The organism is Pseudomonas syringae group sp. J309-1, from assembly GCF_032582135.1.
GTDB lineage: Bacteria > Pseudomonadota > Gammaproteobacteria > Pseudomonadales > Pseudomonadaceae > Aquipseudomonas > Aquipseudomonas quasicaspiana.
Genome location: NZ_JAWHNU010000009.1, coordinates 1 through 114,705, shown reverse-complemented (window position 1 = coordinate 114,705; position 114,705 = coordinate 1). Strand labels below are relative to the sequence as shown.

General features: G+C 57.6%; 104 protein-coding genes, 1 tRNA gene and 2 pseudogenes. 50 read left to right on the top strand and 57 right to left on the bottom strand.

Features of this window, described 5'->3' with window-relative positions:
* Positions 1-86 precede the first annotated feature (86 nt).
* Entirely contained in the window at positions 87-1,475 is a 1,389-nt protein-coding gene (locus RX972_RS07825; RefSeq protein ID WP_316873811.1) for a GTPase/DUF3482 domain-containing protein, read from the bottom strand.
* Positions 1,468-2,847 (bottom strand): DUF2868 domain-containing protein, encoded by a 1,380-nt coding sequence (locus tag RX972_RS07820; protein ID WP_316873809.1) that lies wholly within the window; start codon positions 2,845-2,847, stop codon positions 1,468-1,470. Before RX972_RS07820 ends, RX972_RS07825 begins: the two co-directional genes overlap by 8 nt.
* A gap of 107 nt (positions 2,848-2,954) precedes the next feature.
* Here RX972_RS07820 and RX972_RS07815 point away from each other — a divergent pair, with 107 nt between their 5' ends.
* Positions 2,955-3,467: a dihydrofolate reductase gene (locus tag RX972_RS07815; RefSeq protein ID WP_316873808.1), complete on the top strand. Its 513-nt coding sequence runs from the start codon at positions 2,955-2,957 to the stop codon at positions 3,465-3,467.
* A gap of 235 nt (positions 3,468-3,702) precedes the next feature.
* Positions 3,703-4,761 (top strand): haloacid dehalogenase-like hydrolase, encoded by a 1,059-nt coding sequence (locus tag RX972_RS07810; RefSeq protein ID WP_316873806.1) that lies wholly within the window; start codon positions 3,703-3,705, stop codon positions 4,759-4,761.
* Between the two features lie 141 nt (positions 4,762-4,902).
* Here the strand turns inward: RX972_RS07810 and ilvD are convergent, their stop codons facing one another.
* Positions 4,903-6,750: a dihydroxy-acid dehydratase gene (gene ilvD, locus RX972_RS07805; RefSeq protein WP_027899677.1), complete on the bottom strand. Its 1,848-nt coding sequence runs from the start codon at positions 6,748-6,750 to the stop codon at positions 4,903-4,905.
* A gap of 318 nt (positions 6,751-7,068) precedes the next feature.
* Here ilvD and RX972_RS07800 point away from each other — a divergent pair, with 318 nt between their 5' ends.
* The gene (locus RX972_RS07800; protein ID WP_316873803.1) at positions 7,069-7,527 is read left to right on the top strand and encodes an REP-associated tyrosine transposase; all 459 of its coding nucleotides are present in this window, start codon (positions 7,069-7,071) and stop codon (positions 7,525-7,527) included.
* Between the two features lie 167 nt (positions 7,528-7,694).
* Here RX972_RS07800 and RX972_RS07795 read toward each other — a convergent pair whose 3' ends face one another.
* A complete protein-coding gene (locus RX972_RS07795; protein ID WP_316873879.1) occupies positions 7,695-8,354 on the bottom strand; it encodes a TIGR04211 family SH3 domain-containing protein in 660 nt (219 codons plus the stop codon).
* Between the two features lie 4 nt (positions 8,355-8,358).
* Between RX972_RS07795 and RX972_RS07790 the strand changes: the two genes are divergently transcribed.
* Together RX972_RS07790 and RX972_RS07785 are read left to right on the top strand one after the other, a co-directional pair.
* Complete coding sequence (locus RX972_RS07790; RefSeq protein WP_255879654.1) at positions 8,359-8,490, top strand: hypothetical protein; 132 nt, start codon at positions 8,359-8,361, stop codon at positions 8,488-8,490.
* A 204-nt stretch (positions 8,491-8,694) separates the two neighbouring features.
* Positions 8,695-9,189: a hypothetical protein gene (locus RX972_RS07785; RefSeq protein ID WP_231676007.1), complete on the top strand. Its 495-nt coding sequence runs from the start codon at positions 8,695-8,697 to the stop codon at positions 9,187-9,189.
* 21 nt (positions 9,190-9,210) lie between these two features.
* Here RX972_RS07785 and RX972_RS07780 read toward each other — a convergent pair whose 3' ends face one another.
* Complete coding sequence (locus tag RX972_RS07780; RefSeq protein ID WP_027899680.1) at positions 9,211-10,407, bottom strand: class I SAM-dependent rRNA methyltransferase; 1,197 nt, start codon at positions 10,405-10,407, stop codon at positions 9,211-9,213.
* A 375-nt stretch (positions 10,408-10,782) separates the two neighbouring features.
* Here RX972_RS07780 and RX972_RS07775 point away from each other — a divergent pair, with 375 nt between their 5' ends.
* The 3 genes from RX972_RS07775 to RX972_RS07765 all read left to right on the top strand — a co-directional run bounded on the left by RX972_RS07775 (position 10,783) and on the right by RX972_RS07765 (position 13,053).
* On the top strand, positions 10,783-11,595 hold the full coding sequence (locus tag RX972_RS07775; protein WP_231676129.1) for an HDOD domain-containing protein: 813 nt from the start codon (positions 10,783-10,785) through the stop codon (positions 11,593-11,595).
* 43 nt (positions 11,596-11,638) lie between these two features.
* The gene (gene mutM / locus RX972_RS07770) at positions 11,639-12,451 is read left to right on the top strand and encodes a bifunctional DNA-formamidopyrimidine glycosylase/DNA-(apurinic or apyrimidinic site) lyase (RefSeq protein ID WP_027899682.1); all 813 of its coding nucleotides are present in this window, start codon (positions 11,639-11,641) and stop codon (positions 12,449-12,451) included.
* A 260-nt stretch (positions 12,452-12,711) separates the two neighbouring features.
* Positions 12,712-13,053 (top strand): hypothetical protein, encoded by a 342-nt coding sequence (locus RX972_RS07765; RefSeq protein WP_027899683.1) that lies wholly within the window; start codon positions 12,712-12,714, stop codon positions 13,051-13,053.
* Between the two features lie 11 nt (positions 13,054-13,064).
* Here RX972_RS07765 and ggt read toward each other — a convergent pair whose 3' ends face one another.
* From ggt to RX972_RS07735, 6 genes are all read right to left on the bottom strand, one after another.
* Entirely contained in the window at positions 13,065-14,780 is a 1,716-nt protein-coding gene (ggt, locus tag RX972_RS07760) for a gamma-glutamyltransferase (RefSeq protein ID WP_316873798.1), read from the bottom strand.
* 61 nt (positions 14,781-14,841) lie between these two features.
* Positions 14,842-15,093, bottom strand: coding sequence for a YfhL family 4Fe-4S dicluster ferredoxin (locus RX972_RS07755; protein ID WP_027899685.1), 252 nt, complete (start codon positions 15,091-15,093; stop codon positions 14,842-14,844).
* Positions 15,094-15,193: 100 nt separating this feature from the next.
* Positions 15,194-15,673 carry a pantetheine-phosphate adenylyltransferase gene (coaD, locus tag RX972_RS07750; protein WP_027899686.1) on the bottom strand — a complete coding sequence of 160 codons (480 nt, stop codon included), beginning with the start codon at positions 15,671-15,673 and terminating at the stop codon, positions 15,194-15,196.
* Positions 15,674-16,112: 439 nt separating this feature from the next.
* Positions 16,113-17,543 (bottom strand): coniferyl aldehyde dehydrogenase, encoded by a 1,431-nt coding sequence (locus tag RX972_RS07745; protein WP_316873795.1) that lies wholly within the window; start codon positions 17,541-17,543, stop codon positions 16,113-16,115.
* Between the two features lie 114 nt (positions 17,544-17,657).
* Positions 17,658-18,245 carry a mobile mystery protein B gene (locus RX972_RS07740; RefSeq protein WP_316873793.1) on the bottom strand — a complete coding sequence of 196 codons (588 nt, stop codon included), beginning with the start codon at positions 18,243-18,245 and terminating at the stop codon, positions 17,658-17,660.
* Positions 18,236-18,700 (bottom strand): mobile mystery protein A, encoded by a 465-nt coding sequence (locus tag RX972_RS07735; RefSeq protein ID WP_316873792.1) that lies wholly within the window; start codon positions 18,698-18,700, stop codon positions 18,236-18,238. The genes RX972_RS07740 and RX972_RS07735 overlap by 10 nt, the downstream gene beginning before the upstream one ends.
* 192 nt (positions 18,701-18,892) lie before the next feature.
* On the opposite strand from RX972_RS07735, the pseudogene RX972_RS07730 reads away from it, so the two are divergent.
* The 3 genes and pseudogenes from RX972_RS07730 to RX972_RS07720 all read left to right on the top strand — a co-directional run.
* Positions 18,893-19,097: pseudogene (locus tag RX972_RS07730) on the top strand (enolase C-terminal domain-like protein); the annotation flags it as partial.
* A gap of 92 nt (positions 19,098-19,189) precedes the next feature.
* Entirely contained in the window at positions 19,190-19,861 is a 672-nt protein-coding gene (locus RX972_RS07725; RefSeq protein WP_122806142.1) for a TetR/AcrR family transcriptional regulator, read from the top strand.
* A 63-nt stretch (positions 19,862-19,924) separates the two neighbouring features.
* Complete coding sequence (locus tag RX972_RS07720; RefSeq protein WP_316873790.1) at positions 19,925-20,779, top strand: sulfurtransferase; 855 nt, start codon at positions 19,925-19,927, stop codon at positions 20,777-20,779.
* 152 nt (positions 20,780-20,931) lie between these two features.
* Here the strand turns inward: RX972_RS07720 and RX972_RS07715 are convergent, their stop codons facing one another.
* From RX972_RS07715 to RX972_RS07700, 4 genes are all read right to left on the bottom strand, one after another.
* Positions 20,932-21,954 carry a hydrolase gene (locus RX972_RS07715; RefSeq protein ID WP_316873788.1) on the bottom strand — a complete coding sequence of 341 codons (1,023 nt, stop codon included), beginning with the start codon at positions 21,952-21,954 and terminating at the stop codon, positions 20,932-20,934.
* A 301-nt stretch (positions 21,955-22,255) separates the two neighbouring features.
* Positions 22,256-22,840, bottom strand: a complete 585-nt coding sequence (gene rsmD / locus RX972_RS07710; protein ID WP_122397923.1) for a 16S rRNA (guanine(966)-N(2))-methyltransferase RsmD — start codon at positions 22,838-22,840, stop codon at positions 22,256-22,258.
* Positions 22,840-24,318: a M16 family metallopeptidase gene (locus RX972_RS07705; RefSeq protein ID WP_027899694.1), complete on the bottom strand. Its 1,479-nt coding sequence runs from the start codon at positions 24,316-24,318 to the stop codon at positions 22,840-22,842. The genes rsmD and RX972_RS07705 overlap by 1 nt, the downstream gene beginning before the upstream one ends.
* Positions 24,315-25,667 carry a pitrilysin family protein gene (locus RX972_RS07700; RefSeq protein ID WP_316873785.1) on the bottom strand — a complete coding sequence of 451 codons (1,353 nt, stop codon included), beginning with the start codon at positions 25,665-25,667 and terminating at the stop codon, positions 24,315-24,317. The genes RX972_RS07705 and RX972_RS07700 overlap by 4 nt, the downstream gene beginning before the upstream one ends.
* Positions 25,668-26,037: 370 nt before the next feature.
* Here RX972_RS07700 and ftsY point away from each other — a divergent pair, with 370 nt between their 5' ends.
* The 4 genes from ftsY to rpoH all read left to right on the top strand — a co-directional run bounded on the left by ftsY (position 26,038) and on the right by rpoH (position 30,215).
* Positions 26,038-27,561, top strand: a complete 1,524-nt coding sequence (gene ftsY, locus RX972_RS07695) for a signal recognition particle-docking protein FtsY (RefSeq protein WP_316873783.1) — start codon at positions 26,038-26,040, stop codon at positions 27,559-27,561.
* Positions 27,558-28,229 (top strand): cell division ATP-binding protein FtsE, encoded by a 672-nt coding sequence (gene ftsE / locus RX972_RS07690; protein WP_027899698.1) that lies wholly within the window; start codon positions 27,558-27,560, stop codon positions 28,227-28,229. The genes ftsY and ftsE overlap by 4 nt, the downstream gene beginning before the upstream one ends.
* The gene (gene ftsX, locus RX972_RS07685; RefSeq protein WP_027899699.1) at positions 28,226-29,251 is read left to right on the top strand and encodes a permease-like cell division protein FtsX; all 1,026 of its coding nucleotides are present in this window, start codon (positions 28,226-28,228) and stop codon (positions 29,249-29,251) included. The genes ftsE and ftsX overlap by 4 nt, the downstream gene beginning before the upstream one ends.
* A 109-nt stretch (positions 29,252-29,360) precedes the next feature.
* Positions 29,361-30,215, top strand: coding sequence for an RNA polymerase sigma factor RpoH (gene rpoH, locus RX972_RS07680; RefSeq protein WP_027899700.1), 855 nt, complete (start codon positions 29,361-29,363; stop codon positions 30,213-30,215).
* A gap of 378 nt (positions 30,216-30,593) precedes the next feature.
* Here the strand turns inward: rpoH and mtgA are convergent, their stop codons facing one another.
* Entirely contained in the window at positions 30,594-31,304 is a 711-nt protein-coding gene (gene mtgA, locus RX972_RS07675; RefSeq protein WP_099269144.1) for a monofunctional biosynthetic peptidoglycan transglycosylase, read from the bottom strand.
* 80 nt (positions 31,305-31,384) lie between these two features.
* On the opposite strand from mtgA, the gene RX972_RS07670 reads away from it, so the two are divergent.
* The 4 genes from RX972_RS07670 (at position 31,385) to trmB (ending at position 33,902) form a co-directional block, all read left to right on the top strand.
* Complete coding sequence (locus RX972_RS07670) at positions 31,385-31,762, top strand: DUF423 domain-containing protein (protein ID WP_027899702.1); 378 nt, start codon at positions 31,385-31,387, stop codon at positions 31,760-31,762.
* 193 nt (positions 31,763-31,955) lie between these two features.
* The gene (gene thiS, locus RX972_RS07665; protein ID WP_027899703.1) at positions 31,956-32,156 is read left to right on the top strand and encodes a sulfur carrier protein ThiS; all 201 of its coding nucleotides are present in this window, start codon (positions 31,956-31,958) and stop codon (positions 32,154-32,156) included.
* Between the two features lie 54 nt (positions 32,157-32,210).
* On the top strand, positions 32,211-33,005 hold the full coding sequence (locus RX972_RS07660) for a thiazole synthase (protein WP_027899704.1): 795 nt from the start codon (positions 32,211-32,213) through the stop codon (positions 33,003-33,005).
* Between the two features lie 249 nt (positions 33,006-33,254).
* A complete protein-coding gene (gene trmB, locus RX972_RS07655; protein ID WP_218927839.1) occupies positions 33,255-33,902 on the top strand; it encodes a tRNA (guanosine(46)-N7)-methyltransferase TrmB in 648 nt (215 codons plus the stop codon).
* A 105-nt stretch (positions 33,903-34,007) separates the two neighbouring features.
* Here trmB and RX972_RS07650 read toward each other — a convergent pair whose 3' ends face one another.
* From RX972_RS07650 to RX972_RS07615, 8 genes are all read right to left on the bottom strand, one after another.
* Positions 34,008-34,331, bottom strand: coding sequence for a DUF3392 family protein (locus RX972_RS07650; RefSeq protein ID WP_027899507.1), 324 nt, complete (start codon positions 34,329-34,331; stop codon positions 34,008-34,010).
* A 9-nt stretch (positions 34,332-34,340) separates the two neighbouring features.
* On the bottom strand, positions 34,341-35,555 hold the full coding sequence (gene hemW, locus RX972_RS07645) for a radical SAM family heme chaperone HemW (protein WP_316873773.1): 1,215 nt from the start codon (positions 35,553-35,555) through the stop codon (positions 34,341-34,343).
* The gene (gene rdgB / locus RX972_RS07640; RefSeq protein WP_316873772.1) at positions 35,552-36,148 is read right to left on the bottom strand and encodes an RdgB/HAM1 family non-canonical purine NTP pyrophosphatase; all 597 of its coding nucleotides are present in this window, start codon (positions 36,146-36,148) and stop codon (positions 35,552-35,554) included. The genes hemW and rdgB overlap by 4 nt, the downstream gene beginning before the upstream one ends.
* The gene (locus tag RX972_RS07635; RefSeq protein ID WP_316873770.1) at positions 36,145-36,579 is read right to left on the bottom strand and encodes a DUF4426 domain-containing protein; all 435 of its coding nucleotides are present in this window, start codon (positions 36,577-36,579) and stop codon (positions 36,145-36,147) included. Before RX972_RS07635 ends, rdgB begins: the two co-directional genes overlap by 4 nt.
* 127 nt (positions 36,580-36,706) lie before the next feature.
* Positions 36,707-37,327, bottom strand: coding sequence for a methionine biosynthesis protein MetW (metW, locus tag RX972_RS07630; RefSeq protein WP_316873768.1), 621 nt, complete (start codon positions 37,325-37,327; stop codon positions 36,707-36,709).
* A 7-nt stretch (positions 37,328-37,334) separates the two neighbouring features.
* Complete coding sequence (locus tag RX972_RS07625; RefSeq protein WP_027899502.1) at positions 37,335-38,474, bottom strand: homoserine O-succinyltransferase MetX; 1,140 nt, start codon at positions 38,472-38,474, stop codon at positions 37,335-37,337.
* A 455-nt stretch (positions 38,475-38,929) separates the two neighbouring features.
* On the bottom strand, positions 38,930-40,147 hold the full coding sequence (locus RX972_RS07620; RefSeq protein ID WP_316873765.1) for a methyltransferase: 1,218 nt from the start codon (positions 40,145-40,147) through the stop codon (positions 38,930-38,932).
* Positions 40,148-40,293: 146 nt separating this feature from the next.
* Positions 40,294-41,058, bottom strand: a complete 765-nt coding sequence (locus RX972_RS07615) for a transporter substrate-binding domain-containing protein (protein ID WP_027899500.1) — start codon at positions 41,056-41,058, stop codon at positions 40,294-40,296.
* Between the two features lie 617 nt (positions 41,059-41,675).
* On the opposite strand from RX972_RS07615, the gene gabP reads away from it, so the two are divergent.
* Positions 41,676-43,067 carry a GABA permease gene (gene gabP, locus RX972_RS07610; RefSeq protein ID WP_027899499.1) on the top strand — a complete coding sequence of 464 codons (1,392 nt, stop codon included), beginning with the start codon at positions 41,676-41,678 and terminating at the stop codon, positions 43,065-43,067.
* Between the two features lie 173 nt (positions 43,068-43,240).
* Here gabP and RX972_RS07605 read toward each other — a convergent pair whose 3' ends face one another.
* Positions 43,241-43,660 (bottom strand): DUF3010 family protein, encoded by a 420-nt coding sequence (locus RX972_RS07605; RefSeq protein ID WP_316873874.1) that lies wholly within the window; start codon positions 43,658-43,660, stop codon positions 43,241-43,243.
* Between the two features lie 60 nt (positions 43,661-43,720).
* Positions 43,721-44,131: a lysozyme inhibitor LprI family protein gene (locus RX972_RS07600; RefSeq protein WP_095101055.1), complete on the bottom strand. Its 411-nt coding sequence runs from the start codon at positions 44,129-44,131 to the stop codon at positions 43,721-43,723.
* 243 nt (positions 44,132-44,374) lie between these two features.
* On the opposite strand from RX972_RS07600, the gene RX972_RS07595 reads away from it, so the two are divergent.
* The 9 genes from RX972_RS07595 (at position 44,375) to RX972_RS07555 (ending at position 54,767) form a co-directional block, all read left to right on the top strand.
* Positions 44,375-45,352 carry a dipeptidase gene (locus RX972_RS07595; RefSeq protein ID WP_316873762.1) on the top strand — a complete coding sequence of 326 codons (978 nt, stop codon included), beginning with the start codon at positions 44,375-44,377 and terminating at the stop codon, positions 45,350-45,352.
* A 91-nt stretch (positions 45,353-45,443) separates the two neighbouring features.
* A complete protein-coding gene (locus RX972_RS07590; protein WP_027899495.1) occupies positions 45,444-45,974 on the top strand; it encodes a DUF5943 domain-containing protein in 531 nt (176 codons plus the stop codon).
* Between the two features lie 15 nt (positions 45,975-45,989).
* Positions 45,990-48,050 carry a dimethylglycine demethylation protein DgcA gene (gene dgcA / locus RX972_RS07585; protein ID WP_027899494.1) on the top strand — a complete coding sequence of 687 codons (2,061 nt, stop codon included), beginning with the start codon at positions 45,990-45,992 and terminating at the stop codon, positions 48,048-48,050.
* A 371-nt stretch (positions 48,051-48,421) separates the two neighbouring features.
* Positions 48,422-50,368 (top strand): dimethylglycine demethylation protein DgcB, encoded by a 1,947-nt coding sequence (gene dgcB / locus RX972_RS07580; RefSeq protein ID WP_316873759.1) that lies wholly within the window; start codon positions 48,422-48,424, stop codon positions 50,366-50,368.
* Positions 50,368-51,588, top strand: coding sequence for an electron transfer flavoprotein subunit alpha/FixB family protein (locus tag RX972_RS07575; protein ID WP_122706866.1), 1,221 nt, complete (start codon positions 50,368-50,370; stop codon positions 51,586-51,588). The genes dgcB and RX972_RS07575 overlap by 1 nt, the downstream gene beginning before the upstream one ends.
* Positions 51,578-52,384, top strand: a complete 807-nt coding sequence (locus RX972_RS07570) for an electron transfer flavoprotein subunit beta (RefSeq protein ID WP_122706864.1) — start codon at positions 51,578-51,580, stop codon at positions 52,382-52,384. The genes RX972_RS07575 and RX972_RS07570 overlap by 11 nt, the downstream gene beginning before the upstream one ends.
* Positions 52,385-52,764: 380 nt before the next feature.
* The gene (locus RX972_RS07565; RefSeq protein ID WP_099268496.1) at positions 52,765-53,898 is read left to right on the top strand and encodes a PepSY-associated TM helix domain-containing protein; all 1,134 of its coding nucleotides are present in this window, start codon (positions 52,765-52,767) and stop codon (positions 53,896-53,898) included.
* Complete coding sequence (locus tag RX972_RS07560; RefSeq protein WP_049826841.1) at positions 53,895-54,071, top strand: hypothetical protein; 177 nt, start codon at positions 53,895-53,897, stop codon at positions 54,069-54,071. Before RX972_RS07565 ends, RX972_RS07560 begins: the two co-directional genes overlap by 4 nt.
* Before the next feature lie 66 nt (positions 54,072-54,137).
* Positions 54,138-54,767, top strand: coding sequence for a glutathione S-transferase (locus RX972_RS07555; protein ID WP_027899486.1), 630 nt, complete (start codon positions 54,138-54,140; stop codon positions 54,765-54,767).
* Positions 54,768-54,956: 189 nt separating this feature from the next.
* Here the strand turns inward: RX972_RS07555 and RX972_RS07550 are convergent, their stop codons facing one another.
* The 10 genes from RX972_RS07550 to RX972_RS07505 form a co-directional block, all read right to left on the bottom strand.
* Positions 54,957-56,801, bottom strand: a complete 1,845-nt coding sequence (locus RX972_RS07550) for a S9 family peptidase (RefSeq protein ID WP_316873753.1) — start codon at positions 56,799-56,801, stop codon at positions 54,957-54,959.
* Positions 56,767-57,954, bottom strand: coding sequence for a pyrroloquinoline quinone biosynthesis protein PqqE (gene pqqE, locus RX972_RS07545; protein WP_316873752.1), 1,188 nt, complete (start codon positions 57,952-57,954; stop codon positions 56,767-56,769). The genes RX972_RS07550 and pqqE overlap by 35 nt, the downstream gene beginning before the upstream one ends.
* Positions 57,926-58,201, bottom strand: a complete 276-nt coding sequence (gene pqqD, locus RX972_RS07540; protein ID WP_027899483.1) for a pyrroloquinoline quinone biosynthesis peptide chaperone PqqD — start codon at positions 58,199-58,201, stop codon at positions 57,926-57,928. Before pqqD ends, pqqE begins: the two co-directional genes overlap by 29 nt.
* The gene (gene pqqC / locus RX972_RS07535; protein ID WP_099268493.1) at positions 58,198-58,953 is read right to left on the bottom strand and encodes a pyrroloquinoline-quinone synthase PqqC; all 756 of its coding nucleotides are present in this window, start codon (positions 58,951-58,953) and stop codon (positions 58,198-58,200) included. The genes pqqD and pqqC overlap by 4 nt, the downstream gene beginning before the upstream one ends.
* 138 nt (positions 58,954-59,091) lie before the next feature.
* Positions 59,092-60,003, bottom strand: coding sequence for a pyrroloquinoline quinone biosynthesis protein PqqB (gene pqqB, locus RX972_RS07530; RefSeq protein WP_316873750.1), 912 nt, complete (start codon positions 60,001-60,003; stop codon positions 59,092-59,094).
* 101 nt (positions 60,004-60,104) lie between these two features.
* Positions 60,105-60,176 (bottom strand): pyrroloquinoline quinone precursor peptide PqqA, encoded by a 72-nt coding sequence (pqqA, locus tag RX972_RS07525; RefSeq protein ID WP_008365141.1) that lies wholly within the window; start codon positions 60,174-60,176, stop codon positions 60,105-60,107.
* Positions 60,177-60,329: 153 nt separating this feature from the next.
* On the bottom strand, positions 60,330-62,618 hold the full coding sequence (gene pqqF, locus RX972_RS07520; protein WP_316873748.1) for a pyrroloquinoline quinone biosynthesis protein PqqF: 2,289 nt from the start codon (positions 62,616-62,618) through the stop codon (positions 60,330-60,332).
* 408 nt (positions 62,619-63,026) lie between these two features.
* Positions 63,027-63,827, bottom strand: a complete 801-nt coding sequence (locus RX972_RS07515) for a carbon-nitrogen hydrolase family protein (RefSeq protein ID WP_316873746.1) — start codon at positions 63,825-63,827, stop codon at positions 63,027-63,029.
* A gap of 15 nt (positions 63,828-63,842) precedes the next feature.
* Entirely contained in the window at positions 63,843-65,522 is a 1,680-nt protein-coding gene (locus tag RX972_RS07510; RefSeq protein WP_316873744.1) for a flavin monoamine oxidase family protein, read from the bottom strand.
* Positions 65,523-65,776: 254 nt separating this feature from the next.
* On the bottom strand, positions 65,777-66,238 hold the full coding sequence (locus RX972_RS07505; protein WP_027899479.1) for an Lrp/AsnC family transcriptional regulator: 462 nt from the start codon (positions 66,236-66,238) through the stop codon (positions 65,777-65,779).
* Positions 66,239-66,649: 411 nt separating this feature from the next.
* On the opposite strand from RX972_RS07505, the gene oxlT reads away from it, so the two are divergent.
* A complete protein-coding gene (gene oxlT, locus RX972_RS07500) occupies positions 66,650-67,942 on the top strand; it encodes an oxalate/formate MFS antiporter (protein ID WP_316873741.1) in 1,293 nt (430 codons plus the stop codon).
* Positions 67,943-69,532 (top strand): gamma-glutamyltransferase family protein, encoded by a 1,590-nt coding sequence (locus RX972_RS07495; RefSeq protein ID WP_316873740.1) that lies wholly within the window; start codon positions 67,943-67,945, stop codon positions 69,530-69,532.
* A gap of 137 nt (positions 69,533-69,669) precedes the next feature.
* On the opposite strand, the gene RX972_RS07490 is transcribed toward RX972_RS07495, so the two are convergent.
* A complete protein-coding gene (locus tag RX972_RS07490; RefSeq protein WP_263269123.1) occupies positions 69,670-70,713 on the bottom strand; it encodes a methyl-accepting chemotaxis protein in 1,044 nt (347 codons plus the stop codon).
* A gap of 369 nt (positions 70,714-71,082) precedes the next feature.
* Complete coding sequence (locus RX972_RS07485; RefSeq protein ID WP_099268486.1) at positions 71,083-72,156, bottom strand: FUSC family protein; 1,074 nt, start codon at positions 72,154-72,156, stop codon at positions 71,083-71,085.
* A 167-nt stretch (positions 72,157-72,323) separates the two neighbouring features.
* Between RX972_RS07485 and RX972_RS07480 the strand changes: the two genes are divergently transcribed.
* From RX972_RS07480 to RX972_RS07450, 7 genes are all read left to right on the top strand, one after another.
* Positions 72,324-72,944 carry a YjfI family protein gene (locus RX972_RS07480; protein ID WP_027899474.1) on the top strand — a complete coding sequence of 207 codons (621 nt, stop codon included), beginning with the start codon at positions 72,324-72,326 and terminating at the stop codon, positions 72,942-72,944.
* A gap of 15 nt (positions 72,945-72,959) precedes the next feature.
* The gene (locus RX972_RS07475; RefSeq protein ID WP_027899473.1) at positions 72,960-73,667 is read left to right on the top strand and encodes a PspA/IM30 family protein; all 708 of its coding nucleotides are present in this window, start codon (positions 72,960-72,962) and stop codon (positions 73,665-73,667) included.
* Positions 73,668-73,759: 92 nt separating this feature from the next.
* Positions 73,760-74,320 (top strand): rhomboid family intramembrane serine protease, encoded by a 561-nt coding sequence (locus RX972_RS07470; protein WP_231672682.1) that lies wholly within the window; start codon positions 73,760-73,762, stop codon positions 74,318-74,320.
* Positions 74,321-74,369: 49 nt separating this feature from the next.
* On the top strand, positions 74,370-75,038 hold the full coding sequence (locus RX972_RS07465) for a DUF2491 family protein (RefSeq protein ID WP_316873739.1): 669 nt from the start codon (positions 74,370-74,372) through the stop codon (positions 75,036-75,038).
* Positions 75,039-75,050: 12 nt separating this feature from the next.
* Positions 75,051-75,476 (top strand): DUF350 domain-containing protein, encoded by a 426-nt coding sequence (locus RX972_RS07460; protein WP_027899470.1) that lies wholly within the window; start codon positions 75,051-75,053, stop codon positions 75,474-75,476.
* A gap of 26 nt (positions 75,477-75,502) precedes the next feature.
* Entirely contained in the window at positions 75,503-76,219 is a 717-nt protein-coding gene (locus tag RX972_RS07455) for a DUF1190 domain-containing protein (protein ID WP_231666374.1), read from the top strand.
* A 14-nt stretch (positions 76,220-76,233) separates the two neighbouring features.
* Positions 76,234-77,391 (top strand): glutathionylspermidine synthase family protein, encoded by a 1,158-nt coding sequence (locus RX972_RS07450; RefSeq protein WP_027899468.1) that lies wholly within the window; start codon positions 76,234-76,236, stop codon positions 77,389-77,391.
* 330 nt (positions 77,392-77,721) lie between these two features.
* Here the strand turns inward: RX972_RS07450 and RX972_RS07445 are convergent, their stop codons facing one another.
* The 6 genes and pseudogenes from RX972_RS07445 to rpsU form a co-directional block, all read right to left on the bottom strand.
* Positions 77,722-78,045 (bottom strand): helix-turn-helix transcriptional regulator, encoded by a 324-nt coding sequence (locus tag RX972_RS07445; protein WP_316873738.1) that lies wholly within the window; start codon positions 78,043-78,045, stop codon positions 77,722-77,724.
* A 234-nt stretch (positions 78,046-78,279) separates the two neighbouring features.
* Positions 78,280-78,356, bottom strand: a tRNA-Ile gene (locus RX972_RS07440).
* Between the two features lie 15 nt (positions 78,357-78,371).
* A pseudogene (locus tag RX972_RS07435) lies at positions 78,372-81,314 on the bottom strand (EAL domain-containing protein); the annotation flags it as partial.
* 413 nt (positions 81,315-81,727) lie between these two features.
* Positions 81,728-83,578, bottom strand: a complete 1,851-nt coding sequence (gene rpoD / locus RX972_RS07430; RefSeq protein WP_027899464.1) for an RNA polymerase sigma factor RpoD — start codon at positions 83,576-83,578, stop codon at positions 81,728-81,730.
* A 67-nt stretch (positions 83,579-83,645) separates the two neighbouring features.
* Complete coding sequence (dnaG, locus tag RX972_RS07425) at positions 83,646-85,604, bottom strand: DNA primase (protein WP_316873737.1); 1,959 nt, start codon at positions 85,602-85,604, stop codon at positions 83,646-83,648.
* Between the two features lie 520 nt (positions 85,605-86,124).
* A complete protein-coding gene (rpsU, locus tag RX972_RS07420; RefSeq protein WP_002551877.1) occupies positions 86,125-86,340 on the bottom strand; it encodes a 30S ribosomal protein S21 in 216 nt (71 codons plus the stop codon).
* 198 nt (positions 86,341-86,538) lie between these two features.
* Between rpsU and tsaD the strand changes: the two genes are divergently transcribed.
* Complete coding sequence (gene tsaD, locus RX972_RS07415) at positions 86,539-87,564, top strand: tRNA (adenosine(37)-N6)-threonylcarbamoyltransferase complex transferase subunit TsaD (protein ID WP_027899462.1); 1,026 nt, start codon at positions 86,539-86,541, stop codon at positions 87,562-87,564.
* A 47-nt stretch (positions 87,565-87,611) separates the two neighbouring features.
* On the opposite strand, the gene plsY is transcribed toward tsaD, so the two are convergent.
* The gene (gene plsY / locus RX972_RS07410; protein ID WP_231672687.1) at positions 87,612-88,181 is read right to left on the bottom strand and encodes a glycerol-3-phosphate 1-O-acyltransferase PlsY; all 570 of its coding nucleotides are present in this window, start codon (positions 88,179-88,181) and stop codon (positions 87,612-87,614) included.
* Between the two features lie 74 nt (positions 88,182-88,255).
* On the opposite strand from plsY, the gene folB reads away from it, so the two are divergent.
* Entirely contained in the window at positions 88,256-88,609 is a 354-nt protein-coding gene (gene folB / locus RX972_RS07405) for a dihydroneopterin aldolase (RefSeq protein WP_027899460.1), read from the top strand.
* A complete protein-coding gene (folK, locus tag RX972_RS07400; protein ID WP_316873732.1) occupies positions 88,600-89,124 on the top strand; it encodes a 2-amino-4-hydroxy-6-hydroxymethyldihydropteridine diphosphokinase in 525 nt (174 codons plus the stop codon). The genes folB and folK overlap by 10 nt, the downstream gene beginning before the upstream one ends.
* A 93-nt stretch (positions 89,125-89,217) precedes the next feature.
* Here folK and RX972_RS07395 read toward each other — a convergent pair whose 3' ends face one another.
* The 11 genes from RX972_RS07395 to RX972_RS07345 form a co-directional block, all read right to left on the bottom strand.
* Positions 89,218-90,447, bottom strand: coding sequence for a multifunctional CCA addition/repair protein (locus RX972_RS07395; RefSeq protein ID WP_316873730.1), 1,230 nt, complete (start codon positions 90,445-90,447; stop codon positions 89,218-89,220).
* A 121-nt stretch (positions 90,448-90,568) separates the two neighbouring features.
* Positions 90,569-92,131, bottom strand: coding sequence for a SpoVR family protein (locus RX972_RS07390; protein WP_099268474.1), 1,563 nt, complete (start codon positions 92,129-92,131; stop codon positions 90,569-90,571).
* Positions 92,128-93,399, bottom strand: a complete 1,272-nt coding sequence (locus RX972_RS07385) for a YeaH/YhbH family protein (RefSeq protein WP_027899457.1) — start codon at positions 93,397-93,399, stop codon at positions 92,128-92,130. Before RX972_RS07385 ends, RX972_RS07390 begins: the two co-directional genes overlap by 4 nt.
* A 118-nt stretch (positions 93,400-93,517) precedes the next feature.
* On the bottom strand, positions 93,518-95,440 hold the full coding sequence (locus RX972_RS07380; protein ID WP_027899456.1) for a PrkA family serine protein kinase: 1,923 nt from the start codon (positions 95,438-95,440) through the stop codon (positions 93,518-93,520).
* Between the two features lie 286 nt (positions 95,441-95,726).
* On the bottom strand, positions 95,727-96,047 hold the full coding sequence (gene glpE / locus RX972_RS07375; RefSeq protein WP_231666366.1) for a thiosulfate sulfurtransferase GlpE: 321 nt from the start codon (positions 96,045-96,047) through the stop codon (positions 95,727-95,729).
* A 132-nt stretch (positions 96,048-96,179) separates the two neighbouring features.
* Complete coding sequence (locus RX972_RS07370) at positions 96,180-97,061, bottom strand: symmetrical bis(5'-nucleosyl)-tetraphosphatase (protein ID WP_316873726.1); 882 nt, start codon at positions 97,059-97,061, stop codon at positions 96,180-96,182.
* Complete coding sequence (gene apaG / locus RX972_RS07365) at positions 97,061-97,441, bottom strand: Co2+/Mg2+ efflux protein ApaG (protein WP_027899453.1); 381 nt, start codon at positions 97,439-97,441, stop codon at positions 97,061-97,063. Before apaG ends, RX972_RS07370 begins: the two co-directional genes overlap by 1 nt.
* A gap of 114 nt (positions 97,442-97,555) precedes the next feature.
* Complete coding sequence (gene rsmA, locus RX972_RS07360) at positions 97,556-98,362, bottom strand: 16S rRNA (adenine(1518)-N(6)/adenine(1519)-N(6))-dimethyltransferase RsmA (RefSeq protein WP_316873722.1); 807 nt, start codon at positions 98,360-98,362, stop codon at positions 97,556-97,558.
* Positions 98,359-99,348, bottom strand: a complete 990-nt coding sequence (gene pdxA / locus RX972_RS07355) for a 4-hydroxythreonine-4-phosphate dehydrogenase PdxA (protein WP_316873720.1) — start codon at positions 99,346-99,348, stop codon at positions 98,359-98,361. Before pdxA ends, rsmA begins: the two co-directional genes overlap by 4 nt.
* Positions 99,345-100,667, bottom strand: coding sequence for a peptidylprolyl isomerase SurA (gene surA, locus RX972_RS07350; protein ID WP_176560597.1), 1,323 nt, complete (start codon positions 100,665-100,667; stop codon positions 99,345-99,347). Before surA ends, pdxA begins: the two co-directional genes overlap by 4 nt.
* The gene (locus tag RX972_RS07345; RefSeq protein ID WP_316873717.1) at positions 100,648-103,464 is read right to left on the bottom strand and encodes an LPS-assembly protein LptD; all 2,817 of its coding nucleotides are present in this window, start codon (positions 103,462-103,464) and stop codon (positions 100,648-100,650) included. The genes surA and RX972_RS07345 overlap by 20 nt, the downstream gene beginning before the upstream one ends.
* 129 nt (positions 103,465-103,593) lie before the next feature.
* On the opposite strand from RX972_RS07345, the gene RX972_RS07340 reads away from it, so the two are divergent.
* From RX972_RS07340 to RX972_RS07330, 3 genes are all read left to right on the top strand, one after another.
* A complete protein-coding gene (locus RX972_RS07340) occupies positions 103,594-104,619 on the top strand; it encodes an aminoglycoside phosphotransferase family protein (protein WP_316873715.1) in 1,026 nt (341 codons plus the stop codon).
* Positions 104,620-104,682: 63 nt separating this feature from the next.
* A complete protein-coding gene (murU, locus tag RX972_RS07335; protein ID WP_316873713.1) occupies positions 104,683-105,354 on the top strand; it encodes an N-acetylmuramate alpha-1-phosphate uridylyltransferase MurU in 672 nt (223 codons plus the stop codon).
* On the top strand, positions 105,354-106,118 hold the full coding sequence (locus tag RX972_RS07330; RefSeq protein ID WP_316873710.1) for a DnaJ domain-containing protein: 765 nt from the start codon (positions 105,354-105,356) through the stop codon (positions 106,116-106,118). The genes murU and RX972_RS07330 overlap by 1 nt, the downstream gene beginning before the upstream one ends.
* Positions 106,119-106,179: 61 nt before the next feature.
* Here the strand turns inward: RX972_RS07330 and RX972_RS07325 are convergent, their stop codons facing one another.
* Positions 106,180-107,157 carry an alpha/beta hydrolase family protein gene (locus tag RX972_RS07325; protein ID WP_316873708.1) on the bottom strand — a complete coding sequence of 326 codons (978 nt, stop codon included), beginning with the start codon at positions 107,155-107,157 and terminating at the stop codon, positions 106,180-106,182.
* A 122-nt stretch (positions 107,158-107,279) separates the two neighbouring features.
* Here RX972_RS07325 and RX972_RS07320 point away from each other — a divergent pair, with 122 nt between their 5' ends.
* From RX972_RS07320 to RX972_RS07295, 6 genes are all read left to right on the top strand, one after another.
* On the top strand, positions 107,280-109,289 hold the full coding sequence (locus RX972_RS07320) for a histidine kinase (protein WP_316873706.1): 2,010 nt from the start codon (positions 107,280-107,282) through the stop codon (positions 109,287-109,289).
* Entirely contained in the window at positions 109,286-109,915 is a 630-nt protein-coding gene (locus RX972_RS07315; RefSeq protein ID WP_027899443.1) for a response regulator transcription factor, read from the top strand. Before RX972_RS07320 ends, RX972_RS07315 begins: the two co-directional genes overlap by 4 nt.
* A gap of 246 nt (positions 109,916-110,161) precedes the next feature.
* Positions 110,162-111,286 (top strand): ABC transporter ATP-binding protein, encoded by a 1,125-nt coding sequence (locus tag RX972_RS07310; protein ID WP_122706819.1) that lies wholly within the window; start codon positions 110,162-110,164, stop codon positions 111,284-111,286.
* A gap of 84 nt (positions 111,287-111,370) precedes the next feature.
* A complete protein-coding gene (locus RX972_RS07305) occupies positions 111,371-112,402 on the top strand; it encodes a polyamine ABC transporter substrate-binding protein (protein WP_122807050.1) in 1,032 nt (343 codons plus the stop codon).
* Positions 112,403-112,482: 80 nt separating this feature from the next.
* Positions 112,483-113,730: an ABC transporter permease gene (locus RX972_RS07300; protein ID WP_027900676.1), complete on the top strand. Its 1,248-nt coding sequence runs from the start codon at positions 112,483-112,485 to the stop codon at positions 113,728-113,730.
* A gap of 11 nt (positions 113,731-113,741) precedes the next feature.
* A complete protein-coding gene (locus RX972_RS07295) occupies positions 113,742-114,566 on the top strand; it encodes an ABC transporter permease (protein WP_027900675.1) in 825 nt (274 codons plus the stop codon).
* Positions 114,567-114,705 lie beyond the last annotated feature (139 nt).

The following is a 114,705-nucleotide window of genomic DNA, read 5'->3' as shown; positions in this document are numbered from 1 at the left end:
CGCGATGACTGTCCTCCATCCAGCATCAAAGTGCCGGAAGAAACGCGATCGCGGGCAAGCGCGCTCCAACAGGCAGAGAAAATTTTTCAGGATTCGAATATCACTTTCGCCAATTCTTCAATCTGCTCCTGCCGCTCCGCCTGGTTCAGTTTCGCCCCGGGATTGAGCGACGACCACTGCGGATGTGCACGAGCCTTGTGCAGAGCTTCCGGCAGTTTACCTTCGCGCCAGGTTTTATCCTGTGGTGTGGTCAACTGGATGCTTTCCATCGCTGCGTGGCCCCGTGCGCCGAGGGCCAGCAGCAAATGGCGCTGACGCAGCGCAAGCAGGCGAAGTACAGCATCGTCCACCGTCAGTTCGCGCTGGCCTTTAATCTTGCCGAGCAATCGTCCACCGTAACTGCGTGCAGTCTGTAATGCACCACCGGCAATCGCCCCGGCCAAAGCCGCTGCGCCCATGGTGAGGCCACCCACCAGCAAATCGACACCGGCACCCGCTGCCGCGCCTGCCGCTATCCCCCCGCCGACTCGTACGCCCAGTTGCTTGAGGGTTTCCGGGTTGAACAAATCGTCGCCCCAACGCCCGTCCAGCAGTGGCAAATCGCTGGCTGCCGCGTCCTGAACGCGAAACGCGTAAAGCTTGAGCAGCTCTTCCACGCAGCGCTGTTCACGCTGACGCACGGCTTTGCGCAGTTCATCAATGGCTTGTTGTTCATGGCCCGATTCAGTGGAAACGCTGCGTCGGCAGGCCGCGCAGTCAATGAGTAACTGCGCGATCAACCGGCTAGCACTTTGTCGTCGGATTTCGCGCTGGGCCTCAAGATCCAGAATCAGCCGTTCCAGTTGATCTCTGGAGTTTTCCAGCAGCAGGGCAAGGCTTTCATAGAGGCGCCGCTCGCCATCTTCTGGCGGCGCGACGCTATCAAAGCGCACCAGCGCATGCAGACCCAGTCGTGCAAGTGCCTCGCGCCATGCGGGCTCCCGGTGTTCTGCGCTGCTGACAAAATTCAGGACTGGCAGCAACGGTTTGCCACAACTGGCCAGGATCGACAGCTCGTCGCGGTACTTGGCCAGTACCGGCTCACGGGCATCAATGATGTACAAGCCGGCGTCAGAGGCCAGTAACTGGCGCATGACTTTGGCTTCCTGCTCAAAGCGTTGTTTTGCTTCACTGCCTTCCAGAAAGCGTGCCAGCCGTGCGGGGCCGTCCAGCCGCTCGCCCGGTCGATCCTGGCGTTCGAGAAAGTCCAGTAGCGCGATGGCGTCTTCCAGGCCCGGCGTGTCGTAGAGCTCAAGCAGTGCTTGACCATCTACCGACAACCGCGCGCCTTCCACATGGCGGGTGGTGCTCGGCCGATGGGAGACTTCCCCGAAGCCTACGTCGCGAGTCAGCGTTCTGAGCAGCGAGGTCTTGCCGACATTGGTGTGGCCGACCACCGACAGTTTCAGCGGGCGGATCTTGTCCTTGTCAGTCATGACCCGTCTCCAGCCAGTTCAGTGGCGCGCTGTCGCTCCACGCGAGATCCAGTTGCTGCAGCGCCGCGTGCCAGTCGCTGACTCGCTCTGCGTTCAGATGTTGCCCGGCAGGGGCCGATAGCAACCAGACTCGTGTTGCGCCCGCACAGCGAGCCAGTTCGGCAACCAGCGCAAGGCTGCCGCGATCAGGTGAGCGACGTGGGTCGCAGGCAATCAGCAACCGGGCAGGCGGAAAGCGGGTCAGTTGATCGAGCAGTTTTTGCCTGGATTCCCGGCTGTCGAGAATGCCTGCATCGACCACGTTTTCCGGCAATAGCGGCGGCCATGGCTGTTCATCGTCCAGCTCGATAGCGACCAACAATGCGCCGTTGCTTTGTTGTGCCGTGCCATTGGGCAGTACTTGATGCAGTTGCTCTGGCGCAGCGTCGCTGACCCCCAGTCTCTCGCTGCTGGGCATCAGGCGTTCGCGAAGCTGGCTGTAACCGGGCAGGGCCAGGTCCAGACTCAGTGCAGCCCGGCCGATGCGCCAGCGCCACAGGCACACCAACGCAAGGATCAGGCGCGGCACGATGCCATAGACCAATAGCACGCCGAGCAGCCATGCCGCCCAAGCCTGACGACCTGATTCAACAACCAGGGCGCTGTCGCCGCTGGCGCGGATCATGGACTCGTCCGGTACAGCAAAGCCCAGCATGGCCGGGAGAATGCCGAGGGTCTGGGTCAGGCTGACGAAGGTGTCGCTGCCTAAAATAGTGGTTTCCCACACAAAGCCATAACGTCGCGTCGCCATCAGCATCAATAGCAGCACCAGCGCGCTGACCAGTGCCAGCAGCCATAAACCATGTATCGCCGCCCCCAGCACCCATCGATTCAGGCGTTTGCGCTGCAACAGCACAATCAGCGCAGGGGCAAGTTGGGCGGCCTGGGCATCGCGGGCAAGCTTTTCACTGAGCCATAGCCAGAGGCGTCCAAGGCTGGCGGTGTTTTGCCCGGCGACGCTAAAACTCATCGCCCAGCTGAAGAGCATAATCAGGTTCAGCCCGAGCAGGCTGCCCAGCGCCCAGAACACATTGACCGGCGTTTGGCCGTCGCCCAGCGCCGCGAAGGCGAGCCCGGCACCGCTGAGTACCGAGAGAATCGCCAGTGCAATCAGGGCCAGTCGGGCGCCTTGTTTCCAGTGTGGCAGTGCGGAGCGCATGCCATCGCGTTCGGCCAGCCACAGGGCCCGGCTTTGCACGCGGTTCGTCAGATCGCCACCGTTGGCCCGGGCGCGACGGTTGGCTTCAAGGTCTTCCAGCGGGCCGGCCTGTTCTTCGCGCAGGCGCACGGCTTCGGTCAGCCAGAGGGTATCGAGGGGAGTCAGAACAGTCACACAGCGTCTCGTCGAATGAATCAGTAAAGGAGCATAACCTCTGCGCCCTGTATTCGAGCAAATCGGCCGCTACGAATTCAGTGTCAGCGTCTGTTATTCTCGCCGCCATGAAAAATCAACTTCCGCTTAGCCTGATTGCCGCCCTTGGTGAGAACCGAGTGATTGGCGTCGACAATTCCATGCCCTGGCACTTGCCGGGGGATTTCAAATACTTCAAAGCCACGACTCTGGGCAAGCCGATCATCATGGGTCGCAAGACCTGGGATTCGCTGGGGCGACCGCTGCCAGGTCGCCTTAATCTGGTGGTCACGCGCCAAGCGGATCTGCAGCTTGAGGGTGCCGAGGTCTTTACGTCGCTGGAGTCCGCTGTTGCCCGCGCTGAAGAATGGGCGCTGGAGCAGGGCGTTGCGGAAGTGATGCTGATCGGCGGTGCGCAGTTATATGCCCAGGGTCTGGCTCAGGCAGATCGCTTGTACCTGACCCGTGTTGCACTGAGTCCCGAAGGCGATGCGTGGTTTCCGGAGTTTGATCTGGCCGAATGGGCGTTGGTGTCCGAGGTGTTGAACCCAGCGGTGGATGAAAAGCCTGCGTATAGCTTTGAGGTTTGGGAGCGCCGGTAGGAGGCAACTTGTTGGCGAGGCATTGTTCCTGTCGCCGTCTGGAATATCGCCTCGCGAACAAGTTCGCTCCTACCGAGGATCGATTGCTTCTGTCACAAAAATGTCGTAATCGGAAATCTGCGTCGCGAATCGCTTCCAGTGTGACGCCCTCGGAACGTACACAGTCGCTGGCATCCCCAATCAGTCATCATAATTTGTTACGGTCCATCCTCTTAACTTTCAGGGGGATACCACGATGAAGTTCGCTCCACGATTGCTTGCCGCCGCACTCTGCCTTGGTCTGGCCGGGCAGGCGTTTGCTGCCACCGAGTTGAAACACTGGCCTGAGCCCGCCGCAAAAGCACTCGACGCGATGATTGCCGCCAATGCCAACAAGGGCAATTACGCGGTTTTCGACATGGACAACACCAGTTACCGCTTCGACCTCGAAGAGTCGCTGCTGCCGTACATGGAAAGCAAAGGGCTGATCACCCGGGAGAAGCTCGATCCATCCCTCAAGCTGATACCTTTCAAGGACACGGCTGATCACAAGGAAAGCCTGTTCAGCTACTACTACCGCCTGTGTGAAGTCGACGACATGGTTTGCTATCCATGGGTCGCTCAAGTGTTCTCGGGCTTTACCCTCAAGGAGCTCAAAGGTTATGTCGATGAGCTGATGGCCCTGGGTAAACCGATCCCTGCCACTTATTACGATGGCGATGTGGTCAAAAAGCTTGATGTCGAGCCGCCGCGCATCTTTACCGGCCAGAAAGAACTGTTCAACAAGCTGATGGAAAACGGCATTGAGGTCTACGTGATGACCGCCGCTTCTGAAGAGCTGGTGCGGATGGTCGCCGCTGATCCCAAGTACGGCTACAACGTCAAACCGCAGAACGTGATCGGCGTGACCATGTTGCTCAAGGACAAGAAAACCGGTGAATTGACCACCGCGCGCAAGCAGATCACGGCGGGCAAGTACGACGAGAAGGCCAACCTTGGTCTTGAGCTGACGCCTTATCTCTGGACTCCAGCGACCTGGATGGCGGGCAAGCAGGCAGCAATCCTCACCTACATCGACCAATGGAAGAAACCAGTGCTCGTAGCAGGCGATACGCCAACCAGCGATGGCTACATGCTGTTCCACGGCGTAGACGTCAACAAGGGCGGCGTGCATTTGTGGATCAACCGCAAAGACAAATACATGACCCAGTTGAACGGCATGATCAAAAGCAATGCAGAGGCTCAGGCCAAAGAAGGTTTGCCGGTGACGGCAGACAAGAATTGGGTGATCGTCAAGCCGGATGAGATTTTGTAGGAGTGAACTTGTTCGCGAGACGATATTTCAGGTAAAGCAGGACCATTGTCTCGCCAACAAGTTGGCTCCTACAGGGACTGCGTGATCTGAAAATAAAAAACCCGGCATCGCTGCCGGGTTTTTTGTGTTCACTGAAAACGCTTAAGGCACCAGCTTGTCCAGCAACGCCTTGTCGCGCACAGCGCCTTTGTCGGCACTGGTGGCGAGCAGGGCGTAGGCTTTCAGCGCTGTCGTCACTTTACGTGGACGCACTTCCACCGGCTTCCAGCCTTTCTTGTCTTGCTCGGCACGGCGCGAGGCCATTTCTGCGTCGTCGATCAGCAGGTTGATCGAGCGATTCGGGATGTCGATCAGTACTTTGTCGCCGTCACGCACCAGACCAATCGCACCACCGGCAGCCGCCTCAGGCGATGCGTGTCCGATGGACAGACCCGAAGTACCACCCGAGAAACGACCGTCGGTGAGCAATGCGCACGCTTTGCCCAGACCTTTGGATTTCAGGTACGACGTCGGGTACAGCATTTCCTGCATGCCCGGGCCGCCTTTCGGGCCTTCGTAGCGGATGATCACGATGTCGCCCGCCTGGACCTCGTCAGCAAGGATGCCGCGCACAGCGCTGTCCTGGCTTTCGAAGATCTTGGCGTTGCCTTCGAATACGTGGATCGATTCGTCGACCCCTGCGGTTTTCACTACGCAGCCGTCCAGCGCGATATTGCCGTACAGCACGGCGAGGCCGCCTTCTTGCGAGTAGGCGTGCTCGAAACTGCGGATGCAGCCATTTTCGCGGTCGTCATCCACGGTTTCCCAACGCGTCGACTGGCTGAATGCAGTCTGGGTCGGGATACCGGCAGGGCCTGCGCGGAAGAAGGTATGCACAGCTTCATCGTCAGTCTGGGTGATGTCCCACTTGGCGATCGCTTCTTCCATGGACGGGCTGTGGACGGTCGGCAGGTCGGTGTGCAGCAGACCGCCGCGGGCCAGCGAGCCGAGGATGCTGAAGATACCGCCAGCGCGGTGCACATCTTCCATGTGGTACTTCTGGATGTTCGGCGCCACTTTGCACAGCTGCGGAACGGTGCGGGACAGGCGATCGATATCACGCAGGTCGAAGGGGATCTCGGCTTCCTGAGCGGCAGCCAGCAAATGCAGGATGGTGTTGGTCGAGCCACCCATGGCAATGTCCAGCATCATGGCGTTTTCAAACGCCTTGAAGTTGGCGATGTTGCGCGGCAGGACGGCGTCGTTGTTTTCGATGTAGTACTGACGGCACAGGTCGACGATGGTGCGGCCAGCCTGCAGGAACAGTTGCTCGCGGTCGCTGTGAGTGGCCAGTGTCGAGCCGTTGCCCGGCAGTGCCAGACCCAGTGCTTCGGTCAGGCAGTTCATCGAGTTGGCGGTGAACATGCCTGAGCATGAACCGCAGGTCGGGCAAGCGCTGCGCTCGTATTCTGCGACTTTTTCGTCGCTGGCTGTCGAGTCGGCTGCGATGACCATGGCATCGACCAGATCCAGGCCGTGGGAGGCGAGCTTGGTCTTGCCGGCTTCCATCGGGCCGCCGGAAACGAAGATCACCGGGATGTTCAGGCGCAAAGCAGCCATCAACATGCCTGGGGTGATCTTGTCGCAGTTGGAGATGCAGACGATGGCGTCAGCGCAGTGGGCGTTGACCATGTATTCGACGGAGTCGGCGATGATCTCGCGGCTCGGCAGCGAATACAGCATGCCGTCGTGGCCCATGGCAATGCCGTCATCCACGGCAATGGTGTTGAATTCTTTGGCGACGCCACCGGCCCGCTCGATTTCACGGGCAACCAGTTGGCCCATGTCCTTGAGGTGAACGTGGCCCGGCACGAACTGGGTGAACGAGTTGGCAACGGCAATAATCGGTTTCTTGAAGTCTGCGTCCTTCATCCCGGTTGCGCGCCACAAGGCACGAGCGCCGGCCATGTTGCGGCCGTGGGTGGACGTTTTAGAGCGGTAATCAGGCATGGAGCACTCCGGGCGGCTAACCAGGTAAATAGAAAGGGATTGAGCCTCTAGTGTCGTCACGGACAAACGGCAGTGACCGCTTGCTGCAAGGGAAACCGACACGCCACGGGATCACCGTGCGCTCGGCCTGAGCTCATAAACCCGCCGGGGATGACTGGCGATGAATAGCGCCGATTCTACACCTGTAGGGCGCAGAAGGGATGTGCGGGGTGGGATTTATGGATGAACGCTGGATCCGATACATTCGGCAGCACTCGCTTTGCGGCAATATCAACGTCGGAAGGCTAGCGTTTTAAGCTTTCAGCGGAGGGCAATGGATTGTCAGATTTTCACCGTAGTGAACGAGCCCGCACCGGTAGGTACTCGGAGCCTGGTCGGATCTATTTACTCACCTCTGTAGCTAAGGGCCGACAGCCTGTTTTTGCGGATTGGAGGCTTGGACGCTGTGTTGTAAAAGAGTTTCGAAGTGCTCAGGAGCAGGGTTTGATCCATTCACTTGCGTGGGTGGTGATGCCGGATCATTTTCATTGGCTTGTCGAGCTTCAGTCTGGAACTTTGCAAGCGTTGATGCAGGGCACAAAATCCCGTAGTGCGATTGCGGTCAATCGTATGAGGGGATGTAGCGAACAGCTTTGGCAACGAGGATTCCACCACCGTGCCCTGCGCTACGACGAGGATTTGCTGAAGGCCGCCCGCTACATCATCGCGAACCCGTTAAGAGCAAGGTTGGTAAAGCGCGTTGGGGATTATCCGCTTTGGGATGCTGTCTGGCTTTAAGTACGTCATCGCGAGCAAGCTCACTCCTACAGTTGGAATGCGTTCCCCTGTAGGAGTGAGCTTGCTCGCGATGACGTCATGTGCCGCAACGCAAAATCAGTTTTGATAATGCGTTTCCCTGTAGGAGCGCGCTTGCCCGCGATTGCGTCAGTTGTCGTTACGCAGGTTTAAACCCAGCCATCATTCTTCTTACGCCCGCGTGTCATGGCCGGGATGATCAGGCCGACGAGGAGGCCTGCCCCTGCGATGCTGCCACCGTAGACCATATAGCGCATCAGGACGAGGTTGTTCTCATCGCCGAGTTTGGCCTGTGTGGTCCGCAGTTCTGACTGGGCCGCGGTGAGTTGCTCGTTGAGGTCTTTACTGCGGGCTTCGAGCTCATCGATCAGCTTTTTACGGGTATCCAGGGTTTCCTGCATGCCTTGCACGCGCACCTTCCAGCCGTCATCGATGGTCTTGAGCTGGCCACTCAGATCAGCCACCTGTTGAGTCAGCTCCGGCAGACGTTCGGCCTGGCCGGGCTGGCTTTGCAGGTCGGCAGTCGGAATCCATACCGAGTTACCACCCTCGCGCACCTGGCTGTACTCGCCTTGAGTGCTGATCAGCTCAACCTTCTGGCCGGACTTAAGGGTACCGACAATCCGATAGCCGTCGGTTGGTCCGCTGCGCACATACGTATTGAGGCTGTCACTGACCCAGCGGTCGTTGGCTTTGGGTTCTGCCGCATGGGCTGTAGTGCAAGCAGCGATCAGCAAGCCAGCGCCTAGAGTGCAGTAGTTGAAAACACGAGGAAGACGAGAAATGAATGCTGAAAGATGACGAGACATAGACATGGTTATCTTCGATAAAAGGAAAGATAAAGGCGCCGATGGTCGGGCCGGTAAAGATGGGGCAGTGATCTGCAGGGCAAAAGCGCTGCAACTGCGATGGATGATCGGCATGGGCGAAAAGGGGAATACATGAGCCTTTTGGGGCTCAACGCCAGCAACGCCATCCTTTTTTATCCCCACACACTGACCGTCAAAAACCGTTCGGGTTCATTGCCGGGGTGTGACAGTGACGGAATTCTGACTTGCGGTAGAAAGTCTTGGCTAGGATGACAGCGAATAGCTCGGCAGATGATCGTGGTATCTAACGTACAGTTTTGTTTGTAGGAGGTTTCTGAAAGTGCTGCTGACGGATTTTTTACATCCAGTCATCTCTATAGGATGCCGACGCACCGCAGCGCTTTCCACTAGGGAGGCCCGGTTTGGTCGGGAGGATGAAGTGGGCGACAATTTTGTTTGTGTCGTAGGCATGAAGGCGGATTGCAGTGATTGCGACAAAACGTTTTTACCAAGCAAGGAGCAGCAAAAAACATTGTTTATAAGGCAGCCTTTGGCCTGTCCACATTGTCGATGCATGTTGATCTCCCCTCAAGAGCAGCTTGATGCTCTAGGAGATAAGGGCAATCCTGGAATGAGCTATATCCCGACGATGATAATTATGGGTATCTGCAACATGGTGTTTTTCGGGATGGTTATAGCGGGGATAATCGATCAAGAGGCCGTGATTCTTCTAGGATTCGCGGTAGCAATTTTTGGTCTCATGATAGTGAGCTTCGGTTTCAGATCTGCTACTCGTGACCTGAAAATCCGGCTGGAGAAATACGACTCCCCTTGATTCAAAGGGAGTCGTTACAGCTTAGCTATTCGGCAACAACCGGCACGTGATGCTCTTGATGTAGCGCGTTTCGGCGATCGCCGGGTGTACCGGGTGATCCGGGCCCTGGCCGCCGCGCTCGAGCAGCTGGATGTTGCGATCCAGGTGGCGGGCGCTGGTCAGCAGGATGTTTTGCAGGTCATCTTCCGGCAAATGCATCGAGCACGACGCGCTGATCAGGATGCCGTCCTTGCTGAGCAATCGCATGGCTTGCTCGTTCAGGCGACGGTATCCGGCTTCACCGTTTTTCAGGTCTTTCTTGCGTTTGATGAAGGCCGGAGGGTCGGCAACGATGACGTCGAAGCGCTCTTCGCTGGCTTTCAGCTCTTTAAGGGCTGCGAACACATCACCTTCGATGCAGGTGAGTTTCTCCGCAAAACCGTTCAGTGCAGCGTTGCGCTCCACACCGTCCAGTGCAAATGCAGAGGCATCGACGCAGGTTACGTCAGTGGCGCCGAACGCTGCGGCCTGAATGCCCCAGCCACCGATGTAGCTGTAGAGGTCCAGAACACGTTTGCCTTTTACGTACGGGGCTATGCGTGCGCGGTTCATGCGGTGATCGTAGAACCAGCCGGTTTTCTGACCTTCCATGACCGGCGCTTCGAATTTCACGCCGTTCTCTTCCAGCGCGACCCACTCCGGAACCAGGCCAAATGCGGTTTCCACATAACGGTTCAGGCCTTCTGCATCCCGCGCAGCCGAGTCGTTCTTGAACAGGATGCCGCTTGGCTTGAGCACTTGAACCAGGGCGGCAAGCACGTCTTCCTTGTGTTTTTCCATGGTGGCTGACGCCAACTGGACCACCAGAATGTCGCCGAAACGATCAACGACCAAGCCCGGCAGCAGGTCCGAGTCGCCATAGACCAGGCGATAGAACGGCTTGTCGAACAGGCGGTCACGCAGAGACAAGGCCACATTGAGGCGATGCACCAGCAACGATTTGTCCAGCGGCAACTTGACGTCCCGCGACAGCAGGCGGGCGCAGATCAAGTTGTTGGGGCTCATGGCGACGATGCCCAGCGCTTTGCCGCCTGCGGCTTCCAGCACGGCTTGATCACCTGCGGCAAAGCCGTGCAGCGGGGTCGCGGCTACGTCGATTTCGTTGCTGTAGACCCACAAGTGACCGGCGCGCAGGCGACGGTCGGCGTTGGCTTTGAGGCGCAAGCTAGGCAGGGACATGACGTCGCTCCGGAAAAAAGAGCGGGATTATAGCGCGTCATCTCGCTCTGGGGCGCGATGATGTGAATTAACCGGCTAGCGGTTGTGCAGCCGCAGGCTCGATCATCCCAACCGCCCGAGTCCTGCTTTTGAAACAGATTTCTACAGAATCTTCGCAGCTTGAAATGCCTGCACATCTCGATATTTTTTAGCGGCTTGCAAGGGCCGTTGCTTCAGTGTCGGGATAATTGACGCCTTTTAGGCGATTACCGTCGGCATTGATGGCTATAAAGCCACGGGCATGAAGGAGTAGAATCCAGATCTGTCCTTGAGTGTTGACCTATGTCCCAAGAGCTTACGTCCGAGCAGATTCAGCACGTCTTGCAAGGCATCAGTGTGCCTCCGCAACCGCAAATCATGGTGGATTTGCAGATGGAGCAGTACATGCCCGACCCCGATCTTGATGTGATCGCGAAGCTGATTTCTCAAGATCCTGGTTTGTCAGGGGCTCTGCTGAAAATCGTCAACTCGGCTCACTACGGGCTTGCCAACAAGATTGCCTCGATCCAGAAGGCGGTCAATCTGTTGGGGATTCGCTCTGTGATCAACCTGATCAATGCGCAGTCGATCAAGGGCGAGATGAGCGATGAAACCATCGTGACGCTGAACCGTTTCTGGGATTCGACTCAGGACGTGGCGATGACCAGTCTGACGCTGGCCAAGCGCATTGGCTCGCAAACTGTGGACGAGTCCTACGCGCTGGGTCTTTTCCATGACTGCGGCATTCCCCTGATGCTTAAGCGCTTTCCCAACTATATGGAGGTCTTGGAGCAGGCTTATACCAGTGCACGTGGGGAGCGCCGGGTCGTGGACACTGAAAACGAAACGTTTGATACCAATCACGCCGTTGTAGGCTATTTCACTGCGAAGTCCTGGCGTTTGCCCGAACATGTCACCAACGCCATCGCTAATCACCATAACGCACTGGCGATTTTTCAGGATGACTCCAACCGTAATGCACCGCTGAAGAACCTGCTGGCAGTGTTGAAAATGGCCGAGCATATCTGCGCGTCGCACAAGGTACTCGGCAACGAAGACGAAGATCACGAGTGGGATGCCATCGGGCATCTGATCCTCGATTACGTTGGTCTGTCCGATTACGATTTCGAAAACCTTAAAGAAAGCATTCGCGAACTGTCCGCGCACTGATCCTGCGCACTGTTGCATCGCTTCGCGCATCACCGAGTTATCCATGCCTGAACTACCCGAAGTTGAAACCACCCGCCGGGGCATTGCGCCTCACCTCGAAGGTCAACGTGTCAGCCGCGTCATTGTGCGTGACCGACGTCTGCGCTGGCCGATCCCGGAAGATCTGGATGTGCGCCTCTCAGGGCAGAAGATCGTGGTGGTCGAGCGACGCGCCAAGTATTTACTGATTCAGGCCGAAGTCGGAACCTTGATCAGCCACCTGGGCATGTCAGGCAACTTGCGTCTGGTGGAGGCCGGCATGCCCGCGCTCAAGCATGAGCATGTGGATATCGAGCTGGAGTCCGGCATGGCGCTGCGTTATACCGATCCACGTCGGTTCGGCGCAATGCTCTGGAGCCTGGACCCGCTTAATCATGAACTGCTGGTGCGCCTGGGCCCTGAGCCGCTGACTGATTTGTTCGATGGTCAGCGCCTGTTCGAGCGTTCGCGGGGCAAGTCCATTGCGGTCAAGCCGTTCATCATGGACAACGCGGTAGTGGTGGGCGTTGGGAATATCTATGCCACCGAAGCGTTATTTGCGGCCGGTATTGATCCGCGCCGAGAGGCAAAAACCATTTCTCGTGCCCGCTATCTGAGATTGGCGATTGAGATCAAACGCATCCTGGCCGCCGCCATCGAGCGTGGCGGTACGACATTGCGTGACTTCATTGGCGGTGATGGGCAGCCTGGTTACTTCCAGCAAGAGTTGTTTGCCTACGGCCGTGGCGAGCAGCCCTGCAAAATCTGTGGCACTACGTTGCGTGAGATCAAGCTGGGGCAGCGGGCGAGTGTGTATTGCCCGAAGTGTCAGAAGTGATGCGAGTAAACGCTCGGAAGGTGGACGATTCGATGTTTGCCTGCAAGCTCAAATGAGATGCAAATCCTGTGGGAGCGGTGCTTGCCCGCGATTTTAGCGACTCGGTCTGTCCGGGAGTTGTGTCTAGACTTATCGCGGGCAAGCCCGGCTCCCACAAGGGAGTCGCTTCAACATATTGTTGTGTTTGCCGCACTTGCTTAACCGTCATCGCTGTTTATAGTTAACGGCATCCCAAACCGCTGTACATGAAGGACCATGCCATGAAGCCGTTTCGACTGATCGCCGCCAGCCTGGCTTTGATTTTCGGCTTGCAGGCAATGCCTGTAATGGCCAACGAGCCGGTGAATCACGGCAGCGGAGACCCGGTTTACAGCATCCAGAATCCACCGGCTTACGCCATGATCGGCGATTTGCTGATTGCCCGACCGCTACTGATCGCAGCCACTATTGTCGGCGCCGGTCTGTTTGTCATTGCTTCGCCATTCGCTGCCGCTGGCGGGAACCTCGGCGCAACCGGTAAAGCATTGGTGGTCGATCCTGGCAAAGCCGCTTTCGTGCGCTGCCTTGGATGCACAGGTGATGGTTACGCCAGGCAGGAGTAAGGCCTGCCTGCTCAGGGCGCGGTTTGCCTGACCTTCGGATCGAATGTTTCTGACACGCCCAGGCCTCTCGGGTCGCTGGCCGCTTCGATACGTTTCCCGGTCTTGTCCCACAGCAACACTTGTTGATTGCCATAGCCTCGCGAAACTTCCTTGAAGTGATAACCGCGCGATTGCAGCGCTTTCAATTCTTCCTGACTGAACGCTCCCGGCTCGTGCTCGACCACGTCCGGTAGATACTGGTGATGGTAGCGCGGTACGGCAGGCCAACTGGCAACCGGTTGGCCATTCAGATACTCCAGCATCGACAGCAGCACCATGCTCGGAATACGGCTGCCACCCGGCGTGCCGAATGCGGCGAACTCATCAGGGCTTTCCAGAAAGCTCGGGCTCATGCTGGACAGTGGACGTTTCCCGGCCGCAATCGAATTGGCTTTACTGCCTGCCAGTCCATAGGCGTTGCTGCCTTGTGGGTCGGCAGCGAAATCATCCATTTCGTCGTTCAGCACAACGCCTGTACCCGGCACCGTGAACGCCGCGCCGAATGGCAAATTGACTGATAGCGTCGCCGCGACTGCATTGCCGTCTGTGTCCAGAACGGCAAAATGGGTGGTGTGTTCACCTTCACGCCAGCGCGGTGAAGGCTCAAGGCTAATGCTTGGCGTCGCGTCTTGAGGATTGATGCTGCCCGCCAGATGCACCAAATACTCGCGATCCAGCAGATGATCGAGAGGATTGGCGACGAAGTCCGGATCGCCCAGCAGGCCACGGTCGCGATACGCGCGCCGCAGTACTTCCAGAACATAGTGGGCGCGCTGCACTTTGTCTGACTGCTGCCATGGGAGTTGCTGCAGCATCATCAGGCTTTGGGCCAACGCTACGCCGCCAGCGGAGGGGGGCGGGGCACTGATCAGCTCTCGCTGGTCATTTAGGCGAAAGCGCAGAGGCGCTCGGGTCGCGACCTGATACTGATCCAGATCCTCTGAACTCCAGATGCCGCCTGCCGTTTTCACGCCATGAACCAACGACTGAGCCGTCAGACCAGCGTAGAAACCATCGCGGCCATTGTTGGCCAGCCGGGTCAGCGTCGCGGCCAGCTCCGGCTGCTGGATGATCGCGCCCATCGCCGGAACTTCGCCGTTACGCAGAAACAGCCGGGCGCTTTCCGGGTCGTCGCGCAGTGCGGATAGACGAGCCTGAGCGCGTTGCTGATAAATCCTGTCGACCGGGAAGCCCTGATAGGCCAGGCGAATAGCTGGTGCCATGGAGATGTTCAGGGGCAGTTTGCCGTAACGCTCGCCCAGTTCGACCAATGCCGCGGGCAGGCCCGGAATGGCGGCGGCCAGCGGGCCGTTCAGTGATAGGCCAGGTTGTATCTTGCCATCGCGGCGATAGAGATCATAAGTCGCCTTGAGCGGGGCTTTTTCTCGCGCATCCAGAAATACATAGCCTGTCTGCGCACCGCTTTGTCGCAACAGGAAGAACCCGCCGCCGCCCAGTCCCGAACCGTAAGGTTCAACCACGGCCAGCGCGGCGCTGATGGCCACGGCAGCGTCGAAGGCATTGCCGCCCGCCACCATGATCTCCCGACCCGCTGCAGTGGCTTCTGGATGCGGGCTGGCGATGGCGGATTTTGCAGGGCGGGGAAATGCGGTTTCAGCAGCGACAGTCGTCTGCGCTGACAAAGCGCAAAGCAAAAAAACGCTGGATAGAACGTGCTTGAGGATCATGCCGGATTCGCTTTGGTCGGCCGGCAAGATAGCTGGATGTCGGCGATTCAGCGCCGAGGGGTCAAGCCTTGCCGGTGATGATCAGGTATTTGTTCATCAGCTCGTCTTTGCTTTCGACGCGGTTTTCATCCAGCGGGATGCAATCCACGGGGCAGACTTGCTGACATTGTGGCTCGTCGTAATGGCCAACGCATTCGGTGCACAGGTTCGGATTGATCACGTAGATCTCCTCGCCTTGAGAAATCGCCTCGTTCGGGCACTCGGGTTCGCAGACGTCGCAATTGATGCAATCGTCAGTGATGATCAGGGACATGGAACACTCCTGCCACGGTCAACGCCGGGGCATATGAAATCTAATGCGGTGAATTGTGCCGCATTAGTCGTTTCGTTGCACCCGGACGTTACCGTAAAACTCAGCGTTTGAAGCGTTCAGTCAGCGCCTCGGCGACAGCCGGGTGGACAAACTTGGTGATATCCCCGCCCAGCGCTGCGATTTCACGGACCAGCGTCGAGGAAATAAACGAGTACCGTTCGGATGGCGTGAGAAACAGACTTTCGACGTCCGGTGCCAATTGGCGGTTCATATTGGCCAGCTGGAACTCGTATTCGAAGTCGGAGACGGCGCGCAGACCACGCAAGAACACATTGGCATTCTGTTCTTTGGCAAAGTGCGCCAGCAGTGTCGAAAAGCCTACCACCTCGACATTCGGCAGATGCTTGGTGACCTCTTGTGCCAGCTCCACACGCTGTTCCAGTGGGAAAAGCGGGTTTTTCTTCGGGCTGGCGGCAACCGCAATGATCACATGATCGAACAGGCGCGATGCGCGCTCGACCAGATCGCCGTGGCCCTTGGTAATAGGGTCGAAGGTGCCTGGATACAACACTCGGTTCATCGCGTCGTCCTGGTCGGAGTCCTTGGGGAGTCGGATGGTAGCGCAGCATTCCCGGTGGGCCAAGTCGAAGTGCTGAAGGCTAAGGTCGTATTGCCATTGAAGTCGGGTGTTAGAGCTGTGTATGCCGTATCCCTGCACGGTGTCCATGAAACCTGCTGCCGCGCAGTAAAAGTAAGCCCTGTAGGAGCGCGCTTGCCCGCGATAGAGTCAGTGCAGCTGATATATTTATCGACTGACAGACCGAATCGCGGGCAAGCGCGCTCCTACAGATAAAAAGCATTCCAAATCAGATAGTTGAATATTGTTTGATAGGAGCTGTCCCGATTCCCCTGACAGCTCGCTGTCGAGAAGCAAACACTGACGCTGTAGGAGCTCACGAGCAACGCGAGCTCCTGCAGTGCGGTGTCGATTCGTATGCACTAAAGACAGAGCCCAGCCATCACCGGATAAACAGTTTATAGACCCACCTTAGCATCGCTTTCCCATAAGGCGGATAGATCAGCCTGGCAGTGTTGAAACGCTGTTTGATCAGCACGCCTTTGGCCTTGCTGAAGGTCAGGAAGCCTTCATGGCCGTGGTAATGGCCCATGCCTGAAGGGCCGACGCCGCCAAACGGCAAGTCATCCTGGGCGACATGCATCAGGGTGTCATTCAGGCACACACCGCCGGAATGAGTCTGTTCCAGCACGCGTTGTTGTTCGGCTTTGTCGTAGCCGAAGTAATACAAGGCCAGTGGGCGAGGGCGCTGATTTACGTAGGCGAATGCCTCGTCGATCCTTGAGTACGGCACGATGGGCAGGAGTGGGCCGAAGATTTCGTCCTGCATCACCAGCATATCTTCGCTGACATCAAGCAGCAGGCTGAACGGCATGCGTCGATCCTGGCCGCTTTCGTAAAGCGAAATAATCTGTGCGCCTTTGTCTGCGGCGTCATCCAGATAATGGTTCAGCCGAGCCAACTGACGCTGATTGATGATCGCCGTGTAATCCGGGTTGTCAGCCAGCGTGGGGTAAAACCTGAGGACGGCGGTTTTGTACGCTTCGATGAATCCTGTCACGCGATCCTCCGGCACCAATACGTAATCAGGCGCGACGCAGGTTTGCCCGGCGTTTAGCGTCTTGCCGAAAGCGATGCGCTCGGCCGCGTCCTTCAACGGCACATCACGGGACACGATAGCCGGGGACTTGCCACCAAGCTCAAGCGTAACCGGCGTGAGATTTTCCGCAGCAGCACGCATGACATGCTTGCCAACGCTGGTTGCGCCCGTGAACAACAAGTGGTCGAACGGCAACCCTGAGAATGCGATGCCGACGTCCGCTTCGCCCAGCACTACGGCGACCAGATCCTCCGGGAACACCTGCGCGAAAAGACGTTTGAGCAGTTCACCCGTGGCCGGTGTTGACTCACTGAGTTTGAGCATCACCCGATTACCCGCCGCCAACGCCCCGATCATTGGCCCGATTGCCAGAAACAGCGGGTAATTCCAGGGCACGATAACCCCCACGACGCCCAGCGGTTGATACACCACCTTGGCTGATGCGGGCTGGAAAGCGATGCCCACTTTTCGTCTGGCAGGCTTCATCCATTTTTTCAGGTGCTTACGGGCGTCCTTGATGCCGAACAGGCTGGGCATCAACTCGGCGAGCATCGTCTCATCAGCACTGCGATGGCTGAAGTCACTGCTGATTGCCTCGATCAAAGCCTGCTGCTCGGCGCAGAGCAGGTCATGCAGACTGGCAAGCCATTGCAGGCGCTGGTCTGCGGTAGGCATCGGATTGGCGGCAAAGGCTTTGCGCTGCTCGGCAAACACTCGCTCAAGTTCGCTGGTGGGTTGTGAGCGATCCGATAACCAGGCGAGTTCGGCAGGCATGTGGCAATTCCGTTTAGAGTTATCCACTGGTTTTAGAGTTGTTGCTCTAGAAAGTCAAATTCCGTGTTGGGCTGCTACGTTTTCCTAGGATCTATGCTTTGAGTTAGCCGTGATTCAGCTACGGACGAACTCAATAAGCAAAGCGTAATTCCCTGCATCCGCGTCGCGCAGGGACTGGATGTATCGACCTCGAACTTCGCTGGCTGAGACGAGGTTTTTGCTTCCCCAAGAGAACTCCGGATGGCCGCACTGCCTCAGAAGGGCGTCAGCCATGTAGCGAGCGTGTCGGCCGTTTCCGTTAGGGAAGGGGTGTATCCAGACGAGTTCGCGATGGAAGCGAGCGGCTATCTCGTCCGGCTCAAAGGTCTCGTTTTCGATCCAATAGGTAACGTTCCCCAAAAGCTGATTTAGCTGGATCGCTATCTGAATGGGGTCGCAACCAATATTCTTTTCGGTTTTCCGAAACGTGCCTGCCCAAATCCAGGTGTCGCCGAACATTCTCTTGTGCAGGTTGCGGCAAAATTTTTCATTCAGCACATCAAGCTTTTTCTGGCCGTTGAGCCATCGAGTGGCGCTGAGCAGGTTTTCAGCTTCCCATTCGTCAAGCTCGCCTTGAGTGCTGATGTGTTTTGGCTTGAGTCCGGCTGATTCGTCAGCATCCAGGGGCGTTTGCCCGGGTTTCAGGTTCGTCTCTAACGCCACAGTCGGCTCCATGCACCCGCTAGCAACTCCTGACGCCGGTCATTCACCTTACGTTCGACGAATGCGTCAGAGGGACGCTGATCTTCAAGGGCCATGGTGTGTGAAACCCCCATCACTTCTTTCTGTGCCAGCCATTGCGCACGGTCTTCGACCATTTCGTGCAGTGGCTTTTTTGGCACAAGTGCATAGACCAGCTCGCAATCCAGTCCATTTGCCAGCTTTCGCAGCTGACCGAGCGTGATCCGGTCCTCGGCTTCAGACTTTTCGGATTTCTGGAGGGTCGTTGGTGACAGGTCCAGATATGCAGCCTGACTCCTTAAAGAGCGGCCGAGCGACTCTCGGATTGAACGCAGCCAACCCCCGGGTGGTACGGTTTTGCCTTTTAAAGCAGTGAATGGTTCCAATGCACGCTCTACCTGATTCAGACGCAGCTTGTTCAGTGACGAAGTACCCATGGAATCCCCCTTTTGGCAGCCATCAGGCAGCTTTGCAGAAATAACCGTAGGCCTACAGGTTGTGATTTTAGAAAAAATCGTAAGCCTTCAGGCGTACATATGTATTTTTATGTTAGCTCATAGGCATGCATCTGTATAAAAAATGTAAGCCTATAAGCCTACAACTATTTGCGCGGTGTACGCCTATAGGGTGTCATTAAGGATGTGCCAAGAGGTGGTGGTATTACGCGTTATCTGAAAGTCGCGGCGATGGCCGAGCAGGCCGGGTTGATGCTGGGCACCGCACTTTGCCATGGAGTTGCATGTTTATCTGACAGCGGATTATCCGACAGAGCCGTGGGGCGAGCAGGTTAAGCCCTGGACTGCGCAGCAAGGGGAAATTGGCAAGCGTCCTTGAAGGAAAGTGATGTCCGGACGGTTGATGCCCGGACCTCATGCTTGCGTTAAGATCGCTGGATACCGATAACAGCCGAGCGATCAAGTGTGAGCCTGACCCCGCGTATCAAAACCCGTGAACGGATCGTGCTGAACAGTCTGGAACTGTTCAATCAATTGGGCGAACGCAGTGTCAGCACCAACCATATCGCGGCGCATCTGGAGATGTCGCCGGGCAATCTGTATTACCACTTCCCTAATAAGCAGGCGATCATCGCCGAGCTCTTCACCGAATACGAAACTCTGGTGAACACCTTTCTGCGTCCGCCCAAAGGTCGCTTGCCCAGCGTTGAAGACAAACGTTATTACCTGTTGGAAATTCTCGACGGGATGTGGCGTTATCGTTTTCTGCATCGCGATCTGGAGCATCTGCTGGATTGCGATGTGGAACTGGCCGCGCGTTATCGACGCTTTTCGCAGCATTGCCTGATTCAGGCCATGGCCATTTATGGCGGATTCGTTGAGGCTGGCATCCTGCAGATGAACAAGGTGCAAATTGAGTCGCTGACGCTCAATACCTGGATCGTTCTGACGTCGTGGGTGCGTTTCCTCTGTACTACGCGGGAAACCAGCACTCACCTGAGTGCGGACGCCATGCGCCGTGGCGTTTATCAGGTGCTGATGCTTGAGTCGGGCTACGTGACCCCGCAGGCGCAAGACGAAGTGAAAGCGCTGTGCGAAGAATTTTACGTACCGTTGCATCAAGCGCTGGCGGATGGAGTCTGAACTTCGTGAGCTGCAACGATCTGGGAAAATGCTGAACCTTTCAATTGTCCACAGGAGCTTGTCATGCCTATCGCGCAACTGATCAGCCCGCAGCGGTTGGCCGCTCGCCAGCTACAGCCGGGGCTGGTGATTCTCGATTGTCGTTTTGCTCTGGAAGATACCTCCTACGGCCAGCGCAGCTATGCTGACGGGCACATCGACGGCTCGTCTTTCGCCGATCTGGAGCGTGATCTCAGCGGTCCGGTCAGCAAGGGGAAAACCGGTCGTCATCCTTTGCCAGATCCACATAAGCTGGTTGAGCGCTTGCAGTATTGGGGCATTAACGCCGACAGCGATATCGTGCTGTACGACGACGGACCTGGCGCTTTCGCTGCTCGGGCCTGGTGGCTGCTGGCCTGGCTGGGCAAGCGTGACGGAGTATTTATTCTCGATGGTGGGCTGAAGGCCTGGCACGCTGCAGGTTTGCCGTTAAGCCTTGATCCTCCGGGCAAAGAGCCGGGGAATTTTAAGGGCCAGCCTGATGACTCTCTGGTGTTGAGTGCCGATCAATTGCAGAAACGTCTCAATAAACCAGGGCTGACCCTGATCGATGCCCGTGCCGAAGCTCGCTTTCGCGGGGAAGTGGAGCCTATTGATCCGGTTGCCGGACACATTCCCGGTGCGCAATGTGCGGCGTTCAACGAGAACCTCGGCCCGGACGGTCGCTTTTTACCGGTTGAGCAACTCAAGCAACGCTTCGCCGAAAAGCTTCAGGGACGCCCACCAGAGAGTCTGGTTGCCTATTGCGGGTCTGGTGTGACGGCGTGTCATAACCTGTTTGCGCTGTGTCTGGCGGGTTATCCGCTGGGGGCGTTGTACGCGGGGTCGTGGAGTGAGTGGATTACCGATCCGGGGCGTGAGGTTGCGACGGGGGCGTAACACAGTTTTCTGTACAGATTGCCATGTTACCGCTTGAAGGTAGGAGGCAACTTGTTGGCGAGAGGGTTTGACGCGTTTCTTCAGGGACGCTGCCTCGCGAACAAGTTCGCTCCTACCTTAGATATGGGTTTCAAGCCTGAGATTGATGTGAGCTAAAGCCCTGTCCCATGAGCACTCGTCAGCCACAACGGAATCCGCCGCTCAAGGTAATAGCCGGGATTCTTCAGCGAGCCGTCGACGAACCCTACGTGCCCGCCTTTTTCCTGTAGCTCGAACTCGGTGCTGGCAGACAGTTCTTCCGGTTCTGGCAGACTGTGCTTGAACACGAACGGATCGTCTGCCGCCTGGATAATCAGCGTCGGTGTGCGGATGTCTCCCAGGTAATAGCGACTGGACGCGCGGCGGTAGTAATCCTTGGCGTCGGCGAATCCATGCAGGGGGGCGGTTACCCGGCCATCGAAATCCCAGAACGTGCGCATGTTTTCCAGCGATCCCAGTGCGGACAATTCAGCCAGCCCTTCGCTGATCCCTTCGTCCTTGAAGTGACGCTGTTTGTCCTTTACGTACGTAACCATTTCGCGCATGAAATGCCGCTGGTAGACCCTGGAAAAGCCCATGCCAATGCGGTCGGCGCACTCATCCAGCCGGAACGGCACGGACACGGCCACTGCGCCTTGCAGATCACTGTTCTCGCCCGACTCACCCAGATATTTGAGCAGCACGTTGCCGCCCAGTGAGTAACCCACCGCGTAAAGCGGCGCCAAGGGGCGCTTGGCTCTGAGGTGGGCAATGACTGACGCGAGGTCTTCGCTGGCGCCGGAGTGATAACTGCGCGACAGTAAGTTCGGCTCACCGGAACACCCTCGCCAGTTCAGTGCGACGCTGGCCCAACCTTCCAGAGCGATCGCCTTTTGCAAGCCGACCACATAAGGCGAGTTCGATGAGCCGGTCAGGCCGTGCAGCACCAGCACCAGTGGAGTGTTCAGCTCATGCGGGCCAAACCAGTCAAGATCGAGAAAGTCCCCATCGGCCAGCCAGATACGCTCACGTTGTCGTTCGATTCGATTTTTTCTTCGCCATAGCGGGCCCCATAAGGTCTGCAGATGGGGATTGCCCAGGCCTGATGCGGGAATGAAGCGATTGGCGAAGGAGGATTTAGCTGGGCGTGTGAGCACGATTGTCCTCTCTCGGCGGGTTGCGTATCGATGTACGTTGCCACAAGTGGCGAGTGATGTAAGGAAGTTGCTGCTGAGTGGTCGCCACTGTGGATAGGTGGTGTGTAAACGGCCTGAGGTGAAGGATTGCCCTGAAACTGTGGGATATTCTATGTTCACTGCAAGCTCAATGATCAATCGCATTCTCTGTGGGAGCGAGGCTTGCCCGCGATAAGGACAACGCGGTTTGCCTGATAAATCGCAGCGCCCGCATCGCGAGCAAGCTCAGCTCCCACAGATTAATTCAGAACGCCACTATCTGTTACCCACGCTGCCACAGCGCGTAGTACACCTGCCCGGCCTTTTTCTCCCGGTGCAGACGCCAGCTACCCGGCAAACCGGTGGTCGATGGCGGGGTTTCGCTTTCGGTGTAGATCCACGCGTTTTCCGCCAGCCAGCCGTGTGATTCCAGCAGCGCGCAGGCCGAAGCCAGCAGATTCTGGTGGAACGGCGGGTCGAGGAAAACCACATCGAATGGCTCGGCGGTCTGGGTTTCCAGATGGCGCAGCGAGTCGGCCTGTGTGACCTGACCGGTGGTGCAATTCAACATGCTCAGATTCTGACGCAGGCTGGCAATCGCTGCGGCACTGTTATCCAGCGCCAGGCCTTTACTCGCGCCACGCGACAGCGCTTCGAAGAACAGCGCGCCGCTGCCGGTGAAGACATCCAGCACTTTGGCACCGGCAATGTCCATTGCCAGCCAGTTGAACAGGGTTTCGCGGACGCGATCCGGTGTCGGGCGCAGACCTGGGGCGTCGGGGAACGTCAGCTTGCGACTGCCCCATTCGCCACCAATGATGCGCAGTTGACCCAGGCCGTTATGGCCCTTAGGGCGTGGATTGGCCATTAATGCTCCGGGACCCCGAGAGGGCGTTCAGCAGGTTTGTCGGTGGGCGGCGGCAGCGGCTTTTGCGCCACGGTCGGCCCGGCGGTGACGATCACCATCTTGTCAGCGCTCAAGTGCTTGTTCATCACCTCTTTGACTTGCTCGACAGTCACGCTCTGCGACTGAGTGATGAAGTCTTCGAGGAAGGTCAGCGGCAAGTCGTAGAAGCCGATGGCGCCCAGTTGCGCAACGATGGACGAGTTGCTGGCCGCGGTTAGCGGGAAGCTACCGGTCAATTCGCGCTTGGCGTCGTCCAGTTCTTTCTGAGTCGGGCCGTTGGCGAGGAAGTCGCGGACGATGTCCTGCACCAGCTTGAGGGTGTTCTCGCTCAGTTCCGCACGGGTCTGCAGGCCAATCATGAACGGGCCCTGAGTCTGCATCGGGGTGAAGCCCGAAGAGACGCCATACGTCAGGCCGCGTTTTTCACGGACTTCAGTCATCAAACGGCTGCCGAAACCACCGCCGCCGAGTACCGAGTTGCCCAGCGACAGTGCCGCATAGTCAGGATCGTTACGCGTGATGCCCAATTGGGCGAGCATCAGGTGAGTCTGTTTCGAAGGAAACTCGATGTGCGTTTCGCCAGCCTTGGGTTCGGCAGGGGTTGGCAGTTTCGCCAATGCCGGGCCTTTAGGCAGCGATGCCGAGACTTGCGCAGCGATGGCCTGCGCTTCGTCGCGGGAAAGATCACCCACCAGCGCAATCACCGCGTTGCCTGCCGCATAAGCCTTGGCGTGAAACGCTTTTAGCTGCGCGAGAGTGATCGGTTTGATGGACTCGGCAGTGCCTTCGCTTGGATGACCATAAGGGTGGTTGCCGTACAGACGCTTGAAGAGCTCTTCGCCTGCCAGCGAACCCGGGTTCTGCTTCTTGTATTCGAAGCTGGCCAGCAATTGGTTCTTGATGCGAGTCAGTGAGTCGGCAGGGAAGGTCGGCTTGCCCACCACTTCGGAGAACAACTTCAACGCAGGCTCGCGTTTGTCCGTCGCGCTCAGGCTGCGAATCGAAGCCACTGCCATGTCGCGATAGGCGCCGTTGCTGAAGTCTGCGCCGAGGCCTTCGAAGCCCTGAGCGATAGCGGTTACATCCTTACCTTTCACGCCTTCGTTGAGCATGGCGTTGGTCAGCACCGCGACGCCCGGCAGGTTCTGATCCTGACTGCTGCCTGCTGCGAAAGTCAGGCGCATATCAAACATCGGTAACTCGTGAGCTTCGACGAACAGGACTTTAGCGCCCTCTGCGGTTTGCCAGGTCTGAATATCCAGGCTGCGGCGCGCCGGCGCCTTGCCGTCGAGCTCTTTCAAGGACTCCAGAGCCGGGCGTGCGGGCGCGGCGTCGCTGGCGGCTTCTTCAGCCAGTGCCGACTGGGCAGCGAAAACACCGAGGCTGGTGGTCAACAGCAGGCCAAACAGCATCTTACGTGGGCCGTTGCGCTCACTCATTTTGCTTTCTCCTCAGGTAGAACGTGCGCAACGCTGAGGCGCTCACGGGTGAAATAGGTGCTGGCGGCTTTCTGAATGTCTGCCGGAGTCACGCTTTGCAGCGCGGCCAGTTCCTCGTCGATCAACTTCCACGACAGGCCGACGGTTTCCAGTTCGCCAATGGTGCTGGCCTGACTGGTGATCGAGTCGCGCTCGTAGACCAGGCTCGCGATTACCTGAGCACGTACGCGTTCCAGCTCTTCGTTGGTTGGCGGCTTGGTTTTCAGCTCGTTGAGCAAACGCCAGATGCCGGCTTCGACGTCAGCCAGGGTTTTCTTCTTCTGAGTGTTGGGCGTGGCGCTGATCATGAACAGGCTGTCGCCCCGGGCGAAGGCGTCATAGTTCGAGCCTGCGCCTGATACCAGCTCTTCACCGCGTTCAAGGCGCGTCGGGATGCGCGCGCTGTAGCCGCCATCCAGCAAAGCTGCGATCAGGCGCAGTGCGTTGACCGAACGCGGATCCTCGGCGGTGGCCAGGCTTGGCACGTTAAAGCCGTACATCAGGCTCGGCAGCTGAGTCTGTACATGCAGAGTGATGCGGCGCTCGCCAGGTTCGGCCAGCTCCAGCGGCTTCTTCGAAGGCGGTACGTCACGGCGCGCAATCGGCCCGAAGAAACGTTCAGCCAAGGCTTTGACTTCGTCGGGTTTGACGTCGCCTACTACCACCAGCGTGGCGTTGTTCGGTACATACCAGGATTCATACCAGTGGCGCAGCTCTTCGACCTTCATGCGTTCAAGGTCAGCCATCCAGCCAATAGTTGGCGTGTGATAGCCGCTGGCTGGATAAGCCATGGCCTTGAAGCGCTCGAAGGCTTTGGACGTCGGCTTATCGTCGGTGCGCAGGCGGCGCTCTTCCTTGATCACTTCGATTTCGCGGCTGAACTCGTCAGCCGGTAGCTTCAGACTGGCCATGCGGTCAGCTTCCAGCTCAAAGGCCACGGCCAGACGATCACGCGCCAGCACTTGGTAGTAGGCGGTGTAGTCGTCGCTGGTGAATGCGTTCTCTTCGGCGCCCAGATCCCGCAGGATCAGCGACGCTTCGCCTGGACCGGTTTTCGAGCTGCCTTTGAACATCATGTGTTCAAGGGCGTGGGACAAGCCGGTCTGGCCTGGGGTCTCGTAGCTGGAACCCACTTTGTACCAGACCTGCGACACTACAACCGGCGCGCGGTGATCTTCGCGAACGATGACCTTCAGGCCATTGTCGAGGGTGAATTCATGAGTAGGTTGCGGATCGGCGGCCATTGCGCCGAATGGCAGACAAATTGTGCCGAACAGCAGGCCTGCGGCACGGCGGGCTAGAGCATTCATTCGTAATTTGAACCTGTAAGACGGCCCGTTTGAACTTAGCGTCCACGGGCGCGGGGGTGTTAGGATAGCGGCCTGTTTGCTCTGCGACCATGACAAAGATGCAGGAATGCGCGGGTTGGAGATCGGCAAAGACCTCTGTAGGAGTGAGCTTGCTCGCGATCCAGTGCGCAGCGCTGGCAAAAGGGTTTGAATTCAAATCAGCCAGAAGGCTGTTCCAGCCTTATCGCGAGCAAGCTCACTCCTACAGGAAACTGCGGATTATGCTTGGCCAGCAGATGAACAAGCAGACTCAAATGTAGTCTGTTTCGCATATCAGAATTTTTCAGAGGCGCCGCTCTGGCGCGTCGCTACCTTGAGATAGCCGTCCTCCATGTTTGGTTCCAACGACGACAAGAAGACCCCAGCCCCGGCTGGTGAGAAGAAAGGCCTGTTCGGATGGCTGCGCAAAAAGCCGCAGGAAACCACTGCCGAACAGCCTCAAGACTTATCCACAGCAGCGCCGGAGCCGGTGATTGAATCGACTCCGCTGACGGCTGAGCCGCAGCTTGCTCCGGCATTGACGCCCGAGCCTGCGCACGAAATCGCTGTTGAGCCTGTCGTGGAACAGGTTCAGCCGGGCGAGCCGACGCCAGAGCCTTGGCTGACCTTGCCGGTCGCCGAAGAGCCTGTCGCGCTGGTCAATGAGTACGAGCTGCACGTTACGCCACCGATTGCGCCTGTTGCCGATCCGGTTGAACCGCAGCCTGAGTCGCCTCGTATTGACGTGCCGATTGCCGAGCCGGAATCGACCATCACTCCAGAGCCAGAGCCAGAGCCAGAACCGGTTGCGATAGAACCCGAGCCGCAACCTGAGCCGGTTGTTCCTCCCGTGGTTGCTGCCATGGCTCCGGCCGCTGCTGCAGCTGTTGCACCCATCATCGAACCCCCGCCAGCGCCTGTTGCTGCTCAGCCTGAAGCGACCAAGGCTGGCTTCTTTGCTCGCCTCAAACAAGGTTTGTCCAAAACCAGCGCCAGCATTGGCGAAGGTATGGCCAGCCTGTTCCTGGGCAAGAAAGCGATCGACGATGATCTGCTGGAAGAGATTGAAACCCGCCTGCTGACCTCCGACGTTGGCGTCGAGGCAACGGGTGTGATCATCCGCAGCCTGACCCAGAAAGTGGCACGCAAGCAGCTCACCGACGCCCAGGCGTTATACGCCTCGCTGCAGGAAGAGTTGGCGGCAATGCTCAAACCGGTTGAGCAACCGCTGGTCATCGACGCGTCGCACAGACCTTTCGTGATTCTGGTCGTCGGCGTCAACGGTGCGGGCAAAACCACCACGATTGGCAAGCTGGCGAAGAAGCTGCAACTGGAAGGCAAGAAAGTCATGCTCGCCGCCGGTGACACGTTCCGCGCCGCTGCCGTCGAGCAACTGCAGGTCTGGGGCGAGCGCAACAAGATTCCGGTCATCGCTCAACATACCGGTGCCGACTCCGCCTCGGTGATCTTCGATGCTGTGCAGGCCGCCAAGGCCCGCGGTATCGACGTGCTGATCGCTGACACCGCCGGTCGTCTACAAACCAAAGACAACCTGATGGAAGAATTGAAGAAGGTGCGACGGGTCATCGGCAAACTGGACGCCGAAGCACCTCACGAAGTTCTGTTGGTGCTGGACGCCGGTACCGGCCAAAACGCGATCAGTCAGGCCAAGCATTTCCACCAGGCGGTGTCCCTGACCGGTCTGGCGTTGACCAAGCTGGACGGTACGGCCAAAGGCGGCGTGATCTTTGCGCTCGCCAAACAGTTTGATCTGCCTATCCGCTATATCGGCGTGGGCGAAGGCATTGATGACCTGCGTACTTTTGAGGCCGAGCCGTTTGTTCAGGCCCTGTTTGCGGAGCGCGAGCGCACATGATTCGTTTCGAACAGGTCGGTAAACGCTATCCGAACGGACACGTCGGCTTGCATGAGCTGAGCTTTCGAGTGCGTCGTGGCGAGTTTCTGTTCGTGACCGGCCACTCCGGCGCGGGCAAAAGCACCTTGCTGCGCCTGCTGCTGGCCATGGAGCGTCCGACCACCGGCAAACTGCTGTTGGCGGGGCAGGATCTTGGTCAGATCAGCAATGCACAGATTCCATTTCTGCGCCGCCAGATCGGCGTGGTGTTCCAGAATCACCAGTTGCTGTTTGATCGTACGGTCTTCAACAACGTCGCGTTGCCGCTGCAGATTCTTGGTTTGTCCAAGCTGGAAGTCACGAAACGCGTGGACTCCGCTTTGGAGCGCGTGGCTCTTTCCGACAAGGCCGAGCTGTACCCCGGCGATCTGTCTACCGGCCAGCAACAACGGGTCGGCATTGCTCGCGCCATTGTGCATCGTCCCGCTTTGCTGCTCGCGGATGAACCCACCGGTAACCTCGATCCACGGCTCGCAGCGGAAATCATGGGTGTATTCGAAGACATTAATCGCCTCGGCACCAGCGTGCTGATTGCCAGTCACGATTTGGCGCTGATCGCCCGTATGCGTCACCGAATGCTCACTCTGCAACGCGGTCGCCTCATCGGTGACGGGGAGGCTGGGGTATGAGTGCCACACGTTCCCCTAAGGTTTCCGAGCGCGTATCGCCGAAAGCCGCCGATCCTGCTCCGAAAAAGTCAAAAAACAGCCATGACGATGACGGTCCAGACTTCGGTACGCTGTTCAACGCCTGGCTGGAAGCGCATCGTTCAAGCTTGATCGACAGCTTGCGTCGCTTGGGCAAGCAACCGATCGGCAGCTTCTTCACTTGTCTGGTGATGGCGATTGCCTTGAGTCTGCCCATGGGCTTGTCGTTGTTGCTCAACAATGTCGAGCGGTTGGGTGGTTCCTGGCAGCGCGCTGCACAAATCTCGATCTACCTGAAGCTGGATACCAGCGCCAGCGAGGGCGAAAAATTACGTAACGAAATTCGTCTGATGCCAGGCGTCTCCGAGGCTGAATACATCAGCCGGGAACAGGCGTTGGCGGAGTTTCAGCAGCAATCCGGCTTGGGTGAAGCGCTCAAGGAATTGCCGGAAAACCCGCTGCCGGGCGTCGTGCTGGTGACTCCGGATGAGGTGGACAAACCTGCGCTAGAGGCCTTGCGGACTCAACTTGCAGGCATGCCCAACGTCGAGCAGGCGCAACTGGACCTGGTCTGGGTTGAGCGTCTGGCGGCGATTCTAAAGTTGGGCGACCGCTTTGTGTTTGGCCTGACCGTGTTATTGGTGGCGGCATTGCTGCTGGTGATTGGTAACACCATTCGTCTGCACATCGAGAACCGCCGCACCGAAATCGAAGTCATTAAGCTGGTAGGCGGCACCGATAGTTATGTACGGCGTCCCTTCCTTTATATGGGCGCATTGTATGGGCTTGGCGCAGGTTTTCTGTCTTGGGGTGTGTTGGCTTTCGGGCTGGACTGGCTCAACGACGCGGTAATTGGACTGGCCGGATTGTACGGAAGTGACTTTTCTCTGGCTGGCGTTCCAGCGTCCGATGGTCTATCACTCTTGCTTGGAGCGGTGTTGTTAGGGTATATCGGTGCCTGGATTGCAGTAGCACGCCATTTGAGAGAGCTGGCACCTCGGTAAATTTTTCTTCATGTATTGACTTTTTTATACAGGGAACTTGTATAGCGGTTCCCGAGTCAATTTCGCAGTGCTGAACTGCACGAGTCATGTGACGGAGGTAACATTTCGTATGACCACTTCTTTGCAACCTGCGTATGCCTTAGTCCCGGGTGCGAACCTGGAAGCCTATGTGCACACGGTGAACAGCATTCCTTTGCTGACCCCTGAGCAGGAGCGTGAACTGGCTGAGAGTCTCTATTATGAGCAGGATCTGGGGGCGGCTCGGCAGATGGTCCTCGCCCACCTGCGTTTTGTTGTGCACATCGCACGCAGTTATTCCGGTTACGGCCTGGCTCAGTCAGATCTGATTCAGGAAGGTAACGTCGGCCTGATGAAGGCCGTTAAACGCTTCAACCCGGAAATGGGTGTGCGTCTGGTTTCGTTCGCTGTTCACTGGATCAAGGCGGAAATTCACGAGTTCATCCTGCGTAACTGGCGCATCGTGAAAGTCGCGACCACCAAAGCCCAGCGCAAGCTGTTCTTCAACCTGCGTGGCCAGAAGAAACGTCTGGCGTGGCTGAACAATGAAGAAGTTCATCGCGTGGCTGAAAGCCTCGGCGTTGAGCCGCGTGAAGTGCGGGAGATGGAAAGTCGTCTGACCGGTCACGACATGGCGTTCGACCCGGCTGCTGAAGCCGACGACGACAGCGCGTTCCAGTCGCCAGCGAACTATCTGGAAGACCATCGTTACGATCCGGCACGTCAGTTGGAAGATTCCGACTGGACTGACAACTCCACTGCCAATCTGCATCAGGCTTTGGAAGTGCTGGACGACCGCAGCCGTGACATCCTCTATCAGCGCTGGCTGGCTGAAGAGAAAGCGACGCTGCATGACCTGGCGCAGAAGTACAACGTCTCCGCCGAGCGTATTCGCCAGCTTGAGAAAAGCGCGATGAACAAGCTCAAGTTGTCGATAGCCGCGTAATAACGGTTCGTCGATAAAGAAACGCCCTGACCGGGAAACCGGTCGGGGCGTTTTTGTTTGTTTGTTTGTTTGTTTTGATGCTGATGTCTATCAAAACTGGAATGCATTTCTGTAGGAGCTGCCGAAGGCTGCGAAGCGTTTAAACTGACACACTGCCATCGCAGCCTTCGGCAGCTCCTACAGAATCCAGGGCGCGTCCAGATGGATAACATCCCGGCTTCTTAACGGCCTCGGTAGGAGCAAACTTGTTCGCGAACTGGCGCGAAGCGGCAGCAAAACCTGCTACCCGATACATGTGCTGGAGTCGGGTCGCCAGATTTGCGACTGCTGCGCAGCCGTTCGCGAATGAATTCGCTCCTACCGGTTCGAGTCCGCCTGTCAGAGCTTACGGCTGTTATTCAAACCCAGCAGGTAATCATCTCCACCCAACTGCTGCATCTGCCGACGAATCCAGCTGGCGCGGCCTGCGACGTAACTGGTTGGACGGCTGGCGCTCCATTCGCGGGGGTTGGGAAGCACCGCTGCCAGATAGCTGGCCTGCTGCACCGAAAGGGCGCTGGCATTCACGCCGAAGTGATGCTGCGCTGCCGCTTGAGCGCCGAACACGCCGTCATCCCACTCGACACTGTTCAGGTAGACCTCGAGGATCCGCTGCTTGGACCAAAGGATTTCGATCAGCCCGGTAAACCACGCTTCCAGGCCTTTGCGCAGATAGCTGCGGCCCGACCACAGAAACAGGTTCTTGGAGACTTGCTGGCTCAGGGTGCTGGCACCGCGAATAGAGCCGCCCATCTCATTGTGGGCAATGGCAGCCTGAATGGCCTCAACATCAAAGCCCCAATGCTCAGCGAACTTCTGATCTTCGCCCGCGATAACCGCGACCTTCAGGTCATTGGAAATCTTGTCCCATGGCTGCCAGGTGCGCTGCAGATCAATAGGCTTGCCGTCGACCCACGATTCAACCTTGCGCTCAACCATCAGCGCCGTGCCCGGTGGCGGCACGAAGCGGAAGATCAGGACCAGCAACACGCTGCCCGCAGCAAACAGGAGCAGGGCTTTGATAAGACGACGTACTAGTGAACGCAGCATAGAGATGGCTTGGCCGAACCCGTTGAGCGGGCCATTATACAGACCGTGCGCCTTTGGACGATTTTTGAACGGAGTTAGTTATGGTTCGTAGCTTTTTAATGTTGGCAGCGTTCTTCGGTTTTACCGGCGTTGCCCTCGGAGCCTTTGCCGCGCATGCCCTTAAAAACCGCCTGAGCCCTGAGTATCTGGCGATTTTCCATACTGGCGTGCTCTATCAACTGATCCACGCGTTGGCGATTCTGGGCGTGGCGGTGCTTGCCGCTCAGCTTCCGGGCAGGCTCATGACCTGGGCGGGTTTCTCGTTTGCGCTGGGGATTGTGTTGTTTTCGGGCAGCCTGTATCTGTTGACCCTGACCGGCATCAGCAAATTGGGCATCATCACGCCATTTGGTGGGCTGGCGTTTCTGGTGGGCTGGGCGTTGCTGGGCTTGACCGCGTGGCGACTGGGTGGGGTTTGATCAACCCGTTTTTGAATTGAATGATGTCAATGTGGGAGCAGAGCTTGCTCGCGATAAGCCTGCACGCGGTGGACCTGATATCTACGGCGTCCCTATCGCGAGCAAGCTCTGCTCCCACACATCGCTTTACCTTGGTCATACCGGCTGATCGGGCTAGAATGCTCGCCCCCAAAAATGATGGCTGCTCCCGCGCATGCACATTCAGTTGAACGGTGAACCCTTTGAATTGCCCGACGGCGCGACCGTTCTGGCATTGCTGACCCGCCTTGATCTTGTCGGGCGTCGTGTCGCAGTCGAGCTGAACCTGGATATCGTGCCGCGTAGCCAGCATGAGACTACGGCCTTGAACGAAGGCGATCAGGTCGAAGTCGTCCACGCGATTGGCGGCGGCTAGGCTTCGACGTTTCCTGATTCAACTGCAAGACCTCAACTTCCAAGAGGATTTCCAATGAGCAATGTTCGCAGCGACAAGCCGTTTGTTCTGGCCGGTCGGACTTTCGAGTCGCGCCTGCTGGTGGGTACCGGCAAATACGTGGATATGGAGCAGACCCGTCTGGCCATCGAAGCGTCGGGTGCCGAGATCGTCACCGTCGCAGTACGCCGGACAAATCTGGGCCAGAACCCGGGCGAGCCGAACCTGCTGGATGTCCTGCCGCCGGATCGCTATACCATCCTGCCGAACACGGCGGGCTGCTTCGACGCCATTGAGGCGGTGCGCACCTGCCGCTTGGCCCGTGAACTGCTCGACGGCAAGAATCTGGTCAAACTGGAAGTGCTGGCGGATCAGAAAACCCTGTTCCCGAACGTGATCGAAACCCTCAAGGCCGCCGAAGTGCTGGTCAAGGAAGGCTTCGACGTGATGGTTTACACCAGCGATGATCCGATCATTGCGCGTCAACTCGCTGAAATCGGCTGTATCGCGATCATGCCGCTGGCTGGCCTGATCGGTAGCGGGTTGGGTATTTGCAACCCGTACAACCTGCAGATCATCCTGGAAGAAACCAAAGTGCCGGTGCTGGTGGATGCTGGTGTCGGCACTGCTTCCGACGCCACCATCGCCATGGAACTGGGCTGTGAGGCGGTGTTGATGAATTCTGCCATCGCTCACGCTCAGGACCCGATCCTGATGGGCGCAGCCATGAAGCACGCAGTGATTGCCGGTCGTATGGCTTACCTCGCCGGCCGTATGCCCAGAAAACTCTATGCCAGCGCGTCTTCGCCGCTGGATGGGTTGATTCGGTAAGGCAGCCTGATAAAGAACCCCTGTGGGAGCGAGGCTTGCCCGCGATAAGGCTGGACGCGGTTCACCTTGGATCGCGTCGCCCATATCGCGGGCAAGCCTCGCTCCCACATGAGATTGCATTCCAGTCCAGAAAGTTATGTATCGTTTTATAAGAGCCCATTGATGACTGATCCACTCGTTCCAAACCCAGAGCTGCCCGTTGCCGAAGAAGGCGAAGAGCGCCAGCACCGCCGTATCAAGAGTTTCGTGATGCGCGCAGGTCGTATGACTGAAGGCCAGCAGCGTGGTCTGGATCAAGGCCGTCCGCTGTATGTGTTGCCGTTGACCGACGCACCGGTAGATTACGATCAGGTGTTCGGTCGTTCTGCGCCGCGCACGCTGGAAATTGGCTTCGGCATGGGGCACTCACTGCTGGAGATGGCTGCTGCTGCGCCGGATCAAGACTTCATTGGTGTTGAAGTGCACTATCCGGGTGTTGGCGCGCTGCTTAACGGTGTACTGACTCAGGGCCTGACCAACGTACGGGTCTACGATTGCGACGCGATTGAAGTGCTCAACCGTTGCATCGCCGATAACAGCCTTGATCGTCTGATGCTGTTTTTCCCGGATCCGTGGCACAAGAGCCGTCACCACAAGCGCCGCATCGTTCAGCCGGCGTTTGCCGAGCTGGTGCGCAGCAAGCTCAAGGTCGGTGGTGTTCTGCACATGGCCACTGACTGGGAACCGTATGCCGAATTCATGCTGGAAGTGATGAATGTCGCGCCGGGTTATCGCAACCAGGCCGAAGACGGCAAATGCGTTCCACGCCCTGCCGAGCGCCCCATTACCAAGTTCGAACGCCGTGGTGAGCGTCTGGGGCATGGGGTTTGGGATTTGAAGTTCGAGAAGGTGGATTAACTGATACCAATCCTCTGTAGGAGCTGCCGAAGGCTGCGAACATAGCGAAAACGCAGCGACCGGTTCCCGGTCTATCGCAGCCTTCGGCAGCTCCTACAGGTTTATTTACTTCCTGTCCGCAACAACCCCGATCAACACCAGCACCACCAGCAACACGGGCGCAAGGCTGTAGTTGTTGAACTGGCTCAGGCCACGAATCACCCACGGTGTGGCATAGATCAGCGCTGCGCCGCTGCCGATGGTGACCAGCAAGGCCATCAACGGGATGCGCAAGGCACCCGCGAAGCTGCTGATGCGTTGTTCGACCCAGCCCTTGAAGTCAGCGCCAAACAACACCAGCAGACAGCCCACCAGGGCGAGGGATATTTCCGAGAGGTTGCTGCGGCTCCAGCGGGAGATGGTGGCGAGCAGGTCGAGTATCAAATCCATGCAGGGTCCTTAGATCAGAAAGTATTGCAGCAGGTCGTTGAGAAACAACTGGCCCTGCGGCGTTGCGACCAATCGGGTCGGATCAGCTTGCAGCAGGCCGCGTTGCTCGGCTTGCTGGCGCGCACTGGCCAGCGAATCGAGGCTTAGACCGGTGCGTTCACGAAATAATGCAGCGTCCACACCATTTGTCAGGCGCAGCGCATTCATCAGGAATTCGAAGGGCAATTCTTCAACACTGAGCAGCTTCTCACCGGCCTTGAATGGCTTGGCCGGATTCAGATAATCCTTGGGCAAGCGGGTTTTCCAGGTGCGCACAATGCGCCCGTCCGGATGGCTGAGCTTGCCATGGGCTCCGGCACCGATGCCGATGAAGTCTCCAAAGCTCCAGTAATTCAGGTTATGCCTCGCCGGTCGGCCGGGTTGCGCATAGGCCGACACTTCGTATTGCGCGTAGCCGTTCTGCGCCAGCAACAACTGGCCTGCCTCCTGAATGTCCCAAAGGATGTCGTCTTCCGGCAGCGTCGGCGGCTGGTTCCAGAACACCGTGTTGGGCTCCAGCGTCAGCTGATACCAGGACAAATGCGTCGGTTTCAGGTCGATGGCTTGTTGCAGGTCGCCCAATGCATCCTCAGGCGACTGATCCGGCAGGCCGTGCATCAAGTCCATGTTGAAGTTATCAAAGCCCGCCTGGCGCGCCATGTCGGCGGCCCGAATGGCTTCATCGCCGTTGTGAATACGCCCCAGTGCCTTGAGTTTGGCTTCCTGGAAGCTCTGGATACCAATGGACAGGCGATTGATGCCCAGCCCGCGATAGGCGCTGAACTTGACCTGCTCGAAGGTGCCGGGATTGGCCTCCAGGGTGATCTCGATGTCACTGGTAAAACGAATGCGTTGCTCGACTCCCTGGAGCAAGCGGCCCAGCGCTTCTGCGCTGAACAGGCTCGGCGTGCCGCCGCCGAAGAAGATCGAACTGAGTTCGCGCCCATAAACGTAAGGCAGGTCCAGATCCAGATCGGCCAGCAGCGCGTCGATGTACTCCGCTTCCGGCAGCACGGGGCTGGCGGTGTGGGAATTGAAATCGCAGTATGGGCATTTGCGTACGCACCACGGGATGTGGATGTACAGCGACAGCGGCGGCAGTTGCGGCAAGGCTGTCCTCGGCTCGGTCGATGAGAAACCGGTTGCGCTGAGGAACAGCGGTTTTGCAGGTGTTTCGTGGGTCATTTCAAGCCCAGACGCGTAAGCAGGATCGCCATGGCCCGGGCGCGGTGGCTGAGCTGGTTCTTCTCGGCGGGACTTAGTTCGGCGCTGGAGCAATCGCGCTCCGGCACCCAGAACAGCGGATCGTAACCGAAGCCGTGCTCGCCGCTGGCAGCGGTCAGGATGCGCCCATGCCACAGGCCTTCACAGAGGATCGGCAATGGATCATCGGCATGACGCACCAGCGCCAGTACGCAAACGAACTGCGCGCCGCGTTGCTCTTGAGGTACGTCTTTGAGGGCGTTGAGCAGCTTGGCGTTGTTGGCGGCATCGCCTTGGCCGTCGGCATAGCGCGCGGAGTAGATGCCTGGTGCACCGCCCAGGAAATCCACCGCCAGCCCCGAATCGTCAGCCAGCGCTGGCAAGCCGGAAATCCTCGCCGCGTTGCGAGCCTTGAGAATGGCATTCTCGACGAACGAAAGACCGGTTTCTTCAGGCTCCACGCTGCTGAATTCGCCGATAGAGCGCAGTTGTACGCTGTCGCCGAGCATGGCCTGGAGTTCTTTGAGCTTGCCAGCGTTGTGGCTGGCCAATACGAGCTGCGGGAAAGTCATCATTCGCCTGGATAGAGTTCTTGATTGAAGCTGAAGGAATGTTTGTCCTGATTCCCGGCTTTCACATCAATGTTGAAGGTGTAGGTTCCGGCCTGTTCAAGCGGGAACTGCGCGATGTAGCTGATCCAGCCTTTGTCCGTTACCTGCTTGAAGGTCAGTGGTTCAGGGCGTCCGGTCAGGTCCTTGTAGGTACCTGTCACCACAGACGGCGCTGGCTTGCCCGCCTTGAGCACGGTGATGTTCATTACGTTCAGCTGTTTGCTGCGGATCAAACCGGATGCTTTCGCCACGTCCGCTGACAAAGTGGTTGAAGCAAAAGCATTGTAGTGGACCGTCACGTCTCCGAACGTTTCCTGCCGATTCGGCCTGGCGTAGTCAGCAGCAAATGTCGACAGGCTCAGGGCGCACATCAACATGATTGCCAGGCGATGCATGGTTGTTCTCCTAATCAAAGGTGTAGGAGCGCGCTTGCCCGCGATGGCATTCGTTCAGGCGACCAATAGGCCAAGTTCAAAATCGAATCGCGGGCAAGCGCGCTCCTACAGGGTTTGTGCGTAATTTTTAGATCGCGATCTGATGTTCTTGCAACCCCGGGCTGCTAACCCGGTAGATACCGATCTCACCCAACAGGTTAGGCCATTGCTTGCTGGCCCAGCCATGCCGATGCTGTTGATCCACTGCCAGCCGATCAATGACCTTCGCGTGGCGGCCACGGCACAGCTCTTCGAAGTCTTCGAAGGTGCAGAAGTGGATGTTTGGCGTGTTGTACCAGGTGTAAGGCAGAAAGTCCGACACCGGCATCCGGCCCTTGGTCGCCAGGTACCAGCGGCAGCGCCAGTGACCGAAATTCGGGAAAGTGATGATGCACTGTCGGCCCACGCGCAGCATTTCGTCGAGGATCTTGTCCGGGTAATGCACCGCTTGCAGCGCTTGGGTCATGACCACGACGTCGAAGCTGTTGCTGGCGAAGTTACCCAGGCCCTTGTCCAGATCCTGTTCGATGACGTTGACGCCTTTGCTGATGCAGCGAGCAATGTTATCGGCGTCGTTTTCAAGGCCGTAGCCGGTGACTTGCTTGTTGTCGCGCAGCCACGCCAGCAGTTCGCCGTCGCCGCAACCAAGGTCGAGCACGCGGCTGCCCGCAGGGATCCATTCTTGGATGATTTCCAGATCGGCTCTCATGGCGTCCTCAAAGTACAATTCGGTTCATGTAGCTGGAGAAGGCCTGCAAGTAGCGCGGGATCGGGATCAGGAACGCATCGTGGCCCTGAGGTGCGTCGATCTCCAGATAGCAGACGTTCTTCTTGGCCGCCATGAGTGCGTCCACCAGTTCCCGGGAGCGGGCAGGCGAGAAGCGCCAGTCGGTGGTGAACGACATGACGCAGAAGTCTGCAGTCACGTTGGCGAAGGTCGCAGCCAGGTTATCGTTGAACGCGCCTGCCGGGTCGAAGTAATCCAGCGCTTTGGTCATCAACAGGTAAGTGTTGGCATCAAAGCGGCCGGAGAACTCTTCACCCTGATAGCGCAGATAGCTTTCAACCTGGAATTCCACACTGTGGAAGTCGTAGTTGAGCTTCTCGCTTTTCAGGCCACGACCAAATTTCTCGCCCATGGAGTCATCGGACAGGTAGGTGATGTGCCCGACCATTCGCGCGAGCATCAAGCCGCGTTTGGGAATGACACCAAACTCCTGAAAGTCGCCGCCATGGAATTCCGGGTCCGAAAGGATGGCCTGACGCGCCACTTCGTTAAAGGCAATGTTCTGCGCCGACAATTTTGGGGCCGAGGCGATCGCCAGGCAGTGACGAACCCGGTCGGGGTAAGTCATGGTCCATTGTAGAGCTTGCATGCCGCCCAGGCTGCCGCCGACTACCGCTGCCCATTGCTGGATGCCCAGCGAGTCAGCGAGCCGCGCCTGGCTGTGTACCCAGTCCTCAACGGTCAGGACCGGGAAGTTGGCGCCGAAAGGTTTTCCGGTTTCCGGGTTGATACTGCTTGGCCCTGTTGAGCCATTGCAGCCCCCCAGATTATTCAGGCTGACGACGAAGAAGCGATTGGTATCGATAGGCTTGCCGGGACCGATGCAGCTGTCCCACCAACCGGGCTTGCGGTCATCGACGCTGTTATAGCCTGCCGCGTGGTGGTGACCGGAAAGGGCATGGCAGATCAACACGGCATTGCTGCGCGCGGCGTTGAGCTGGCCATAGGTTTCATAGATCAGATCGTAGGCAGGCAACGAGCGGCCACAGGCCAGTGCCAGAGGCTCGCTGAAATGTGCCGTTTGCGGCGTGACTAGACCGACAGAATCTTCGGGAAAGACCGTGGACATCGACCCTGCTCTCGCTTAAATGAGGCGTAAGTCTAATGACCACGGGGGGGAGGGGCAACAGAGGAATTCGGTGGGGGCTCAAGGTGGTGCAAAACCCTGCCGGAGCTGAGCTTGCTCGCGATAAAGCTGGGCGCGATTCACTTCAAATCGGCGGTGTCATCATCGCGAGCAAGCCCGGCTCCCACCGGGTCTCGGTCGGCTGCATCATCTGGCGTGGTGGCCTTTTGGGGCCGTTGTACTCAAATTTTTATGCACAAGTGGCAGGCCAAAATAACCAAATGGAATGAAATTTCCGGAAATGTTCTCGTTTAAATACAACTGTATGTTTTTAAAAGATTTTTATGAAGCGAAACGTCGAACACCTGACCGTTCGGATAAGTAGCCTGCTAAGCAAATGGGACGTCTGTCAATTTTTCATCAACAGAGTTATCCACAGGCTATGCAATTGATAACCGTCAATGCAACTGCGCAATCATCAGCAAATTACGTGGCGTAATGCGGCTCTCGCAGAAGGTCCCTACGTTCACGCGATAGTGGTGTTCTTGCAGATAAAGTGCCTTGTCGAGCACCAGCCACAGCTCCAGTGGACGGCGGAACAAGTTGCGCACCAATTCCAGATTTCGCACTTGAGCCAAGCGCTCCCAACCAGCAGCTTCGAGGGTGGACCAATGTTGTTCGCCGACAGCGGGCAAACCCTTGAGCGCTGCCAGGTCGCGGCAATAGTCAGCAAAAGGCTTATCCAGCCAGGCGCTGGGCAGCGACGGCGTAGGCAAGTAATCCTGACTGTTTTGCAGCCGTCGCTGCAGCAAATCAAACGATAGGCGACGAGCCATGGATTGGTCGCGCTGTCGACGGACGCGCGCACCGGCGGTTACCGTTTCGCTCAGAGGCAGGCCGAGATCGTCCCGGGACAGCTTCAGCGCTGACGCCTGTCCCTCACTTGATACCGGTTGGTAGTACTCGGTCTCGATGCGGTTGTAGCAGCACGGGGCAATTGCCAATTGATTGCAGCCGACCTGACTGGCCAGCCGCATCAACTGCACGTGTAGATCCCCGCATGCATGCAGGGCGACAGGCGTTTGATGTGCTTGAAGCCGACGCCATGCATCGTCAGCCATTACGTCCTGCTGCACATGGGTGGCGTTTACGTTCAAGCGCGCGCTGAGCTGGTTTCCTGCTTCGACCAAAGCCGGGTCGCGCTCCAGGCAAGTAAGGCCCTGGGTGGGTTCGAGCAGACGCCGTCCCAGATGGCCTTTGCCCGAACACCAGTCCAGCCAGTGGGCCGGTTTGTGTTCGAAGCTCAGGCAACTGGCGAACGCTTCGATCTGCTGCCATTTGCGGCCTGGCACGTCGACACTCATGCGCGGCTCAACAGGGGGAAGCTCAAAGGCGGCCAGCGCGTGTACCTGACTTAGCGCCTGTGCCTCACCTGCCAGCTGTGGAAAGGGGAACGGTGCTGCCAGATGCTCCGGGTGGTTGTGGGCTGCTTCGGCCTGGTCCAGCGAGCGATGGCGTAACCAGTCAGCCAGTTCCGGGTACTGATGCTCCCAAGGCAACTGCAGATGGGTGAAGGGGCGTGGCCGCCACAATCCCTGCCAGGCGAACAGGAAGCTGTCCAAAGCCCGGAATCGACTGCGAAGCTGTTCATCGTGCAAAGCGAGGTCGTTGGCCATGGTCAGCTGTCGGGTTCAAACGCGTAAGAGGGCTGGCTGTGGAAAGCCAGCCCTCTTCATAACAGCGCCCTGATCGGGCGTCTACGCGTAAAGGACGTCTGAGCGCAGAAAAATATTAATACGTAAGTGTTAGCAGGCGCTTTGGATCACAGAATGCTGAACGGGAAGTACTTGTCGTTGATCTTCTTGTAGGTGCCGTCTTCGATGATTTCCTTGATCGCCAGATTGAGTCGGGCGCGCAGCGGGTCGTTCAGACGCACGGCAATACCGATCTTGTCATTGTCCAGAACAGGATCGCCTTTGAACTCGAAGCTTGCGCCGGGCTGGCCCTTGAGCCATTCGTAACTGGCGTATTTGTCGGCGAGGACCGCGTCCACATGCCCTTCGGCAAGATCCGTGAAGGCACTTTCCTGAGTGTCGTAAAGCTTCAGGGTGATATCCATGCCCAGGTTTTCCTGCAGCCAGGACGCCGAAAGCGTCGACGCCTGCGCACCGATGGTCTTGCCCAGCAGCGAATCGCGAATGGAGTCCTTGTCGGTTTTGAGCTCGGTGCCTTTTGGCGCCACAAACTGCAATTTGCTGGAGTAGTACGGCGCGGTGAAGTCCACCTGCTCGGCGCGTTCTTTGGTAATCGACATGGATGAAATCAGGAAATCGAATTTGTTGTCATTGAGCGCCGGGATGATGCCTTCCCATTCGGTGGTGACCACTTCGCACTCGACTTTCATTTTTGCGCACAGTGCGTGTCCGATTTCCACATCAAAGCCCACTGCCTGCCCGCTGGCATCCTTCCCGTTGAACGGTGGATAAGCGCCTTCGACGCCGAATTTCATCTTCTCCACCGCAAAAGCGCTGGTCGTCAGGGCCAGAGTGGCGGCTGCGACCAGCAGGAATTTTTTATACATCTGCATGGGTGTTGCTCCGTTGCAATTGCGGGACTTATTGGGCGGCTGTGAAGACGACTGTTGTTGGACATGAGTTACCGCAAAATGTCGCTGTCGGCCTGAAGCATTTGTTAAGCCATGTATCGGCGAGGTCAGCACTCGCGCATCAATACACGATGTCCTTATGAAACCAGCCCCCTGTGGAAGCGAATTTATTCGCCAAGCGGTCTTTCAGGAAATGCATCGGCGTCTGATGCAGCGCATTCGCGAATGAATTCGCTCCCGCGGATATTTATGTGCAGGCCTCAAGAGAGCCATCAACTGCCTGAGCCGTCCTGCTGATTTGTGCTTCTTTCTCGATTCCAATGCCGGGCACCCTGATAGTGCGTACGTGAACGCTCTGTGTATTTTTGGTGCGTTTTTCTTGCTCAAGGCTGTGCACATCGGTAACAAAACATGTCACTGGCTAGCTGAAACGATTCTTCTCGCCGTTAATCCGACTGCTCTAGCACTAACGTTTCCGTAAGCGACGTCGTTTTTGAGTCATTCTGGCGCAGAATTTGCGTAAAGAATAAAAAACGCCCCGTTTCTTTCCTTTTACGAAAACGGTTGGGCAGTCGCTCCGCACGCAAAGGTAGTTTTTAATGAGCAGCATCCCTAACGCTTCAGAGCTCGATCAGGGGCTCAAACCTCGGCACATCACCATGTTGTCCATCGCTGGTGTCATTGGTGCCGGTCTGTTTGTGGGTTCGGGCCACGCAATTGCCGAAGCGGGCCCGGCGGTACTGCTGGCTTACGCCGCTGCCGGTACGTTGGTGGTTCTGGTCATGCGCATGCTGGCCGAGATGGCTGTTGCGGCACCGGATACCGGGTCTTTCTCGACGTATGCCGATCGCGCGATCGGGCATTGGGCCGGTTTTACCATCGGCTGGCTGTACTGGTGGTTCTGGGTCCTGGTGATTCCACTGGAGGCCAACGCCGCCGCTACCATCCTTCACGCGTGGTTCCCGAACATTGCCATCTGGGTGTTCACGCTGGTCATCACCTTGCTGCTCACTGTGACCAACCTGTTCAGCGTGAAGAACTACGGCGAGTTCGAGTTCTGGTTCGCGTTGATCAAAGTGCTGGCAATCATCGGCTTTGTAGTACTGGGTGTCGCGGCTATCTTTGGCCTGCTGCCCAACAGCCAGGTGAGCGGCGTCAGCCATCTGTTCGATACCCAAGGCTTTTTGCCTAATGGTATGGGCGCTGTGCTGGCTGCGATGCTGACCACCATGTTCTCGTTCATGGGCACCGAAATCGTCACCATCGCTGCGGCTGAATCGAAGAACCCGGAAAAGCAGATCACCAAGGCCACCAACTCGGTGATCTGGCGGATCTGCCTGTTCTATCTGGTGTCGATCTTTATCGTGGTCTCGCTGGTACCGTGGAATGACCCGCGTCTGGCTGAAGTGGGCTCCTATCAGACCGTGCTGGACATGATGGGCATTCCAAACGCCAAGCTGATTGTGGACATCGTGGTGCTGATCGCGGTCACAAGCTGCCTGAACTCGGCGCTGTACACCGCTTCGCGCATGCTGTTCTCGTTGGGTAAGCGCGGCGATGCCCCGGCGGTATCCACGCGTACCAGCAAAAGCGGTACGCCTTACTGGGCGGTCATTCTGTCTACTGCGGCCGCGTTCCTGACCGTGTTCGCCAACTACGTGGCTCCGGCTGCCGTATTCGAGTTCCTGCTTGCCAGTTCCGGCGCAATCGCGCTGTTGGTGTACCTGGTGATCGCGGTTTCCCAACTGCGCATGCGCCAGAAGAGCATTGCTGCAGGTGAAACCCTGTCGTTCCGCATGTGGCTGTTCCCGTACCTGACTTGGTTGGTGATCGTGTTCATCATCGGCGTGCTGGGCATCATGCTGGTTCAGGAGTCACATCGCGTGGAGATCATCGCGACCGGCTTGCTGAGTATTCTGGTGATTGCAACCGGCGTCCTGGTTTCCCGTCGTCGCAAAGGCGAAAGGGCTGGCAAGGCTGTGTTGAATTGATGGACTGACTCAGAACTGTAAAAAAGGTATCGCGTTGCAAACACTGACCTGTGGGAGCGGTGCTTGCCCGCGATAAGGGCGACTCGGTTTACTTTAGATCGCGTCGCCTTCATCGCGGGCAAGCACCGCTCCCACATAAACCTCATCCTGTCTGCAAGGTCATGCGGTGCCTGCTACTTACTCTTCATCAACCCAGAACACGCCGCTTTGTAAGCTTCATGCTGATACTTGTTCAGCGAAGCAGGCAGGTCGAAGTTATGTTTCTTGTTCTGCGCATTGATGGTTTGTGGCGACAACAAGGTTACTTCGCAATCGCGTAGTAACTGGAAAACCGTTTCGATTTTGAACGTCGGCGGACCACCTGCAAACTCGCCTTTTTTGCTGCGCTTCTTGATAACCACATGACTGATGCCGTTTTCACGCACAAAGCTGGCGATCTGGGTCGCGAAGGTTTTGACGTTGGCAGACTCGTCATCGTCTTCGAGTGCCAGCTTCTTGGTCGCCAGCGGCAAGTGTTCGAGGCCACCTTGCTGGCGGGTCGCCAATGCAAAAATAGCCTCACTGCCTTTGATTTCTACACCACAGATGATCATGAATGAGCCTTTACGTAACTGCCTGGATAAAAAGGCAGACACCATAGCTCATTCAGGTGTTCATTCCTGCGCGATGGATTCCAGATACTCGGAGCGCTCATCGCTGGTGCGCGCCAGGCAATCGTTCTGGGCGATGTTGAACGCTTTACTACCAGCCGCCGCCGGGAAGACTTCCACTGCGCAATCGGCGTCGCGAAGCTTCTCCCAGGCTAGCTGGGCAGTCTTGAGTTTTTCGGCGAAGGCGTTGGCCTGGGACTTGTTCGCGCCGAACTGGGTGTTAACCCGCTGCAACAGGTTCTGGAAGTTCTCTTTCAGCAATTCCTCGGCCGTGTCGCGGCTGTACTTGGAGCACTCGAGGGTTTGTTGGTCTTCTTCGACACCGTCGCATGGCGAGACATCAGGGTTTTGTGCTGCATGAGCGCCCGCGATGCCGGTCGCTAAAAGAACCAAAGCCAGGAAAACCTTGTTCATCGAGTCTCTCCACTCCATTTGATGAGCTGGATTCTGGCCTAAGCGCGGCCTAAAGAACAGTTTGGCGAGATACGCGTCCACAGCGTCCTGTCGCCCTTTGTTGTTTCTTGACGCTTTCGGCAAACCCCCTGTCGTTTTTGCACCCGGCTCGGCCGACCCTCAGGCATATGCTGGCCTCAATAGCGTCGGCATACGATTCGGCGCGCCAGTACCTAATCAGCACTTATATAAAGGGACAGCCTGATGAGCCCAGCCGAATTACACGCCGACAGCATCGTTATTGACGGGCTGATCATCGCCAAGTGGAACCGCGAGCTGTTTGAAGACATGCGCAAAGGCGGTCTGACCATGGCCAACTGCACCGTGTCGGTGTGGGAAGGTTTCCAGGCGACTATCGACAGCATCTGCAGAAGCCAGAAGCTGATGCGCGAAAACAGCGACCTGGTGATGCCGGTACGTACCACCGCCGACATCCGCAAGGCGAAAGAACTGGGCAAGACCGGCATCCTCTTCGGCTTCCAGAACGCGCATGCCTATGAAGACCAGATCGGCTATGTCGAGATCTTCAAACAGCTCGGCGTGGGCATCGTGCAGATGTGCTACAACACCCAGAATCTGGTGGGCACCGGCTGCTACGAGCGTGATGGCGGGCTGTCGGGTTTCGGCCGCGAAATCGTCGCTGAAATGAACCGGGTCGGCGTTATGTGCGACTTGTCCCACGTCGGTTCCAAGACTTCAGAAGAAGTCATCCTCGAATCGAAAAAACCGGTCTGCTACTCCCACTGCCTGCCGTCCGGTCTTAAAGAGCACCCGCGCAACAAGTCCGACGAAGAACTCAAGTTCATCGCCGATCACGGCGGTTTCGTCGGCGTAACCATGTTTGCGCCGTTCCTCGCCAAAGGCATTGAGTCGACCATCGACGATTACGCCGAAGCTATCGAATACACCATGAACATCGTCGGCGAAGACGCCATCGGTATCGGCACCGACTTCACTCAGGGGCACGGCCAGGACTTTTTCGAATACCTGACCCACGACAAGGGCTACGCCCGCCGCCTGACCAGCTTCGGCAAGATCATCAACCCGCTGGGTATCCGCACGGTTGGCGAGTTCCCGAACCTGACCGAGACCTTGCTCAAACGCGGCCACTCCGAGCGTGTGGTGCGCAAGATCATGGGCGAGAACTGGGTCAACGTGCTCAAGGATGTCTGGGGCGAGTAACCCCCGATCACGAGCAAAACCTTTACCGAATTGATCACCCCGCTGCCATTTCGCGCAGTGGGCGTACCCCGAACATCTGGAGTTTGACCCCATGGCTAAAATCGCCCCGCAACTGCCTATCGAAGTCGACAGCGAAACCGGCGTCTGGACCTCTGATGCGTTGCCGATGCTGTACGTGCCGCGCCACTTTTTCGTCAACAACCACATGGGCATTGAAGAAGTACTGGGCGCTGATGCCTACGCTGACATTCTCTACAAGGCGGGCTACAAATCCGCCTGGCACTGGTGCGAGAAAGAAGCTGAATGCCACGGTCTGGAAGGCGTTGCAGTATTCGAACACTACATGAAGCGTCTGTCGCAGCGTGGCTGGGGGCTGTTCAAGATTCAAGACATCGACCTGGAGAAAGGCACCGCCAGTGTCAAGCTTGAGCACTCCTGCTTTGTGTACGTCTACGGCAAAGTCGGTCGCAAGGTTGATTACATGTTCACCGGTTGGTTTGCCGGCGCCATGGATCAGATTCTCGCCGCAGCAGGCAGCCCGATTCGTACGGTCGCCGAGCAGGTTTACGGCGGTTCGGAAGAAGGCCATGACGACGGCCTGTTCATCGTCAAACCGTTGTAAGTAGAGGATCGTGTCATGGCTTTCGAAGCGATGTTTCAGCCTATCCAGATAGGCAAACTCACGATCCGTAATCGGGTATTGAGCACCGCGCATGCCGAGGTCTACGCCACCGATGGCGGCATGACCACCGACCGCTATGTGAAGTACTACGAGGAAAAAGCCAAGGGCGGTATCGGCCTGGCGATTTGTGGTGGTTCATCCAGCGTCGCTATCGACAGTCCGCAAAGCTGGTGGAAGTCGGTCAACCTGGCGACCGACAAGATCATCCCGCACTTCCAGAATCTCGCGGACGCCATGCACAAGCACGGCGCCAAGATCATGATCCAGATTACCCACATGGGCCGTCGCTCCCGCTGGGACGGCGACCATTGGCCGACGTTGCTGTCGCCTTCGGGCATCCGCGAGCCAGTGCACCGTGCGACGTGCAAGACCATCGAGCCGGAAGAAATCTGGCGCGTGATCGGCAACTACGCCAGCGCTGCGGCGCGGGCCAAGGCCGGTGGCCTGGACGGTGTCGAACTGTCAGCCGTGCACCAGCACATGATCGACCAGTTCTGGAGCCCGCGGGTTAACAAGCGAACGGACGAGTGGGGCGGCAGCTTCGAAAACCGCATGCGTTTTGGCCTGGAAGTGATCAAGGCGGTGCGCAAGGAGGTCGGTCCTGACTTCTGCGTCGGCCTGCGCATCTGTGGTGACGAATTCCACCCGGATGGCCTCAGCCACGAAGACATGAAGGAGATCGCCAAGTACTACGACCAGACCGGCATGATCGACTTCATCGGCGTCGTCGGCTCGGGCTGTGATACCCACAACACCCTGGCCAACGTTATTCCGAACATGAGTTACCCACCGGAGCCGTTCCTGCATCTGGCGGCCGGTATCAAGGAAGTGGTCAAGGCACCGGTGCTGCACGCGCAGAACATCAAGGACCCGAATCAGGCTACGCGGATTCTTGAAGGTGGTTACGTCGACATGGTCGGCATGACCCGCGCGCACATCGCTGACCCGCACCTGATCACCAAGATCAAGATGGGCCAGATTGACCAGATCAAACAGTGCGTCGGTGCCAACTATTGCATCGACCGCCAATACCAGGGCCTCGACGTTCTGTGTATTCAGAACGCCGCGACCTCTCGTGAATACATGGGCGTGCCGCACATCATCGAAAAATCTACCGGGCCGAAACGCAAGGTGGTGATCGTCGGTGCCGGGCCTGCGGGGATGGAAGCTGCACGGGTTTCGGCCGAGCGAGGCCATGACGTGACGCTTTTCGAGAAGAAAGAATTCATCGGCGGGCAAATCACTACCGCATCGAAAGCCCCGCAGCGTGACCAGATTGCAGGCATCACTCGCTGGTTCCAGCTGGAGCTGGCGCGTTTGAAAGTCGATCTGCGCCTGGGTACGGCGGCTGATCCGGCAACCATCATGGATCTGCGTCCGGACATCGTCGTCCTGGCGGTGGGCGGTCATCCTTTTCTGGAGCAAAACGAACATTGGGGCGCGGCTGAAGGTTTGGTGGTCAGCAGTTGGGACATCCTCGACGGCAAGGTCGCGCCGGGCAAGAACGTGCTGGTCTACGACACCATCTGTGAATTCACCGGGATGTCGACGGCTGACTTCCTGGCCGATAAAGGCAGCCAGGTGGAGATCGTCACTGACGACATCAAGCCGGGCGTTGCCATTGGCGGCACGTCGTTCCCGACGTACTACCGCAGCATGTATCCGAAAGAAGTGATCATGACCGGCGACATGATGCTGGAGAAGGTCTACCGCGAAGGCGACAAGCTGGTGGCTGTACTGGAAAACGAATACACCGGTGCCAAAGAAGAGCGGGTGGTGGATCAGGTGGTCGTCGAGAACGGCGTGCGCCCGGACGAAGAGCTGTATTACGCGTTGAAAGCAGATTCGCGCAACAAGGGCCAGATCGACATCGAAGCGCTGTTCGCTATTCAGCCGCAACCGTGTCTGAGCGAACCTGGTGATGGATACCTGTTGTTCCGTATCGGTGACTGCGTGGCACAGCGCAACACCCATGCGGCGATTTATGACGGGCTTCGGCTTTGTAAGGATTTCTGAGGTTAGACGCCTACCCCTGTGGGAGCCGAGCTTGCTCGCGATGAACGATGACGCAGTTGCCTTGATGAACCGCGGCGCCCTTATCGCGGGCAAGCCCAGCTCCCACAGAAGATTGAGTGCCTCGCTCCAACAGGAAACACCGAATTCCTTGTAGGAGCCGAGCTTGCTCGCGATGAACGATGACGCGGTTGGCCAGATGAACCGCAGCGCCCTTATCGCGGGCAAGCCCGGCTCCCACAGAAAACACCGAATTTCCCTGTAGGAGCGCGCTTGCCCGCGATAAACGATGACTCGGTTCGCCTGATACACCGCATCGTCATTATCGCGGGCAAGCGCGCTCCTACGGGCCGCATGAGCCGTAGGAGCTTCACATGCTGAACACACTGCTTCCCATCTTGCTGTTCGCTGCTCTGGGCCTTGCTGTCCTGGGGGCTGTGCGGCGGGTGAATATGTGGCGCAACGGCCGAGCCTCTAAAGTCGACCTGCTCGGCGGATTGTTGGCCATGCCCAAGCGTTACATGGTCGATCTGCACCATGTCGTGGCCCGGGACAAATACATCGCCAACACCCACGTCGCGACGGCGCTGGGCTTTGTGCTGTCGGCATTGCTCGCGATCGTCGTACACGGCTTTGGCCTGCACAGCCGCATCCTCGGTTATGCCCTACTGCTGGCCTCGACCCTGATGTTCATCGGCGCGATCTTCATGTTCCTGCGCCGCCGTAACCCACCGGCTCGCCTGTCGAAAGGCCCGTGGATGCGCCTGCCGAAAAGCCTTATGGCGTTTTCCGTCAGCTTCTTCCTGGTCACGCTGCCGGTGGCGGGGATTCTCCCGCAGGACTTCGGCGGCTGGGTGTTGGTCGCGCTACTAGGCCTGGGATGCCTGTGGGGCGTGTCGGAAATGTTCTTCGGTATGACCTGGGGCGGCCCGATGAAGCACGCCTTTGCCGGCGCGTTGCATCTGGCCTGGCACCGTCGCGCCGAACGCTTTGGCGGTGGTCGCTCAACCGGCCTCAAACCCCTGGACCTCAACGACAAAACCGCGCCACTCGGCGTAGAAAAACCCAAGGATTTCACCTGGAACCAACTGCTGGGTTTTGACGCCTGCGTGCAATGCGGCAAGTGTGAAGCCGCGTGTCCGGCGTTCGCAGCCGGTCAGCCGTTGAACCCGAAAAAACTGATTCAGGACATGGTGGTGGGTCTGGCTGGCGGCACTGACGCCAAGTTCGCCGGCAGCCCTTATCCCGGCAAAGAGATCGGCCTGCACGGCGGCAACCCGCTTCAGCCCATCGTCAACGGCCTGGTGGATGCTGAAACCTTATGGTCCTGCACCACCTGCCGCGCCTGCGTCGAAGAATGCCCGATGATGATTGAGCACGTGGACGCCATCGTCGACATGCGCCGCCACCTGACCCTGGAAAAAGGCGCGACGCCGAACAAAGGCGCTGAAGTGCTGGAAAACCTGATCGCCACCGATAACCCCGGCGGCTTCGCACCGGGCGGGCGGATGAACTGGGCGGCGGATTTGAACCTCAATCTGCTCTCCGACAAAAAAGCTGTCGACGTCCTGTTCTGGGTGGGCGACGGCGCTTTCGACATGCGCAACCAACGTACTTTGCGCGCCTTTGTCAAAGTCCTGAAAGCGGCCAAAGTCGACTTCGCGGTGCTGGGTCTTGAAGAGCGGGACAGCGGCGATGTGGCCCGGCGTCTCGGTGACGAAGCGACCTTCCAGATGCTCGCCAGACGCAACATTCAGACGCTGAACAAATACAGTTTCAAACGCATCGTCACCTGCGATCCGCACAGCTTCCATGTGCTGAAAAACGAATACGGCGCGTTCGATGGCAATTACCTCGTGCAACACCACAGCACTTACATGGCTGAGTTGATTCAAGGTGGCGCGCTGAATCTGGGCCAGCACAAGGGCTCCAGCGTGACCTATCACGACCCGTGTTATCTGGGCCGCTACAACGGCGAGTACGAAGCGCCGCGTGATGTGTTGCGCGCGCTGGGTATCGAGGTCAAGGAAATGCAGCGTTCCGGTTTCCGCTCCCGTTGCTGCGGTGGCGGTGGCGGCGCGCCCATTACGGATATTCCTGGCAAACAACGTATCCCCGACATGCGCATGGACGACATCCGCGAAACCGGTGCTGAACTGGTGGCTGTCGGTTGCCCGCAATGCACCGCGATGCTCGAAGGCGTGGTCGAGCCGCGGCCGCTGATCAAAGACATTGCCGAACTGGTGGCTGACGCACTGGTGGAAGAAGTTATCCCCAGCAAGCCCGCGCCGACTAAACGTGAACCCGCGGAGGTGCACTGATGAGCGACATTATCCGTCGTGATCCTCGCGCTGAATGGATCGCCCGTAACCGTCTGCATCCGCTGCATGCTGCGATGCAACCGGCACAAACCAGCTGGATGGGGCCTAACGGCCTGATGCGCAAGAACGTGCACGGCCTTGGATTTATCGGTCCCAACGGCATCAAGCGAATCGACCGCAGTGGCGCGCAGCAAGGTGGGGCGGTGAAACGCTCGGCCGCAGCTGAAGTGCAGTTGCCGCTGCATCAAGTGCCGCAGCCAGCCTTCTATATATGCGTTGTGCCGGATATGGTCGGCGGGCGTTTGAGCGCTCACGACCGCGACCTTTTGGGCCTGGCTCATCAGCTTGCTGGTCAGAATGGCGCGGTACTGGCGGTGGTGTTTGGTGAGCACAAAGAGAGTGCATTCGCGACGGCAGGCGTGGATCGCTTGCTGGTTCTGGAGGGTAGCGAGTTCAGCGGTTACTCACCGGAGCAGCGCGTCCAGGGCCTGCGGGCTGTGGATAACCAGTTCAACCCACGTCACTGGCTGTTGCCGGACAGTCGTAGCGGTGGTGGCGAATTGGGCCGTCGCTTCGCAGCAAGTCTGGGCGAGCGTCCGGCCACACGTGTCTGGCAGGTCAAGGATGAACAATGCATCGGTCGCGCCGGTGCGGGTCAGGAAGATATCTCAAGACCATTGGCGCGCTTGATCCTCGCTGCTGCGGAGTGTGCTGAACCGGTCAGCGAAACCCGCCATGAAGTATTGCCTGTTGAGTTATCCACAAGCGTGGCGCGCAGCCTGCCGCGGATTGAAGACCTTGGCGCTGTCGCTGTCGACCCGGCCATGATTCCGATGGCGGAAGCGGAGTTCATCTTCTCCGGCGGTAATGGCGTCAAGGACTGGGATTTGTTCCATCGCACAGCAGCAGCGCTTGGCGCGACCGAAGGTGCATCTCGGGTGGCTGTGGACGATGGCTTCATGGGCCGTGATCGACAGGTCGGCGCGAGCGGCACCTGGGTCACGGCAAGGGTTTATGTGGCGGTAGGCATTTCCGGCGCAATCCAGCACCTGCAAGGCATTGGTGCTTGCGACAAAGTCGTGGCAATCAACCTTGATCCCGGCTGCGACATGATCAAACGCGCTGACCTTTCTGTGATCGGCGACAGCGCGGCAATTCTCAAGGCGCTGATCGACGCGGTGGAAACCCATCGTCATGGAGCAAAACAAGATGCGGCCTGAACCAACTGCTTCCTCTGTGGATAACGCTGCGACGCACGTCATCAGCCTGGTCTCCATCGGCGCGCACCCGACATCCGGCCGCGCACGGCGGGCCGAGCAGGATGCCCGCGCCGTCGAGTTAGGCTTGCAACTGGCTGGGGATAACTTACACGTGCTGCATGCGGGGAACCCCGAAGAGCCTGCGCTGCGAGCCTATCTGGGCATGGGCCTGGACGAGTTGCATGTGCTGGAGCAACCGGAAAACGCTGACGCATTACCTGCGCTGACGGATTACATCCGAGAATCTGGCGTGCAAGTGGTGCTCACTGGAAGCCAGGCAGAAACCGGCGAGGGCTCTGGCATGTTGCCATTTCTGCTGGCGGAAAAGCTGGGTTGGCCGCTCGTAGTGGGATTGGCGCAAGTGGAGTCACTGGATAACGGCAGTGCTCTGGTGCTTCAGGCATTACCTCGTGGTCAGCGTCGGCGCTTGAAAGTACGGCTGCCGTTTCTGGCGACTGTGGATAACGCTGCGCCCAAGCCCCGGCAAAGCGCTTACGGTCCTGCGCAACGCGGCACACTTGCAGCCGAACAGGTGGAAATCATTAGCGATGAACTGCTCGGCGGCTCGGTCCTGCAACCGGCCAAACCCCGGCCCAAACGCCTTAAAGTCATCAAGGCCAAAAGCGGCGCAGACCGCATGAAAGCCGCAACGGCCAAAGCCAGCGGTGGCGGCGGGCAAGTGCTCAAAGGCGTGACGCCAGAGGCGGGGGCTGAGGCGATTCTGAAGTTGCTTATTGAAGAGGGTGTGGTTCGTTAAAGGCTTTTGATTTCTGTAGTTGCGGCCCCGTCGTTCAGACGCCGCGCTGTCGCGCAGCAAACGGGTGAGCTGTAGGAGCGCGCTTGCCCGCGATTCGGTCTGTCAGTCGATGAATCTATCGCCTGTGCTGACGCTATCGCGGGCAAGCGCGCTCCTACAGGTTTGCAGATTCCCGGACTCAGGCCACGAATTGCATCGCCTACACGGCATACCCTCCTGACAAAGTTTTGCCAAAGGATTTCATCCGACAGCCAGCATTTGCCAGTAATCAATGGCTCTGACACAATCGCGAATCGTTCTTGTTATTTCATGTTGTACTGAAGGGCCGCTGCTGATCAGCGGCCTTTTTGTTTTGGATAAAGGTTTTCGAGAAGAACAGCATGAAAAGCCAAACCGTGCGCCGCTGGTCCTTCGTCCATACCTGGACGAGCCTGATCTGTACCTTGTTTCTGTTGATGTTGGCGCTGACCGGGTTGCCACTGGTGTTCAGTCACGAAATTGATCACCTGCTGGGCAATTCACCTGAGTTCAAGGAAATGCCAGCCGACACGCCGCACTTGAACCTGCAACAACTGGTCGAAGCTGCCGAGGCCCATCGTCCCGGTGAGGTCATGCAGTACTTCGGTTGGGAGGACGACGAGCCGAACGGTGTCTGGGCGATCATGGCCAAAACAGCGGGCACCGAACCCAACGACTCGCACTCTTTCATGCTCGATTCGCGCACCGGCGAAGCCATGGAAACGCCGTCTGCCAATGGCGGTTTCATGATGGTCATGTTGCGCCTGCATGTGGATATGTATGCAGGGCTGCCGGGGAAGTTGCTGCTGGCATTCATGGGCCTGATGTTCGTGCTGGCGATTATTTCCGGGACAGTGCTGTACGCACCGTTCATGCGCAAACTCAAATTCGCCACGGTGCGCGCCGACAAATCAACGCGCATGCGCTGGCTTGATCTGCACAACCTGATTGGCGTCGTGACCCTGACCTGGGCACTGGTGGTAGGGGTGACCGGAGTGATCAGCGCCTGCGCCGACCTGTTGATCGCGTCGTGGCGCAACGACACGCTAGCCGAGATGATCGAACCTTATCGCGGTGCGCCGCCGCTGACTCAACTTGCCCCCGCAACGCGTCTGGTGGAGATCGCCGAATCCGCCGCGCCGGGCATGCAGATCGACTTCGTTGCTTTCCCCGGAACGCGCTTCTCCAGCGAACACCATTACGGGGTGTTCATGAAAGGTAATACGCATTTAACGGCGCACCTCATGACACCGGTGCTGATTGATGCGCAAACCCTGGATGTCACGGCGGTGGTCGAACGGCCCTGGTACATGGATGCGCTGGGCATGTCTCAGCCGCTGCACTTTGGGGATTACGGCGGCATGCCAATGAAAGTGCTGTGGGCGGCGCTTGATGTGCTGACGATTATTGTCCTGAGCAGCGGGCTGTATTTGTGGTGGGTGCGCAGAAAGGTTGCACGTCCAATCCATGTGTCGCCACAAGAGACGCTGCAATGAAGCGTTCCACATTCTGGAAGACCTTTGCCGCGCCGGGAGTGATTGCCTTGCTGACCGGGCTGGGGCTTTTCGCTGCGCTGCTGGGTGATGGCTGGTGGGATGCACTGGCCTGGCTGGGCATGGGCGTCGCAGCAGTGTTCAGCATCAGAGGCTTGCTGGCTCGCAAGTCCTGAAAGCAGATATTGCGGACCACCGTGGCGCTGGCTAGTCTGAGGGACTGTCTTATTCGAGGAACCTCCATGTCTGCGCCGACCATGACGTTGTACTACAACGCAGCTTCGCCGTTTGCCCGCAAGGTAATGCTGGTACTGCATGAAACGGGACAGCTGGACAGGGTGACACTTCAGCCCACCACGCTTTCGCCTGTCGCCCCGGTTGAAGAACTGAACAACGATAACCCCGCTGGCAAGCTTCCCGCGCTACGGTTGGCGGATGGCAACGTCATTCATGACAGCAGGGTCATCCTCGATTATCTCGATCACCAGCATGTCGGCATTGCGCTGATTCCGCGCGAGGGCTCGGCGCGCTGGAGGCGTTTGACCCTGGCTTCTCTGGCCGACGCTTTGCTGGATGCGGCGTTGCTGATTCGATACGAGCAAGCGCTACGTCCGGCGGAAAAGCACTGGGACACCTGGCTCGATAATCAGCAGGAAAAGGTCGAGCGCAGCCTGGCTTACTTCGAGCAGGAAGCGATCACCGAGCTCAGCTCGGCGTTTGATGTGGCCTCCATTAGCGTCGCTGCAGCGTTGGGCTACCTCGACTTCCGCCAGCCGGACCTGGCCTGGCGCAATCGCTATCCGCGTCTGGCCAACTGGTATTTCGAGGTCAGTCAGAGACCGTCGATGCAGGCTACACAGCCTTCGGTTTGAGGCACAGATATTCGCGCAGCAAACACTTAACCCTGTGGGAGCGGTGCTTGGTCTGGGCGGCATTCCGACGATAGGAGCGACGCAGATACAAGGTCAATCGCGTCCAGCCTTATCGCGGGCAAGCACCGCTCCCACAGGACTGCGTTCCAATTCAATTAGTCGCGTTGCCTGACAAGCCAAGTGTAATGATCACCCATCAATCACCTTGCGATAAAACGCCCACTCCTTCGTCAACGCATCTGCCTGGTTGACCGCCTTGCGGAAGCCGTGGTGTTCGTCGGCGTAAAAATGCCCTTCAGCCACAACACCTCGGGATTTAAGGGCCATCAGCATAGCGCGGGTCTGTTCGGGGACGACCACTGCGTCGAGCTCGCCCTGGAAGAAAATCACCGGCACCTGGATCTCGGCGGCGTGGAGCAGTGGCGTGCGGGCGTGATAGCGGTCGATGTCCTCTTCAGGGTCACCGATCAGCCAATCCAGATAATCGCTCTCGAATTTATGCGTGGCTTTTGCCAGTGCCAGTGGGTCGCTGACGCCGTACAAGCTTGCACCGGCGCGGAAGACTTTCTTGAAGGCCAGTGCGCACAGGGTTGTATAGCCCCCGGCACTGCCGCCACGAATAAACGCCTGATCCGGATTGATCAGCCCGCGTCCCGCCAGGTGCGCAACGACTGCACAGGCGTCCTCCACATCGGCCACGCCCCAGTTCAGGTGCAGGCTATGGCGATATTCCCGGCCATAACCGGTGCTGCCGCGGTAGTTGAGGTCGGCCACGGCAAAGCCGCGTTGGGTCCAGTACTGGATTTTCGGGTCAAGGACCGGGTAGCAGGCTGAGGTTGGCCCGCCGTGGACGAATACCACCAGCGGTGGCGTGCCGACGGCGTTCATGGCCGGATAGAAATAACCGTGCGCTTCGCCATCGCCGCTTTTGTAGCGCAGGGTTTCTGGACGGCTGATTTGCTCAGGCGGCAGGGGCGCGACGCCTCCGGCCAGGACCTGCACGCTATGATCTTTGCGACTGATCGCCAGCACCGCCGAAGGGCAGGTGGCTGAAGCCGCGACGCAATAAACATATTGATCGTCGAGCGCCAGGCTTCGGAAGCGGCTGTACTCGCCACTGAAGTCTTGCAGCGTGCCGTGGGAATCACGCATCCCCAACACGCCTGTCCCGTTTTCCGACCAGGTGCCGAGGTAAGCGCCGTGAGGTAACGGCAACCAACTGCGCCCGCCCAATTGCCAAGGCGCTGGCGCATGATCGGCATCGGATGCCTTGAGATGGGTCAGGCCGAATGAGCCTTCTACGCAAGGCTGCCAGAAACCGCCCTGATCGCTCAGGCAATACAAACGCCCCGTGGCGTCGAAACGCGCTTGCTGAATGGACTCTTCATCGCGATCGCCCGCCAGGCAGCGCGGCTCGGACCAACCGCCTGCAGCCTGACGTTTGCTGCTCATCAACAATGTGCTGGTCCAGGGCTGGTGCGGCTTTTGCCATTCAATCCAGGCCAGGCGCTGACCGTCAGGACTGAGGGTAGGAGACGCATAGAAATCCGCCCCGCGCGCCAGCACCAGACGTTTGCCATTGGCGACGTCAATGCTGACCAATTGATGGAATTCTTTATCTTCTTCGACGGCCAGAATCTGCCCGTTGGCAAATACCAGATCGCCGTAGCGTTTTTTGCCGGTGGTGATGGCTTCGGGCAGACCTTCGCCCTCGAACTCATCAAACACCAGTGGCTGGTGATAGAGCTGCTGATCGCTTTCGTTGACGAACACCAGGCCATCTTCGGTCAGGCAGAAAGAACCGCCGCCGTACTCATAGACCCGGCTGCGCACGCTGAAGCCATCGGGGGTCAGGCAGGTCGTGTTGCCTTCAAACCAGCGCCAGATACGGCACGCGCCATCCTCAGGCCGGTATTCATTCCAGAACAGCCCCAACGGGCTGACAGCCAACTCGGCGAAATCAACGCCGGCGGCGACCGCCTGGGCTGCAGTAAACGTTTCAGGATTTGGCGATGAGGCGCGAGTTTCTGTCATTGCGAAAGGCCAACTGCTCAATGGTTTGAGTCGCATATTCGGCTTCTTTTCGAGCCTGCACAATCATCCCGTGATGAGGTGATTTACTGCACACCGGATCGGCATTGGCGGCATCACCGGTGAGCATGAATGCCTGGCAACGACAGCCGCCGAAATCCTTCTCTTTTTCGTCACATGAGCGACACGGCTCGGGCATCCAGTCGTAACCACGGAAGCGATTGAAACCGAATGAGTCGTACCAGATGTGTTGCATCGTATGGTCGCGAACGTTGGGGAACTGCACCGGCATTTGCCGCGCGCCATGACAGGGTAGGGCGGTGCCATCCGGGGTCACGGTGAGGAAGATGTTGCCCCAGCCGTTCATGCAGGCTTTTGGGCGTTCTTCGTAGTAATCAGGGGTGACGAAGATCAACTTGCACGGATGATTCTCGGCAGCCAGCTTGTCGCGGTATTCGTTCGTGACCCGCTCGGCGCGAACCAGCTGATCCTTGGTGGGCAGCAAGCCCTGGCGGTTCAGGTGCGCCCAGCCGTAGAACTGACACGTCGCCAGCTCGACGAAATCTGCTTCGAGAGCGATACACAACTCGATGATTTTATCGATCTTGTCGATGTTGTGCCGGTGGGTCACGAAGTTAAGCACCATCGGATAGCCGTGCTTCTTGACCGCACGGGCCATCTCCAGCTTCTGCGCGAAGGCTTTTTTCGAGCCTGCGAGCATGTTGTTCACTTGCTCGTCACTGGCCTGGAAACTGATCTGAATGTGATCGAGCCCAGCTTCCTTGAAATCGATGATTTTTTGCTCGGTGAGACCGATGCCCGATGTAATCAGATTGGTGTAATAACCCAGACGACGGGCTTCGCGGATCAGCTCCGCCAGGTCCTGACGCACCAGCGGTTCGCCGCCGGAGAAACCAATCTGCGCCGCGCCCATATCCCGCGCTTCAGCCATGACCTTGAACCACTGTTCGGTGGTCAACTCCTGGCCTTGTTTGGCAAAGTCCAACGGGTTCGAGCAATACGGACATTGCAGCGGGCAGCGATACGTCAGCTCGGCCAGCAGCCAGAGCGGCAAACCGACTGCGGGCTTGGGCGGAATCTTGATGGCTGACTCGACCGGGGTCGACTCAGGCAAGTTCGATCCAGTGTTCGCCACGGGCGACCTCCATGAATTGCTCCACATCGCTGCCGAGCTCGGGAAAGCCCGGGAACTGTTCGTTCAGGGCTTCAATGATCGCCGCCACGCTGCGCTGACCGTCGATCAAACCACCAATAGCGCTGGCGCTTTCATTGAGTTTGATCATGCCTTCCGGGTAGAGCAGCACGTGGCCGTTCTGGGCCGGTTCGAACTGGTAGCGGTAGCCCCGGCGCCAGCTCGGGACTTGTTGTCGATCAAAGCTCATAGGGCAATCCCCTTATGCCAGACCCGTTGGTCGGTCACGCTGTGATAAGGCGGGCGGTTCAGCTCGTAAGCCATGCTCATGGCGTCCAGCATGCTCCACAAAATGTCGAGTTTGAACTGCAGGATTTCCAGCATGCGCTGCTGGCCTTCATAAGTCGTGTAGTGCTGCAGGGTGATCGTCAGGCCGTGTTCCACATCGCGACGCGCCTGACCCAGCCGGGTTCGGAAATACTCGTAGCCGGCTGGATCGATCCACGGGTAATGCTGTGGCCAGCTGTCCAGACGCGACTGGTGGATCTGCGGGGCGAACAGCTCTGTCAGCGAGCTGCTGGCCGCTTCCTGCCAGTTGGCGCGGCGAGCGAAGTTGACGTAGGCGTCCACGGCGAAGCGTACGCCGGGGAGGACCAGCTCCTGCGAGCGCAGCTGATCCGGATCCAGACCAACGGCTTGTCCCAAACGCAGCCAGGCTTCAATACCGCCGTCTTCGCCGGGTGCACCGTCGTGATCCAGCAGGCGCTGAATCCACTCACGACGAATTTCACGATCCGGGCAATTGGCCAGAATGGCCGCGTCCTTGAGCGGGATGTTCACTTGATAGTAGAAACGGTTGGCGACCCAGCCCTGAATCTGTTCGCGGGTCGCACGGCCTTCGTACATCGCCACGTGGTACGGGTGATGAATGTGGTAATACGCGCCTTTGGCACGCAAAGCCTGTTCGAATTCAGCGGGGGACAGCGGCGTTGCTTCGCTCATTTCAGCTCCTGTAAACAACACATCTCTTTTCTGAATGACTTGCCCTCTGTAGGAGCTAACTTGTTGGCGAGGCGGTGTGTCAGGTGTATTGCCTCGCCAACAAGTTGGCTCCTACAGGGGCAGCATTCACTCAGATTTTCAAAGCTCAATACTCATCCCATCAAACGCCACTTCGACGTTACGGTGAGCAAGCTCAGCGCGTTCGGACGAGTCTTCGTCGAGTATCGGGTTGGTGTTGTTGATGTGGATAAGCACCTTGCGCTGTTTCGGCAGGCGTTCCAGCACTTCGAGCATGCCGCCAGGGCCGTTTTGTGCCAGGTGACCCATTTCCGTTCCGGTCCGTGTGCCTACCCCACGACGCTGCATCTCATCGTCGTCCCACATCGTGCCGTCCACCAGCAGGCAATCGGCGGCGACCATTTTTTCCATCAGCGCATCATCGACCTTGCCCAACCCCGGCGCGTAGAACAGCCTGCCGCCGGTCTTCAGGTCTTCGACCATCAGGCCAATGTTGTCGCCCGGGTGCGGATCGAAGCGATGCGGCGAATAAGGCGGGGCCGCGCTGCGCAGCGGGAATGGCGTGAAGCGCAGGTTCGGGCAGGCCGGAATCACAAAGCTACCTTCAAGCTCGATCCGGTTCCAGACCAGGCCGCCGTTCCAGTGCTTGAGCATGTTGAACAACGGGAAGCCGGTGCTCAGGTCTTCGTGAACCATGTCGGTACACCAGACCTGATGCGGGCAACCTTCGCGCAAGCTGAGCAGACCGGTGGTGTGGTCGATCTGGCTGTCCATCAGGATGATCGCGCTGATCCCGGTGTCGCGCAGGGCGCGGCCTGGTTGCATAGGGCCGAAACCGGCCAGCTGTGCGCGGATGTCCGGAGAGGCATTGCACAGCACCCAGTTGATGCCATCGTCGGAGAGCGCGATGGACGATTGGGTCCGGGCATGGGCCCGCAGGCTGCCGTCGCGGAAACCGGCGCAGTTCGCGCAATTGCAGTTCCACTGTGGAAAGCCGCCGCCAGCAGCGGAGCCTAGAATCTGGATGTGCATGTCAGCTCCCTGGGGCGAGGCATGAAAAGAGGATCTAAAAGAAAAAAGAACTTACCAATAAAAAAAGCCCCGGCGAACCGAGGCTTTGCACCGCGTTGTCATCAACGGCTTGCGAAGTACATCGTGACTTCGAAACCGATACGCAGATCAGTGTAAGCAGGTTTAGTCCACATAAAAGACTCCTTCTGGGTGATTGCAGCGGTGGGTGGTAAATCGTTAGTACACCTGCAAAGGCATACGTTCGATGATTAGGAAGCTATGTTACTTAATTTAACAAATTCTGGCTGTCGGATTCGTGAACAAAGCTTTTGCAGCTTTGGTAACGATCAGGCCCCGCGCCATGGGGTTTGCTGACTATTGGTCAGGTAAAGCCAGCCGCCCGTGGCCTGTCGAAGGCTAGCAGCGGCTTGCAACACAGTCTGCCGGTCGAGGTTTCGTAATGTTTCATGTAGCGCGGACACGAACCGTTCGTCGCGGCCCGCCAGATACACCTGCCAGCGCAGTTCGGCTGCTTGGGCGGTTTCCATGGCATCAAGATCCAATTGCGCGACCAAGGCTTCAGTCTGGGCTGTCAGCTCAGCGTCGTTGATCCAGTCAGGCAGATCGTTCAGAAACTGTTCTATGTGCTCTACCAGTTGTGGCACCGAGGCGTTAGGCGACTGGACACCGAAGAGTATTCCCGTTCGTCCGGCAATCTGCCGCAAACCGCTGAACACTGCGTAACCCAGTTGCAGCTCGACTCTCAGCCGTTGGTAGAACGGGCTTTGTGCCAGATGAGCCAGTAATCGCCATGCAGCTTCGTCGGCGATGGAGGAGGAGGGTGTGGGGCAGAACAGCAGCACGGCGCTCTCCGAGGATTGTGGTGCGGCGGACTGCCAGTGCTTACCGGCTGCCAGCGCTGGCGCTTGGAGTGTTTGCTCGTCCCGCTGGCCCGGCGTACTGCGTAAGACGCTGTTCAGCGTAGGGATCGTTTCCTTTGCAAAACCTGACGTGAAGCTGATCCACTGCGTGGCTGGCCAGAAGGCTTGAACTTCGGCGGTTTCACTGGCGGGTGCTGCGTTCAGATAGCAATCGGGCAGTGCTTTGAGCAACTGCCGGATTGGAATCAGGGCAGGTTCATCGCCGGGTTGGCCCAGGCTTGCATCGTCGGGGGCGCTCAGTCGTTGTAACGCATGCTTGAGGATTTCAGGCATCGGGGCGTCGAGGCCGCTGAGTTTGAGTTGCCAGTAATGGCCGTACGCACTGAACTCAAGGTTGACGCCTGCTTGCTTCGCATCCCGCGCCAGGGGCTTCAAGCTCTGCTCATACATCCGCCACAGCGTGGGTTGCGGGGATGGCAGGCGCCAGCGCAGATAGAGCGCGCCTTCGTGGCCGTTACTCGGTACGGTCAGGAAAGGGTTTGGTTTCGGGAACTGCCAGCGGATTTCTGAAGGTTGTGTGTTCGGTTGAATCTGTCCCAGTAAAGCGATCAGCGCTTTGCCGCCTTGCTCGGATAAGCCTTGAGGCAGGTTGCGGGCGTGGTGGTGGGACAGTTCCAGAGCGGAGCTGACATCCAGTTGTCGTTGCTGAAGGCGGTTGTAGTCGTCGCGCAGGGTTGGCCATTGGGTTTTGAGGTTTTGTGTCAGTACCGACGCCATCGCGGGCAAGCGCGCTCCTACAGAAGCAACATACTCTCCTGTAGGAGCGCGCTTGCCCGCGATATCGGTTTCACTGACAACGCTAACATCGACCTTGATCAAAATCTGACCAGCAAACTGATAAACCACTTCCGCCTTCAATGCTTCAACCACGCCCTGCGCTCGACTGCCATTCAGGCAATGACACAGAAACGCGGCAGCCTCATCCGCTCCGTCAGGCAAATCCTCACAGGCCAGAAGCAGTTGTTGATCGGCCCTCACAAGTATCCGATCCCCATCATCAACCAGCTTCGGAGGGGTGGCTTGCGCGACCTTTACGCCACTGGCCAGCCCTGCGCCATAATTCGTCGCCAGCTGTTTTAGCTCCTCCAGCGACTGAGGCCCCGCCAGGCACAAGGTCATTTGCCCAGCCTGATAAAACCGCTGATAAAAATCCTGCAACGCCTGCTGAAACGCCGGACGCGGCACCGGCAAGCTATAGCGATTGCCTGCATGAAAGGCGCGCAGTGGATGGCGAGCTGAAATACCTTCCAGCATCTGCATGTGCTGGCGTGCCGTGACGTCGCGAGACCAGGCGATGAACTCGGCATGCAGGACTTCCCGTTCGCGCAGTTGATCCGCCATCGTCATGCGCGGATGAGCGAGCATGTCGCAGAGACGCTCCAGCCCTTGCGCGAACGCCGTCAACGGCAGCTCGAAAAAGAAATCAGTGGTTCGCTCACGGGTACTCGCGTTGATCTGCCCGCCATGACGCTGGACGAAGGCCATCAGCTTTTCATCCCCTGCAAACCGATCGGTGCCGAGGAAGAACAAATGTTCCAGAAAATGCGCAAGCCCCGGCCATGCAGCGGACACATCATGACTCCCCGCGGCCACCCGCAACGAAGCGGCGCAGCGCTTGAGCCGTGGCGCATGGCACAGCACGACGTTCAGGCCGTTGGCGAGGGTCAGATGTTCGGTGGTGGGCGAGGCAGGCATGGGCGTTCCGGGAGACGTGATCGGGTCATGCTAGCGGAATTGGTTATTCATGGCACCGCGCGGTCTTGCGGTAAACACGGTTCTATGTGGGAGATGCCCCGGTGTCCCTGACACCACGCTGTCGCGCAGCAAACACGGGACCTGTAGGAGTGAGCTTGCTCGCGATTCGATCTGTTGGTCGATGAATATATTGCCTGTGCTGAAGCTATCGCGAGCAAGCTCACTCCTACAGAAAATGCATTCCAAATCAGGTAGTTATTTCTTGTTTGATAGGAGCGGTGCTTGCCCGCGATAAGGAAACCGCGATCTAAAGTGAATCGCATCCTGCCTTATCGCGGGCAAGCACCGCTCCCACATGAAAATTGCATCTATTCAGTGATTTATATTGTGTTTGACATGAGCTGCCGCTCAATCCTCACCCAACCCCACATACAACCCCGGCCGTCGATCATTGAAGTAGGTATTGATCGACCGCGACTGCTCCATCAACTCTCGATCCAGGGTGCCCGAGATCAACACCTCGTCCTGTTGAGCCACGGCCAGTCGGCTGCCGTCCGGAGCGCAGAGGCTACTCAGACCGCAGTAATGAATGTCGCCCTCGCTGCCGCAATAATTGGCGTAAACCACGTAGCACTGATTCTCGTAGGCCCGGGCACGAACGGTCACCTCGGCGACAAAATCATAAGGGGCCATATTAGCCGTTGGCACCAGAATCAACTCGGCACCTTCCAGCGCCAGACGTCGGGTGTTCTCCGGGAACTCAACGTCGTAGCAGATCAGAAAGCCCAGCCGCCAACCGTTCAACTCCACAATCGGAAAACGGTCCTCGCCGGGGCTGAACATCGCCTTGTCCAGGTCGCCGTACAGGTGTGTCTTGCGATAGTTGCAAAGGGTCTTGCCGTGGCCGTCGATCAACTGCACAGAGTTGTAAATCAGGTCGTCAGCGCCCAGCTCCGGATATCCATAAAGGATCGCAATGTCGTAACCCTTGGCAATCGCCGCGATATCACCCGCAGCGAAGCCATCGCTGGGTTGCGCCAAGGTACGCGCCGCCTCGGCACCGATGTTGTAGCCGGTGAGAAACATTTCAGGGCAAACCAGCAGCTTTGCACCGAGTGCTGCCGCCTCTCGCGCCTGATCATCCAGACGTTGCAGATTGCCGCCGATATCCAGCGGCAGCGGCGGGCATTGGTACAGGGCGATGTGCATGGTTCAGCCTTTTGTTCAATCGGTCAGGGCGATGGGACCAATCTCGTGGAACACATCACCGGGGCCTGGGTTGTCGGCGTGGGTCTTGCCGCCGAAATGGGTCATGATGCCCCACACCGCATTCAGTGAGGTCTGCACTGCGCCTTCCACCCACGCTGGAGTCCAGGATACGTCGTCTCCCGCGATAAACATGCCGCGCTGTTCGACAGGCATGTCCTGCTGCATGAAGTGCGCGTACATCCGCTGGTTGTAACGGTAATGTCCCGGCAATGCACCTTTGAAAGCGCCAAGGAAGTGCGGGTCCGATTCCCAGGAAACGGTAATCGGGTCTCCGATGATCCGCGCGGCGATGTCGACTTTAGGGTAGATCTTCTTCAGCGCATCGAGCGCCAGTTTGACGCGTTTTTCGATGGGCTGCGGTAGCATCTTCAGCGCATCACTCATCCACGAGTAAGACAGGCAGATCACGCCTGGCTTGTCGTCACCGTTTTCGAACAGGTAAGTGCCGCGGGTCAGACGGTCGGTGAGGGTCATGCTCATCAGGTCGCGGCCGGTTTCCGGATCTTTGTCCTTCCAGAAGGGACGATCGACCATCACGAATGTTTTTGACGATTGCATGTAACGGGTACGGTCCAGTGCCATCCACATTTTTTGCGAGAACAGTGATTCTTCGCATTCGATCTGGGTGGTCAGCAACCAACTCTGGCAGGTGGTCAGTACCGCCGCGTAGTGGCGGGTGTCACCCCAGTTATCAGTGACGGCCAGCAGACCGTCTTCGGCGCGGGCAATCCGCTTTACACCGGTACGTGGCGCGCCGTGATGCAGCGAAGCAAGGCTGGTGCCTTCCGGCCAGTGGGCGCAGCGCTCCGGTACATGGCGCCAGATGCCCAGCGGCACTTGCTCTACGCCACCCACGATCAGGTGCTGGTGATCGTCGCAGTTGGTCATGACCACGCGGAAGATTTCCAGCATCGAGTTGGGGAAGTCCGAGTCCCAGCCGCCGGTGCCGAAGCCGACCTGCCCGAAGACTTCACGGTGGTAGAACGACAGTTTGGCGAACGCTTTGGAGGTGGCGACGAAGTCATAGAACGTACGGTCATCCCACAATGGCACCAAGGTGTTCCACAGTTCTTTGAGGCGCGGCACATCACGGTCGCGGATGGCTTGCTGGATATCCTTGAAACCCGAACCTTCTTCCAGCGCATCAGCCCAGGCGTCGGCGACTTCCTGGAACATCGCGGGGAGATCCGAGAGTTTCTGCGCGTAATAGGTGACGCCTTCCAGATCGATAACGGTACTGCCCGAGGCGGCCGTCAGCGGGTTTGGGAAAGGCTTCGATTCCAGGCCAAGCTTGTCGACGTAGTGATAGAACGCCGTGGAAGACACCGGAAAACGCATACCGCCCAACTCCGCGATGATGCCTTCAGTGCCTTCGAAAGCCTGGGATCGCAGACGGCCCCCCATCTTGGATGCTTCGTAGACGACAGGCTTCAGACCCAGCTTCATCAGTTCATAGGCCGCCACCAGACCCGCGATGCCCGCGCCAACGATCGCCACTTCCTGACCGTGATTCTCGGCAGGAATACTGCCCAGCCCGGCGGGGTGTTCGATCCAGTCATCGAAGGCGAAGGGAAAGTCCGGGCCGAAAATAGTGATCGGCTTCTTACCGTCTGCGGGGTGGCGACTGTTTTTCATGACTGACCTAGCTGACACGCGAAAGCGACAGTTTAGACAAGCGCAGGGACGTAAATAAGACGCAAAGTGTCGTCGTTATGGAGTGATTTTGTGCGATATGACGATGCTGGTGGTCAGTTAGACAATTTCCCTTTATCTACCCAAACCGTTTTGGATTGAAATGCATTTCTGTAGGAGCTGCCGAAGGCTGCGATGGCGGTGTGTCAGGATAAATGCATCGCAGCCTTCGGCAGCTCCTACAGGAGGGCGTTGCTCTAAACCGGCTGCCCGCGATCAATCTTGCTGCTGAGAATGATCGAGGTCGTAGTTTTTTCGACGCCATCAACGCTGCCGATCAAATCCAGCAACTGGTCCAGTTGCTCCGGCGAATCAGTGCGCAGCCAGGCTACGTAATCAAACTCACCACTCACAGCACACAGCTGCTGGACCTGAGCCAGGCTGCTCAAGCGGCGTAGCACTTCCTTGCCCGAGCGCGGTTGCACGGTGATCCCGACGTAGGCCTGCAACCCCCCGTCAACCACCCGCTGACTGAGGCGCACGCCATAGCCGGTGATGACCTTGGCGCTTTCAAGCCTTGCCAGCCGGGACGTCACGGTGGTCCGGGCGATGCCCAGTTGCCGGGCAAGCATGGCAACACTTTCGCGAGCATTAATCTGCAGGGCTGCGATCAATTGGCGGTCGACTTCATCAAGGACGGGTTGGCGAGTGGTGGACAAAGAGTCTCTCCTTCAAGGCTGCGGGCATATTACCTGTGGCGGCCGCGGATGGGGGGCGTGCGGGCTAAAACGAAGCAGGCAGAATCATTCTGGTGCGCACAATGTGAGCTACCAAGTGAACAAAAAAGGCGATGTGTCCGTTAAGCGATGCCTTGTGTCTTGCCAGCGTTAGATGAGCCTGAAAGTTAGGCGTAAGGTTAAGGCCGTTAATAAGTAATGTGTAAATGTAATCCGTAAACCATTAATGCTTGTATTTCGACTTTTGCTTCGGAATTTATAAGTGCGGGCGATGGTTTTGTATTAGCGCAGATTGGACTTGTGAAGTTCTAGATTTTTACTGTTACTGCTTAAATATTATTGGCATGCCGCTTGCTGAACACACGTATACCCACTTGCACAGTGAGATTCGTTATGGTCAGCAAGACGCTTACGCTAGAGCAGCCAGTCGTCGGGGCTTTCAGTTCGCGCTGGTATCAATTGGTTATTGGCATGGTTTGTATGATGGCCATTTCCAGTCCGCAATATGTATGGACTTTATTTACCGGTCCGTTGACGCAGAAACTGGGTGTTTCTCTGGCTCAGGTGCAGATAACATTCTCGCTATTAATTATCCTTCAGACCTTCTTTTCACCCGCCCAGGGCTGGTTGATTGATCGTTTTGGCCTGCGAAAGTTGATCGCCACGGGATGTGTACTGTCCGGGTTGAGTTGGATTCTCGCCAGCCAGGCAACCTCACTGACTTCGCTGTACCTGAGTTATGGCCTGCTGGGTGGTCTGGGGACCGGCATCGTGTATGTCGGGATCGTCGGCTTGATGGTTCGTTGGTTCCCGGACCGCCGTGGTCTGGCGGCGGGCGCTGTTGCTGCAGGTTATGGCATGGGCGCGATGCTCACGACCTTCCCGATCAGCAACAGCCTCAAGGATATCGGCATGGAGTCGACGCTGATGACCTTCGGCCTGATCCTCGGCATCGTCGGGTTTGTCGCTTCGCAGTTCTTGCGGCAACCGCCCGCGCAACTCGCCGAACAGCCGGTGCCAATCGTGGGCCGAGTGGTTGCGGATGTGGCACCGCGACAAATGCTGAAAACACCGGTCTTCTGGCTGATGTTTGCGATGTTCACCATGATGTCCACGTCGGGCCTGATGGTCACTTCGCAGATGGCCAGTTTCGCCAAGGACTTCGGCATGACCAACGTGATGGTCATGGGCATGGCGGCCCTGCCACTGGCGTTGACCATCGACCGTATTTGCAACGGGCTGACGCGGCCTTTGTTTGGCTGGATCTCAGATCGCTGGGGCCGGGAAAATACCATGGCCTTCGCTTTCTTCTTTGAAGGCGTCGCGATGACGTTGTGGTTTCTGACCATCGATAACCCGGTCCTTTTCGTGTTGCTGTCAGGCGTGGTATTTCTCGGCTGGGGTGAGATTTTCTCGCTGTTCCCGTCGACGCTGACGGATACCTTCGGCAGCAAAAACGCGACGACCAACTACGGCTTTCTGTACATGGCCCAAGGCATCGGCTCAATCTTCGGCGGTCCGGTGGCGGCCTTGCTGCATCAATACACCGACAGCTGGGTACCGGTGTTTGCCGTTGCGATCAGCTTCGACATCATTACCGCTGCGCTGGCTTTTTTCGTACTCAAACGCATGCGCATCAACTGGCTGGCGAAGAACGCCCCGCAGCCCGTCAACCAAGGAGTCTGAATGCTTAATACAACGCTCGCTGCCCGTGGCATCGCCGTCGCGCCTCATAGCCTGGCTGCGCAATCGGCACTGGCTGTTTTGCGTGAGGGTGGCAACGCAATTGAAGCGATGGTCGCTGCTGCCGCGACGATTGCGGTGGTGTATCCACACATGAACAGCTTGGGCGGCGATGGCTTCTGGTTGATTGTGCCGCCAGAGGGAGATCCGGTTGCCATTGATGCCAGCGGCCCTGCCGGGAGCCTCGCGACCATAGAGCATTACGCGGGCATGACGCGTATTCCGGTTCGAGGCCCTGATGCTGCGCTGACGGTTGCCGGTACTGTCGGCGGTTGGCAAGAAGCGTTGCAGGTCAGCACCGAAAGGGGCGGTCGTCTGCCGCTGCCTCGACTGCTGGCCGATGCAATCTTTTATGCGGAATCCGGCATCCCGGTGACGCCGTCCCAGCACATGGCAACGGCAAGCAAGAAGGCTGAATTACAGGATATTCCAGGCTTCGCCGAAACCTTTTTGCACGACGGCCAAGCGCCTTTGGCAGGCAGTCTGTTCAAGCAAACGCGTCTCGCGACTACTTTGCGAACCCTGGCAGAAGAGGGGCTGGACAGTTTCTACCGCGGCTCGCTGGCGGACTCCATCGCCATGGATCTGGAGCGGGTAGGCGCGCCGGTCACTCGTAGCGACCTGGCCGGTTATCGCGCGAAACGTGTCCGGGCCTTGGCGCTCCAGCACAGCGCTGGCACCGTGTTCAACATGCCGCCGCCGAGTCAGGGGCTGGTGTCGCAATTGATCCTTGGCATCGCAGACCACGCTGGCCTGAGCCAGTGCACGGCTGACAGCGCCGAGCATATCCACACCCTTGTGGAGGCCACCAAACTGGCCTTTGCAGTGCGCGATGAGCACATCACCGATCCCGAGCACATGACCATCGAGCCACAGGCCTGTCTTGAAGCTGACTACTTGCATGCTTTGGCTGAACGCATCGATCCACATCATGCGGCACTCTGGGGGGAAGGTAAGGGACCGGGCGATACGATCTGGATGGGCATCATCGACAGCAGTGGTTTGGCGGTGTCGTTTATCCAGAGTATCTATCACGAGTTTGGCAGTGGCGTGGTGCTGCCGGAAAGCGGCCTGAACTGGCAGAATCGGGGCGCTTCATTCAGCCTCGACCCTGATCACCTGCTGGCGCTGAAACCCGGCAAGAAGCCGTTCCACACATTGAACCCTGCGGCGGCGCGGTTGAGTGACGGCCGTACGCTGGTCTATGGAACCATGGGCGGAGATGGTCAGCCACAGACACAGGCTGCGGTGTTCAGCCGATACGCGGTGTTCGGCCAGCCACTGCAACAGGCTGTCACCGCGCCACGCTGGTTGCTGGGCAGAACCTGGGGCGACAGCAGCGATACGTTGAAGCTGGAGTCACGCGTCGCACCTGAGGTCATTGAGCAGTTGAAAGCGCTCGGTCATGAGGTCGAGATACTTGCGCCCTTTACCGAAACCATGGGGCATGCGGCAGCGGCGGTTCGTTTGCCGAATGGCTCTTTCGAAGGCGCGTTTGATCCGCGCAGTAATGGGGCTGCTGCGGGGTATTGAGTGTAATCACACATCAACACGGTCCCTGTAGGAGCTGCCGAAGGCTGCGAATGCGGTGTTTCAGGATAAATCCATCGCAGCCTTCGGCAGCTCCTACAGGAATTCATTTCAAACTATTTAGCTTGATCTACGCCGCGCTACCCCTCTATCGCGGGCAGCTGCTGCTCGATCACACCCAGCCAGCCCATGCCTGGATAGGTTTCGAATCCAGGTGTCATCGAGTAACCCTGAATGACGTTGTTAGCCTGAGCGCTGTAACCGCTGGCTTGTCCGGCTTTTAACTTCAGGTCAACGTTTTGGCCCAAGTGGCTTTGGGCGTCGGAGCTGGCAATGACCTTGTGATTGGCATCCACCAGCATGACCCGGCTGCGAGCGCGCTCTTCGTCGCTCAAGCGCACGCCGTTGATGATCGAATCCGCCTGATTTTTCCAGTCAAAGAAAATCCCGATCACGCCAATCACGGGCGTCTGCTTTCCAGCTTTGCTGCGTACAGCCGCACTGAACGCACAGGTTTGCGAGCCGTTAAGCAACGGTTCCACGGCCACTTCGCCGGCGAAATACTGATCGCCGGATGAGTGCCGCACGGCTTGCTTGAACCATGGCGCCTCGGCCACGTTGGCACCGATAACCTTGCCAAAAGTGTCCGGTCGACCCGAGGCGATGACGCGCCCTTTGGTGTCGGCGACCCAGATGTCCAGGTACACGGTGTAGCTGTCGAGAATGATCCCCAACCGCCCGCTGGCGTGAGCACTGGTTTGCGGCGTGGTTGTGGTTAACGCATCGACCAGGGAGGCGTCGGTTGCCCACCAGCGGACATCGCACGTGCGTTCATAAAGGTTGCGGTCGATGATCTCGATCATGTTCAGCGACAGATCTGCCAGCCGCTGACCTCGCACGTCGAAGCACATCCCACGGCCCAGGTCGGTCAGCTCGTTGACTGATGCCTGCAAATCCTGGGTCAGGCCACTGGCGATTTTCGAAATCCGTTCGGAAATGTCTTTGACCTCCTCTGCCACCACCGAGAAACCCAGGCCGGCTTTACCCGCATGCGCCGCTTCAATCAGCGCGTTGATCGCCAATAATCGGGTTTGCCGCGTGATCATCTGTATGTCGCTGACACCTCGATTCGCTAACGCTTCCACTTCCCGGGAGAGAGTGACGATCCGTTCGGGTTCGATCATTTTCGTGTACTTCAAAGAGTGATTAGGCGGCAGCCTTCACATAAACATGTGCAAAGAAGGTATAGAAAAAGGGGCCGGTAATTTGCCCCTTTGAAATTCGGGAAGTGTGGACTTCCTCTTTGTTTTGTCGCTGATAGCAATGTGCGTTTGGGCAAGCTATAGCAGTTTTAAAGATATGTCATCTGTGAGGCTGATGAAGCCAGAATCTTGTCCGTTGTGTCGCTTTTAAAAGCGTTTTCGGTCGCGATCAGGATGTTTTTGCAGATGAAGCTATCTTCCCTTTGTGACAGCGCTATGACGAAGATTTGACTAGGGGGCCCAAAGGGCAGGTCGAAAAACGAAGCAGCCATTCAAGCAACTGCTTCATGCTCAAATTTTCCAGCGTCTGGATGTCTTTGCCAGCCTTTGCTGCAGGCCGTCGATGTTGCTCGCCAGTTGCAGCATCAACAGGTGATATCCGGTCAGTTGCACCGGTATCGGGTAACCCATGTCTGGCAGACTGGTTTCGGAGGTACGCTGCAGGCGCTCGGTAGCGCCTGTCTGCAGAGCGCGCGCCATGGCGATCAACTGGCGGCGGGTTTGACGAAACTCCGTGTCCAGACGTGCGCGCCACTCAGGGCCGGCCGCTTGATCAAGATCATCAGGCCGTATATTGGCGAGGATCTCCAGCGTGCTCAGGCACATACGGAAGTGGCCTTGAATGGCATCCAGTTCGACCATGGAAATTCGCACTTCCTTGGACACCGACGGCAACAGCGAGCGCAATTGCAGCATCGTGCTGTTCAGGCGAGCCACTAACTTCAAATGCTCATCAGCCGCTACCGGCTGGCCGTGGATGATTCGGCCATAGACCTTGGCGCAGTCACGCAAGCCGCTGGCCAGGTTGTAGCGCCAGGAGAAGACCGCATAAAGCGGCAGGGCGAAAGAGAACGCCAGCGCCAGTGCGATACCGATCAGGATGTCGACCGTGCGCCACAAGCCATCGCTGATCGGGTTGTAGCCATGGCCTGCGACGATGAACAGGGTAATAGCCGATAGCAGAGCGGTATAACCGCCTTTACCGATCGCGTGATACGCAAAGAATCCGCACATCACCGACATCATGGCGTAGGTCAGCAGCGGTATCTCCAGATAGCCTTGCTGCACAACGACCAGCAATCCAAGCCCCGCGCCAATTAACGTTCCGTAGGCTCGTTCGACTGATTTTTTGCGGATATTGCCATGATGCTGCAAGCCGCCAATCACGATCAGCATCGTCACCGATGCCCACTCGCCGTGAGGCAGGTTGAGCCCTGTGGTCAACAGAATCGTCACCAGCAACCCGACCGCAATTCGCGCCGCGTGGATCAGGCGTGCGTGGCGGAAGCGGCGATAAGGATCCAGCAAAGGTCGCAAAACGCGACGCAGCCAGAAAGGCAAACGGAGAGAGCGGGAATTCGTCATGCGTAAAAGACCGCGCGGTTTGAGAATCGATCCCGGAGGAGACGCGGGATGGCGTCAGTAAGCCACAGCCGCAATGAAATGTTTCATCACATGTGAGGTATTGCGTATCAGTTTTTTTGAGCGTAGCTTGCTGACCTATCACATGTGATGTCCCGGAAGGCGCTTGGATGGCTCGAAAAACTTCAACCGACTACATGCGTGAAATGCGTGCACGGCTGACGGCGGCCGGGTACGTTAAAAGAGAGCTGTATGTGCTTCCTGAAAACGCTGAAGTCTTGAGAAACGTCGAAAAAGTGTTACGCCAGCCCTATTTGGGTAACCGCATCAAACTGGAGGAATTCATGAGCGAAAATACCAACTGGACCATCGACACGCTGCACTCGGCGCTCGCTGAACTGGACGTGGTAAAGAGTAATGAAGTCGAGTTGACGCTGGTTCAGGGGGCCGAGCCAAGCTTGAGCGTGACGATGAACAACTTCGGCGGCCTGCCGATCATCATTGCGATTGCTGGCGATCAGATTCTTGTGGATTGCGTACTGGTTTACGCCTCCCAGGTAAAAGACGTCGCGGCTTTCAACGACACCGTTTTGCGCAGCCGGGACATCTTCCCGCTGTCGTCCATCGGTATCGAAACCATGCCGAACGGCGAGACCGTTTACAGCATGTTTGGCGCGCTGAGCGCGGCTTCTTCACTGACCGTCATTGTCCAGGAAGTGTTTACCCTGGCAGACAACGTGATCCGCGCCGCTGATGCCTACGAAGATTTTTTAACAGTTGACTCACAGTAATCGGGAGACAAATCAATGAGCCTTTGGAAGAAAATGGTTACCGCTATGCGTGGCGGCGCCTCCGAGGTCGGTGAGGCAATCGTCGACGCTCAGGCACTCCGAATTCTGGACCAGGAAATCCGTGACGCCGATGCCTCTATGCTCGCCGCTCGCAATCAACTGATCCAGATCAAAGCCAAACACAAGCTGTCCGTACAGCGTGTGGATGAACACGACAAGAACATCGCCAACTGGGAACAGAAAGCCATCGCCGCCATGAACAAGGGCGAAGAAGGCCTGGCTCTGGAATGTGCGGAAAAGGTTTCCGAACTGACTGCACTGCGCGATCAGGAAAAAGCCGCAGCTGACCAGTTCGGCATTCAGGTCACCAAGTTGACGGCTCAGGTCACCAAGGCCGAAAGCCAGATCAAAGGCCTGCGTCAGCAAGCCGACATGGCCAAGGCGCGTGACAGCGTGCAGAAAGCGCAGATCAACGCCGCGGCAGCCACGGGCGGTGCCAATGGTCGTCTGGAAACTGCAGTGGGTTCGCTGGCGCGCATCAAGCAGCGTCAGGACGAGCAGGATGCCAAGCTGGAAGCCGCAGAAGAACTCGCGGACGCCGCTAATGGCGGTGATCTGGAGCGTCGTCTGCAAGACGCTGGTATCGGTGCGAAAACCGGTGGCGCTGCTGACGTGCTGGCTCGCCTCAAGGCGCAGAACCAAGGCGGCAACGCGGGTCAGTAACATCGTTGAAAGAGGGGCAGGCGGATACCCGTTTGCCCCTTTTTTCTGTTTGCTTTTCTCGATAGCCTTCGTCTGATTCGAACGGTGCCTACATGAATGTCGGAAACGGGCTACGGGTTATTCTTGGCCTTGCCGCTGTGATGATTGCAGTTCAGGTGATTAACTCGCTGACCGCAAACAGCCTGCTGAATCATGGTCTGGTTCCCAGGACCTGGTCGGGGCTGCAAGGCATTATTTTTTCCCCTTTTCTGCACGGCTCTGTTCGTCATTTGCTGAGTAATCTGCTGCCCTTTATCGTGCTGAGCTGGTTGGTGGCAACTGAAGGCTTGCAGCGTTATGTTCGTGTGGTTTTGCTGGTAACGCTGTTAGGCGGCCTGTTGGTCTGGATGGTGGGTCGGCCGACGATTCATGTCGGGGCCAGCGGATTGATCTTTGGGTTGTGGGCTTATCTGTTGGCGCGCGCGTGGTTTCAGCGCAGTCTGGTCAGCTTCGCCGTCGCATTGATCACGTTAGTGGGTTACAGCGGACTGGTCCTGGGCTTTATACCGGTGCCGGGCGTCTCGTTTGAATCACACATTGCGGGCGCGCTTGCAGGTATTGTCGTGGCCTGGCTGATGCACGCAAAAGGGCTGGTGGAAAAACCATCAGTTTGAGCAATTTCGCGCTGAGCATCGCTCCGGCGTCAATGAAAGGAAACGCATTATGAGTTGGATCAAACGAGCTTTGGGCCTGGCACCGCCAAAGCCATCCGCCGCGACCGCGCCATTGAATGGCGCTGCGTTGCTCGCGCCGTTTGGCCTGGGAACCGGGCGCATGCTGGATCTTGATGACTCCCTCAAGCTGCTGCTTGATGGGCATTCGGAACTGGTCGTACCCAACGAAGAGGTGGTCTGGTCTGTGGGCCATGTTGACCTCGGACAGTCCATCCGGCTGGTGCGCTTCTATTTCGAAGATGAAGACTACTGGATGCAGGTCATGATGAATGGCCCTGCGGCTGAAGACGTTCAGGACGTTATCCTGTTCGGCTACAGCAGTGTCGTGACCATCAACAGCGAGTCTGAATTGAAGCGTCTGGTGGGCCCTGAATCGAAAATCGGTTTGCCAGTGTATGAGCATGACGGCTGGGAGTACGAGCGCCAGTGGGGTACTGAACAAGGACAGACTGAGCTGACGCCGATGACTGAACATGTTGCCAACCCGGATGGCAGCTACCGTATCGAGCATTTGAGTATGCTGTACGCCCGCGACACGGGCTTGATTGATCGACGCGAGTTTTTGCTGCTGTCTGTCGAAGAGGATGAAGAGGGCGTGGTCTCGCTCACAACCTCGGTTGGCGTCACGCTGCAATCCACTGATTTCACCGTCCTCTAAAAGGAAGTAAAAATGCTTGATGCGCTTAGTTTGTCCCTCAGTTTTCAATCCGTGCTGAGCTTCATTATCTACATCATTGTGGCGGGTGGCTTGTTCGCTCTGTTCCAGATGGCCTACACACGTCTGACGCCGCACAAAGAGTTCGTGCAGATTCGTGAAGGCAATGTCGCTGCAGCTATTGCGCTGGGCGGTGCGTTGATTGGTTTCGCCCTGCCTGCTAGTAACGTGATTACTTACAGCATCAGTGTGCTGGACGTTGTGATCTGGGCGCTCATCGCAGCCGTCGTGCAATTGTTGGCGTTCACCGCGACCAATTTTGTTCTCAAAGACCTCTCGGCTCGCATCACCCGTGGCGAACTGGCCGCTGCCATTTACGCGGCCAGCGTTTCGATCAGTGTTGGCTTCCTCAATTCGGCCTGCATGACGCCGTCGACCTGATTGCCTGTGATCGAAAGGAGTATTCGATGAGACGTAGTTCTTTGAAGCTGGTCCTGGCCAGCACCTTGCCGCTGGCAATCAGTGCGTGCAGCAAGTCCGATACTGTGGAAGTTACGGCCCAGCAAACGTATCCGACTGTGCAAGCCTGCGTGGACCAGAAGGTTCCCGTCGATGTGTGCTCGGATGCCTACATGACGGCCTTGGCGGATCACCGCCGTATCGCGCCAACGTACGACAATGCGGCCGCCTGTGAAGCGGATTTTGTCCCTGATTACTGCCAGCAGAATTCCGACGGCAAATTCACGCCCAAGCTGGGCGGCTTTCAGCTGGAGATTTCCGGTGAGCTGCCCAAGGATCAGGTCGAGGCTGCCAAGGCTCAGGCGAACCAGTCGGGGGGCTCAGGCTTCGCCAGCTCCGGCGTCAACGGGTTTCTGATGGGCATGTTGGTCAGCAACATGATCAACGGGTTCAGTGGCGGCGGCGGTCGTTACTATTCCCAACCGGTTTATCAGGAGCGCGACTCGCGCGGCGGCTATCAGTCCTCGACGCTGTCGCGTCAGATTGAGCGCGGCAAGACCTTCGGCAATTCTACCCAGGCGCGCACCAGCTCAACCGGTACCTACACCAAGAGCACACTGGGCCGTAACGCTTCTGTTTCGTCGTCGGTTTCCCGTGGCGGGTTTGGCAGCCAGGCAACGGCTCGTAGCGGCTGGGGCGGCAAAAGCAGCGGTTTCGGCGGCTAACGGGAGCGCCAGTCATGAAAAAGATCAGTATCGAAGAGCGTCCTGACTGGCGCGAAACCGCCGAGCGTGAGGGATTCGATTTCCACACCATCGACGGTGAGCGCTATTGGGATGAGCGCGCTTACTACCAGTTCTCCGAAGCTCAGATCACCCGCGACATCGAGGCTCCGACTCAGGAGCTTCATGCCATGTGTATGGATGCCGTCGAGCGGGTGGTGGAAAGCGAGGAGTTGCTGACTGAACTGGCCATCCCGCCAGCGTTCTTCGATTTGGTCCGGACGTCCTGGAAGGAAGGGCACCCACATTTGTACGGGCGCTTCGACTTCAGTTATGACGGCGTGAATCCGGCTAAGCTGCTGGAAGGCAATATGGACACGCCAACTTCTGCCTATGAGGCTGGCGCATTCCAGCTCATCTGGCTGGAAGAGCAAATTGCCCGAGGCGTCTTGCCTGCACATGCCTCGCAGTTCAATTCGCTGGCAGAAGATCTGGTCCGGGCTTTCGCAGCCATCAGAGAGGGCGGGCCGTTCTACTTCTCCGCCATGTCAGGTTCAGCAGAAGACCGAGGCACCACTGAGTTCCTGCGCAAGATGGCGGAACACGTCGGCATCGAAACCCGGCACATCGACATCGAAGACATCGGCCTCAACTCCCAAGGCCGCTTCGTCGACCTTGAAGGCCGCTGGATCGAGCGTATTTTCAAACTGCATGCCTGGGAACACGTGTTCCACGAGCCTCATGGGCAGGCAGTCCCGCAATGCGACACGCAATTCATCGAGCCTGCGTGGAAGTCCATCATCTCCAACAAAGGCATTCTGCCGCTGCTCTGGAAATTCAACGAAGGCCATCCGAACCTGCTGCCGACCTTCGTCGACAAAGACCCGCGAGCGCCTGTCCCTAAAGGCTGGGTCCGCAAACCCTACTTCTCCCGCGAAGGAGCAAACATCGAAATCCGCACCCCTGGTGACGAAGTCATTTTCGAAGACGGCCCCTACAACGACGCCCCCTACATCCTGCAGCAATTCGCCCCGCTGCCACGTTTCGGCGACAGCTACACACTCATTGGTTCATGGGTCGTGGGCGATGTGGCTTCAGGGATTGGCATTCGGGAAGACGACAGCCTGATCACCAAGGACAGCAGCCGGTTCTTGCCGCATGTGGTGGTGGATTGAGGCTACGAAACTGCAAGCGCGGTATACCTGTGGGAGCGAATTCATTCGCGAATGCGGCATCACGGGCGACAGTTCTTTATCGGATGCACCGACCCCTTCGCGAATGAATTCGCTCCCACACAGGCTGTGTGAAAACCTCACGAGCCAATTAGCTGGCTAAAAAACGCTCAAAAAACCGCGCTCCTACGTGAGTTTGAGGTCTGTGACCCACACAAGCTTTTAAAGATTTCACGTGAGCGCGCGCAGTTTGTTTTTGTCTGAGGGTTTTCACACAGTCTGCACAGGGCTGCCTTCATTTGCTTGGCAGTGTCGTCGTAACTTAACGCCCGATCAAGCAAACACAACTTCAACACGTCCCACACCATGACGCGAACGAGGCGCTGTCTTGACGACTATCTGAACGTCACGCCCAAGTCGAGAAAGGCAGTCGATCATCTTGGTCTCGCTGATTCCTCTGAATTTCCCGCGCAGCATTTCGGACACTTTGGGCTGAGGCATGCCCAGGATTTCAGCTGCTTCGAGCTGAGTCAGATGGCGAGCTTTGATGATGCCGCCGATCTTCGACGCTAGCTGAGCCTTGACCAGCATCTCCTTGGCGTCATCCTGGCCGAGGTCAGCGTAGACGTTGCCGCTATCTTCTTCGATCTCAATCATTTTTTCAAATCCTTTGAGTGATCTTCAGCTGCTTTTTAGCCTCGGATTGAGCAGCCGGTACTTCCGGTGATTTTTCGCGAAGAGCGCATCGTTTAGGGGAAGGGCTGGCATGTCAAATGTATCGGCCCTTAAAAGGGACCGATGCCCCTATTCAGGACCTTTCCAGCGTTTCGAACGCATGAAAGTATTCAACCCAAAACAAAAAAAGCCGCGCATTAGCGCGGCTTTTTAATTTGGTGGGCCCACACGGACTCGAACCGTGGACCAAGGGATTATGAGTCCCCTGCTCTAACCAACTGAGCTATAGGCCCTCAGTAGGCCGCGGATTATAACGGCGGTTTCGATGCTGTGCTATCCGAAAAGTCCGAAAGAGTCGTACGAAGAAATTTCGAGCTGAATTCATTGGGTGGGAGAGGGAGGCTGACGATGTAGCCCTGGATCTGTTCGCAGCCTTCGTTGGCGAGGAATTGCTGTTGTTCGTTGTTCTCTACGCCTTCGGCGATGACGGTCAATTGCATGCTGCGGCCCAGGGCGATGATGGCGCGGACGATGGCGACGTCGTGTGGATCATCGGGCAGGCTGCGAACGAACGACTGGTCGATTTTCAGGATGTCCAGTGGCAAGCGTTTCAGGTAGCTCAGGGATGAGTAGCCTGTGCCGAAGTCATCAATGGCCAGTTGTACGCCGAGGGTTTTGAGTTTGTGCAGGACAGCGAGGGCTTCTTCCGCCTGGCTCATGATGAAGTTTTCGGTGATCTCCAGTTGCAGGCAGTCGGGGGCAAGGTTGTGGTCAGAGAGCAGCTGTTCGATCCGGGCCAGTAGATTGGGCTGACGTAACTGTGCGCCCGCCAGGTTTACTGAGAGCGCTCCGAAAGGGGTGTAAAGCTTGTTCCACTCGTACAGTTGCAGGCAGGCGCGTTCCAGCACCCAATCGCCGATCTGCAGAATCATGCCATTCTCTTCAGCCAACGGAATGAAATGCTCAGGTGGTACTTCGCCAAAAGTGGGATGTGTCCAGCGAAGCAGGGCTTCTGCGCCAACCAGCTGTTGGCTGAGCAGGCTGATTTTCGGCTGATAGCAAAGGCTGAACTCATTACGCTCGATGGCTCGGCGCAGTTCATGTTCGAGCGCGATGCGGGCGCTGGCCTGTGAGGTCAGATCCTGGGTATAGCTTTCAACGCGGTTGCGACCTTTGGCTTTTGAGCGGTACATGGCGGCGTCAGCATTCTTCACCACGGTAGCCACGTCGTGACCGTCGGTAGGGAACAGGCAGCTGCCGATGCTGGCGCTCATGAAGAACTCATGTTCCCCGGCCTGAAACGGTGCGGTGAAACAGGCCAGTAGCTTGGCGGCGATGGTTTCGGCGTCGCTCGGGTGCAGCAGGCCCGGCAGCAGGATGATGAACTCGTCTCCGCCCAGGCGCGCCACGGTGTCGATGTCGCGCAGGGTTTCTTTGAGGCGTTGTGCGATGCCCTTGAGCAGCAGGTCGCCCACGGGGTGTCCGAGGCTGTCGTTGATGTGCTTGAAGCGATCAAGGTCAAGGAACAGCACCGCGCCAAGGCTGTTGGATTCCATGCTGTGCAGCAAGGCCGCTTGCAGGCGGTTTTCGAACAGCGTGCGATTGGGCAGTCCGGTCAGCGGATCGTGATGAGCCTGATAGTCCAGGCGTGCCTGAGCATGTTTTAGGCTAGAAATGTCGGCGAAGACTGCGACGAAGTGAGTGATGAACTGTTCCCTGTTTCGGACCGCACTAATCGTCAGCCAGCTTGGGTAGACCTCCCCGTTTTTTCGGCGGTTTGTGATTTCTCCCTGCCAATGTCCTTCAGCGGTCAACTGGTACCACATGGCTGCATAGAACGCGCTGTCATGCAGACCTGAAGCCATCAGGCTCGGTGTTTGACCAAGCGCTTCCTGCTCGCTATAGCCGGTAATTTCGCTGAAGGCCCGATTGACCGCGTTTATTCGCTGTCGGGTATCGGTGATTAACACGCCCTCCGCAGTGCTCTCGAAGACAGTGGCAGCCAGTTGCAGCTTTTCCTGCATCTGATGACGCTCGGTGATGTCCCGGGCGATGGTCAGCATGCACGCTTCGCCGCCGATTAGCAGTGGCCGTGACGAGATTTCACACAGCCGAATCTGACCATCCTTGTGCCTGATGTGACTACGAAAATCACGGACGAAACCTTCGCGGTTCAACTGCTCCAGCAGCTTGCTACGCTCGTCCAGATTCGCCCAGATTCCAAGATCGATGACGGACTGATCCAGTGAAGTCGAGCTTTCGTGACCGGTGATGCGGCTGAACCCTTCGTTGACCTCGACCAGCATCCCATCGCGCTGACGAGTAATCAGCAGGCCGTCCGGGGAGGAGTGGAATGATTTGGCGAACTTCTCTTCAGACATCTGAAGTTCTTGCTGGGCCTGTTTGAGCTGGGTGATATCCCGCACGACAACGACTACCGCTGGCGTGGAGTCCAGGTCAAAAGGTTCGGCGGAAACCAGCCCGGAAAACATGCGGCCGTCTTTGCGCCGAAAGGGCATCTCAAGGTTGCGGATGCTGCCTTTCTGTAGTCGTTCCAGTATCCCGGGGCCTATGCCTGGAATGCCCCAGATGTCGAGTTCGGTGGGTGTCCGCCCAATGATGTCAGCCACGGGGAAGCCTATTTGGTCGACAAATGCGGTATTGGCTTCCAGAACGGCGCCGTCCACCAGGCTGGCAATCACCAAAATGTCCGGGCACTGAGCGAATACCGAGGCGAATTTACCTTCGGAAAGTCGCAGGGCTTCTTCGGTTTGCTTGGTTTCGCTGATGTCGATCATCAGCCCGCGCATGACGGACTTACGACCCTGCTTTATCAAACTGACGATGTCGCGTATCCAGAGTGTTCGGCCGTCAGCACTGATGACGCGGTAGTCGACACTGTGATCGTTGCCGCTGCTAGCGGCTTCTCTGCACAGCGCTTCAGTCTTCTGCAAGTCCTGAGGGTGCACGATGCTCTGCCAGAACCCCGGTTCCTTCCATTGATGAAGCGGGTAGCCCAGCAGGCTCTCAGCCTGAGGTGAGACGTAGTTGTAGCAATAATCTTCCGGGTTGGCCTCCCAGGCAATTGCCGACAGGCTCTCGACCATCCCGCGGTAGTGATACTCGCTACTTCGGAGTTGTTGCTCCAGCTCCATCCTTCGGGTGATTTCCGAGCTCAGTTGACGGTTCACACGAATCACGATGATCAAGACAGTTGAAAGCAGTAAAAGCCCCGGCAGGCCGTATAGCAGGAAGCTTTCCTTGAGGGATGTGCCGCTGGTGCGTGGCATCAGCTCTGATCCGGATTCAGATGCTGTAGAGGGGGTGTTGATGCTCGTTGGGTTTGCACTGGCCGACGGCATGGATGACGTCGCATAAAGGGCCGTAGGTCCAGGGAGCGAGCTAACGCTCATGAATTGCGAAACCGAGATTACCCCGGAGTAAAGGGTAGAAAGGTCTTCCGTGTTCGCGGCAGCCGCTGTAGAACCTAGAGCGTACGTCAGAATAATGGCCGACAGTTGTAACATGGCAGCCTCATGATGGCGTGATGGCACTCCGAAGAGTGTAGCCGTAGTGAGAAAACCGTCGCTCCAAGTTGAAAATTTGCGACCCATAATGCAAAACCCCCGGCAGGGCCGGGGGTTTTGTGTGCAGCTTTGCTCGCTTACTCGTCAAGGAACGAGCGCAAGTGCTCGCTTCTTGTCGGGTGGCGCAACTTACGCAGAGCCTTCGCCTCAATCTGACGAATACGCTCACGAGTCACGTCGAACTGTTTGCCCACTTCTTCCAGCGTGTGGTCGGTATTCATATCAATACCGAAGCGCATACGCAGAACCTTGGCTTCACGGGCGGTAAGGCCCGACAGAACTTCGCGAGTTGCTTCTTTCAAGCTTTCGACGGTAGCGACATCGATTGGCGACTGCATGGTCGAGTCTTCGATGAAGTCACCCAGGTGCGAATCTTCGTCATCACCGATCGGGGTTTCCATGGAGATCGGCTCTTTAGCGATCTTCAATACCTTGCGGATTTTATCCTCAGGCATTTCCATGCGTTCGCCCAACTCTTCCGGGGTCGGCTCGCGACCCATTTCCTGCAACATCTGCCGGGAAATACGGTTGAGTTTGTTGATCGTCTCGATCATGTGCACCGGAATACGGATGGTGCGTGCCTGGTCGGCGATCGAGCGAGTGATGGCCTGACGGATCCACCATGTGGCGTACGTCGAGAACTTGTAACCACGACGGTATTCGAACTTGTCCACCGCCTTCATCAAGCCGATGTTGCCTTCCTGGATCAGGTCGAGGAATTGCAGGCCACGGTTGGTGTACTTCTTGGCGATCGAGATCACCAGACGCAGGTTCGCTTCAACCATCTCTTTCTTCGCGCGACGGGCCTTGGCCTCGCCGATCGACATGCGACGGTTGATGTCCTTGATTTCAGCAATGGTCAGACCGGTTTCGGTCTGCAGCGCGGTCAGCTTCTGCTGGCAACGCTGGATATCAGGCTGCAGGCGGCCAATGGCTTCAGCGTATTTGCTTTTGCCTTTAGCCAGCGCATCCGTCCAGCTTTCGTCGACTTCGTTGCCTGGGAACTGGCGAAGGAAATCGGCGCGCGGCATACGTGCATCACGTACGCACAGCTGCATGATGGCGCGTTCCTGAGCACGCAGGCGCTCAAGTGCGCTACGAACGCGTTCAACCAGACCTTCAAACTGTTTAGGAACCAGTTTGATCGGCATGAACAGCTCAGCCAGTGCAACCAGTTCGGCAATCGCTTGCTTGCTGTCACGGCCGTGCTTTTTCAGGGCTTTGCGGGTGATTTCCATTTGATCGGAAACCGCACCGAAACGCTGCTGGGCAATGATCGGATCGGGACCGCTTTCGACTTCTTCTTCGTCGTCAGAGGACTCGTCCTTCTCTTCCTCGTCGTCATCGCCTTCGGCAGCCTTGGCTGTTTTCGGGTCGACAGGCGGCGGGACTTCAGCTGGCGGCGCAATGCCGTCATCCGGGTCGATGTAGCCGCTCAGCACGTCGGACAGGCGACCGCCTTCCGTCGTGACACGGGTGTACTCGGAGAGAATGTGGTCAACCGTGCCAGGGAAGTGCGCAATTGCGCCCATCACTTCACGAATGCCTTCTTCGATACGTTTGGCGATTTCGATTTCGCCTTCACGTGTCAGAAGCTCGACCGTACCCATTTCACGCATATACATGCGCACAGGGTCAGTGGTGCGACCAATGTCGGTCTCAACCGCTGCCAACGCTGCTGCCGCTTCTTCTGCGGCTGCCTCATCGGTATCGGCGTCGGCCAGCATCAGGGCGTCCGCATCCGGGGCACTCTCGTGTACCGGGATCCCCATGTCATTAATCATGCGGATGATGTCTTCCACCTGCTCGGGATCTGAAATATCCTCAGGCAGGTGGTCGTTGACCTCTGCGTAAGTCAGATACTTCTGCTCACGACCCAGGGTGATCAACTCTTTGATACGAGACTGCTGTTGCGCTTTTCCGGACATAACACCCTATCCACTGAAGGTCTTGGCGGGCAAAAAACAAGCCGGGGATTATACCCGAGCTATGACCTCACGCGCCAGTTGAGGTCGGGGTTTGTGCAGGAACATTCCGATTTAACAGCTTGAGCAGCAGAAGTTTTTCCTCCGCGTCCAGGCCTGACTGGCGTTCCTTCCTGATTAATTGCTCCAGGCTTCGCTCGCGTTGGCGGGCGGATAACCTAGTTATAGTGTCGAAAAACTGTTGTTCAAGGTTATCGGCCGAGATCAACCATTCCTTTTCCGCTAATGCTCGCAGCAATCGGCCTTGTTCTGTGCCGTGCCAGCGGGCGATCAGTTGCAGCGAGCGCAGCTTCGGGTTTTTTTGCAAGGCTTCGAGCAAAGCGACCAGTAGCTGCGCATAAATATGATCTTCTGCCGCCAGGTGGCTGGCATCTTCGACTTTCTCGGCCAGCTCCGGGTGATGCAGAAGTGTTCTCAATGCCGTCAACGTTGGTGGTTCGACGGTCGTCGGCGTCCGCGGGGCACGTGGTTCGTCATCTCCACGCTTACCTTTTTTGTCCCACGGCTTCTTTTCCCACTTTTTCTGGCCCTGGCCGCCGGATTTTTTCGGCGTCCATTCTTGCTGAAGGGCTTCGTATCCGACCTGTGGCTGGTAATCAGCATAGTCGGGCATCGCGTCGTAATCGAAGCCCGGGTCGTAACTCGGGGGCGCCTCCGCCGGTGCGTTCTGCACCAGTTGGCTGACGTTTTCGTTGCTCAGGCCGGTTATCTGCGTCAGTCGTTGACGCATGAGCGTGCGCAGGTTGGCGCCGGGCACTTTGTCGATCAGCGGTGCTGCCAGGGTGGCCATGTGGGCCTTGCCCTCAAGGGAGCGTGGGTCTGCTTCTTTGGTCAGCTGTTCGAAGAAGTAGTCGGCCAGCGGCTGCGCATGCTGATGAATACGGGCTTTGAACGCGTCGGTGCCTTCAGCGCGAACCAGAGTGTCCGGGTCTTCGCCTTCGGGCAGAAACAGAAATCGTGCGCGGCGTCCGTCCTGCAGGCTGGAAAGCGTTGCCTCCAGTGCGCGCCATGCGGCATTGCGACCCGCCTGGTCGCCGTCAAAGCAGAACAGGACGTTGGGTACAACCCGGAACAGCCGCTTCAAGTGTTCTTCGCTGGTCGCGGTGCCCAGTGTTGCAACGGCATTGCGCAAGCCTTGCTGGGCGAGGGCGATGACGTCCATGTAGCCTTCGACCACAATGATTTCATCGAGGTTGCGATTGAATTTGCGTGCTTCGAACAGGCCGTAAAGCTCTTGGCCCTTATGGAATACAGGTGTTTCCGGCGAGTTCAGGTATTTGGGCTTGTCGTCACCCAATACCCGTCCGCCAAAAGCGATGACCCGGCCGCGACTGTCGCGGATCGGAAACATCACCCGGTCGCGGAAGCGGTCGTAGCGCTTGCCGGTTTCGGCGTTCTCGATCAACAGGCCTGCATCAATCATGGCTTTCTGTTGAAGCGTATCGCTGCTCAAGTGCTTGTGCAGGTTGTCCCAGCCGGGCGGGGCAAAGCCAAGGCCGAAGTCACGAGCAATTTCACCGGAAAGGCCGCGACCTTTCAGGTATTCCACTGCGGCTCTGCGCGATGGATGATTCTTCAGCGCAAGGCGGTAATACTCGGCGGCGGCTGTCAGCAGCGGGTAAAGCGGCGAGTCCACAGGCTGGCGGGGCTTTTGCCCTTTAGTACCTTGTTCTCTGGGAACTTCCATGCCCGCTGATTTCGCCAGGTCTTCGACGGCCTGGACGAAGTCCAGATTGTCGTGGTCCATGATGAAACCAAGGGCGTTACCCCCTGCGCCGCAACCAAAGCAGTAGTAGAACTGCTTGTCGGGGCTGACGCTGAAAGACGGCGTCTTTTCCTTGTGGAACGGGCAGCAGGCGCTGAAGTTCTTCCCGGTTTTCTTCAATTGCAGACGTGAGCTGACAACATCGACAATGTCGGTGCGGTTCAGGAGGTCGTCAATGAAGCCTTGGGGAATCAGCCCGGCCATATCGTTCTCATATCAAGCGTTCCGCCATGAGGCTCGTGGCGAATCCAGGATGTAACGGCTGCTTCAGGTCTTTCTGTAATGCCGCAAGGGCATGCACAGCCTGACTTGAGCGCGGCTGCTCATCATTATCTGGAATGGTAGCTGCCAGCAATCTACCCGTGACCCGCTGTTAACATCAGGCAGCAGAAATCAGGCAGTGGCGGCTTTTAAGCATGTTGCTGTTTGTAGCAAACCGAATACCGGTTACGGATTCGTTGTGCTCAGCGTGTCGAGGGCGACGCTGCCTTGGCTGAGCTTCTTGCGAAGATCATCAAGGCATACTCGTCATTCACCTTGATGCATTCGTCATAACGACGTGATCAACGTGGCCTGAATCTCAGGCGGGACGTGCTTTGAGGAAGTGTGAGGTACGCGTGTGCGACCTGTGTGCTTCTTCGATGTAGCTTATGCGGTGCCTTAACTGCCGCTAGCCCGGCTTTGGGGCCGGGCATTGCAGAAGCTTGCGACAGACGTCTGTAAATTAATACAGACGAACGGCGCGGCGCTGTTCGCGCTGTACTTTCTTGGCGTGACGCTTAACAGCGGCTGCTGCTTTACGCTTACGCTCAGAAGTAGGCTTCTCGTAAAATTCGCGGCTACGAACTTCAGCCAGAACACCGGCTTTTTCGCAGGAGCGCTTGAAACGACGCAGAGCTACGTCGAAGGGTTCGTTCTCTTTAACTTTGACGGCTGGCATCCAGAGCTACCTTCATTCATTACCGGGGTCAACGTCTCGTGCAAAGACTGCACATAAGTACGTCGGTTTTTAAGGGTTGCGGATGTTAACCCCTCATTGAGAGGAATGCAAAGCCTCTGATCGAAAACCGCTGGTCGGGGCACCGGGCGGCGACTATTATGCGCGCCTTCGAATTCAGCCTAAACAAGGCGCAAACCCATGCTAGTACTGGGATTAGAAACCTCTTGCGACGAAACCGGCGTCGCGCTCTATGACAGTGAGCGCGGGCTGCTGGCCGACGCATTGTTCAGTCAAATCGACCTGCATCGTGCTTATGGCGGTGTGGTGCCGGAGCTTGCTTCGCGTGATCACGTCAAGCGCATGTTGCCTTTGATTCGTCAGGTTATAGCCGACGCGGGCGTTGTCGCTACAGACATCGATGCTATCGCATACACAGCAGGGCCGGGCCTTGTAGGCGCTTTGCTGGTCGGCGCCTCGTGTGCTCAGGCGCTGGCGTTCGCGTGGGATATTCCGGCGCTGGGTGTTCACCACATGGAAGGTCACTTGCTGGCCCCGATGCTGGAAGCGCAACCGCCGGAGTTTCCGTTCGTCGCTTTGTTGGTGTCCGGTGGTCACACGCAACTGGTTCGGGTTGATGGCATTGGCCTGTATGAGTTGCTGGGCGAGACGCTGGACGACGCTGCGGGCGAAGCCTTCGACAAAACGGCAAAGATGATGGGCCTGCAGTATCCAGGCGGACCTGAAATTGCGGCACTGGCGACCAAAGGTGTGGCCGGGCGTTTTGTCTTTCCGCGTCCAATGACGGATCGCCCGGGGCTGGACTTCAGCTTCAGTGGCCTGAAAACCTCCACGCTGACGACCTGGCAGCAGTGCCAAAGTGTCGGAGACGACAGCGAGCAGACTCGTTGCGACATCTCGCTGGCCTTCCAGCAGGCAGTGGTGGAGACTTTGACCATCAAGTGCAAGCGGGCACTGAAGCAGACCGGCATGAAGCGTTTGGTGATTGCGGGCGGCGTAAGCGCCAACAAGTCCCTGCGCGCGTCTCTGGAAAAAATGCTGGGCGAGCTCAAGGGCAATGTTTTCTATGCGCGCCCTGAGTTTTGCACTGACAACGGCGCGATGATCGCTTTTGCCGGATGCCAGCGTTTATTGGCGGGGCAGAAGGAAGATCTGAGCATCAGCGTTCAGGCTCGCTGGCCGATGGAGCAGTTGCAGGGTTTGTAGGTTCAAGGATTTAAACCGGCGACGTGAGGCGGATTCATTCAGGCGATTCAAAAATGCCGTTCGCGCCCGGCAAACAGGTCGCGTAGATTGCCCCGGTGCCGCCAGACAATCAGCAGCGTGAGCAGAGTCATCGGCAGCAACGCTCGTGGTTCTTGCCAGGCGAGCAATGGCAGCGTCAGCGGGGTAGCGACCAGGGCCGCGATCGAGCTGGTGCGGGTCATATAGAACATCAGCCCCCACGCACACATTGCCAGGATGGCGGCGGGCGGATAAAGCCCCAGCAGTACACCGGCGGCAGTGGCGACGCCTTTGCCACCGCGGAAGCGAAAGTAGAGCGGGAACAGATGACCCAGCACCGCGCAGAGCCCAATCCAGGCCTGTGCTTTGGGGTCCATCCCGGCGAGATTGGCGAGCAGTACCGGCAGCAGGCCTTTGCACAGGTCGCCGAGCAGCGTCAGGATCGCGAGTTTTTTGCCGGCCAGACGCAACATGTTGGTCGCGCCCGCATTGCCAGAACCACTGGCGCGCGGGTCCGGGCTGCCAGTGAGGCGGCTCAGGAGAATGGCGAAGGACAGTGAGCCAAGCAGGTAGGCGAAAATCGCCAGTAACCAAAACATGCTAACTATTCCGGGCTGGGAAGCCCTGATTCTAACGGCGCATCGCGCCCTTGTCGTGCAGTGGAGAGTGGTGTTTGGACAGAGTTTTCATTGAAGGTCTGGAAGTCGATACCGTTATCGGTGCTTACGACTGGGAGCGGGGCATTCGCCAGTGTCTGCGCCTGGACCTGAGTTTTGCCTGGGATAATCGACCAGCCGCTGCTGGTGATGACCTGAGCAAGGCACTCGACTACGCCAGCGTTTCCACTCGCATTCTGGATTTTGCCGACAAGGCGCAGTTTCAGTTGGTGGAGACCTTTGCCGAACGATTGGCGGAAGTGCTTATGAGTGAGTTCCAGATTCCCTGGCTGCACTTGAAACTGACCAAGCCCGGCGCGGTTGCAGCTGCTGCTGGTGTGGGCGTGGAGATCGAGCGCGGATGTCGCTGACACGGGTTTACCTTGGTTTGGGCAGTAACATCGAGCGCGAGAAGCACCTGATTGCTGGGCTCGAGGCGCTGGATGGCTTCGTCAGCGATATCGTTTGTTCTCCGGTGTTTGAAAGTCAGCCAGTCGGAATCAAGAGTGGTCTGTTCTTCAACCTTGTAGTAACGGGTTTGACCGCGCTGCCGTTGTTGGAGCTTGACCGCCGCCTGAAGTTTATTGAAGCCGATAACGGCCGTTACGCTCCGGATCGAAAGGGGCTGCCGCTGGATATCGACGTGCTGCTGTATGGCGATCAGGTCGGTGACTTCGACGGTTTGATCCTGCCTCGTGCCGAGATCCTGAAAAACGCCTTTGTGCTGTGGCCGTTGTCGCTGATTGCGCCGGACCGTCTGCATCCTGAGGCTGGCGCCTCTTTCGAGCAGCTTTGGGAGCGTGCAAAAATTGAGCAACAGCTGTGGCCGGTTGCGTTTGAATGGCGGGGCACGCAATTGACGCCGCCAGGTTTGCTGCATAGCTGAATCTTGTAGGAGCTGCCGAAGGCTGCGAAAGCGATAGATCAGGTCTATCGTTTTCGCTGACTTCGGCAGCTCCTAAAGGAGATCGTATCAAGCTCAGCTGTTGTACTGCGCCTTGTAAACCTTCAGCGCGTCCAGGCGCTCGGCTTTGAGTGCTTCACCCAGCTCCTGCCCCTTGAAACCCTTCTCGATCAGTGGCTGCACCGAGACCGCGCGTGCAGCTTCAGCCGCGCCGCGCAGGTATTCGGCTTGCGGGTAATCGCGCTGCTCAAAACCGTGTCGGCCTCGGGCGTCCATTTCGCAGGCAATGATGAAGTCTTCGAAGCGCTGAGGCCGACGATAGACGTCAAAACTGTGCAGCAAATCCAGCACCGTTGAAGGCTTCAGCTCCAATGCCCGGTGGCCATGGGTGTGGTATTGGCCTACAAGCAATGCCAATTCCTGACACTCCCGTGGCACCTTGAAGCGAGCATTAACCGCCTTGATCAACCGCAAGCCGATATGTTCGTGGGCAATATGCCTCGGCCATTCGTCTTCGGGCGTCAGACCTTTCCCCAGGTCGTGAAGCAAGCAGGCCCAACGCACGCTCAGCGGTTGCTGGTGGATGGCAGCCTGTTGCAGAACGCTCAGCACATGCTCACCTGTGTCTATTTCCGGATGATGGGCGGCTGGCTGAGGGACGCCGAACAGCGCGTCAACTTCTGGCAAAAGCTCCTTCAGAGCACCGCAGTCACGCAACACTCGAATAAAGACTTGTGGCTGTTTTTCCATGAGCGCGCGGGAAATTTCCTTCCAGCTGCGTTCCGGGGTCAGCGCATCAAGTTCGCCTGATTCGCTGAGTTGACGCATCAGTTGCAATGTTTCAGGCGCGATGCTGAAACCTTCCGGCGCGTAGCGTGCGGCAAAGCGGGCTACACGCAAGACTCGCAGTGGATCTTCGGCGAAAGCGGGGGAAACGTGGCGTAAAACGCGGGCCTCTAAGTCACGCTGGCCGCCGTAAGGGTCGGTCAGATTGCCCTCTTTATCTTCGGCGATGGCGTTGATGGTCAGGTCGCGACGGATCAAGTCATCTTCGAGGGTAACGTCAGGGCTGGCGTGAAACACGAAGCCGCCGTATCCGCGTCCACTTTTGCGTTCGGTACGGGCCAAGGCATATTCCTCGCCCGTCAGTGGGTGAAGAAAAACCGGAAAGTCGATACCCACCGGGCGATAGCCCTTGATCAGCATTTCATCGGTAGTCGCGCCGACCACTACCCAATCCACATCGGTAACCGGTTTGCCCAGCAGACGGTCGCGCACTGCGCCACCGACTTTATAGATCTGCATAAAAAACCTCCGTAAGCGCGACAGGATAAACCCTGTGTCGCACTTGCGGAGGTAAAACCTAATCAATAGTCATGAGGTGCCAAACAAATACCTCGCTGAGCAATCCCATCAAGCAGGCGTTCTAGAGGTGTACTACCGCCATATCAAGCCGGGGATATTCACTGTCGGCATGCTCGCTCTTTGGAGGGACGTGATGAGTTTTCATGACTTGATCGCCTTGCAGCGTTTCCAGATGGATATCAAACCCCCAAAGCCGATGCAGGTGCTTAAGCACCTCGTCGGTGGATTCAGACAGGGGTTTACGGTCGTGCTGTTGATGGCGAAGCGTCAATGAGCGGTCGCCGCGGCGGTCGATGCTGTAGATCTGCACGTTGGGTTCACGGTTGCCCAGGTTGTACTGCGCCGCCAGGGTTTCGCGGATGATTCGGTAACCGGGCTCATCGTGAATGGCTGGCACCACCAGGTCGTCTTTCTGATCGTCGTCCATGATGCTGAACAGCTTCAGATCCCGGATCACTTTGGGTGACAGGTACTGGAGGATGAAGCTCTCGTCCTTGAAACTGCTCATGGCAAACTTCACGGCAGTCAGCCAATCCGTGCCAGCAAGTTCGGGGAACCAGCGGTAATCTTCCTCGGTAGGCTCTTCACACATGCGGCGTATATCGCGATACATGGCGAAGCCCAGCGTGTAGGGGTTGATGCCGCTGTAATAAGGGCTGTCGAAACCAGGTTGATAGATGACGCTGGTGTGCGAGGTCAGGAACTCCATCATGAAGCCGTCGGTGACCAAACCTTCGTCATACAGGTCGTTCATCAGCGTGTAGTGCCAGAACGTCGCCCAGCCTTCGTTCATCACCTGAGTCTGGCGCTGCGGATAGAAGTACTGCGCAATCTTGCGCACGATACGTACGATTTCACGCTGCCATGGTTCCAGCAGCGGTGCATGTTTTTCGATGAAGTAGAGGATGTTTTCCTGCGGTTCTGCGGGGAAACGAGCGTTGTCCTCTTTGCTGTTTTTGTCGGCGTTTTTAGGAATAGTGCGCCACAGATCATTGATCTGCTTCTGAAGATGTTCTTCCCTGTCTTTCTGTCGACGGCGTTCTTCTTCGGCCGAGATCGGGTAAGGGCGTTTATAGCGGTCTACGCCATAGTTCATGAGTGCATGGCAGGAGTCGAGCAGGTCTTCGACGGCATCGATACCGTGGCGTTCTTCGCATTGCATGATGTACTGCTTGGCAAACACCAGGTAATCAATGATCGAGCTGGCGTCGGTCCAGGTTCGGAACAGGTAGTTACCCTTGAAGAAGCTGTTGTGCCCATAGCAAGCGTGGGCCACTACCAGCGCCTGCATGCAGATGGTGTTCTCTTCCATCAGGTAAGCGATACACGGATCAGAGTTGATGACGATTTCATAGGCCAGACCCATCTGGCCACGTGTGTAGGATTTCTCCGTGCTCAGGAAGTGTTTGCCGTAGGACCAGTGGTGATAGCCCAAGGGCATACCCACTGAGGCATAAGCATCCATCATCTGCTCGGCCGTGATCACTTCAATCTGGTTGGGATAGGTATCCAGCGCATAGCGTTCCGCGATACGGCTGATCTCGCGGTCGTAGGCCTGAATGAGTTCAAACGTCCACTCGGAACCCGTGGACAGGGGTTGGCGCTTCTGCTCTCTAGCGGTCATGTCACTAACCTGCGCTGGAAGAGTTCACGGAATACCGGATAGATATCACCGGCAGAGACCAGCTGCTGCTGGGCAAACGTGTCGGCGAATGCTTCACCGATACGTTCGTATTCGAACCACAAGGCCTGATGTTCACGTGGAGTAATCTCCACGTACGTGTAGTACTGAACAAACGGCATGATCTGCTTGATCAGAATGTCGCGACAAATAGGCGAGTCGTCATTCCAGTTGTCGCCGTCCGACGCTTGAGCCGCGTAGATATTCCATTCGTTGGTGGGATAGCGCTCAGCCATGATTTCCTGCATCAGCTTGAGTGCGCTGGAAACGATGGTGCCGCCGGTTTCCCGGGAATAGAAAAACTCTTCCTCGTCGACTTCCCGGGCGCTGGTGTGATGGCGGATAAAGACCACTTCGATCTTGTCGTAATTACGCTTGAGGAACAGATACAACAGGATGAAGAAGCGCTTGGCGATATCTTTGGTGGCCTGGGTCATGGAGCCGGAAACGTCCATCAGGCAGAACATGACCGCTTTGGAGCTTGGGTTGGGCTGTTTGACCAGCAGGTTGTATTTGAGGTCGAAGGTATCGAGATACGGTACCCGGCGAATACGGGCCTTCAGGCGATCAACTTCAGACTCCAGCTCCTGAATATCGCCGAAGTTATCGGGTTCTTCACGCTTCAGGCGATCCAGTTCAGTGATGGTTTCTCTGAGTTTGGCGCGGCTGCTGCCGGACAGTGCAATGCGACGCGCGTGAGCGGAACGCAGGGTGCGGATGATATTGATGCGCGAAGGGTTGCCCTCGTTGCTGATCCCGGCGCGGACGGTTTTGAAGGTGTCGGTGCCGGTCAGGTTGCGTTTGACCAGGTTGGGCAGTTCAAGGTCTTCGAACATGAACTCCAGAAACTCTTCCTGAGTAATCTGAAAGACAAACTCATCCATGCCTTCGCCGGAATTACTGGCTTTGCCTGGCCCTTTGCCTCCGCCACCGCCTTGTGGGCGGGCGATGTGCTCACCCGAGGTGAATTCCTTGTTACCCGGATGAACCACGGTCTGCTTGCCGCCACGACCGTGATGGAGCACCGGCTCGTCGATGTCGCGACCGGGAATGCTGATTTGCTCGCCATGTTCCATATCAGTGATGGAACGGCGGCTGACGGCTTCTTCGACTGCTTTCTTGATGTGATCACGGTAACGCCGCAAAAACCGCTGGCGGTTTACCGTGCTCTTGTTCTTGCCATTGAGACGTCGGTCGATCACATAGCTCATAGGCCCCTCCGGGGAGCTTCAAGTTGTGAGCTGCAAGCTGCAAGTAGAAGCAATTACCCGGCTATCAGATTTCACGTGCTTCGTTCTTGCAGCTTGTAGCTGGACGCTTGCAGCTGCCTTACTGCGACTTCCGGACCCGTAGGTACCATTCGGAAAGGAGCCGTACCTGTTTGTCGGTATAGCCCCGCTCGACCATCCTGGTAACAAAGTCGTTGTGTTTCTGTTGATCCTCTTTGCTGGCTTTTGCGTTGAAGCTGATGACGGGAAGGAGGTCCTCGGTGTTGGAGAACATTTTCTTCTCGATCACCACGCGCAGTTTCTCGTAGCTGAGCCAGGTCGGGTTTTTGCCGTTGTTGTTAGCGCGAGCACGCAATACGAAGTTGACGATTTCATTACGGAAATCCTTCGGATTACTGATGCCGGCCGGTTTCTCGATTTTTTCCAGTTCTTCGTTCAGGGCCACGCGGTTGAGGATTTCTCCGGTTTCCGGGTCGCGGTATTCCTGATCCTGAATCCAGAAGTCTGCGTACAGCACGTAGCGGTCAAAGATGTTTTGTCCGTATTCGCTGTAGGACTCCAGATACGCGGTCTGGATTTCCTTGCCGATGAACTCGATGTAGCGCGGTGCCAGGTATTCCTTGATGAACCGTAGATAGCGCTCGCGGGTTTCAGCCTGGAATTGCTCCTGCTCGATCTGCTGCTCCAGCACGTACAGCAAGTGCACCGGGTTGGCGGCAATTTCGTGTGGGTCGAAGTTGAACACCTTGGAAAGAATCTTGAACGCAAAACGTGTGGACAGGCCATTCATGCCTTCATCGACGCCTGCGCCGTCGCGGTACTCCTGAATCGACTTGGCCTTTGGATCGGTATCCTTGAGGTTTTCGCCGTCATACACGCGCATCTTGGAGTAGATGTTGGAGTTATCCGGCTCTTTCAAGCGCGACAGGGTGGTGAACTGCGCGAGCATTTTCAGGGTGTCTGGCGCGCAATGGGCCTTGGACAATGAGCTGTTGAACAGAAGCTTGTCGTAAATCTTGATCTCATCGCTCACGCGCAGGCAGTACGGCACTTTGACGATGTAGATCCGGTCGATAAACGCTTCGTTGTTCTTGTTATTGCGGAAGCTGTGCCATTCCGATTCGTTGGAGTGGGCCAGCAGAATACCGGTGAACGGAATCGCGCCCAGACCTTCGGTACTGTTGTAGTTACCTTCCTGGGTGGCGGTGAGCAGTGGGTGCAGCACCTTGATAGGTGCCTTGAACATCTCTACGAATTCCATCAGGCCCTGGTTGGCCCGGCACAGCGCGCCAGAATAGCTGTAGGCGTCGGCGTCGTTCTGTGGGTATTCCTCGAGTTTACGGATATCGACCTTACCCACCAGTGCAGAAATGTCCTGGTTGTTCTCGTCGCCCGGCTCGGTTTTGGCCACCGCGATCTGGTTGAGAATCGATGGATAGAGTTTGACCACTTTGAACTGGCTGATGTCGCCCCCGAACTCAGCCAGACGTTTGGTCGCCCAGGGCGACATGATGGTGCTCAGATAGCGACGCGGGATACCGAAGTCTTCTTCGAGAATCGCACCGTCTTCGGTTGCGTTGAACAAACCGAGCGGAGATTCGAAAACCGGCGAGCCCTTGATCGCGTAGAACGGGACTTTTTCGATCAGTTGTTTGAGTTTTTCAGCCAGCGATGACTTACCGCCACCCACCGGGCCGAGGAGGTAAAGGATCTGTTTCTTCTCTTCCAGGCCCTGAGCGGCATGGCGGAAGTACGAGACTATCTGGTCGATGCATTCTTCCATCCCATGGAAGTCAGCAAAGGCCGGGTAGCGGCGGATGACCTTATTGGAAAAGATCCTCGAGAGCCGGGAGTTGGTCGAGGTATCAACCAGCTCCGGCTCGCCGATAGCAAGCAACAGTCTTTCTGCCGCAGACGCATAAGCGCTGCGATCCTGCTTACAGAGCTCTAGATACTCCTGTAAGGAGAGCTCCTCCTGCCGTGTCGATTCAAAGCGTTGTTGGAAGTGGCTAAAAATACTCATGACGTCACCTCGCTCGATACGTAGAGCCGGCGGCGGATCGTCAGTCGATGTTGGCAGCAGCCGAGAATCCGGATGCCGTTTACCCCCCAAACACCATAAAAGTAGCTACCGATGACCCACGCGCCGGTGTACCGGCTCTCCCCTGATTACGGATGGCCTGAGGCTAAGGATAGTTCGGAATCGGAAAGATAAAGAAGGGATGAGCAGAAAGACTGACAGACCGTCCGTCAGTTAGGTCGCGAGCCCGCGCAGGACGCGGGATCAACTGCAATAAAAATATTTTCTGTCAGCTCTGGGCTGTATCAGCTGGAAAGGTATTGCGCCATAGCTCGAAGCCACCGTCCAGGCTGTATACATCGGAGAAACCCTGATTCACCAGATAGGCCGCAGCGCTCTGGCTGGAGTTACCGTGATAGCAGACTACGACTACCGGTTTATCCAGATCGGCATTGCGGATGAAATCGGCAATGGATTGGTTGTCCAGATGTTGGGAATCAGGGATGTGATTGCCGGCGAAGGCCTGTGGATCGCGAACGTCCACCAGCACGGCACCTTGCTCGCGAAGGGCTTGAGCCTGTTCTGGCGGGATACGTTTGAATTCGGTCATGGTTGGCTCCTTTGAATGTTATCCGGGGTGTGATTCTGTAGGAGCTGCCGAAGGCTGCGAATGGAGGTGTGGCAGATATACCGCTTTCGCAGCCTTCGGCAGCTCCTACAGTTGAAGTACGTTGTGCTGAGTTTAACGCCTGATCACGCCTGCCGGGTCATGCAGAATGGTTCGGGTCGCACCTGATTCAGCATTGCCGTGCTCATCGCAATCGCAGAGATACCGCTCGAAGGTATCGACATTAAGCATTGTCATCGCAGAGCCCCAGACGCAGCCGGTGTCCAGCGCGTAGACATCGGGCTCATCGCAACGGCCCTCCAGCGCAGCCCAGTGACCGAAGATGATTTTCACATCGCGTGTCCGGCGGTCCTGATGCTTGAACCAGGGCGCATAGCCGGGCAGGGCGGTTTCGATTCCTTCCTTGCCCTTGAGGTCCAGTTTGCCGTCGCTGGTGCAGAAGCGCATGCGGGTAAAGTAATTGGTGATAACCCGTAGCCGTGCAACGCCATGCAGTTCGGGGTCCCACTTGTTTGGCTCGTTGCCATACATTCCGTCAAGGAACGGGTGGTAGAGCGAGTCATCAAGCAGGGTGGCTTCCACCTCAGCGGCCAGCTTGAGGGCTTTCTTCAAGGTCCACTGTGGTGGAATACCCGCGTGAGCCATGGCAACGTTGCGCTCGGCATCGTAGTGCAGCAGCTTTTGCCGACGTACCCATTGCAGCAGATCGTCGCGATCGGGTGCCTCAAGAATGGGACGCAGCGTATCGCCTTTCTTCAGGCGCTCAATGTTGCGCGACGCGGCAAGCATATGCAGATCGTGGTTGCCGAGTACGCAGGTGACCGAGTCTCGGATGCTGTAAAGAAAGCGCAGGGTTTCCAGCGATTGAGGTCCACGATTGACCAGATCGCCTACCAGCCAGAGGTGATCCCTGGCCGGGTCGAAATTCACATGTTCCAGCAGGCACTGCAGCGGCTCGAGGCAACCTTGCAGGTCACCAACGGCGTACACCGCCATCAGTGAAGAGACCCCGGTACCGCCAGGCGAAACGGAGCGATGACCGCATCGAAGCGCTTGCCGTCGTCTGCGAGCATTTGATATGAGCCCTGCATGTTGCCAACTTTGGTCGTCATCACGGTGCCGCTGCTGTACGTATGACTCTTCCCGGCAGCAATCAAAGGTTGTTGCCCCACCACGCCCTCACCGCGTACCTCTTCGACATGGCCATCACCATCAGTGATTACCCAATGCCGGGACATCAACTTGGCAGGCAATTCGCCGCTATTGTGGACGGTGACGGTGTAGGCAAAGGCAAAGCGATTCTGCTCGGGTTGTGACTGCTCTGCCAGGAAGCGTGTGACGACGCTGACGTCGACCTGGTATCGGGAATCGGGCATTCGGAAGGCCTTGGAAGCGGATGCGGATAAAACCGGAAAGCCGGTGGAATCAGTCTAGGACATGTAAACGATAAATGACCAATCAGACTTCGATCATCTACATGTCCTTTGGGCTCAGGCCTGTGCTGGCATTTCGCTCAGTTTGTCAGCGAGGCGAACGAATGCGGCCAGGTCCAGTTGCTCGGGGCGCAGACTGCCATCGACCCCTGCAGCAGTAATATCGTCACTGCTAAGCAGTAACTTGAGTGTGTTGCGCAATGTCTTGCGGCGCTGGTTAAACGCTTCACGTACCACACGCTCCAGCAGGCGATGATCCTTGGCCGGATGCGGCAGTGTTTCGTGGGGCACAAGGCGGACAATTGCCGAGTCCACCTTTGGCGGCGGGTTGAAAGCGCCCGGTCCGACGTTGAACAGGTGCTCAACCCGGCAATGGTACTGAACCATGATCGACAGGCGACCGTAATCACCGCCGCCGGGAACCGCTGCCATGCGCTCAACCACTTCCTTCTGCAGCATGAAGTGCATGTCGCGAATCAGATTGGCGTTGTGCAGCAGATGGAAAATCAGCGGCGTGGAGATGTTGTAAGGCAGGTTGCCGACCACGCGCAGGCTGTTTGCCGAGGCGCCGAGCGAGGTGAAGTCGAATTTCAGTGCATCGCCTTGATGCAGGTTGAAATTGGGCTTGTTGCCAAACTGGTGGATCAGGATCGGGATCAGGTCTTTGTCCAGTTCCACGACGTCCAGCTGTGCGCCGCTGCCGAGCAAGCCTTGGGTCAGGGCGCCCTGGCCGGGCCCGATCTCAAGCAGGCGGTCTTCAGGACGGGCCCGTATGGCTCGCAGGATCTTGTCGATCACGCCCGCGTCATGCAGGAAGTTTTGTCCGAAGCGCTTGCGCGCCTTGTGTTGAAATTGCTCGGTCATGAATGGGTCTCGGCCATCTGATAGGCGGTTTCCAGAGCGACCTGCAGGCTGCCGGTGTCGATTTTGCCAGTGCCTGCCAGATCCAGCGCAGTGCCGTGGTCGACAGAGGTGCGAACAATCGGCAAGCCGAGGGTCACGTTGACAGCAGCACCGAAGCCTTTGTACTTGAGTACAGGCAGGCCCTGGTCGTGGTACATCGCCAGCACTGCGTCGCAGCGCTCCAGATATTTGGGGGTAAACAGAGTGTCGGCTGGCAGTGGCCCGCGTAGATCCAGGCCCTCGCTGCGCAGACGCTCTAAAGCGGGTTCTATGATGTCGATCTCTTCGCGCCCCAGGTGCCCGCTTTCACCGGCGTGGGGGTTAAGCCCGCACACCAGGATACGTGGCCGGGCGATGCCGAACTTGTTCACCAGATCCGCGTGAAGAATGCGTGTCACACGTTCCAGACGCTCAGGAGTAATAGCGTCGGCGACCTCGCGTAGCGGCAGGTGAGTGGTGACCAGCGCGACGCGCAGATCGCCGGTCGCCAGCATCATCACCACCTGTTCAGTCCCGGTCAGCTCGGCAAGAAATTCGGTGTGGCCAGAAAAGGCGATGCCGCTTTCGTTGATGACGCCCTTGTGGACCGGGGCCGTTATCATCCCGGCGAAGTGGCCGTCCATGCAGCCTTGTCCGGCGCGGGTCAGGGTTTGCAGAACGAACGCGCCATTGGCCTTGTTCAGTCGGCCCGTAATCACCGGCTCTTGCAGTGGCGTATCCCAGACGTAAAGGCTGCCGGCAGGAGCGGCAGTGTCCGGGAAGGCATCAGGTGTGACGCAGATCAGATCGACAACCACGCCCAACTGCGCGGCCCGCTCGGTGAGCAGGTCGCGGCTGGTAATGGCAATAAGGGGGTGTGGCTGAAGTTGCGTGGCGAGCAGCAGGCAAAGGTCAGGACCAATGCCGGCCGGCTCGCCGGGTGTCAGTGCGAAACGCCGGGGTTTCACTGTGCAGCCTGGGCTGCGCCAGGGAGCTTGATCTCAACGTAGGCTTCGTCACGGATCTGACGCAACCAGGTTTGCAGCTCTTCGTCATACTTGCGGTTGCGCAATACCATCAGGGCCTGTTGGTCGCGCGCCTGGTTGGTAGCGTCCGTGGCGCGACGGCCCAGAACTTCCAGCACGTGCCAGCCATAGGCAGTCTTGAACGGCTTGGACAAGGTGCCTTGCGGTGTGTCGTTCATGACCTGACGGAACTCCGGAACCAGCGAGTTCGGGTCGACCCAGTTCAGATCACCGCCGTTGAGTGCCGAGCCCGGATCTTCAGAGAAGCTCTTCGCCAGTTCGGCGAAGTCATCGCCGTTCTGGATGCGATCATAGATCTTCTGCGCCAGACGCCGGGTTTCTTCTTCGCTACGAATTTCGCTTGGCTTGATCAGGATATGACGCACATGTACTTCATCGCGCATCTGTGCCTGACCCTGGCCGCCGCGCTTCTCCAGCAGCTTGAGGATGATGAAGCCGCCCGGAGTACGGGCTGGAGGCGTAACGTCGCCAACCGGCATCGAACCCAGCATGTCGCCAAATGGAGGCGGCAGTTGAGCGGCTTTACGCCAGCCCATGTCGCCACCTTCAAGGGCGCTTTCACTGGCCGAGTTGGCAATCGCTGCCTGACCGAAGTCAGCGCCTTGCTTGAGCTTGCTGTACAGATCCTGAGCCTTGCGAGCCGCAGCCTGAATCTGGTCTGACGATGCACTGTCAGGGGTAGCAATCAGGATGTTCGCCAGGTGGAACTCTTCGGACAGCTGAGCCTGGCCCTGGCCGGAAGCCAGGAAGTTTTTCACTTCCTGCTCTGAAACCTGAATGCGCTCGGCCACACGGCGTTGACGCACCCGGCTGATGATCATTTCCCGACGAACCTGCTCGCGCGCATCATTGTAGGAAAGACCGTCATGGGCTAACGCGGCGCGGAATTGTTCCACGCTCATGTTGTTGCGTTCAGCAATGGTGCCGATTGCCTGGTTCAGCTCTTCGTCAGTAATGCGAATGCCGGAGCGGTCGCCTATCTGAAGTTGCAGGTTTTCCAGAATCAGACGTTCCAGAACCTGTGGCTGCAGAGCCTCGGCAGGAGGAACACCTGAACCGCGTTTGGCGATGGTCTGTTGAACCTCGCGGACACGCTGGTCCACCTGGCTCTTCATGATCACATCGTTATCGACGATGGCTGCAACGCTGTCCAGTTGCTGAACTGCAGCGTGAGCTGCAGTTCCCAGGAGTAACGCGCCCAGCATTAGCGGGCGCAGACAATCAGAAAGCTTGGTCTTCACGTTCACGATAACCTTGGATGCCTTTGTCGAGGAAACTCTCTACCTTGGCGCCAGTTACACCGCCCAGTCCCTTCAACACGATTTGTAGGAATACGCCGTGGTCGCCTTTTTCGTTCTCAGGCTCGTTCTGGCTGAACTCGTCGTAATCAATCCAGTAACGGCTGATCAGGCGTAGTTTCCAACAGCAGTTGTCATATTCGAAACCACCAAAGGCCTCGATTGTGCGATCGCGGTTGTAGTCATACTGCCAGCGGCTGATTGCGTTCCACTGTGGCACGATCGGCCAGATAACCGAGAAGTCGTGCTGCTGGATCTTGTAGTAGTCCTTCACGTAACCCGGTTGACCCGGAGTGCCGTAATCGCCACCACCCACTGTCCATCGACCGGTGTTCTGGTCATAGCGGATCTGGTCGTCGCGATAGCGGTAGCCGAAGTTGACAACCTTGTTCGGGTTATCTTCAGGCTGGTAGTGGAACATCGCACTGCCCGAGCGTGTGCTGCGGCTGTCCGGATCCCAGTTGAAGTCGGAATTCAAACGCCAGTCGCGGTTGAAGCGATACTCGTATTCCAGTGCGTAAGGCGAGACGTTGGCTTGTGCATCGTCACGGTCCTTGAAGGCGATCCCCGGCAACTGAACTTCACGATCCTTGAAGTAAATGGCCTGGCCAATGCTGAAGCGTTGACGCTGGAAGCCGTTGTCTTCAATCCAGCGATTGGTAACGCCCAGCGAGAGCTTGTTCTCGTCACCAATGCGGTCTGAACCTGTGAAACGGTTATCGCGGAACAGTGAGGCATAGTTGAAGGTGGTTTCGGAACTGTCAAAGACCGGAATGTCGGACTGGTCTTTCTCTGGAACATAGAGATAGAACAGGCGAGGTTCCAAAGTTTGGCGATAGTCCTTGCCGAACCAGTTAGTGTTCCGGTCAAAGTACAGGCCACTGTCGACGCTAAATACAGGAATGCTACGGTTTTGCGAGCTGGAATAAGTGCCGTCTATATAGGTCGTGCCGTTAGCTGCAGCTGCGGCCTGCCCGGCTGCAATCTCTTGCTTCCCGATACTGTCCAGATCCAGATCGTACTGGGTATAGACATACTTCAGTTTCGGCGTCAGGAACCCGTAGCTCCAGTTCATCGGAAGACTAACCGATGGCGCAAGATTCAGGCGATCACCATTGGCGCGCGCCAAGCCGGAAACGTTCTGGTCCAGGCGGGTCTCAGGGAGACCGTCCTGGTTAATGTAAGTGCCATTGCGCAAGTCACGGTCAAAGCGGACTGCTTCTGTTTCATAGTCGAACTGCAACCCACCTGGATGGTAAGGCAACGACCCATTGAAGGTGATCTGTGGCAGGCGGTCGTACGGGGTAATTCTAGATACCGTCGCCAGCTTGTAAGCCTGGGCGTTGAAAACGGCATTGAAGTTATCGCCACGGTACGTCAGGGAACCCTGCTGATTGAGGAATTCCGATTGCTCAACACCGATCTGATCCGATTCCAGGTCCTGGAAATAGTACGGGTCGCTGATGTCTGTGTAATCAACGTGGGTCAGCCAGCGGGAATCAAGGCCGCCCTTGTGCTGCCAGTTCATCATCCAGCGAGTGTCTTTGTAGTCACTCTGGTCCTTGCGCTCGTCGTCGTCGTCGTTTAGGTACGCGCCGCCGATTTGACCTTCACTGCTTTTGGTCAGGTAGCGGAACTCGCCTTCCATCAACATGCCGCGTTTGGCCATGTAACGAGGATAGAGCGTGGCATCGTAGTTCGGTGCCAGGTTGAAATAGTACGGCGTTACCAGCATGAAGCCGGTATCGGTGCTGGTACTGAACGACGGCGGCAGGAAACCTGACTGGCGACGATCATCGATCGGGAAGTAGATATACGGGGTGTAGAGCACCGGTATGTCTTTGACCCGAAGGGTGGCGTTGGTCGCCGTACCGAAGCCGGTGGCCGGGTTCAGGGTGATGTTGTTACCTTTGAGCGTCCACGCGTTGCTGTTCGGTTCGCACGTGGTGTACGTACCGTCCTTGAGGCGAATGATCGCGTTCTCGGCACGCTTGGCATACAGGGCGTTACCGCGCACGTTCGACTTGTGCAGCACATACTCTGCGTTGTCGATCTGGGCTTCACCGGTGTCCAGTTGCAGCTCGGCACGGTCACCTACGATCAGTGCGCCGTTGTCGCGCATGCGGACATCGCCGTTCAACTCGCCACGGTTCTCGGCTTGATACAGGTTGGCCTCCTGGGCCTGGACCTGCATGCTGCCCTGACGCAGAACGACGTCACCGGCCAGCGAAGCAATCTGCTCTTCCTGCTGATAACGCGAAGCCTTGGCACCGATGAACATCGGCGCGTCTTTCTTCGGCGTCTTGTCATCCATGCCAGGACGAATCGGCTCGACGTAGGCCCCGGAGCAGTAAGGTCCGGTTTCTGCGAGCTGAGCAGGCGTCAGGCTTTCGCGTGGAACCCAGTCAAGGTGGCTGTAGTCAGCACTACGCGACTTGAGACCGCGCCCTTTGGCTTCGGTCACCAGCTGCGGCTTGGCCACGGCTGGTTCGCTGGTGGAGCTACTGTCCGACGTGACAGTGCCGTTGGAGCTGACCGACGTCGTGCTGTGCACTGGACGCGGAGGCAGCTCGACTGCATTGCTTTTCGGCGCGCAATTCCAGGCACCCGAAGCAGAGACTGAGCAGTCATACTGTTCCGCGGCTACCGCGAACTGAGTGGCTAAAGGTTGCATCGCCAGCAAACTGCCGGTTATGAGCAACGGAAACTTTCTACGAAACGCGGGGGATTTCAATGCCATCTTATTAATCCGGGCTTCCTGCGCGCCATCTGCCCGCGGGGGGGCCGCACGCCTCTCGATGGGCTGAAAAAGATGTCGGATAATAAAGCATGACCCGCTTGACGGCTAGCGCCGTCGGAGACCCTTGCAATGCCAGATCAAGATGTACGCCTGCAACGCCTGAAATCCTGGCTCGATGAGCAGCTTCCTGCGCTGTTTTCAGCGCAGGGCTGGGGCGCAATTCCCCCGGCCACGTTGACCGCGGCCAGTAGTGATGCCAGTTTCCGCCGTTATTTTCGCTGGGAGGGCGGCGAGCAAACTTTTATTGTGATGGATGCGCCGCCACCTCAGGAAAACTGCAAACCATTTGTAGATATTGCCCGTTTGTTAAATAAATCAGGGATTAATGTTCCTGAAATTTATGCCGAAGATCTTGTTCAAGGCTTTTTGCTGCTTAGTGATCTTGGGCGAGAAACCTACCTTGATGTCATCAACGAACAAAACGCGGACGCTTTGTTCTCAGATGCTTTCGATGCGCTGCTGGCTTATCAGCAACTGCCGATGGATGCGCCGCTTCCCAGCTATGACGTCGCCTTGTTGCGCCGTGAACTGGAGCTGTTCCCTGAATGGTATGTGCGCAAACACCTCGGCATCGAGATGGATCAGCAGCAATTGGCCAGTTGGCAACGTGTCAGTGATCTCTTGATCGAGAGCGCGCTGGCGCAGCCCAGAGTGCTGGTGCACCGTGACTTCATGCCGCGTAACCTGATGCTCAGCGAACCTAATCCGGGAGTGCTGGATTTCCAGGATGCGGTCTATGGACCCGTCACTTACGACGTGACCTGCCTGTTCAAGGACGCCTTTCTCAGTTGGCCGCAAGATCGAGTGCATGGCTGGCTGGAAATTTACTGGGAAAAGGCTCGCGCGGCGGGGATTCCTGTTCAGGAGGACTTTGCAGAGTTTCTGCGTGCCAGTGACCTGATGGGCGTACAGCGTCATTTGAAGGTCATCGGTATCTTCGCCCGTATCTGCCATCGTGACGGCAAACCGCGTTATCTGGCCGATGTTCCGCGCTTCTTTGCTTATATAGACGCGGTGCTGGAGCGGCGACCAGAGTTGGCTGAACTGGCTAATTTGCTGACCAGCCTGAAGCGACCGGCGAGCGGATCGCTCTGAATCGCGCCACGGTATGAAGGTCATCATTGAAATAAGGCTATCGATTGTGTTGACGAGGCAGGCATGAAAGCGATGATTCTGGCAGCAGGGAAGGGCGAACGAATGCGTCCATTGACCCTGCACACTCCTAAGCCGCTGGTTCGTGCAGGCGGTGTGCCGTTGATTGAATATCACCTGCGCGCGCTGCATGAGGCAGGGTTTCACGATGTAGTGATCAATCACGCCTGGCTTGGGCAACAGATTGAAGATTACTTGGGGGACGGCGAACGTTTGGGGCTGCGTATTGCGTATTCCCCTGAAGGTGAGCCGCTTGAAACGGGCGGCGGTATTTTTCGTGCGCTGCCGCTGCTGGGTGATCAGCCTTTTATGGTCGTAAACGGCGATGTCTGGACCGATTACGACTTCAGCGCACTGCGAGTGCCAATGGCCGGTCTGGCTCACCTTGTGTTGATCGATAATCCGGAGCACCACCCGCAGGGTGACTTTTCGTTGATCGACGGGCAGGTTCGTGATTCCAGCGATGCCGGTGCAAGGCTCACCTACAGTGGCATCGCCATCCTTCACCCGAAACTGTTTGCAGATTGCCAAGCCGGTGCTTTCAAACTCGCGCCGCTGTTGCGAGCCGCCATGGAGCAAGGGCAAGTGACCGGTGAGCATTTTACCGGGCATTGGGTCGATGTCGGCACCCATGAGCGCCTTGCTCAGGTCGAGCAGTTGCTCGCGGCGGGACACTGATGCTCTGGCCATCGACTCTGTTAGACGCCGGAGCCGGGTTTGCCATTGCCAGCATCCCGGGCGCCTTGCTGGGCGCGCTGTTGGGGCAAGCACTGGATCGGCGTCTTGCACTGCAAAGCTGGGCACATTTGCGGGAGCGCATGCGCGGTCGTGCGGCGCTGCGCGATGATGAGTTGCTGTTCGTTCTGCTGGGGCGGCTGGCGAAGAATGACGGGCGGGTGGTCGAGCAGCACATCCAGCAGGCGCGGGCTGAAATGCATCGTATGGGCATGAGTGAGCCCGCTCAACGCCGGGCTATCGCGGCCTTCAATCGAGGCAAGGACGGGGGTGATAATCTGCGCGGCCATCTGCGTCGGCTCGCCCCCCAGCCTCATACGGCTGAAGCGCTGCTACGCGCGTGCTGGCGCATGGCATGGGCCAACGGCAAACCTTCACGCGGTGAGCGAGAGTTGATCGTCTGGTGGGGTAAATGGCTCGGCTGGTCGCCGGCCAGAGTTGACTCACTGGCTTCCGGGCACGAAGCCCCCCGTAAACCGCTGGCTAACAACAGCAACGATTACCAGGCGGCACTGAAACTGCTGGGCGTGCAAGCCGATGCGGATCCTGCGCAGGTGAAACGCGCCTATCGGCGCCTGCTCAGTCGGCACCACCCGGATAAAGTGGCGGGTTCGGGCGCTAGCCAGTTGCAGGTGCGCGATGCGACGGACCGGACTCAGGATTTGCATAACGCCTACAAAGTGATCAAGGCGCGGCGCGGGTTTTGATCATGGTGTTGTGCTTTATTCTGTGGGAGCGGTGCAGCATTTCCGCTCCGATCAATCATCTTTACTGCGCCTCAACCCACCCGCGAATCCTGCGAAACATCTGTTCCTGCTCTGCAGCAGCGTTACCCGGAATCGCGGTCAGAGGAATCTGGCTGTAGCCTGGTCCTTTTGCACGCTTGCTGATTTGCAGACGTTCCATTGGAGACCTGTTGTTCGCGTCCTTGTAAATGAAGTCCGAGGTTTTCACTTTAAGGCCGGGTATCAACTCGGTCAGCAGTGGCTTGGTATCTGCGGGCTCTCGCGCCGTGACCATGGCGAATTTCTGTACCAGCGGCGCCGGGCGTTCGCTCAAGTAACGAGCTGCCCAGTAGGCACCGCTGCCATGTCCGAGCAGCACGATACTGCGGGCCTTGTTCTGCTGTGCGAAGCTGATGCCGCTTTCAATTCGGGCGAAGATACGCTCAGCCTGAGCCTTGGCCTGCTCCTCTGCGGCAGCGGCTCTTGCTGTTTCAGCAGCAGCCTCTTTTTCTGCGGCAGCGGCTTTGTCGGCATCAGTTGGTGCGGTAGCTTTGGCCGCGTCTTTGGGTTTTTCTGCTGCACCCTCTTCTGCAGGCGCATCGGCGGCTCTGGCCTGATTGTAATCAGCCAACTGGTCGGGCAGGGTCAGGCTCAGGCTTGACCAGCCGATGTCCGGAAACTTGCGTCGCAACGGGCCTACGGCATCCGGAGAGTCAGCCGACTCGTCAGCACCGGGAATAATGATCACTGCACCTTTGGGATCGTCAGTGTTGGCTGGCTTCCACAAGGCGAGGAAACTGTCTTCGCCAGCCTGTAATTGCTGTTGATCGGCAACCGGCAAACGCCCTTCAAGGGCCAGCGCATCTTCTTGAGTGCGCGGTAACAGTGGTGCCCTTTCCACGGCAGGTTCGGTTGCAGCATCTTTTGCAGGAGCAGGATCTGCCGCCATGACAGGCAACGCGCAAGGTAGTATCAGCGCTAGACAAAGCGAAGGAAGCGTTGCGCGAAATGTGTAGGACATCGGATATTCCAGGCCAGAAACTATCTTGGCAGCCTAATGGGTTGGTAAGGATTTGTCAGGCACATGCTTGAGTGGCGCATCGGTTCAAACGACTAAATAGAACACACGGGAACGACACCTTGATGATGGTTCTGCTGCGCACTGGAGTTATCGGCTGTCTGGCCCTGCTCTTGATGATTTTCAACGTCGTGGCTCAGGCGGATTCAGAGCCAGCCGTGTCCACGCCGCTGTCGGCAGAGCAGCGCGCATGGCTATCAAAGCGTGGGCCCTTGCGGGTTGGGCTGGTGATGCAGGCACCTTATGCGCAGCTTGATCGTCGCCAGCAGCAGCTTTCCGGCGCCAACGTCGACTTGATGAATCTGCTCGGCAGGAGCCTGCAAACAGAACTACTCTGGCGTAACTTCCCTGATCAGGCCGCTTTGGAGGAGGCCTTGGCGCAAGGCATGGTGGATATTGCCCCCGGTCTGACTCAAACCCCGGCTGGCCTTCGTGTCTGGCTGTTTTCCGATCCCTATATGCGGATTTCGCAACTGGTGGTGGGCGAGCGCGACGGCTCTGGTGTCGTGGACCTTGAGAAGCTCGACAGCCGCACGCGCGTAGCGATTCGCATGCCCAGCGTCACCGCCGACTACCTGCGTAACACCTATCCCCATATCAACCTGCAAGGCGTGCCGCTGGACCGGCAAGCGCTGCAATTATTGTTGAGTCAGCAGGCGCGTTATGCCGTGCTCGATGAGGCGCAGCTCAGTCGCTTGTCTCGGGAGCCGGAGTTCGCCGGGCTGAGTATTGTCGGCGATATTGGCTATCCCCAATTGCTGCGCGTCGCTTCCCGTCGAGATGTGCCTGAGTTGGCGGACATTATCAGCGCTGCCCTGCATGCGATTCCGGCCAAGGAGCTTGATCAGTTGCATGCGCGCTGGCTGCCGCTCAATGCTGTGAAAGCCAGCGAATCGCCTGGTTTCTGGCAAAACATCTGTCTGTTGCTGCTGGTATTACTGCTGGCCAGTTCCGCCATTGTTATATGGCAGCGCCGTCAGCAGCAGTCGCTGGAGCGCGATGTGCTGCTTGCTCGCGAAGAACTGGCGCGGCGCGAGGCAGGTGAAGAGGCGTTAAAGCTGGCACAGTTTTCCATTGATCAAAGCACTGTGGGCATTCTCTGGGTCAACTGGGACAGTCGCGTGCGCTATGCCAACCATGCGGCAGAGGCCATGCTGGGCTATTCGTCCGGCGGCGTAGTGGATCGGCCGTTAATTGATTTCGAACCCACGTTGCACATGGATCGCTGGCTGGGCCTTTGGAAAAGTGCGCGCTCCAGTGAAGGGATTGCCCAGACATTCGAAACCAATTGCGTGTGTGCCGACGGCAGCATTCTGCCTGCCGATGTCTCCTTGAGTTTCCTGCGCTTCGAGGAGTCCGAATATCTGGTGGTGTTCCTCACTGACGTGACCGAGCGTCGTCGTTACCACGAACAACTGCGCGAGCTGTCGGCGCATCTGGAAAGCGTACGCGAGGAGGAAAAGGCGCGTATCGCCCGGGAAGTTCACGACGAGTTGGGACAGATGCTGACTGTGCTCAAGCTGGAAACGTCCATGTGTGAGCTGGCTTACGCCGATCTTGATCCGGGCTTGCGCGATCGGCTCAACAGCATGAAGCGCCTGATATCGCAATTGTTCCAGTTGGTGCGCGACGTGGCGACCGCGCTACGCCCGCCGATCCTCGATGCGGGTATCGCGTCGGCCATCGAATGGCAGGCGCAACGGTTCGAGGCGCGCACGCAAATTCCGTGTCTGGTGGATGTGCCTGATAATTTGCCGACGCTCAGCGATGCTTTGGCCATCGGCATGTTCCGGATTCTGCAGGAGGCGCTGACCAACGTTATACGTCATGCTCAGGCGCACACCGTGGACGTGAGCCTTACGCTGGACGATGGCGTCATGTGCCTGACCATTGCCGACGACGGTATCGGTTTTGTTCAGCCGCAGGGTAAGGTCGTGTCGTTCGGTCTGGTGGGCATGCGAGAGCGGGTGTTGATGCTTGGCGGTCGACTGGAGCTGGACAGTGAGACAGGTGAGGGCACAACCTTGCGCGCCTATATTCCGCTGCATCAAGCCGGGCAGGAGCAACACAAGTGATTCGTGTACTGGTAGCTGAAGACCACACTATTGTTCGTGAAGGCATCAAGCAGTTGATCGGCCTTGCCAAGGATTTGCTCGTGGTGGGCGAGGCCAGTAACGGTGAGCAGCTGCTTGAGGCTCTTCGTCAGACTGAATGCGAGGTGGTGTTGCTGGATATCTCCATGCCCGGTGTGAATGGCCTTGAGGCAATCCCGCGTATTCGCGCACTGACCAATCCGCCAGCCATACTGGTGCTGTCAATGCACGACGAAGCGCAGATGGCAGCGCGTGCCTTGAAAGTCGGCGCTGCCGGTTATGCGACCAAGGACAGTGATCCGGCGTTGCTGCTGACGGCTATTCGACGGGTAGCGGCGGGTGGTCGTTACATCGACCCGGACCTTGCCGACCGCATGGTCTTCGAAGTCGGGCTGACGGATAACAGGCCATTGCATTCGCTATTGTCCGAGCGCGAGTTCTCTGTGTTCGAACGCTTGGCTCAAGGCGCCAACGTCAACGACATCGCCCAGCAACTGAACCTGAGCAGCAAGACCATCAGCACCCACAAAGCACGGCTGATGCAGAAGATGAACCTGCATTCTCTGGCTGATCTGGTGAAATATGCGATGGAGCATAAGTTGTTGTGATCTGAAAACGACATGCCCGAGACATCATTGACCTTATCGCGGGCAAGCCACGCTCCCACAGGAGCTTGATTCCCCTGTGGGAGCGTGGCTGCCCGCGATAAGGTCATGAGATTCGTCGTCGAGCACATACCTATCCCCGCCATCCCTGTAGGGCAATCCCTACCCCAATCTCTCCTACCCCCCGATTTGCGCGGTTCTCAGCCTAAACTAGGCTGACCGCACGCAGACAAAACAAAGGTGTGGGTAATGAGCAACGTCGATTCAAGCGCTGGGGCTAATGATGTTCTGGTCAGCTTCCGTGGTGTGCAGAAGAGCTACGACGGCGAAGCCCTTATCGTCAAAGACCTTAACCTGGATATTCGCAAAGGCGAGTTCCTGACCCTGCTCGGGCCTTCCGGCTCCGGCAAGACCACCAGCCTGATGATGCTGGCCGGATTTGAAACGCCGACGGCGGGTGAAATCCTCCTCGCGGGTCGTGCCATCAACAACGTGCCACCGCACAAACGCGATATCGGCATGGTGTTCCAGAACTATGCATTGTTCCCGCACATGACCGTCGCAGAAAACCTGGCGTTTCCGCTGACCGTACGCGGCATGAGCAAGGCCGACGTCAGCGAGAAGGTCAAGCGTGCGCTGGACATGGTGCAGCTGGGCACGTTCGCTCATCGCTACCCGGCGCAACTGTCTGGCGGTCAGCAACAGCGTGTGGCCCTGGCCCGTGCTCTGGTCTTCGAACCGCAACTGGTTCTGATGGATGAACCGCTCGGTGCATTGGACAAGCAACTGCGTGAGCACATGCAGATGGAGATCAAACACCTGCACCAGCGTCTGGGCGTGACCGTGGTCTACGTGACTCACGACCAGGGTGAAGCGCTGACCATGTCCGACCGTGTTGCCGTTTTTCATCAGGGCGAAATCCAGCAGATCGCGCCCCCGCGCAATCTCTATGAAGAGCCGAAGAACACCTTCGTAGCCAACTTCATCGGCGAAAACAATCGCCTTAACGGCAAGCTGCTCAGCCATACCGGCGAGCGTTGCGTTGTGCAACTGGAGAAGGGCGAGAAAGTCGAGGCGCTGGCTGTGAATGTTGGCCAGGTGGGCGATGACGTCACCCTGTCGATCCGCCCGGAGCGCATCAGTTTGAATGGCAACAGCGAGAGCTGCGCGAACCGTTTCTCCGGTCGCGTTGCAGAGTTTGTGTATTTGGGCGACCACGTTCGTGTGCGCCTGGAAGTGGCTGGCAAAACCGACTTCTTCGTCAAGCAGCCCATCGCCGAGCTGGACCCGGCCCTGAGCGTTGGCGATGTCGTGCCAATTGGATGGCAAATCGAGCACGTTCGCGCACTCGATCCCTTGCAGCACGTGCATTGATCTATCAATAAAAAGGCATCAGCCAGAGGCGAACTCATCGCCCACAACGCATAAACCAACACTGCTCGTGGAGAAAACAACCAAATGCTCAAATCTTTGAAGTTCACCGCAATCACGCTGGGCATGATGTGCGCCGCGCAAGCCATGGCCGCTGACCTGACCGTCGTTTCGTTTGGCGGTGCCAACAAGGCAGCCCAGGAAAAAGCTTTCTACGCACCTTGGGATAAAGCCGGTAACGGCAAGATCATCGCTGGCGAATACAACGGCGAGATGGCCAAGGTCAAAGCCATGGTCGACACCAAGAGCGTGTCCTGGGATCTGGTAGAAGTTGAATCACCAGAACTGGCTCGCGGCTGCGACGAAGACATGTTCGAAGAACTCGATCCGGCGCTGTTCGGCGACAAGTCGAAATACGTGCCCGGCGCGATCTCTCATTGCGGTGCTGGCTTCTTCGTCTGGTCCACCGTGCTGGCTTACAACGCCGACAAACTGGCTTCGGCGCCAACCGGCTGGGCAGATTTCTGGAACACCGAAAAATTCCCGGGCAAGCGTGGCCTGCGTAAAGGCGCCAAGTACACCCTGGAGTTCGCGCTGATGGCTGACGGCGTTGCGCCAAAAGACGTCTACAAAGTACTGGCCAGCAAAGACGGTCAGGACCGCGCTTTCAAGATGCTCGACAAACTCAAGCCAAGCATTCAGTGGTGGGAAGCGGGCGCACAGCCGCCGCAGTTCCTGCAATCGGGTGATGTGGTCATGAGTTCTGCCTACAACGGTCGCATCGCAGCGGTCGCCAAAGAAAGCAAACTCAAAGTGGTGTGGACCGGTGGCGTTTACGACTTCGACGCATGGGCTATTCCAAAGGGCTCGAAAAATGCCGAAGCGGCGAAGAAGTTCATCGCTTACAGCTTGCAGCCTGAGCAGCAGAAGACCTTCTCGGAAAACATCGCTTACGGTCCGGCCAACACCGACGCCGTCAAGCTGCTGAGTGCTGAAACCCTGCAGAACATGCCGACTACTCCTGAGAACATCAAGGATCAAGTCCAGATCGACGTGCAGTTCTGGAATGACAACGGTGAGTCTCTGGAGCAGCGCTTCAACTCTTGGGCTGCCAAGTAAGCGCGTCAGGTTGAGTTAGGTCCGGGCGCGTTCCCTACAGTAGGGAATGCGCCCTTCGTTCAAAGATTTCGGAGTTCGCTATGGCCATCGCCGTGCCCCTGACTGAAGGCGCCAGCCCTACCTTGAAGCAACGTCTGGCTCGTGCCGAGCGGGTCAACCGCTGGAAGGCTCAGGCCTTGATCGCGCCGTTAGTGATCTTCTTGCTGCTGGTATTTCTGGTACCGATTGTGGCGCTGCTCTACAAGAGCGTCGGCAACCCGGAAGTGGTCAATGCTTTACCGACTACCGTGATCGAAGTCGCTAAATGGGACGGCAAGGGCTTGCCCTCGGAGCCGGTCTACAAGGCACTGAGCATGGATCTGGCCCAGACCCGCAAGAATTCGACCCTGGGCGATCTGTCCAAGCGCCTGAACATGGAACTGGCTGGCTATCGCAGCCTGTTGACGAGCACCGCGCGTGCGCTGCCGTTCAAGGAAGAGCCTGCTTCTTATAAAGATGCACTCGAAGCACTGGATGAGCGTTGGGGAGACCCTGCCTATTGGCAGGTGATCCGACGCAATACCAGTAGTGTCACCCCCTATTATTTGCTGGCCGCAGTGGACCATCGCATTGATGACCTTGGTGAAGTGGCACCTGCGACGCCTGATCAAGCGATCTATCTGGACATCTTCGCCCGCACGTTCTGGATGGGGTTTGTCATTACCCTGATCTGCCTGGTGCTGGCTTACCCGCTGGCGTATTTGCTGGCCAACCTGCCTGCGCGGCAGAGCAACTTGCTGATGATTCTAGTGTTGCTGCCGTTCTGGACGTCGATTCTTGTTCGGGTGGCGGCATGGATCGTGTTGCTGCAGTCCAGTGGTTTGATCAACGGTGCATTAATGGCCATGGGCATCATCGATAAACCGCTGGAACTGGTGTTCAACCGGGTCGGCGTTTACATCTCGATGGTGCACATCATGTTGCCGTTCATGATTCTGCCGATCTACAGCGTGATGAAAGGCATCTCGCCAACTTATATGCGTGCCGCTATCTCTCTGGGCTGCAACCCGTTTGCCAGCTTCTGGCGGGTGTATTTCCCGCAGACCTATGCCGGTATCGGCGCGGGTTGCCTGTTGGTGTTCATTCTGGCGATTGGTTACTACATCACTCCGGCATTGCTGGGCAGCCCGAACGACCAGATGGTCAGCTACTTTGTCGCCTTTTATACCAACACCAGCATCAACTGGGGTATGGCCACGGCACTGGGCGGTCTGCTGCTGTTGGCGACCATTGTGCTTTATCTGATCTATAGCTGGTTGGTCGGCGCCAGCCGCCTGCGTTTGAGCTGAGGAGCATTGCCATGTTGAGTTCTTATTCCTCGCCGCTGGAACGTGTCTGGTACTACGCCTTGCGCATCCTGTGCGGGCTGATTCTGTTGTTCCTGGTGTTGCCGGTGCTGGTGATCATCCCACTGTCGTTCAACTCCGGCAGCTTTCTGGTTTACCCGTTGCAAGGCTTCTCACTGCATTGGTATCAGGACTTTTTCAATTCCAACGAGTGGATGCGCGCGCTGAAGAACAGCCTGCTCATCGCTCCCGCTGCGACTGTGCTGGCCATGGTTTTCGGCACGCTGGCGGCGATTGGCCTGACCCGCGGCAACTTCCCCGGCAAGGCGCTGGTCATGGCCTTGGTGATTTCGCCGATGGTGGTGCCGGTGGTGATTATTGGTGTGGCGAGCTATCTGTTCTTCGCGCCGCTGGGACTGGGCAACAGCTTCCTGTCGTTGATTCTGGTTCACGCGGTGCTGGGTGTGCCGTTTGTGATCATTACCGTGTCGGCGACTTTGCAGGGCTTCAACCATAACCTGGTCAGGGCGGCTGCGAGCCTGGGGGCGTCGCCACTGACCGCATTTCGTCGAGTGACCTTGCCGCTGATTGCGCCGGGTGTGATCTCCGGCGCGCTGTTCGCGTTCGCGACGTCTTTCGATGAAGTGGTCGTGACGCTGTTCCTTGCTGGTCCAGAGCAAGCGACGCTGCCAAGGCAGATGTTCAGCGGCATCCGGGAAAACCTCAGCCCAACCATCGCTGCTGCTGCGACGCTGCTGATCGGATTCTCGGTGGTATTGCTGCTGGTGCTGGAGTGGTTGCGCGGGCGTAGCGAGAAGTTGCGCACGGCTGTCGAGTAACACGGTACCGGCCAAAACCCGTGGGAGATTCTATGCTGGCCTGCAAGCTTGTGGGACTGGCTAGCCGGTCCTATGTATGGACTCGCCCCTACATTCAACCTGCTTTTGAACACTGCTACCCGGTTGCATCTATGTATAA

Bases quoted from the DNA above. Each gene is read 5' to 3' on its own strand.
- oxlT (WP_316873741.1), top strand. From the start codon at position 66,650: ATGGTCAGCAAGACGCTTACGCTAGAGCAGCCAGTCGTCGGGGCTTTC.
- dnaG (WP_316873737.1), bottom strand. From the start codon at position 85,604: ATGGCCGGGCTGATTCCCCAAGGCTTCATTGACGACCTCCTGAACCGC.
- RX972_RS07495 (WP_316873740.1), top strand. From the start codon at position 67,943: ATGCTTAATACAACGCTCGCTGCCCGTGGCATCGCCGTCGCGCCTCAT.
- RX972_RS07600 (WP_095101055.1), bottom strand. From the start codon at position 44,131: ATGAACAAGGTTTTCCTGGCTTTGGTTCTTTTAGCGACCGGCATCGCG.
- RX972_RS07370 (WP_316873726.1), bottom strand. From the start codon at position 97,061: ATGGCGGTGTACGCCGTTGGTGACCTGCAAGGTTGCCTCGAGCCGCTG.
- RX972_RS07720 (WP_316873790.1), top strand. From the start codon at position 19,925: ATGCCTATCGCGCAACTGATCAGCCCGCAGCGGTTGGCCGCTCGCCAG.
- RX972_RS07590 (WP_027899495.1), top strand. From the start codon at position 45,444: ATGGCTAAAATCGCCCCGCAACTGCCTATCGAAGTCGACAGCGAAACC.
- rpoD (WP_027899464.1), bottom strand. From the start codon at position 83,578: ATGTCCGGAAAAGCGCAACAGCAGTCTCGTATCAAAGAGTTGATCACC.
- RX972_RS07575 (WP_122706866.1), top strand. From the start codon at position 50,368: ATGAGCGACATTATCCGTCGTGATCCTCGCGCTGAATGGATCGCCCGT.
- tsaD (WP_027899462.1), top strand. From the start codon at position 86,539: ATGCTAGTACTGGGATTAGAAACCTCTTGCGACGAAACCGGCGTCGCG.
- gabP (WP_027899499.1), top strand. From the start codon at position 41,676: ATGAGCAGCATCCCTAACGCTTCAGAGCTCGATCAGGGGCTCAAACCT.
- RX972_RS07565 (WP_099268496.1), top strand. From the start codon at position 52,765: ATGAAAAGCCAAACCGTGCGCCGCTGGTCCTTCGTCCATACCTGGACG.
- RX972_RS07480 (WP_027899474.1), top strand. From the start codon at position 72,324: ATGGCTCGAAAAACTTCAACCGACTACATGCGTGAAATGCGTGCACGG.
- thiS (WP_027899703.1), top strand. From the start codon at position 31,956: ATGCACATTCAGTTGAACGGTGAACCCTTTGAATTGCCCGACGGCGCG.
- RX972_RS07515 (WP_316873746.1), bottom strand. From the start codon at position 63,827: ATGCACATCGCCCTGTACCAATGCCCGCCGCTGCCGCTGGATATCGGC.
- pqqC (WP_099268493.1), bottom strand. From the start codon at position 58,953: ATGAGCGAAGCAACGCCGCTGTCCCCCGCTGAATTCGAACAGGCTTTG.
- RX972_RS07745 (WP_316873795.1), bottom strand. From the start codon at position 17,543: ATGCCTGCCGAACTCGCCTGGTTATCGGATCGCTCACAACCCACCAGC.
- RX972_RS07395 (WP_316873730.1), bottom strand. From the start codon at position 90,447: ATGCAGATCTATAAAGTCGGTGGCGCAGTGCGCGACCGTCTGCTGGGC.
- coaD (WP_027899686.1), bottom strand. From the start codon at position 15,673: ATGAACCGAGTGTTGTATCCAGGCACCTTCGACCCTATTACCAAGGGC.
- RX972_RS07810 (WP_316873806.1), top strand. From the start codon at position 3,703: ATGAAGTTCGCTCCACGATTGCTTGCCGCCGCACTCTGCCTTGGTCTG.
- RX972_RS07605 (WP_316873874.1), bottom strand. From the start codon at position 43,660: ATGATCATCTGTGGTGTAGAAATCAAAGGCAGTGAGGCTATTTTTGCA.
- pqqB (WP_316873750.1), bottom strand. From the start codon at position 60,003: ATGCACATCCAGATTCTAGGCTCCGCTGCTGGCGGCGGCTTTCCACAG.
- RX972_RS07550 (WP_316873753.1), bottom strand. From the start codon at position 56,801: ATGACAGAAACTCGCGCCTCATCGCCAAATCCTGAAACGTTTACTGCA.
- RX972_RS07305 (WP_122807050.1), top strand. From the start codon at position 111,371: ATGCTCAAATCTTTGAAGTTCACCGCAATCACGCTGGGCATGATGTGC.
- murU (WP_316873713.1), top strand. From the start codon at position 104,683: ATGAAAGCGATGATTCTGGCAGCAGGGAAGGGCGAACGAATGCGTCCA.
- ftsY (WP_316873783.1), top strand. From the start codon at position 26,038: ATGTTTGGTTCCAACGACGACAAGAAGACCCCAGCCCCGGCTGGTGAG.
- RX972_RS07705 (WP_027899694.1), bottom strand. From the start codon at position 24,318: ATGAGTGAGCGCAACGGCCCACGTAAGATGCTGTTTGGCCTGCTGTTG.
- dgcB (WP_316873759.1), top strand. From the start codon at position 48,422: ATGCTGAACACACTGCTTCCCATCTTGCTGTTCGCTGCTCTGGGCCTT.
- trmB (WP_218927839.1), top strand. From the start codon at position 33,255: ATGCGCGCAGGTCGTATGACTGAAGGCCAGCAGCGTGGTCTGGATCAA.
- RX972_RS07310 (WP_122706819.1), top strand. From the start codon at position 110,162: ATGAGCAACGTCGATTCAAGCGCTGGGGCTAATGATGTTCTGGTCAGC.
- RX972_RS07815 (WP_316873808.1), top strand. From the start codon at position 2,955: ATGAAAAATCAACTTCCGCTTAGCCTGATTGCCGCCCTTGGTGAGAAC.
- RX972_RS07635 (WP_316873770.1), bottom strand. From the start codon at position 36,579: ATGCATCGCCTGGCAATCATGTTGATGTGCGCCCTGAGCCTGTCGACA.
- rdgB (WP_316873772.1), bottom strand. From the start codon at position 36,148: ATGATGACTTTCCCGCAGCTCGTATTGGCCAGCCACAACGCTGGCAAG.
- pqqD (WP_027899483.1), bottom strand. From the start codon at position 58,201: ATGAGCTTTGATCGACAACAAGTCCCGAGCTGGCGCCGGGGCTACCGC.
- RX972_RS07660 (WP_027899704.1), top strand. From the start codon at position 32,211: ATGAGCAATGTTCGCAGCGACAAGCCGTTTGTTCTGGCCGGTCGGACT.
- pqqF (WP_316873748.1), bottom strand. From the start codon at position 62,618: ATGCCTGCCTCGCCCACCACCGAACATCTGACCCTCGCCAACGGCCTG.
- RX972_RS07345 (WP_316873717.1), bottom strand. From the start codon at position 103,464: ATGGCATTGAAATCCCCCGCGTTTCGTAGAAAGTTTCCGTTGCTCATA.
- RX972_RS07560 (WP_049826841.1), top strand. From the start codon at position 53,895: ATGAAGCGTTCCACATTCTGGAAGACCTTTGCCGCGCCGGGAGTGATT.
- glpE (WP_231666366.1), bottom strand. From the start codon at position 96,047: ATGACCGAATTCAAACGTATCCCGCCAGAACAGGCTCAAGCCCTTCGC.
- RX972_RS07595 (WP_316873762.1), top strand. From the start codon at position 44,375: ATGAGCCCAGCCGAATTACACGCCGACAGCATCGTTATTGACGGGCTG.
- ftsX (WP_027899699.1), top strand. From the start codon at position 28,226: ATGAGTGCCACACGTTCCCCTAAGGTTTCCGAGCGCGTATCGCCGAAA.
- RX972_RS07340 (WP_316873715.1), top strand. From the start codon at position 103,594: ATGCCAGATCAAGATGTACGCCTGCAACGCCTGAAATCCTGGCTCGAT.
- RX972_RS07450 (WP_027899468.1), top strand. From the start codon at position 76,234: ATGAAAAAGATCAGTATCGAAGAGCGTCCTGACTGGCGCGAAACCGCC.
- RX972_RS07555 (WP_027899486.1), top strand. From the start codon at position 54,138: ATGTCTGCGCCGACCATGACGTTGTACTACAACGCAGCTTCGCCGTTT.
- rsmD (WP_122397923.1), bottom strand. From the start codon at position 22,840: ATGGCCAATCCACGCCCTAAGGGCCATAACGGCCTGGGTCAACTGCGC.
- apaG (WP_027899453.1), bottom strand. From the start codon at position 97,441: ATGCCCGATTCCCGATACCAGGTCGACGTCAGCGTCGTCACACGCTTC.
- RX972_RS07795 (WP_316873879.1), bottom strand. From the start codon at position 8,354: ATGTCTCGTCATCTTTCAGCATTCATTTCTCGTCTTCCTCGTGTTTTC.
- RX972_RS07470 (WP_231672682.1), top strand. From the start codon at position 73,760: ATGAATGTCGGAAACGGGCTACGGGTTATTCTTGGCCTTGCCGCTGTG.
- mutM (WP_027899682.1), top strand. From the start codon at position 11,639: ATGCCTGAACTACCCGAAGTTGAAACCACCCGCCGGGGCATTGCGCCT.
- hemW (WP_316873773.1), bottom strand. From the start codon at position 35,555: ATGACCCACGAAACACCTGCAAAACCGCTGTTCCTCAGCGCAACCGGT.
- dgcA (WP_027899494.1), top strand. From the start codon at position 45,990: ATGGCTTTCGAAGCGATGTTTCAGCCTATCCAGATAGGCAAACTCACG.
- RX972_RS07325 (WP_316873708.1), bottom strand. From the start codon at position 107,157: ATGTCCTACACATTTCGCGCAACGCTTCCTTCGCTTTGTCTAGCGCTG.
- RX972_RS07625 (WP_027899502.1), bottom strand. From the start codon at position 38,474: ATGTCCACGGTCTTTCCCGAAGATTCTGTCGGTCTAGTCACGCCGCAA.
- RX972_RS07755 (WP_027899685.1), bottom strand. From the start codon at position 15,093: ATGTCCCTGATCATCACTGACGATTGCATCAATTGCGACGTCTGCGAA.
- RX972_RS07390 (WP_099268474.1), bottom strand. From the start codon at position 92,131: ATGACCGCTAGAGAGCAGAAGCGCCAACCCCTGTCCACGGGTTCCGAG.
- RX972_RS07475 (WP_027899473.1), top strand. From the start codon at position 72,960: ATGAGCCTTTGGAAGAAAATGGTTACCGCTATGCGTGGCGGCGCCTCC.
- RX972_RS07330 (WP_316873710.1), top strand. From the start codon at position 105,354: ATGCTCTGGCCATCGACTCTGTTAGACGCCGGAGCCGGGTTTGCCATT.
- folK (WP_316873732.1), top strand. From the start codon at position 88,600: ATGTCGCTGACACGGGTTTACCTTGGTTTGGGCAGTAACATCGAGCGC.
- RX972_RS07465 (WP_316873739.1), top strand. From the start codon at position 74,370: ATGAGTTGGATCAAACGAGCTTTGGGCCTGGCACCGCCAAAGCCATCC.
- RX972_RS07615 (WP_027899500.1), bottom strand. From the start codon at position 41,058: ATGCAGATGTATAAAAAATTCCTGCTGGTCGCAGCCGCCACTCTGGCC.
- ftsE (WP_027899698.1), top strand. From the start codon at position 27,558: ATGATTCGTTTCGAACAGGTCGGTAAACGCTATCCGAACGGACACGTC.
- RX972_RS07295 (WP_027900675.1), top strand. From the start codon at position 113,742: ATGTTGAGTTCTTATTCCTCGCCGCTGGAACGTGTCTGGTACTACGCC.
- RX972_RS07670 (WP_027899702.1), top strand. From the start codon at position 31,385: ATGGTTCGTAGCTTTTTAATGTTGGCAGCGTTCTTCGGTTTTACCGGC.
- RX972_RS07320 (WP_316873706.1), top strand. From the start codon at position 107,280: ATGATGGTTCTGCTGCGCACTGGAGTTATCGGCTGTCTGGCCCTGCTC.
- RX972_RS07385 (WP_027899457.1), bottom strand. From the start codon at position 93,399: ATGAGCTATGTGATCGACCGACGTCTCAATGGCAAGAACAAGAGCACG.
- RX972_RS07700 (WP_316873785.1), bottom strand. From the start codon at position 25,667: ATGAATGCTCTAGCCCGCCGTGCCGCAGGCCTGCTGTTCGGCACAATT.
- metW (WP_316873768.1), bottom strand. From the start codon at position 37,327: ATGAGAGCCGATCTGGAAATCATCCAAGAATGGATCCCTGCGGGCAGC.
- RX972_RS07765 (WP_027899683.1), top strand. From the start codon at position 12,712: ATGAAGCCGTTTCGACTGATCGCCGCCAGCCTGGCTTTGATTTTCGGC.
- RX972_RS07790 (WP_255879654.1), top strand. From the start codon at position 8,359: ATGGTTATCTTCGATAAAAGGAAAGATAAAGGCGCCGATGGTCGGGCC.
- RX972_RS07300 (WP_027900676.1), top strand. From the start codon at position 112,483: ATGGCCATCGCCGTGCCCCTGACTGAAGGCGCCAGCCCTACCTTGAAG.
- RX972_RS07485 (WP_099268486.1), bottom strand. From the start codon at position 72,156: ATGACGAATTCCCGCTCTCTCCGTTTGCCTTTCTGGCTGCGTCGCGTT.
- RX972_RS07510 (WP_316873744.1), bottom strand. From the start codon at position 65,522: ATGAAAAACAGTCGCCACCCCGCAGACGGTAAGAAGCCGATCACTATT.
- RX972_RS07380 (WP_027899456.1), bottom strand. From the start codon at position 95,440: ATGAGTATTTTTAGCCACTTCCAACAACGCTTTGAATCGACACGGCAG.
- RX972_RS07490 (WP_263269123.1), bottom strand. From the start codon at position 70,713: ATGATCGAACCCGAACGGATCGTCACTCTCTCCCGGGAAGTGGAAGCG.
- mtgA (WP_099269144.1), bottom strand. From the start codon at position 31,304: ATGCTGCGTTCACTAGTACGTCGTCTTATCAAAGCCCTGCTCCTGTTT.
- RX972_RS07735 (WP_316873792.1), bottom strand. From the start codon at position 18,700: ATGGGTACTTCGTCACTGAACAAGCTGCGTCTGAATCAGGTAGAGCGT.
- RX972_RS07825 (WP_316873811.1), bottom strand. From the start codon at position 1,475: ATGACTGACAAGGACAAGATCCGCCCGCTGAAACTGTCGGTGGTCGGC.
- RX972_RS07445 (WP_316873738.1), bottom strand. From the start codon at position 78,045: ATGATTGAGATCGAAGAAGATAGCGGCAACGTCTACGCTGACCTCGGC.
- RX972_RS07650 (WP_027899507.1), bottom strand. From the start codon at position 34,331: ATGGATTTGATACTCGACCTGCTCGCCACCATCTCCCGCTGGAGCCGC.
- RX972_RS07570 (WP_122706864.1), top strand. From the start codon at position 51,578: ATGCGGCCTGAACCAACTGCTTCCTCTGTGGATAACGCTGCGACGCAC.
- RX972_RS07780 (WP_027899680.1), bottom strand. From the start codon at position 10,407: ATGTCCCTGCCTAGCTTGCGCCTCAAAGCCAACGCCGACCGTCGCCTG.
- rpsU (WP_002551877.1), bottom strand. From the start codon at position 86,340: ATGCCAGCCGTCAAAGTTAAAGAGAACGAACCCTTCGACGTAGCTCTG.
- ilvD (WP_027899677.1), bottom strand. From the start codon at position 6,750: ATGCCTGATTACCGCTCTAAAACGTCCACCCACGGCCGCAACATGGCC.
- RX972_RS07460 (WP_027899470.1), top strand. From the start codon at position 75,051: ATGCTTGATGCGCTTAGTTTGTCCCTCAGTTTTCAATCCGTGCTGAGC.
- RX972_RS07620 (WP_316873765.1), bottom strand. From the start codon at position 40,147: ATGGCCAACGACCTCGCTTTGCACGATGAACAGCTTCGCAGTCGATTC.
- plsY (WP_231672687.1), bottom strand. From the start codon at position 88,181: ATGTTTTGGTTACTGGCGATTTTCGCCTACCTGCTTGGCTCACTGTCC.
- RX972_RS07455 (WP_231666374.1), top strand. From the start codon at position 75,503: ATGAGACGTAGTTCTTTGAAGCTGGTCCTGGCCAGCACCTTGCCGCTG.
- ggt (WP_316873798.1), bottom strand. From the start codon at position 14,780: ATGATCCTCAAGCACGTTCTATCCAGCGTTTTTTTGCTTTGCGCTTTG.
- rpoH (WP_027899700.1), top strand. From the start codon at position 29,361: ATGACCACTTCTTTGCAACCTGCGTATGCCTTAGTCCCGGGTGCGAAC.
- rsmA (WP_316873722.1), bottom strand. From the start codon at position 98,362: ATGACCGAGCAATTTCAACACAAGGCGCGCAAGCGCTTCGGACAAAAC.